Source organism: Streptomyces sp. NPDC051217 (assembly GCF_044455465.1).
GTDB lineage: Bacteria > Actinomycetota > Actinomycetes > Streptomycetales > Streptomycetaceae > Streptomyces.
This window is the reverse complement of sequence record NZ_JBITEV010000002.1, coordinates 477395-591700: the sequence shown is the minus strand read 5'-3', so window position 1 is coordinate 591700 and position 114306 is coordinate 477395. Positions and strand designations below refer to the sequence as shown.

The 114306-nt window shown below is 69.6% G+C and carries 97 protein-coding genes and 3 pseudogenes (2 of these 100 only partly in view); 37 read left to right on the top strand and 63 right to left on the bottom strand.

Translation table 11 applies throughout. The features are described from left to right. Positions 1-1029, bottom strand: the 5' portion of a protein-coding gene (locus tag ACIBBB_RS07735; protein WP_398979815.1) for a phosphoesterase. It extends 480 nt beyond the left edge of the window; the window shows 1029 of its 1509 coding nt (coding positions 1-1029); the start codon lies at positions 1027-1029; its stop codon lies off the left edge, out of view. A 147-nt stretch (positions 1030-1176) separates the two neighbouring features. Further along, positions 1177-2111, bottom strand: a pseudogene (locus ACIBBB_RS07730) (L,D-transpeptidase family protein). A 215-nt stretch (positions 2112-2326) separates the two neighbouring features. On the opposite strand from ACIBBB_RS07730, the gene ACIBBB_RS07725 reads away from it, so the two are divergent. The 5 genes from ACIBBB_RS07725 to ACIBBB_RS07705 all read left to right on the top strand — a co-directional run bounded on the left by ACIBBB_RS07725 (position 2327) and on the right by ACIBBB_RS07705 (position 8120). After that, entirely contained in the window at positions 2327-3559 is a 1233-nt protein-coding gene (locus tag ACIBBB_RS07725; protein WP_398979812.1) for a lipid II:glycine glycyltransferase FemX, read from the top strand. 83 nt (positions 3560-3642) lie between these two features. Continuing rightward, positions 3643-5268 (top strand): murein biosynthesis integral membrane protein MurJ, encoded by a 1626-nt coding sequence (murJ, locus tag ACIBBB_RS07720; RefSeq protein WP_398980071.1) that lies wholly within the window; start codon positions 3643-3645, stop codon positions 5266-5268. A gap of 22 nt (positions 5269-5290) precedes the next feature. After that, positions 5291-5974: a response regulator gene (locus tag ACIBBB_RS07715; RefSeq protein ID WP_398979810.1), complete on the top strand. Its 684-nt coding sequence runs from the start codon at positions 5291-5293 to the stop codon at positions 5972-5974. Further along, entirely contained in the window at positions 5971-7470 is a 1500-nt protein-coding gene (locus ACIBBB_RS07710; protein WP_398979807.1) for an ATP-binding protein, read from the top strand. The genes ACIBBB_RS07715 and ACIBBB_RS07710 overlap by 4 nt, the downstream gene beginning before the upstream one ends. Further along, complete coding sequence (locus ACIBBB_RS07705) at positions 7467-8120, top strand: hypothetical protein (RefSeq protein ID WP_398979805.1); 654 nt, start codon at positions 7467-7469, stop codon at positions 8118-8120. The genes ACIBBB_RS07710 and ACIBBB_RS07705 overlap by 4 nt, the downstream gene beginning before the upstream one ends. Before the next feature lie 75 nt (positions 8121-8195). On the opposite strand, the gene ACIBBB_RS07700 is transcribed toward ACIBBB_RS07705, so the two are convergent. From ACIBBB_RS07700 to ACIBBB_RS07685, 4 genes are all read right to left on the bottom strand, one after another. Then, positions 8196-10295, bottom strand: coding sequence for a xanthine dehydrogenase family protein molybdopterin-binding subunit (locus tag ACIBBB_RS07700; RefSeq protein WP_398979803.1), 2100 nt, complete (start codon positions 10293-10295; stop codon positions 8196-8198). After that, positions 10292-11320, bottom strand: coding sequence for an FAD binding domain-containing protein (locus ACIBBB_RS07695; protein WP_398979801.1), 1029 nt, complete (start codon positions 11318-11320; stop codon positions 10292-10294). Before ACIBBB_RS07695 ends, ACIBBB_RS07700 begins: the two co-directional genes overlap by 4 nt. Next, positions 11317-11961 (bottom strand): 2Fe-2S iron-sulfur cluster-binding protein, encoded by a 645-nt coding sequence (locus tag ACIBBB_RS07690; RefSeq protein WP_398979799.1) that lies wholly within the window; start codon positions 11959-11961, stop codon positions 11317-11319. Before ACIBBB_RS07690 ends, ACIBBB_RS07695 begins: the two co-directional genes overlap by 4 nt. A gap of 126 nt (positions 11962-12087) precedes the next feature. Next, positions 12088-12600 (bottom strand): ATP-binding protein, encoded by a 513-nt coding sequence (locus tag ACIBBB_RS07685; protein ID WP_398979797.1) that lies wholly within the window; start codon positions 12598-12600, stop codon positions 12088-12090. Positions 12601-12741: 141 nt separating this feature from the next. Here ACIBBB_RS07685 and ACIBBB_RS07680 point away from each other — a divergent pair, with 141 nt between their 5' ends. Next, positions 12742-13317, top strand: a complete 576-nt coding sequence (locus ACIBBB_RS07680; protein WP_078078626.1) for a TerD family protein — start codon at positions 12742-12744, stop codon at positions 13315-13317. Between the two features lie 202 nt (positions 13318-13519). Continuing rightward, positions 13520-15085: an MGH1-like glycoside hydrolase domain-containing protein gene (locus ACIBBB_RS07675; protein WP_398979794.1), complete on the top strand. Its 1566-nt coding sequence runs from the start codon at positions 13520-13522 to the stop codon at positions 15083-15085. A gap of 22 nt (positions 15086-15107) precedes the next feature. Here ACIBBB_RS07675 and ACIBBB_RS07670 read toward each other — a convergent pair whose 3' ends face one another. Beyond that, on the bottom strand, positions 15108-16121 hold the full coding sequence (locus ACIBBB_RS07670; protein ID WP_398979791.1) for a zinc-binding dehydrogenase: 1014 nt from the start codon (positions 16119-16121) through the stop codon (positions 15108-15110). 90 nt (positions 16122-16211) lie between these two features. Here ACIBBB_RS07670 and ACIBBB_RS07665 point away from each other — a divergent pair, with 90 nt between their 5' ends. Continuing rightward, positions 16212-17927: an IlvD/Edd family dehydratase gene (locus ACIBBB_RS07665; protein ID WP_398979789.1), complete on the top strand. Its 1716-nt coding sequence runs from the start codon at positions 16212-16214 to the stop codon at positions 17925-17927. 38 nt (positions 17928-17965) lie between these two features. On the opposite strand, the gene ACIBBB_RS07660 is transcribed toward ACIBBB_RS07665, so the two are convergent. Further along, complete coding sequence (locus ACIBBB_RS07660) at positions 17966-18946, bottom strand: YihY/virulence factor BrkB family protein (RefSeq protein ID WP_398979787.1); 981 nt, start codon at positions 18944-18946, stop codon at positions 17966-17968. A 133-nt stretch (positions 18947-19079) separates the two neighbouring features. On the opposite strand from ACIBBB_RS07660, the gene ACIBBB_RS07655 reads away from it, so the two are divergent. Further along, on the top strand, positions 19080-19490 hold the full coding sequence (locus ACIBBB_RS07655) for a cold shock domain-containing protein (protein WP_398979785.1): 411 nt from the start codon (positions 19080-19082) through the stop codon (positions 19488-19490). 41 nt (positions 19491-19531) lie between these two features. On the opposite strand, the gene efeU is transcribed toward ACIBBB_RS07655, so the two are convergent. From efeU to efeO, 3 genes are read right to left on the bottom strand one after another with little or no spacing between them, the layout of a single operon-like run. Then, positions 19532-20410 carry an iron uptake transporter permease EfeU gene (gene efeU / locus ACIBBB_RS07650; RefSeq protein ID WP_398979783.1) on the bottom strand — a complete coding sequence of 293 codons (879 nt, stop codon included), beginning with the start codon at positions 20408-20410 and terminating at the stop codon, positions 19532-19534. A 49-nt stretch (positions 20411-20459) separates the two neighbouring features. Then, on the bottom strand, positions 20460-21755 hold the full coding sequence (efeB, locus tag ACIBBB_RS07645) for an iron uptake transporter deferrochelatase/peroxidase subunit (protein WP_398979781.1): 1296 nt from the start codon (positions 21753-21755) through the stop codon (positions 20460-20462). A gap of 10 nt (positions 21756-21765) precedes the next feature. Then, positions 21766-22917, bottom strand: coding sequence for an iron uptake system protein EfeO (gene efeO / locus ACIBBB_RS07640; protein WP_398979779.1), 1152 nt, complete (start codon positions 22915-22917; stop codon positions 21766-21768). A 199-nt stretch (positions 22918-23116) separates the two neighbouring features. Here efeO and ACIBBB_RS07635 point away from each other — a divergent pair, with 199 nt between their 5' ends. The 4 genes from ACIBBB_RS07635 to ACIBBB_RS07620 all read left to right on the top strand — a co-directional run bounded on the left by ACIBBB_RS07635 (position 23117) and on the right by ACIBBB_RS07620 (position 25099). Then, positions 23117-23536 (top strand): molybdopterin-binding protein, encoded by a 420-nt coding sequence (locus tag ACIBBB_RS07635; protein WP_398979777.1) that lies wholly within the window; start codon positions 23117-23119, stop codon positions 23534-23536. Between the two features lie 178 nt (positions 23537-23714). Beyond that, entirely contained in the window at positions 23715-24194 is a 480-nt protein-coding gene (locus tag ACIBBB_RS07630; RefSeq protein ID WP_398979774.1) for a VOC family protein, read from the top strand. A gap of 60 nt (positions 24195-24254) precedes the next feature. Continuing rightward, positions 24255-24620 (top strand): ArsR/SmtB family transcription factor, encoded by a 366-nt coding sequence (locus ACIBBB_RS07625; protein ID WP_398979772.1) that lies wholly within the window; start codon positions 24255-24257, stop codon positions 24618-24620. Then, positions 24617-25099 carry an SRPBCC family protein gene (locus tag ACIBBB_RS07620; RefSeq protein WP_398979770.1) on the top strand — a complete coding sequence of 161 codons (483 nt, stop codon included), beginning with the start codon at positions 24617-24619 and terminating at the stop codon, positions 25097-25099. Before ACIBBB_RS07625 ends, ACIBBB_RS07620 begins: the two co-directional genes overlap by 4 nt. A 276-nt stretch (positions 25100-25375) precedes the next feature. On the opposite strand, the gene ACIBBB_RS07615 is transcribed toward ACIBBB_RS07620, so the two are convergent. Next, the gene (locus ACIBBB_RS07615; protein WP_398979768.1) at positions 25376-26083 is read right to left on the bottom strand and encodes an HAD family hydrolase; all 708 of its coding nucleotides are present in this window, start codon (positions 26081-26083) and stop codon (positions 25376-25378) included. A 174-nt stretch (positions 26084-26257) separates the two neighbouring features. Between ACIBBB_RS07615 and ACIBBB_RS07610 the strand changes: the two genes are divergently transcribed. Further along, positions 26258-26551, top strand: coding sequence for a putative quinol monooxygenase (locus tag ACIBBB_RS07610; RefSeq protein WP_398979766.1), 294 nt, complete (start codon positions 26258-26260; stop codon positions 26549-26551). Here ACIBBB_RS07610 and ACIBBB_RS07605 read toward each other — a convergent pair. Further along, positions 26543-26929 (bottom strand): hypothetical protein, encoded by a 387-nt coding sequence (locus tag ACIBBB_RS07605; protein ID WP_398979764.1) that lies wholly within the window; start codon positions 26927-26929, stop codon positions 26543-26545. The genes ACIBBB_RS07610 and ACIBBB_RS07605 overlap by 9 nt on opposite strands. On the opposite strand from ACIBBB_RS07605, the gene ACIBBB_RS07600 reads away from it, so the two are divergent. Next, positions 26907-27728: an SDR family NAD(P)-dependent oxidoreductase gene (locus tag ACIBBB_RS07600; RefSeq protein ID WP_398979762.1), complete on the top strand. Its 822-nt coding sequence runs from the start codon at positions 26907-26909 to the stop codon at positions 27726-27728. The genes ACIBBB_RS07605 and ACIBBB_RS07600 overlap by 23 nt on opposite strands. A gap of 182 nt (positions 27729-27910) precedes the next feature. Then, the gene (locus tag ACIBBB_RS07595) at positions 27911-28984 is read left to right on the top strand and encodes a lactonase family protein (protein ID WP_398979760.1); all 1074 of its coding nucleotides are present in this window, start codon (positions 27911-27913) and stop codon (positions 28982-28984) included. A gap of 117 nt (positions 28985-29101) precedes the next feature. Here ACIBBB_RS07595 and ACIBBB_RS07590 read toward each other — a convergent pair whose 3' ends face one another. The 6 genes from ACIBBB_RS07590 to ACIBBB_RS07565 form a co-directional block, all read right to left on the bottom strand. Next, positions 29102-30022 (bottom strand): sirohydrochlorin chelatase, encoded by a 921-nt coding sequence (locus tag ACIBBB_RS07590; protein WP_398979758.1) that lies wholly within the window; start codon positions 30020-30022, stop codon positions 29102-29104. 95 nt (positions 30023-30117) lie between these two features. Next, positions 30118-31122 (bottom strand): N-acetylglucosamine kinase, encoded by a 1005-nt coding sequence (locus ACIBBB_RS07585; protein ID WP_398979756.1) that lies wholly within the window; start codon positions 31120-31122, stop codon positions 30118-30120. After that, complete coding sequence (locus ACIBBB_RS07580) at positions 31119-31793, bottom strand: uracil-DNA glycosylase (protein WP_398979754.1); 675 nt, start codon at positions 31791-31793, stop codon at positions 31119-31121. The genes ACIBBB_RS07585 and ACIBBB_RS07580 overlap by 4 nt, the downstream gene beginning before the upstream one ends. A gap of 43 nt (positions 31794-31836) precedes the next feature. Next, a complete protein-coding gene (locus ACIBBB_RS07575) occupies positions 31837-32925 on the bottom strand; it encodes a WD40/YVTN/BNR-like repeat-containing protein (protein ID WP_398979752.1) in 1089 nt (362 codons plus the stop codon). Positions 32926-33067: 142 nt separating this feature from the next. Continuing rightward, entirely contained in the window at positions 33068-33982 is a 915-nt protein-coding gene (locus tag ACIBBB_RS07570; protein ID WP_398979750.1) for an aldo/keto reductase, read from the bottom strand. A 215-nt stretch (positions 33983-34197) separates the two neighbouring features. Continuing rightward, positions 34198-35604: an FAD-dependent oxidoreductase gene (locus ACIBBB_RS07565; RefSeq protein WP_398979748.1), complete on the bottom strand. Its 1407-nt coding sequence runs from the start codon at positions 35602-35604 to the stop codon at positions 34198-34200. A 204-nt stretch (positions 35605-35808) separates the two neighbouring features. On the opposite strand from ACIBBB_RS07565, the gene ACIBBB_RS07560 reads away from it, so the two are divergent. Beyond that, positions 35809-36516, top strand: a complete 708-nt coding sequence (locus ACIBBB_RS07560; RefSeq protein ID WP_398979746.1) for a DUF6214 family protein — start codon at positions 35809-35811, stop codon at positions 36514-36516. 43 nt (positions 36517-36559) lie between these two features. On the opposite strand, the gene ACIBBB_RS07555 is transcribed toward ACIBBB_RS07560, so the two are convergent. Further along, positions 36560-37249: a DUF305 domain-containing protein gene (locus ACIBBB_RS07555; protein WP_398979744.1), complete on the bottom strand. Its 690-nt coding sequence runs from the start codon at positions 37247-37249 to the stop codon at positions 36560-36562. 189 nt (positions 37250-37438) lie between these two features. On the opposite strand from ACIBBB_RS07555, the gene ACIBBB_RS07550 reads away from it, so the two are divergent. After that, entirely contained in the window at positions 37439-38938 is a 1500-nt protein-coding gene (locus ACIBBB_RS07550; RefSeq protein ID WP_398979742.1) for an LVIVD repeat-containing protein, read from the top strand. Between the two features lie 49 nt (positions 38939-38987). Here ACIBBB_RS07550 and ACIBBB_RS07545 read toward each other — a convergent pair whose 3' ends face one another. Both ACIBBB_RS07545 and ACIBBB_RS07540 read right to left on the bottom strand, forming a co-directional pair. Beyond that, on the bottom strand, positions 38988-39605 hold the full coding sequence (locus ACIBBB_RS07545; protein WP_398979740.1) for a TetR/AcrR family transcriptional regulator: 618 nt from the start codon (positions 39603-39605) through the stop codon (positions 38988-38990). A gap of 425 nt (positions 39606-40030) precedes the next feature. Further along, positions 40031-40714 carry a hemerythrin domain-containing protein gene (locus ACIBBB_RS07540; protein ID WP_398979738.1) on the bottom strand — a complete coding sequence of 228 codons (684 nt, stop codon included), beginning with the start codon at positions 40712-40714 and terminating at the stop codon, positions 40031-40033. 501 nt (positions 40715-41215) lie between these two features. Between ACIBBB_RS07540 and ACIBBB_RS07535 the strand changes: the two genes are divergently transcribed. Further along, a complete protein-coding gene (locus ACIBBB_RS07535; RefSeq protein ID WP_398979737.1) occupies positions 41216-42103 on the top strand; it encodes an AraC family transcriptional regulator N-terminal domain-containing protein in 888 nt (295 codons plus the stop codon). Between the two features lie 175 nt (positions 42104-42278). Here ACIBBB_RS07535 and ACIBBB_RS07530 read toward each other — a convergent pair whose 3' ends face one another. From ACIBBB_RS07530 to ACIBBB_RS07520, 3 genes are all read right to left on the bottom strand, one after another. Continuing rightward, positions 42279-42770 (bottom strand): winged helix-turn-helix transcriptional regulator, encoded by a 492-nt coding sequence (locus ACIBBB_RS07530; RefSeq protein WP_398979734.1) that lies wholly within the window; start codon positions 42768-42770, stop codon positions 42279-42281. A gap of 52 nt (positions 42771-42822) precedes the next feature. Continuing rightward, on the bottom strand, positions 42823-43242 hold the full coding sequence (locus ACIBBB_RS07525) for an ester cyclase (protein ID WP_398979731.1): 420 nt from the start codon (positions 43240-43242) through the stop codon (positions 42823-42825). 762 nt (positions 43243-44004) lie between these two features. Next, entirely contained in the window at positions 44005-44706 is a 702-nt protein-coding gene (locus ACIBBB_RS07520) for a type 1 glutamine amidotransferase domain-containing protein (RefSeq protein ID WP_398979729.1), read from the bottom strand. A gap of 312 nt (positions 44707-45018) precedes the next feature. Here ACIBBB_RS07520 and ACIBBB_RS07515 point away from each other — a divergent pair, with 312 nt between their 5' ends. Further along, on the top strand, positions 45019-45654 hold the full coding sequence (locus ACIBBB_RS07515) for a TetR/AcrR family transcriptional regulator (protein ID WP_398979727.1): 636 nt from the start codon (positions 45019-45021) through the stop codon (positions 45652-45654). Positions 45655-45678: 24 nt separating this feature from the next. On the opposite strand, the gene ACIBBB_RS07510 is transcribed toward ACIBBB_RS07515, so the two are convergent. After that, entirely contained in the window at positions 45679-46569 is an 891-nt protein-coding gene (locus tag ACIBBB_RS07510; RefSeq protein WP_398979725.1) for an aldo/keto reductase, read from the bottom strand. 347 nt (positions 46570-46916) lie between these two features. On the opposite strand from ACIBBB_RS07510, the gene ACIBBB_RS07505 reads away from it, so the two are divergent. Next, the gene (locus ACIBBB_RS07505; protein WP_398979723.1) at positions 46917-48497 is read left to right on the top strand and encodes a tannase/feruloyl esterase family alpha/beta hydrolase; all 1581 of its coding nucleotides are present in this window, start codon (positions 46917-46919) and stop codon (positions 48495-48497) included. Between the two features lie 218 nt (positions 48498-48715). Here the strand turns inward: ACIBBB_RS07505 and ACIBBB_RS07500 are convergent, their stop codons facing one another. From ACIBBB_RS07500 to ACIBBB_RS07490, 3 genes are all read right to left on the bottom strand, one after another. After that, on the bottom strand, positions 48716-49375 hold the full coding sequence (locus ACIBBB_RS07500; protein WP_398979721.1) for a TetR/AcrR family transcriptional regulator: 660 nt from the start codon (positions 49373-49375) through the stop codon (positions 48716-48718). Positions 49376-49467: 92 nt separating this feature from the next. Beyond that, entirely contained in the window at positions 49468-50217 is a 750-nt protein-coding gene (locus tag ACIBBB_RS07495; RefSeq protein ID WP_398979719.1) for an SDR family NAD(P)-dependent oxidoreductase, read from the bottom strand. 90 nt (positions 50218-50307) lie between these two features. Continuing rightward, entirely contained in the window at positions 50308-51246 is a 939-nt protein-coding gene (locus ACIBBB_RS07490) for an alpha/beta hydrolase fold domain-containing protein (RefSeq protein ID WP_398979717.1), read from the bottom strand. Positions 51247-51651: 405 nt separating this feature from the next. Between ACIBBB_RS07490 and ACIBBB_RS07485 the strand changes: the two genes are divergently transcribed. Continuing rightward, on the top strand, positions 51652-51909 hold the full coding sequence (locus tag ACIBBB_RS07485; protein WP_398979715.1) for a hypothetical protein: 258 nt from the start codon (positions 51652-51654) through the stop codon (positions 51907-51909). A gap of 351 nt (positions 51910-52260) precedes the next feature. Here the strand turns inward: ACIBBB_RS07485 and ACIBBB_RS07480 are convergent, their stop codons facing one another. After that, positions 52261-52656 (bottom strand): PPOX class F420-dependent oxidoreductase, encoded by a 396-nt coding sequence (locus tag ACIBBB_RS07480; RefSeq protein ID WP_398979713.1) that lies wholly within the window; start codon positions 52654-52656, stop codon positions 52261-52263. After that, positions 52643-53098: a universal stress protein gene (locus tag ACIBBB_RS07475; protein ID WP_398979711.1), complete on the bottom strand. Its 456-nt coding sequence runs from the start codon at positions 53096-53098 to the stop codon at positions 52643-52645. The genes ACIBBB_RS07480 and ACIBBB_RS07475 overlap by 14 nt, the downstream gene beginning before the upstream one ends. 215 nt (positions 53099-53313) lie before the next feature. Between ACIBBB_RS07475 and ACIBBB_RS07470 the strand changes: the two are divergent. Continuing rightward, positions 53314-53598: pseudogene (locus tag ACIBBB_RS07470) on the top strand (SDR family NAD(P)-dependent oxidoreductase); the annotation flags it as partial. Further along, positions 53595-53843 carry a hypothetical protein gene (locus ACIBBB_RS07465; RefSeq protein ID WP_398979709.1) on the top strand — a complete coding sequence of 83 codons (249 nt, stop codon included), beginning with the start codon at positions 53595-53597 and terminating at the stop codon, positions 53841-53843. The pseudogene ACIBBB_RS07470 and the gene ACIBBB_RS07465, both read left to right, overlap by 4 nt. 113 nt (positions 53844-53956) lie before the next feature. Here ACIBBB_RS07465 and ACIBBB_RS07460 read toward each other — a convergent pair whose 3' ends face one another. Continuing rightward, positions 53957-54397, bottom strand: coding sequence for a nitroreductase family deazaflavin-dependent oxidoreductase (locus tag ACIBBB_RS07460; RefSeq protein WP_398979707.1), 441 nt, complete (start codon positions 54395-54397; stop codon positions 53957-53959). 135 nt (positions 54398-54532) lie between these two features. Then, positions 54533-55291: an SDR family NAD(P)-dependent oxidoreductase gene (locus ACIBBB_RS07455; protein WP_398979704.1), complete on the bottom strand. Its 759-nt coding sequence runs from the start codon at positions 55289-55291 to the stop codon at positions 54533-54535. Between the two features lie 506 nt (positions 55292-55797). On the opposite strand from ACIBBB_RS07455, the gene ACIBBB_RS07450 reads away from it, so the two are divergent. Beyond that, entirely contained in the window at positions 55798-56688 is an 891-nt protein-coding gene (locus ACIBBB_RS07450; RefSeq protein ID WP_398979701.1) for an AraC family transcriptional regulator N-terminal domain-containing protein, read from the top strand. A 233-nt stretch (positions 56689-56921) separates the two neighbouring features. Here ACIBBB_RS07450 and ACIBBB_RS07445 read toward each other — a convergent pair whose 3' ends face one another. The 4 genes and pseudogenes from ACIBBB_RS07445 to ACIBBB_RS07430 all read right to left on the bottom strand — a co-directional run. Continuing rightward, positions 56922-59189 (bottom strand): LLM class flavin-dependent oxidoreductase, encoded by a 2268-nt coding sequence (locus ACIBBB_RS07445; RefSeq protein WP_398979698.1) that lies wholly within the window; start codon positions 59187-59189, stop codon positions 56922-56924. Positions 59190-59288: 99 nt separating this feature from the next. Continuing rightward, the gene (locus ACIBBB_RS07440; protein ID WP_398979696.1) at positions 59289-59444 is read right to left on the bottom strand and encodes a hypothetical protein; all 156 of its coding nucleotides are present in this window, start codon (positions 59442-59444) and stop codon (positions 59289-59291) included. A gap of 277 nt (positions 59445-59721) precedes the next feature. Beyond that, on the bottom strand, positions 59722-62082 hold the full coding sequence (locus ACIBBB_RS07435) for a PAS domain-containing protein (RefSeq protein WP_398979694.1): 2361 nt from the start codon (positions 62080-62082) through the stop codon (positions 59722-59724). 506 nt (positions 62083-62588) lie between these two features. Beyond that, a pseudogene (locus ACIBBB_RS07430) lies at positions 62589-62862 on the bottom strand (transposase); the annotation flags it as partial. Between the two features lie 431 nt (positions 62863-63293). On the opposite strand from ACIBBB_RS07430, the gene ACIBBB_RS07425 reads away from it, so the two are divergent. The 4 genes from ACIBBB_RS07425 to ACIBBB_RS07410 all read left to right on the top strand — a co-directional run bounded on the left by ACIBBB_RS07425 (position 63294) and on the right by ACIBBB_RS07410 (position 68395). Next, positions 63294-63947, top strand: a complete 654-nt coding sequence (locus ACIBBB_RS07425; RefSeq protein WP_398979692.1) for an FMN-binding negative transcriptional regulator — start codon at positions 63294-63296, stop codon at positions 63945-63947. Positions 63948-64149: 202 nt separating this feature from the next. Further along, positions 64150-65523 carry an MATE family efflux transporter gene (locus ACIBBB_RS07420; RefSeq protein ID WP_398979690.1) on the top strand — a complete coding sequence of 458 codons (1374 nt, stop codon included), beginning with the start codon at positions 64150-64152 and terminating at the stop codon, positions 65521-65523. After that, on the top strand, positions 65516-67354 hold the full coding sequence (locus tag ACIBBB_RS07415) for a M3 family metallopeptidase (protein ID WP_398979688.1): 1839 nt from the start codon (positions 65516-65518) through the stop codon (positions 67352-67354). The genes ACIBBB_RS07420 and ACIBBB_RS07415 overlap by 8 nt, the downstream gene beginning before the upstream one ends. A gap of 6 nt (positions 67355-67360) precedes the next feature. Beyond that, positions 67361-68395 carry a 3-oxoacyl-ACP synthase III family protein gene (locus ACIBBB_RS07410; RefSeq protein WP_398979687.1) on the top strand — a complete coding sequence of 345 codons (1035 nt, stop codon included), beginning with the start codon at positions 67361-67363 and terminating at the stop codon, positions 68393-68395. Positions 68396-68398: 3 nt separating this feature from the next. Here the strand turns inward: ACIBBB_RS07410 and mpaD are convergent, their stop codons facing one another. The 11 genes from mpaD to ACIBBB_RS07355 all read right to left on the bottom strand — a co-directional run bounded on the left by mpaD (position 68399) and on the right by ACIBBB_RS07355 (position 84132). Next, positions 68399-69679, bottom strand: coding sequence for a daptide-type RiPP biosynthesis aminotransferase (mpaD, locus tag ACIBBB_RS07405; RefSeq protein ID WP_398979685.1), 1281 nt, complete (start codon positions 69677-69679; stop codon positions 68399-68401). A 26-nt stretch (positions 69680-69705) separates the two neighbouring features. Continuing rightward, the gene (locus ACIBBB_RS07400; RefSeq protein ID WP_398979683.1) at positions 69706-70467 is read right to left on the bottom strand and encodes an SDR family NAD(P)-dependent oxidoreductase; all 762 of its coding nucleotides are present in this window, start codon (positions 70465-70467) and stop codon (positions 69706-69708) included. Then, a complete protein-coding gene (locus ACIBBB_RS07395; protein ID WP_398979681.1) occupies positions 70464-71720 on the bottom strand; it encodes a PQQ-binding-like beta-propeller repeat protein in 1257 nt (418 codons plus the stop codon). Before ACIBBB_RS07395 ends, ACIBBB_RS07400 begins: the two co-directional genes overlap by 4 nt. After that, a complete protein-coding gene (locus ACIBBB_RS07390; RefSeq protein ID WP_398979679.1) occupies positions 71717-72958 on the bottom strand; it encodes a hypothetical protein in 1242 nt (413 codons plus the stop codon). The genes ACIBBB_RS07395 and ACIBBB_RS07390 overlap by 4 nt, the downstream gene beginning before the upstream one ends. Next, entirely contained in the window at positions 72942-73598 is a 657-nt protein-coding gene (locus ACIBBB_RS07385; RefSeq protein WP_398979677.1) for an O-methyltransferase, read from the bottom strand. Before ACIBBB_RS07385 ends, ACIBBB_RS07390 begins: the two co-directional genes overlap by 17 nt. A gap of 11 nt (positions 73599-73609) precedes the next feature. Continuing rightward, positions 73610-75379 (bottom strand): M3 family metallopeptidase, encoded by a 1770-nt coding sequence (locus ACIBBB_RS07380; protein WP_398979675.1) that lies wholly within the window; start codon positions 75377-75379, stop codon positions 73610-73612. A 103-nt stretch (positions 75380-75482) separates the two neighbouring features. Further along, on the bottom strand, positions 75483-75653 hold the full coding sequence (locus tag ACIBBB_RS07375; protein WP_398979673.1) for a hypothetical protein: 171 nt from the start codon (positions 75651-75653) through the stop codon (positions 75483-75485). Positions 75654-75818: 165 nt separating this feature from the next. Continuing rightward, complete coding sequence (locus tag ACIBBB_RS07370) at positions 75819-77018, bottom strand: cytochrome P450 (protein ID WP_398979671.1); 1200 nt, start codon at positions 77016-77018, stop codon at positions 75819-75821. Next, on the bottom strand, positions 77011-79002 hold the full coding sequence (locus ACIBBB_RS07365) for a GTP-binding protein (protein ID WP_398979669.1): 1992 nt from the start codon (positions 79000-79002) through the stop codon (positions 77011-77013). The genes ACIBBB_RS07370 and ACIBBB_RS07365 overlap by 8 nt, the downstream gene beginning before the upstream one ends. Beyond that, positions 78999-79136 carry a hypothetical protein gene (locus tag ACIBBB_RS07360; RefSeq protein WP_398979667.1) on the bottom strand — a complete coding sequence of 46 codons (138 nt, stop codon included), beginning with the start codon at positions 79134-79136 and terminating at the stop codon, positions 78999-79001. Before ACIBBB_RS07360 ends, ACIBBB_RS07365 begins: the two co-directional genes overlap by 4 nt. A 1-nt stretch (position 79137) precedes the next feature. Further along, complete coding sequence (locus tag ACIBBB_RS07355; RefSeq protein WP_398979664.1) at positions 79138-84132, bottom strand: amino acid adenylation domain-containing protein; 4995 nt, start codon at positions 84130-84132, stop codon at positions 79138-79140. Between the two features lie 730 nt (positions 84133-84862). Between ACIBBB_RS07355 and ACIBBB_RS07350 the strand changes: the two genes are divergently transcribed. Beyond that, entirely contained in the window at positions 84863-85069 is a 207-nt protein-coding gene (locus ACIBBB_RS07350) for an MbtH family protein (RefSeq protein ID WP_398979662.1), read from the top strand. 393 nt (positions 85070-85462) lie between these two features. Here the strand turns inward: ACIBBB_RS07350 and ACIBBB_RS07345 are convergent, their stop codons facing one another. Then, complete coding sequence (locus ACIBBB_RS07345) at positions 85463-86833, bottom strand: glycoside hydrolase family 18 protein (RefSeq protein ID WP_398979660.1); 1371 nt, start codon at positions 86831-86833, stop codon at positions 85463-85465. A 287-nt stretch (positions 86834-87120) separates the two neighbouring features. After that, positions 87121-88140 carry a DUF4331 family protein gene (locus ACIBBB_RS07340; RefSeq protein ID WP_398979659.1) on the bottom strand — a complete coding sequence of 340 codons (1020 nt, stop codon included), beginning with the start codon at positions 88138-88140 and terminating at the stop codon, positions 87121-87123. A 462-nt stretch (positions 88141-88602) separates the two neighbouring features. On the opposite strand from ACIBBB_RS07340, the gene ACIBBB_RS07335 reads away from it, so the two are divergent. Beyond that, the gene (locus tag ACIBBB_RS07335) at positions 88603-89181 is read left to right on the top strand and encodes a dihydrofolate reductase family protein (RefSeq protein WP_398979657.1); all 579 of its coding nucleotides are present in this window, start codon (positions 88603-88605) and stop codon (positions 89179-89181) included. A gap of 57 nt (positions 89182-89238) precedes the next feature. Here the strand turns inward: ACIBBB_RS07335 and ACIBBB_RS07330 are convergent, their stop codons facing one another. Then, positions 89239-91470 (bottom strand): penicillin acylase family protein, encoded by a 2232-nt coding sequence (locus tag ACIBBB_RS07330; protein WP_398979655.1) that lies wholly within the window; start codon positions 91468-91470, stop codon positions 89239-89241. Positions 91471-91873: 403 nt separating this feature from the next. Between ACIBBB_RS07330 and ACIBBB_RS07325 the strand changes: the two genes are divergently transcribed. Further along, the gene (locus ACIBBB_RS07325; RefSeq protein ID WP_398979653.1) at positions 91874-92788 is read left to right on the top strand and encodes an aminoglycoside phosphotransferase family protein; all 915 of its coding nucleotides are present in this window, start codon (positions 91874-91876) and stop codon (positions 92786-92788) included. A gap of 79 nt (positions 92789-92867) precedes the next feature. On the opposite strand, the gene ACIBBB_RS07320 is transcribed toward ACIBBB_RS07325, so the two are convergent. From ACIBBB_RS07320 to ACIBBB_RS07295, 6 genes are all read right to left on the bottom strand, one after another. Next, positions 92868-94232, bottom strand: a complete 1365-nt coding sequence (locus ACIBBB_RS07320; RefSeq protein ID WP_398979651.1) for a M14 family metallopeptidase — start codon at positions 94230-94232, stop codon at positions 92868-92870. 275 nt (positions 94233-94507) lie between these two features. Then, entirely contained in the window at positions 94508-94696 is a 189-nt protein-coding gene (locus ACIBBB_RS07315) for a hypothetical protein (RefSeq protein ID WP_398979649.1), read from the bottom strand. 776 nt (positions 94697-95472) lie between these two features. After that, a complete protein-coding gene (locus ACIBBB_RS07310; RefSeq protein ID WP_398979647.1) occupies positions 95473-96168 on the bottom strand; it encodes an HAD family hydrolase in 696 nt (231 codons plus the stop codon). A 19-nt stretch (positions 96169-96187) separates the two neighbouring features. Further along, complete coding sequence (locus ACIBBB_RS07305) at positions 96188-96892, bottom strand: phosphatase PAP2 family protein (RefSeq protein ID WP_398979644.1); 705 nt, start codon at positions 96890-96892, stop codon at positions 96188-96190. A gap of 33 nt (positions 96893-96925) precedes the next feature. After that, a complete protein-coding gene (locus ACIBBB_RS07300; protein WP_398979642.1) occupies positions 96926-97861 on the bottom strand; it encodes a M56 family metallopeptidase in 936 nt (311 codons plus the stop codon). Positions 97862-97957: 96 nt separating this feature from the next. Continuing rightward, a complete protein-coding gene (locus ACIBBB_RS07295; RefSeq protein ID WP_398979639.1) occupies positions 97958-98650 on the bottom strand; it encodes a DUF5134 domain-containing protein in 693 nt (230 codons plus the stop codon). Positions 98651-99033: 383 nt separating this feature from the next. Between ACIBBB_RS07295 and ACIBBB_RS07290 the strand changes: the two genes are divergently transcribed. Next, positions 99034-100305 (top strand): glycoside hydrolase family 71/99-like protein, encoded by a 1272-nt coding sequence (locus tag ACIBBB_RS07290; protein ID WP_398979637.1) that lies wholly within the window; start codon positions 99034-99036, stop codon positions 100303-100305. Positions 100306-100607: 302 nt separating this feature from the next. Here the strand turns inward: ACIBBB_RS07290 and ACIBBB_RS07285 are convergent, their stop codons facing one another. From ACIBBB_RS07285 to ACIBBB_RS07260, 6 genes are all read right to left on the bottom strand, one after another. Next, positions 100608-103001 carry an ROK family protein gene (locus tag ACIBBB_RS07285; protein WP_398979635.1) on the bottom strand — a complete coding sequence of 798 codons (2394 nt, stop codon included), beginning with the start codon at positions 102999-103001 and terminating at the stop codon, positions 100608-100610. Next, entirely contained in the window at positions 102994-106167 is a 3174-nt protein-coding gene (locus ACIBBB_RS07280; RefSeq protein WP_398979633.1) for an alpha-mannosidase, read from the bottom strand. Before ACIBBB_RS07280 ends, ACIBBB_RS07285 begins: the two co-directional genes overlap by 8 nt. Positions 106168-106490: 323 nt before the next feature. Beyond that, entirely contained in the window at positions 106491-107570 is a 1080-nt protein-coding gene (locus ACIBBB_RS07275; RefSeq protein ID WP_398979631.1) for a Gfo/Idh/MocA family protein, read from the bottom strand. Further along, positions 107555-108241: a ThuA domain-containing protein gene (locus tag ACIBBB_RS07270; RefSeq protein ID WP_398979629.1), complete on the bottom strand. Its 687-nt coding sequence runs from the start codon at positions 108239-108241 to the stop codon at positions 107555-107557. Before ACIBBB_RS07270 ends, ACIBBB_RS07275 begins: the two co-directional genes overlap by 16 nt. Further along, a complete protein-coding gene (locus ACIBBB_RS07265; RefSeq protein WP_398979627.1) occupies positions 108238-109521 on the bottom strand; it encodes an enolase C-terminal domain-like protein in 1284 nt (427 codons plus the stop codon). The genes ACIBBB_RS07270 and ACIBBB_RS07265 overlap by 4 nt, the downstream gene beginning before the upstream one ends. Before the next feature lie 104 nt (positions 109522-109625). Continuing rightward, entirely contained in the window at positions 109626-110411 is a 786-nt protein-coding gene (locus tag ACIBBB_RS07260; RefSeq protein ID WP_384198664.1) for an IclR family transcriptional regulator, read from the bottom strand. Between the two features lie 157 nt (positions 110412-110568). Between ACIBBB_RS07260 and ACIBBB_RS07255 the strand changes: the two genes are divergently transcribed. The 4 genes in view from ACIBBB_RS07255 to ACIBBB_RS07240 are tightly spaced (each overlapping or abutting the next) and all read left to right on the top strand, a layout consistent with a single transcriptional unit that may run on beyond the window. Further along, complete coding sequence (locus tag ACIBBB_RS07255) at positions 110569-111951, top strand: ABC transporter substrate-binding protein (protein WP_398979624.1); 1383 nt, start codon at positions 110569-110571, stop codon at positions 111949-111951. Beyond that, a complete protein-coding gene (locus ACIBBB_RS07250) occupies positions 111948-112964 on the top strand; it encodes a carbohydrate ABC transporter permease (protein ID WP_398979622.1) in 1017 nt (338 codons plus the stop codon). The genes ACIBBB_RS07255 and ACIBBB_RS07250 overlap by 4 nt, the downstream gene beginning before the upstream one ends. Continuing rightward, complete coding sequence (locus ACIBBB_RS07245; RefSeq protein WP_398979620.1) at positions 112961-113881, top strand: carbohydrate ABC transporter permease; 921 nt, start codon at positions 112961-112963, stop codon at positions 113879-113881. The genes ACIBBB_RS07250 and ACIBBB_RS07245 overlap by 4 nt, the downstream gene beginning before the upstream one ends. Further along, positions 113881-114306, top strand: the 5' end (the start) of a protein-coding gene (locus ACIBBB_RS07240) for an NAD-dependent epimerase/dehydratase family protein (protein WP_398979618.1). 486 nt of this gene lie beyond the right edge of the window; only the first 426 of its 912 coding nucleotides appear in the window; it begins with the start codon at positions 113881-113883; its stop codon lies off the right edge, out of view. Before ACIBBB_RS07245 ends, ACIBBB_RS07240 begins: the two co-directional genes overlap by 1 nt.

Sequence of the window (114306 nt, the reverse complement as noted above, 5' to 3'; positions counted from 1 at the left end):
ACCGTCCATGATGTCGGCGTAGTCCTGCCGCGCCAGCACGTGGGTCTTGCTGTACTCGCCCGGCCAGAAGTCGGAGCCGCCGCGCGTCCAGTGCACGTGCGAGTCGGACGTCGCGGTGATCCACCAGCGCCGGCCCTCGCCGAGCAGCGCGTCCCACAGTCCGCCGACACGCGCGGTCATCTGGTCGAAGCCGCCGTGGGTCGGGTAGTTGCCGTAGCCGCCGCGGTCGCCGCCGTTGAGCGGGCCGGCCTGGTGGCCGGGAGCGCCCTCGAAGCCGACGTAGATGTCGGGGGCGACATCGTTGCCGTTGCGGAACTCGCGGGGGGTGTCCTGACCGTAGACGCCGAGGCCGGGCGCGGAGCGTGAGGCGTGGTGGGCGATGACCAGCGGCTTGCGGCTCATGTCCTTCGCAGCCTTCAGGAACTCCACCATCTTGGCCTCGGTGTCACGGCCCGGGTCGGCGGGGAACGGGTCGAACTTGGCGAAGCGCGACTCCAGCTCGAACAGCTGCCGCGCCTCGTCGGTGTGGTGCGGGATCATCAGCGTGTGGTGGTCGAGCGCCGGGGCGTCGAACTCCATGCCCCAAAACTGGAGCACCTCGGGGACGAGCACGCGCGAGCGCAGCAGGTCGGGGTAGGCCTGCTCAAGGTTGACCTTCGAGTGCGTCGGACCGCCGTGGTCCGTGCACATGGCCCAGCTGAGGCCGAAGTTCTTCGCCATGATCGCGTTGGTCACGATCGGGTAGACGGCGTCGCCGCCCTTCTGGAACACGGGCGGGTTCTTCGTCGTGTCGAACGAACCGCTGTACTCCGAGTGCACGTGGTGGTCGCCGGCGCGCCAGGAGCGTCTGCCGGAGTCACCGGACTGGCCGGACTCGCGGTTGTCGTCATCGTCCTCGTTGCCGAAAGCGACGCCGGCGCCCACGATCGGGGCAGCCGCGGCGAGCGTCGCACCGACGCCCGCGTACTTGACGAGCCGACGCCGCGAGAGTGCCGAGCGCCCGGGGTCTTCGGAGTTCTTGTCCTTCACGGATTGAAGCCTTTCGATCTACTTCCGGCGCGGGGGGTGCCAACCGCAGAGTCTCGGAGATCAAACAGAACACCGAGTGAACGGAGGCAGGGCCCATCGAGAACAACGAACGCTGCCCCCTACAGGGAAAGTCCGGCCCCCGCGCGCTCAGTCCAGGGCGCTCCGCTCCCGCCACTCCTTCCACGACAGATTCCAGGCCCCGAAGCCGTTGCCCGCCTCGACCGTGCCCTTCGTGTCGGCGCCCTTGATCTCGAACGGATCGCCCACGCGCACCTGCCGGTACACCCAGGCGGCGTCGGCGGAGTTCATCCCGATACAGCCGGAACTGCGGTTCGCGACGCCCATGTGGCGCGAGTTCCACGGCGCCGCGTGCGCGTACATGCCGGACCAGGTCAGCCGCATCGACTGGTCGACCATCTTGTCGTAGGCGTCACCGAGGCCCACCGTCTCGGAGTTCATGTTGATCGTGCCCTCCTTGGCCATCAGCACCGCCGTGCCGCGCCAGGACCGCTTGTCCCCGCCCGGGGTGCCGCCGGAGACCGGGATCTCGCGTACGGTCCCGCCGTCCCGTTCGAGGGTGAGGCGGTGGCGGTCCAGATCGACCTTGACCACCTGGCGGGCACCGATGGTGAAGGTGGTCGAGTAGTCCCGAACGAACCAGCCGCCGCCGCCGTCCCCGTCGTGCCGCCCTTCGTCCGGGTCGCCGCCTTGACGGTGTACGAGGCGCCGGGCACCGCCTTGCGGTCGGAGACCCAGACCATGCTCTTCGGCTCCATCGACCCCTTGAGGATCCGGCCCCGGTCGTCGGTGACCGTGACGGATGTGAGCGTGCCGCCGTGGGCGGTGACCTTCACCGGGTGCCCCGCCTCGGCATTCTGTCCGCGCGGGGTGACGGTGACGGTGGCCGGGCTCTCGGCGGCCCGGCCTGCCCGGCCGGCCTTGCCGTCCCCGGCGTTCCCGGCGTTCCCGGCGTCCTGCGTACCGCCCGCGGCGGCGGACGAACAGGCGGTGAGTGAGGCGGCGAGCGAGACGAGTACGACCGGAGCGATCGCGAGGCGCACGGCTCGGTGGCGTGGGTTCAGTGGCTGACGCAACGGAGACCTCCGTCGGAAGGCAGTGGGACAGCGCGACTCTAAGCATGTGAAACCCGCAGGTGAGAGGCGTGCGGGCAATGTGACGGGCACTGATGGAGAACGGTCGTCGTCCCGTCGCATTCGGCCCGCGAAGCGGTCATGGACCGCTGTGAGCATCCTCGGCGTCCCCGCGGACAGGTCGGGGTGGAAGAGAGGCTCACACTGTGGCAGCGCTCCTTGTGACGGCCGGCCGGACCGGCCAGAGCCAAGGCGGCCGGGATCTACGGCTGGAACCCGTCACCGCCCACGCGTACCGCGCGTTCCTCGCCTCCCGTACGGGGGCGGCCCTTAGTCCCGGATTCCTCCAGTGCCCCTCGTGGGCCGAGGTCAAGGACGGCTGGCGGCCGTTGCTGCTGGGCTGGGGACCGGCCGAGGGACCCGCGGATGGAATCGCACCGGGAGCCGCACCGGGAGCCGGGGGGCTCACCGGCGTGGCGCTGGTGTTGCTCCGTCAGCTCCCCGGCACCCGGCGGTACTTCGCCTATCTGCCCGAGGGACCCGTCGCCGACTGGGCCGATCCGGACATCGACGCCTGGCTCACACCGCTGCTGCGGTACCTCAAGGGCGCCGGCGCGTTCGCCGTACGGATCGGCCCCGCGCCCGCGCACCGCCGCTGGCACCCCGGCCCGCTGAAGTCGCGGACCGGAACCGCCAGGCGCCTCGCCGATGTCCTCGACTGCGAGGTCGACCCGCTCGGTACGGCGGTCGCCGAACGGCTGCGGGCCCGGGGCTGGCAGCGGTGCGGCGACGACACGGGGGACGGCGGGGACGCGCAGCCCCGTCATGTCTTCCAGGTGCCGCTCGCCGGCCGCACCAGCGACGATCTCTGGTCGGGGCTCAACCAGGAGTGGCGGCGCAACGTGCGCCGCGCGCGGAAGGCGGGGGTGGAGGTGGTCGTGGGCAGCGCCGCCGAACTCCCCGACTTCTACCGCCTGTTGTGCGTCACCGAGAAGCGTGACGGCTTCCGGCTGGGCCGCTCACAGGCGTACTACGAGCGTCAGTACGCCGCGCTCAACGCGGAGGAGCCCGGCCGGATGAAGCTCTATCTCGCCCGTCACGAGGGCGAGATACTCGCCGCGCACACCATGATCACCGTCGGGCGGCGGGTCTGGTACCAGACGGGGGCGTCCGCCGATCACCGGCGGGAGGTCCGCCCCTCGAACGCCCTTCAGTGGCGGATGATCCTCGATGCCCACGCGACGGGCGCGGAGGTGTACGACATGCGCGGGGTACCCTCCACTCTCGATCCGGCGGATCGTTCCTTCGGGCTGCTGCGCTGGAAACTCGGCACCGGGGGACAGGTCGTCGAGACGCTGGGGGAGTGGGAGAGACCGTTGGCCGGGACAACCAACCACGCGCTGTACCGCGCGTTCCAGGCATACCTGGCCCGCCGGTGAGCGCCACGTCCGTCGCGAGGCCGGGAGAGCCGGCGCCGCCCACCGCGCCGAGCGAACCGTCCGTCGCGCGCAGCGGCGTGATCATGGCGGCCGGGTCAGTGGTGTCGCGCGCCGCCGGATTCGTCCGGTCCGCCGTGGTCGCCGCCGCGCTCGGCGTCGGGCTCACCGCCGACGGTTACGCCGTCGCCAACTCCGTCCCCACGATCGTCTACATGCTGCTCCTCGGCGGCGCCCTGAACGCCGTGTTCGTGCCCGAACTGGTCCGCGCGGCCAAGGAGCACGAGGACGGCGGCGCCGCGTACACCGACCGGCTGCTCACCGTCTGCGTCGTCGCCCTGCTCGCGATCACCGCCTGCGCCGTGTGGGCCGCGCCCGCGCTCGTCGACGCGTACACCGGCTACACCGGTGAACAGGCCACGATGACCGTCGCGTTCGCCCGCTACTGCCTGCCGCAGATCTTCTTCCTCGGGGTCTTCACCCTGCTCGGTCAAGTGCTCGGCGCCCGGGGCCGGTTCGGCTCGATGATGTGGACGCCCGTCCTCAACAACGTCGTCGTCATCGCGGTGTTCGGCCTCTACCTCGCGACGGGCGACGGAGGAGAACTCACCGGCACGGAAACGGCGCTCCTCGGCTGGGGCACCACGGCGGGTATCGCCGTCCAGGCGCTGGCGCTCCTGCCCGCCCTGCGCGCGGCCCGGTTCCGCTGGCGGCCCCGCTTCGACTGGCGGGGCAGCGGACTGACCAGACCGCTGCGCGCCGCAGGCTGGCTGGTACTGCTCGTGCTCACCAACCAGGGCGCGTACTGGGTGGTGACCCGGCTGGCGACTCTCGCCGGCGGCCGGGCGGCGGGCGAGGGCATCGACGGCGGCGCGGGCTTCAGCGCGTACAACAACGCCTATCTGCTCTGGGCCGTACCGCACGGGATCGTCACCGTCTCGCTGGTCACCGCCCTGATGCCGCGGATGAGCCGGGCCGCGGCCGACGGTGACCGGGACGGTGTACGGCGCGACGTCTCGTACGCCCTGCGGAGCAGCGCGGCGGCTGTCGTGCCGGCCGCGTGCCTCCTGCTGGCCCTCGCGCAGCCGCTGATGGCGGCCGTGTTCCAGTACGGGCGGACCGACGCGCGCGACATCGCGGTGATGGCCGGGATCCTGGTGGCGTTCGCGCCCGGACTCGTCGCTTTCTCCGGGCAGTACGTCCTCTCCCGTGCCTTCTACGCGCTCTCCGACACCCGCACCCCCTTCCTTCTCAACCTGGTGATCGCCGGGCTCAACGCGGGCCTGTCGCTGGCCGCGTACGCGCTGCTGCCGGCCCGGTGGGCCGTGACCGGGATGGCGGGCGCGTACTCGGTCGCCCTGGTGGCGGGATGGGTGGTGACGGCGCTGGTCCTGCGCCGACGACTCGCGCCCGTACCCGCGACCGCGCACGAGCCCGGCCACTACGGCGCCCGGACGCCACGTTCCGGGCTGTGGCGGTCCGCCGCCGTTGCCCACACGCGGTTGCTCACCGCCGCCGTACCGGCCGCCGTCCTCGGCCACCTCGCCGCCGCCCGCGCGGCGCCGGCGGGCGCGTTCACCGCCTGCGCCGCGGGCGCCGCCGTGGTCGGCCTGGTCTTCGTCCTCCTCGCCCGCCCGCTCCGGCTCACGGAACTCGACAGCCTGATCACCGGCCTCACCCGCCGCCTCGTCCGACGCCCCAACCGGCGCTGAGAACCCCTGGGACAATCCGCCAATGCCACGCGTGCTCCTCATAGAAGACGACCCCTCCGTACGCGAAGGGGTCGAACTGGGCCTGCGCCGCCGGGGCCACGAGGTACGGACCGCCGCCACCGGCGAGGCCGGCCTCGTCGCCCTCGACGAGTTCCGCCCCGATCTGCTCCTGCTCGACCTCATGCTGCCCGGCGTGAACGGCGTCCAGGTCTGCCGACAGGTCCGCGAGAACAGCCAGTTGCCGATCATCATGCTCACCGCGCGCGGCGACGACTTCGACGTCGTCGTGGGCCTGGAGGCGGGCGCCGACGACTACATCGTCAAACCCGCCCGTACGGAAGTGATCGAGGCCCGCATCCGGGCCGTGCTGCGGCGCATCGACGAGCCGGGCAACGGACGGCCCGCCGTGGAGTTCCACGGTGAACTCAGCATCGACCGCACCGGTCTCACCGTCACCAAGGCCGGCCGGCGTCTCGCGCTCGCCCCCTCCGAGATGCGTCTGCTGCTGCATCTGAGCGCGGCACCGGAGCAGGTGTTCAGCCGGCAGCAACTGCTGGAACACGTGTGGGAGCACAGCTACCACGGCGACGCCCGGCTGGTCGACGCGTGCGTGCGGCGGCTGCGCAACAAGATCGAGTCGGAGCCGGGCAACCCCCGGTACATCCAGACCCTGCGCGGCTTCGGCTACCGCTTCGGACCGCTGTGAAGGGCCTCCGGACCGGCCGGCCCGCCACCCCGTTCAAGCTGCGCACCCGCCTGGTGCTGGCCTTTCTGCTCGTGGCTGTCGTCAGCGCGGGCACCACCGCCACCCTCACCTTCCGTGAGGCGCGCAACAGCGTCCTCAGGACGGCGCAGGACACCGCCGTCTCGTCCTTCCGCGAACAGGTCCAGCAGATCGGTGTCGGGCTGCCCGTGGAGGACGAGGACGCGCTGGCGGAGGTCCTGCGCGACATCGCCCGCAAGGGCAAACCGCACACCTGGATCGTCTTCGCCGAGTACGGCACCCTGCGGGCCTCCTCCGGCACCAGCCCCACCTCCACCGTGATCACCCCCGAACTGCGCCGCAAGACCGTGGGCTATCCGCACGGCAGCTTCGAACGGGTCGTCAAGGACGGCGTCCCGTATCTGACGATCGGCATGCCCACCGTCTTCAAGGTCGGCGTCGAGGGTGTCCTGTCCACGGGGCTCGTCCTGTACGCGGTGATGCGCATGGACCAGGAACAGACGCAGGTCGACGCGCTGATCACCGCCGCCAGGGACGGCGCGGTGCCCGGACTCGCGATCGCGCTGCTGCCCGCGCTGCTCGCCGCACGGAGCGTCCTGCGCCCGGTCCGCGAGCTGCGGCGGGCCGCCCGCAGCATGGGCAGCGGCCGGTTCGACACCCGTATCCCGGTCCGGGGCAGTGACGAACTCGCCGATCTGGCCCGTACGTTCAACGAGTCCGCCGGAGAGATCGAACGGTCCGTGGACGAACTCCAGCGCGCCGAGGCACGTGCCCGGCGCTTCGCCGCCGACGTCTCGCACGAACTGCGCACCCCTCTCGCCGGGATGCTCGCCGTGACGGAGGTGCTCGACGAGGACGCGGGCCGGCTCGACCCCGACACGGCGCAGGCGGTACGGCTGATCAGCGCCGAGACCGGAAAGCTCGCCGTGCTCGTCGACGACCTGCTGGAGATCTCCCGGTTCGACGCGCGCGCCGCCGAGCTGAACACCGACGAGGTGGACGCGGCCGAGACCATCGCCAAGACCCTTCAGAACCGGCGCTGGACCGACCAGGTGCGCACCGAACTGCCGGAGGGCATCCGGGCCCGCCTCGATCCGCGCCGGTTCGACATCGTCGTCGCCAACCTCGTCGGCAACGCGCTGCGGCACGGCGGCGCCGGTGTCACCGTACGGCTGCGCACGAGGGAGCGCGAGGACGGTACGGGGCTGCTCGTGATGGAGGTCGCCGACCGGGGACCCGGCATACTGCCCGAGGCGCTCCCGCACATCTTCGACCGCTTCTACAAGGCGGAGGCGGCCCGCACCCGTTCGACGGGCAGCGGGCTGGGACTCGCGATCACGCGGGAGAACGTACGGCTGCACGGAGGCACCATCCACGCCGCCAACGCGTCCCGGGACCGCACGGGAGACACCGGCGCGGCGACCGGCGCGGTCTTCACCGTCGAGATACCCCTGAACGCGGGGGAGGGGCCCGCGTGACCCGCTCGGAACGCCACCCTCGCGCCGCGACTCCCTTTCTCCCCGGCACCGTTCTCCTCGCCGCGCTGCTCCTCACCGGCTGCGGCATCCGCTCGACCGACGCCATCGACGCGGGTGATCCCGCCACCATCCAGGTGTTCCCCAGCCGCGAGGACCGGACGCTGCTCTTCTTCCGCTCGGGAGGAGCGCTGATGCCCGTGGCCCGGCCCGGCGCGTACGAACCCCCGCCGGACCCGGCGAACCCGTCGGACCAGCCGGCGACGGATCCGCGGACGGCGGGTACCAAGACCCTCGTCGCGCTCTTCGCCGGACCGCTCCCCGCGGAGCGCGCGGTCGGACTCACCGACGGTCTGCCCGACCTGCCGGATCTGCCGGACCTGCCCGGCGGCGACCGGGGTGAGGCGCCCCGGGTGGAGCTGACCAAGGACGCCCGGACGCTCGCCACGCTGCCCTTCGCGCTCAGCAGCCTCGACGACACGGCTGTAAGGCAGGTGGTGTGCACCGTCGCGTTCGCGCGGGACGCCGAGGGCAGAGAGCCGGTGCTGCTGCGGGGCACGGACGGCACTCTGGAGTCGGCCAACTGTGACGCCGACATCGATCTGGGCGTAGAGCCACGCCCGGCGTTCAGGCCGGACGCGGACATCCCCTGACGCGATCGCCCCGGGGCAGCGCCGGGCGGAGGGTGTCTTCCTCCGCCCGTGTCCGTCCCTGACCGCCCGCGTCCGTCAGGCCAGATGCGGCAGCAGCTTGTCCGGTCGCATCGGCAGATCGCGCAGGCGGACTCCCGTCGCGTGACGTACCGCGTTGCCGATCGCCGCGGCCGAGCCGACCATGCCGATCTCGCCGATGCCCTTGCTGCCCATCGGGTTGAGATGCCGGTCGTCCTCCTCGATCCAGTACGCCTCCAGTGAGCGCGCGTCCGCGTGGGCGGGGACGTGGTACGAGGCGAGGTCCCGCTCCGCGAAGTCGCCGGCGACGGGGTCGATCGTCGTTCCCTCCATCAGCGCCATGCCCAGCCCCATCGTCATCCCGCCGATGAACTGGGAGCGCGCCGTACGGGGGTTGAGGATGCGACCGGCTGCGAAGACCGCCAGCATCCGGCGGACCCGGATCTCGGCCGTGTCCGTGTCCACCTGTACCTCGACGAAATGCGCGCCGTAGGCGTGGCGGGCGAACTCCGTTCCGGCCCCCACCTCCTCCGTGGTGTCGGCGCTCGCGGACAGCCCCTCGGGAGGCACGGTGCCGCCCGCCACGTCGATGCGTGCGCGCAGCGCCCGGCACGCCTTGTCGACGGACCAGCCCCACGAGCCGGTGCCCGAGGAACCGCCCGCCAGCGGGGCCGGCGGCAGATCGCTGTCGCCGATCTCGATCCGGACCCGCTCCAGGGGCGCGTGGAGCGCGTCGGCGCCGATCTGGGCGAGCACGGTGCGGGCTCCCGTACCGATGTCCGTGGCGTTGACCCGTACCTGGAAACCGCCGTCCGCGTCGGCGCGCGCCTCGGCCGTGGACGGTGCGATCAGCACCGGGTACGAGGCGGCGGCGACGCCGCTGCCGACCAGGAAGCGGCCCTCCTTCCGCAACCCGGCACGTGGATCACGGTCGCCCCAGCCGAACCGCCGGGCCCCCTCGCGCAGACACTCCACAAGATGACGGCTGCTGTAGGCACGGCCCGAATCCGGCTCGTGCGACGGCTCGTTGCGCACCCGTAGCTCCACCGGGTCCACCCCGGTGGCCAGCGCCAGCTCGTCCATCGCCGACTCCAGCGCGTACATGCCCGACGCCTCGCCCGGCGCGCGCATCCACGACGGTGTCGGCACATCGAGCGCGGTGACGCGATGAACGGTGCGGCTGTGCGGTGAGGTGTACATGGTGCGGGCGGGCGTGGCGGCCTGCTCCACGAACTCCTTGACCGTGGAGGTGTACGTGACCACCTCGTGGGCCAGCGCGCTGATCACCCCGTCCCGGCCCGCGCCGAGCCGCACCCGCTGGATGGTCTGCGGGCGGTGCCCCACGACAGCCGGGAGCTGGGAGCGGTGCAGCGCCAGCTTGACGGGGCGCCCGACATGCCGGGCCGCCATGGCGGCCAGCACCGGCTGAGGGCGGGGCGTCCCCTTCGAACCGAAGCCGCCGCCGACGTGTTCGCTGATGACGGTGACGTGTCCCGGGTCGACGGCGAAGAGCGCGGCCAGCGTCTCGCGTACGGTGCTCGATCCCTGGCTGGAGTCGTACACGGTCAGCCGCCCGTCGTGCCACTGGGCGACGGAGGCGTGCGGCTCCATGGGGTGGTTGTGCATCGGGTCCATGGAGTACGTGACGTCGACGGTGACCGGGGCGGCGGCGTAGACGGCGTCGAAGTCACCGCGCTCCCGGGTGCCGGGATGCCCGCCGTTCGCCATCTCCGGGGAGTAGAGGCCGGGGTGGTCGGAGGTGAGGACGACATCGTGGTCCTCGGTCACGTAGGAGACGCGCACGGCATCGGCCGTGGCGCGTGCCGCCTCCAGCGTCTCCGCGACGGCGACCGCGACGATCCAGCCCCGGTGCGGCACGCGGTCGTCGCGCAGCACACCCAGGGTCGGGTCCTCGGGGTCGCCGATCCGCGGCGCGTTCTCATGGGTCAGTACGGCGACGGCCCCGGGCTCGGCGAGGGCGGCCGCCGTGTCGAAGGACGCGATCCGGCCGCGGGCCACGGTCGCGGGCACCGGCCACGCGTAGAGGCAGCCGGGCGGGGTGTGCTCGGCGGAGTACCTGGCCGTGCCGCCGACCTTGGCCAGGCCCTCGATCCGGACGGCGTCGGAGCCCAGGGCGCGCTCCCGGCTGGTTGTCATCGGTCTCCTCGGCGGGGGTCTGTGTGGTCGGTGGCGGAGGCGGTGGGGTCGGCCAGCTCGGTGAGCAGGCGGACGGCGAGATTGCGGGCCATCGGGACCTTGAAGCCGTTGTCCCGCAGCGGCCGGGCGGCGGCGAGTTCGGCGTCCACCGCATGCCTGAAGGAGTCGGGCGTGGCCGGCTCGCCGCGCAGCGTGGCCTCGGCGGTGGTGGCCCGCCAGGGCTTGTGGGCCAGCCCGCCGAAGGCGAGCCGCACGTCCCCCACGACACCGTCGCGCACGTCGAGCACCACGGCGGCCGAGGCCAGCGCGAAGGCGTACGAGGCGCGGTCCCGGGCCTTGCGGTAGGCGGACGGCAGCCCGGCGGCCGCCCCGGGAAGCCGGACGCCGGTGACGAGTTCGCCCGGCCGGATCACCGTGTCCTTCTCGGGGTGGTCGCCGGGCAGCCGGTGGAAGCCGGTGAGCGGCACGGTGCGTTCGCCGTCCGGGCCCAGCAGCAGGACATCGGCGTCGAGGGCGGCGAGCGCGACGGCCATGTCGGAGGGGTGCGTCGCCACGCACGCCTCGGAGTGCCCCAGCACCGCGAGATCGCGGTGGACACCCTCCCTGGCCGGACAACCGGTGCCGGGCTCCCGCTTGTTGCACGCCTTGGTGACGTCCTGGAAGTACGTACAGCGGGTGCGCTGGAGCAGATTGCCGCCGGTGGTGGCCACGTTGCGCAGCTGTCCCGAGGCGCCCGCGAGCAGTGCCTGCGACAGCGCCGGGAAGCGCGTGCGGACGGCCGGGTCGGCGGCGAGATCGCTGTTGCGCACGGTGGCGCCGATGAGCAGCCCGCCGTCGTCGGTCACCTCGACGCGGTCGAGCGGCAGCCGGGCGACGTCGACCAGATGGCCGGGGGTCTCGACCCCGAGCTTCATCAGGTCGACGAGATTGGTGCCGCCGCCGAGGAAGCGGGCCGCCGGATCGCGGGCGAGGAGGGCGACGGCCTGCGCCGGATCGGTGGCGCGTTCGTAGGTGAAGGACTTCATGAGGTCACGTCCGCCTTGCTCGTACCGCCGGTCCAGGTCTTGCTGCCCGGCGTGCCGGTGCTGATCGTCGTACTCGTCCGCCTCGTCGTACCCGCGACGTCCTGGACGGCGGCGAGGATGTTCGGGTAGGCGGCGCAGCGGCAGATGTTGCCGCTCATCCGTTCGCGGATCTCGTCGGGGGTGAGCGGCACCGGTTCGCCCGGCGGTGGGCCGTCCGCGGCGGTGACGTGCGACGGGTGTCCGCCTGCTGCCTCGGCGATGACGCCGACCGCCGAGCAGATCTGGCCGGGAGTGCAGTAGCCGCACTGGAAGCCGTCGTGGTCGAGGAACGCCTGTTGCAGCGGGTGCGGCCGGCGAGGCTCGTCCGTACCGCCGGCGGGGGCGTTCGCGGCGCCGGACAGTCCTTCTACCGTGGTGATACGGGCGCCGCTCTGCGCGACGGCCAGAAGAAGGCAGCTGTTGGCGCGCCGACCGTCCACGAGGACGGTGCAGGCGCCGCACTGGCCGTGGTCGCAGCCCTTCTTGGGGCCGGTGAGATCAAGGTGCTCGCGCAGCGCGTCGAGGACCGTGGTCCGGTTGTCGAGCGTCAGTCGGCGCGGGGTGCCGTTGACGTGGAGCATCACTTCGGAGGTGTGCGGCATCACCGTCGGGTATCCCTCGCGCACTCCCCGCAAACGAGCCTCGCCGGGGACCACTCGATCGGCTCCGGCCCGCTGAGGCGACCTCGGGCCGGGCCTCGGCGAGGCTTGTTCCTGCCGGGCCGGGCTCTACGCCCCGTCGGATCGGGCCGCGAGGCGGACCTTGATCCGCTTGCCCACGGGCTCCCGGCGGACGTCGTATCCCTCGCAGAGCGCGATGACGATCTCCAGCCCGTGCTGCCCGATCCTGCCGGGTTCGGCGGCGCGGGGCACCGGCAGTGTGGAATCGGTGTCCCACACGGTGATCTCCACGACGTCCCCGTCGAAGACCAGATCGAGGAGGCAGGGGCCGGGCGCGTACTTGCACGCGTTGGTCACCAGCTCACTGACGACCAGCTGCGCCGTACCGATCACGCGCGACGGCACGGTCCGGCCCTGATCCGTCCGTACGTTCCCGAGGAAGTCGGCCGTGAAGCGGCGTGCCTCCCCGATCATCCCCGAGTCCCCGTCGAACACGGCGCCCCGGCTGAGGACCCGTCCCGTCGCCGGGCAGCGGTCCTCGGTCACTTCCATCTGCCCGTCCATGGCGTTGTTCCGTTCCCCCGTGACGGCCCCTGGGAGCCGGCTCTTCACTCTGTTCATGCCACCGCCTGCCCCGCTTCAGCCACTTCAGTCCCAAGGGAGGGCAACGAACCGTACGAGCCTGGTCGATACCGGGACCGTCGGTCGTACGGTGTTATAGATTTTGATCCACTTTTCAGTCACGAACAGCAGGAGGAGATTGTGGGCGTTTCCCTGGGCAAGGGTGGCAACGTTTCGCTGAGCAAGGAGGCTCCCGGCCTGACCGCCGTGCTCGTCGGCCTCGGATGGGACGCGCGCAGCACGACCGGTGCCGACTTCGACCTCGACGCGAGCGCGCTGCTCGTGAACAGCGCCGGCCGGGTGCTCTCCGACCAGCACTTTATTTTCTACAACAACCTGACGAGCCCCGACGGTTCGGTCGAGCACACCGGTGACAACCTCACCGGTGAGGGCGAGGGCGACGACGAGTCGCTGAAGGTGAACCTCGCGGGTGTTCCCGCCGACGTCGACAAGATCGTCTTCCCGGTCTCGATCCACGAGGCGGGATCCCGCGGCCAGAGCTTCGGCCAGGTCCGCAACGCGTTCATCCGTGTGGTGAACCAGGCCGGTGGCGCCGAACTGGCCCGCTACGACCTCACGGAGGACGCGTCCACCGAGACCGCGATGGTCTTCGGCGAGCTGTACCGGCACGGTGCGGAGTGGAAGTTCCGCGCCGTCGGTCAGGGCTACGCCTCCGGACTGGCCGGTATCGCGGCCGACTTCGGCGTCAACGTCTGACCGCAGGCACGACGAAGGCGAGAAGCAGGCGCGAGCTCGGAAGAAGAACACGAGCACGAGCGGGACGGCGGCGGACGAGGACTTGTCCGCCGCCGCCCGGCTTGAACACCGCTGATCGCCCCGCTCATTGACAGCCCGTCATGTCACCGCGAACATCCACTCGGTGTGTGTGCATGACAACGGTGTCGATGGGGGAGGCCGCATGAGTTCGGACGAGCGAGGGCACGGACCGGCACGACGACACATCCTGCGGGCAGGAGCCGTCGCCGGACTGACGGCGGCGGGTATGGCGGTCGCCGCGGCCCCCGCCCTCGCCGCGCCAGGACGCGCAGGCGCCGGTCGTCCGCGGATCGAGTTCGGTGGATCCCACGCCCGGGAGGCGCTGTTGGGCGGCGCCTACCGCGCGGCGCTCGACAATCTCCTCGACATCAACACCGTCCCCTACGACCCGGCCGAGTACAACCAGACCGGCCTCATGACCGACCCGCCCGGCGTCTTCATCCGGGCCGGCGGCGGCTACGAACAGCCCTGGACCCGCGACGCCTCGGTCAACTCCTGGAACGCGGCAAGCCTGTTGTCACCCGACGTCGCCCGTAACACCCTGTGGTCGGTCTGCCGCCGACAGGACGACGGCACGCTCGTCGTGCAGCAGGACAACCAGTGGTGGGACCAGATCGTCTGGGTGATCGCCGCCCGGAATCACTATCTGACCACCGGGGACCGTCGGTTCGTCACCGACGCCCACCAGGCCGCCCTCAACACGCTGCGGCTCAACCGGGATCGGCACTTCAACGAGGAGTACGGCCTCTTCGAGGGCCCGGCCTTCATGCAGGACGGCATCGCGGGCTACCCGAGCCCGCCGTACGACCCCGAGAACGGCTCGTCGTTCGTGCTCGACCACCCGGACACCGACACCATGATGTGTCTGTCGACCAACTGCCTCTACCACGCCGCGTATCTGGCCTGCGCCGACATGTCCGACGTGGTGGGCGACAGATCCGTGGCCGGTGAACTGCGCGGCGCGGCGGCCCGGTTGCGTACCGCGATCGACTCCCACCTCTGGCGGCCCGAGGCCGACAGCTACGGCTACCTCATCCACGGCTCGGGCGAGCGCGTCGGCCAACTGGAGACGTATCAGGAGGGGAACGGGCTCGCGTTCGCCGTGCTGTGCGGGGTCGCCTCCCGCGCCCGGACGCACGCGCTGCTCCGCACCACCCACCGCCAGCCGCGCGGTGTGGTCAACGTGTACCCGCACTTCTCCGGCTTCGACGACGAACGGCCGGGCCGCCACAACGTGATCGTATGGCCGATGACGGTCGGCATGTGGGGGCACGCTGCGGCGGTCGGCGGGCGGGTCGACCTGTTCGGGCAGGCGGTCGTCGACATCGCGACCCTCCAGCGCCCCGACGGCCACTTCTGGGAGATCTACAACGCCAAGTCCGGTGCGGTGGACGGTGGTTGGCAGAACGAGCGGCAGTGGGAGTCGGAGGAGGACCAGACCTGGTCGGCCACCGGATATCTGAGGCTCATCCACCAGGGCCTGTTCGGCATGCGCTTCGAACACGATGGGCTGCGGTTCACCCCGAGCCTGCCCGCGGGCTGGGGACCGGTGACGCTGCGCGACCTGTGCTACCGGGACATGACGCTGGACATCACGCTCACCGGCTCCGGCAAGCGCGTCGTATCGACGAAGGTGGACGGGCGCCGGGCCGACACCGTTCCCGCCGGTCTGCGCGGCCGGCACCACGTCCGTATCCAACTGGCCTGACGCGGAACCGGCCCCCGGCCGCTCACAGCCGGGGGTCGACCTGGATCTTGGGCCCCGGTCCGGCCCCCTCGGGCCGGGCGCCCGCCAGCACCTGCGCCAGCGACTCCAGCGCCACCGTGCCCGCGACCAGCGGACGCGGATCGACCGCGCCCGACGCGTAATGCCCGATGGTGCGGGCGAGGGCGGGCGACGCGCTGAGGACACCCACGGCGGTGACGTCCTTGAGCACCAGGGCGCGCGTGTCGATCCGGCTCGGTTCGCTCGCCAGACCGATGTAGACGACGCGCTTGCCCGGCTCGACCAACTCCAGCGCGCGCGCCGGAAGACGGGCGGCGTTCGACGCGTCGATCACGGCGTCGAAGGGCAGATCGGGGAGCCCGTCGGCGGTCCAAGCGCCGTGCACCCCCACGGAGCGGGCGAAGTCCAGGGATGCCTCCGTCAGCCCCTGTACGTGCACTTCCGCGCCCCGCGCGAGTGCGAACCGCGCCGCGAGCAGACCGATGGCGCCGGGACCGAGCACCAGCAGCCGGTCTCCGGGGGAGAGAGCGGCGGCCTCGACGGCGCGCAGCGCGTTGCCGCCCGGCTCGACCATGGCGCCGGCCGTCGCGTCGACACTGTCCGGCAGGGCGTGCAGCGAGGAGACGGGGACGGCGACCTGCTCGGCGAGCGCGCCCGGCCGACCGTGCCGGATGCCCAACTCGTAACGGTCCTCGCACACATGGTGCAGCCCGCCGGCACACCGCCGGCAGTGCCCGCACCCGAGCATGGTGTCCCCGGTGGTACGCCGCCCGAGCCAGCCCGGTTCGACACCCTCGCCCACGGCGGAGACGGTGCCGCACCACTCGTGGCCGATCCGGACCGGGTACGCGGCGTGCCCGTCGTGCAGATAGCTCATCTCACCGGTGTAGAACTCGATGTCGGTGCCGCAGACACCCACCCGGTCGACGTCCACGACGACCTCGCCGGGCGCGGCGACCGGCGGTTCGACGTCCCGCACCTCGCACCGGCCCGGCCCGGTGATGACAAAAGCACGCAAGGACGACCTCCAGAAGGCGCGGCCGGACGGCGGGTGGGAGGGCGGATGCGCCCTTCCCCGGTACGGCTCGGGAAAGTTAGGGTGCCAGCCATGCCGGAGCAGCGCAGCTCTCAGTGGTACGCGGGAACGGACCGGAACGCCTACATCCACCGGGCGTGGATGCGCCGGGGACTCCCCGCGCACGCCTTCGACGGACGCCCGCACATCGCGATCGCCAACACCGCCTCCGATCTGACGCCCTGCAACGCCCACCTCGGTGAGGTCGCGGAGAGCGTCAAGCAGGGCATCTGGGAGGCCGGCGGCGTCCCGATGAACCTCCCGGTCGTCTCCCTCGGCGAGACGCTGGTCCGACCCACCGCCATGCTGTGGCGGAACATGGCGGCGATGGCGACCGAGGAGATGCTGCGGGCCAACCCCATCGACGGCGTGGTGCTGCTCGGCGGCTGCGACAAGACCATCCCGTCCCTGCTGATGGCCGCGGCCTCCGTCGACCTGCCCGCCGTCGTGGTGCCCGGCGGTCCGATGCTGACCGGCACGTTCCGCGGGAAGCCGCTGGGCTGCGGCACGGACGTGTGGAAGCTCAGCGAGGAGGTGCGGGCCGGAACGCTCTCCGAGGAGGAGTTCCTGCGCTCCGAGTCCTCGATGATCCGCAGCCGTGGCCACTGCAACACCATGGGCACCGCGTCGACCATGGCGTGCGTCGCGGAGGCGCTGGGCACCACCGTCCCCGGCGTCGCGGGCATCCCCGCCCCGGACAGCCGGCTGCTGGAGAGCGCCCACGGCACGGGGCGCCTCGTCGTGGAGATGGTCGCCGAGGGCAGGCGCCCCAGCACGACGCTGACCAAGGGGTCGTTCCTCAACGCGACAGTCGCCCTGGCCGCCGTCGGCGGGTCGACCAACGCCGTCGTGCATCTGCTCGCCATAGCCGGGCGGCTCGGCATCGACCTCACGCTCGACGACTTCGACCGCACCGGATCGGGCGTACCGCTCCTGGTCGATCTTCAGCCCGCCGGACGTCATCTCATGGAGGACTTGCACCGGGCCGGCGGTCTGCTCGCCGTCCTGAACGAGGTGCGGGACCTGCTCGATCCGGAGGCGCTCACCGTCACCGGCAGGCCGCTGGTCGACCACCTGGACGGCGCGCGGATCTGGGACGACTCCGTCATCCACCGCCGCGCCGAGCCCTTGCAGGCGGACGCCGGGATCGCCGTGCTGCGCGGAAACCTCGCCCCGTCGGGCGCCGTCATCAAGCCCGCCGCCGCCTCGCCCGAGCTGCTGAACCACCGGGGCCGGGCGGTCGTCTTCGACAGCGTCGAGGACATGCACGCCCGTATCGACGACCCGGATCTCGACGTCGACGCGACGTCGGTGCTCGTGCTCCGGGGCTGCGGTCCCAAGGGCTATCCGGGGATGCCCGAGGTGGCGAACCTGCCGCTGCCCACCAAACTGCTGGAGCAGGGCGTACGCGACATGGTGCGGATCTGCGACGGCCGGATGAGCGGGACGGCGTACGGCACCGTCGTACTGCATGTGGCGCCCGAGGCCGCGGCGGGTGGGCCGCTGGGACTTTTGCGCACGGGGGACTGGATCGAGCTGGATGTCGCCGGGCGGCGCCTGGACGTGGACGTACCCCCGGCGGAGCTCGAACTGCGGCGCCCCGCCGAGGAGATGACCGGTGCCTTCGCCGCCCCGGCGCGCGGCTGGGAACGTCTCTATGTCGACCATGTCATGCAGGCCGACACCGGCGTCGACCTCGACTTCCTTGTCGGGTCGAGCGGCCACGAGGTGTCGCGCGAGTCGCACTGAGCGCGGTCGGCCGGTCCACGCCGCCCGTCAGACGTGGTTCAGACATGGTCCGGATCGCCGCCGTGCCCCGGATCGGGATGCACCGGGTCGTGCTGTCCGGCTCGCGCCGACTCCAGCTGCGCGGCCAGCGACAGCCCCAGGAAGAGGGATATGCCCGCCAGTTGGGACCAGAGCAGCAGCGCGACGAACGCGGTCAGCGGCCCGTAAACCGAGCCGAACGACCCGCTGAAGCCGACGTACAGAGTGAGCAGCCACGTCGCACCGACCCACAGCAGCAGATGCACGGCGGAGCCGAACGCCAGCCACGTATAACCTGGTTGGTCGCGGCGCGGGGCCCAGCGGAACAGCACCGCCGAAGCCAGCCACGTCAGCAGAATGCCGACCGGAATCCGCAGCCACCCCCAGACGTCCTGCGCCGACTGGCCCCACTGGAACGTCTCCGCGAGCGCGCCGCCGACCGCCTTGCCGCCCACCAGGATGAGGAACCCGCCGACCAGCGGCAGCCCCGCCGCGACCGCGAGCACCAGTGCGCGCCCGTACTTGGCGAGGAACGGGCGATCCCGCTCCACCCCGTAGATACGGTTCGCGCCCCGCTCGATCTGAGCCATCGCCGACGCGAGATTCAGCGTCGCGAACCCCAGCCCCAGCCATACGGCCAGCTCACCGCCGGGACCCGAACCGGCCCCGCCTTCGGCACGCCCGAGCGAGGTCCGGACCAGATCCGCGCTGGGACCCGGCGCGATCCGGGTGAGCGTCAACTCGACCACGCGGCCCACACTCTCCGTATGCAGCGACGTCGCGACGCCCACCAGCGCGATGCTGAACGGCAGCAGCGCCAGGACGAACTGGAAGGCGAGCGCCCTGGCGATGCTGAACCCGTCCGCGTAACGGAACCGCAGGAACGCGTCGCTCAGCAGCTTGCCCCGGCCGTACGTGCGCAGTGCCGCCCACGCCTCGTCGCCCGAAAGTTCTTCCCCGATCATGTCCCGGGTCTGTGGTACCCGCACCACCGTGCCCATCGTGCCCCCGACTCGAATTGATCTGCCGACGACGGATTCTCGCAGGCGGGCGGATATGAGAGGTTACTCGGGGGTTCGGTGTGGATCCCGGCAGAGGTGGCCGAGGTAGTGGTAGGCCGTGGAGGCAGGGGCTGTGTTGCACGTAGGTCGAGTGCTGAGGTTCGACGAGGTTCGCGGGTACGGGTTCATCGTCCCGAGCGAGGGTGACGAGGACGTGTTCATGCACGCCAACGATCTGCTGGACGAGAAGTACCAGTACAAGGCGGGCAGTGAGGTCGAGTACTACCTGGAGATGGGGGACAAGGGCCCCAAGGCGTCGCAGATCAGACTGGTGAACGCGCCCGCGACGCAGCGGAGTCCGTCGGGCACGGGACCGGCGGATCCGCACGGCGACTACTCGGACGTGCTGTCCCCGGTCGAGCTGCGCAACGAGCTGACGGAGGCGCTGCTCCAGGCCGACGGGAGCCTGACGGGTGATCAGATCAAGCGGGTACGCACGTCGGTGATCGAGCTGGCACGCTCGCACGGCTGGCTCGAATCCTGAGCGCCGGTGGTGGGCGCGGCGCCGCCCACCGTCCGACCCGACTACCGCGTCTTCGAGGAAGCCCCGGCTTCCGGCGCCGATCGCGAGGGCGTGGCGGGAGCGGGCGGTGGCCCGCTCTTCGCACGCCGCGGTGCGAGGAAGAAGTACATCGTCGGGACCAGATACAGCGCCCACACCGTCACCTGGACGACGGTCGGATCGGGCTGGAAGTTGAAAACGCCCTTCAGCAGGGTGCCGTACCAACTGTCCGGCGGGATCGAGCTGGTGATGTCGAACGCCTTGTCCTGGAGGCCGCCGACGAAGCGCGCCTCCTGGAGGTCGTGGAAGCCGTACGCGAGGACGCCCGCGGCCACGATCACCAGCATCGAGCCCGTCCAGGTGAAGAACCTCGCCAGATTGATCCTCAGCGCACCCCGGTAGAAGAGCCAGCCCAGCACGATCGCGCTGGCGATCCCCAGCAGCACACCGATCAGCGGCCCCGACCTGCCCTCGCCGCCCGCCCGTACCGACGCCCACACGAACAGCGCCGTCTCCAGACCCTCGCGCCCCACGGCCAGCAGCGCGGTCGCGACCAGCGCCCCCGTACCCATCCGCAGCGCCGTGTCGAGCTTGCCCTGCAAGTCGCGCTTGAGGTGCCGCGCGGTACGCCGCATCCAGAAGACCATCCAGGTCACCAGCCCCACCGCGACGATCGACAGCGACCCGCCCAGCAGCTCCTGCGCCTCGAACGTCAGCTCCTGGGAGCCGAATTCGAGCGCGGCGCCGAAGGACAGCGAGACGGCGCAGGCGATGCCGATGCCGATCCAGACGGGCCGCAGCGCGTCGCGGCGGTCGGTCTTGACCAGATACGCGACGAGGATGCAGACGACCAGGCTGGCCTCCAGCCCTTCGCGCAGACCGATCAGATAGTTGCCGAACATGCCGGCCGTCCTTCCGCCGATATCGCTGTGCGTGTCATGGGAGTTCGGGTCACGAGAACAGCTCCCGCCCCCACCAGTCGTCCTTGTCCCGGACGCCCGGCGGCACGGCGAAGACCGCCGAACCCACATGCTGGATGTACTCGTTGAGCGCGTCGGCGCGCGACAGACTCCGCTGTACGGGGATGAACGCCTCCCGTACGTCGTGCTGGTACGCCAGGAAGAACAGGCCCGCGTCCAGCCGGCCGAGTCCGTCCGTACCGTCGGTGTAGGAGTAGCCGCGCCGCAGCATCCGCGCCCCGCCGTTGGAGTCGGGGTGCGCGAGCCGTACGTGCGAGGTCGGCAGCATCGACTTGAGGAACGGCTCGTCGTGCTCCTTGGCCTTGCCGACCGGCGCGCCCTCACCCTTGTCCCGTCCGAAGACGTCCTCCTGCTCCTGGAGGGAGGTGCGGTCCCAGGACTCGATCCGCATCGCGATCCGGCGGGCGACCAGGTACGAGCCGCCGGCCATCCAGCCGGGTCCCGCCTCGGCCGACACCCACACATGACGGTCGAGCGCGGCCGTGTCGGTGCCCGCGACATTGCGGGTGCCGTCCTTGAAGCCGAAGAGATTGCGCGGGGTCTGCGCGTCGGGCGTGGTGGACGACGTCTTGCCGAAGCCGAGCTGCGACCAGCGGATCGCGATCCGGCCGAAGCCGATCCGGGCGAGGTTACGAATGGCGTGCACCGCGACCTGCGGATCGTCGGCGCACGCCTGCACGCACAGATCGCCGCCGCTGCGCGCCGGGTCGAGATTGTCGCCGGGGAACTTCGGCAGATCCACCAGCGCCCCGGGCCTTCGCTTCGCCAGGCCGAAGCGGTCGTCGCGGGCCTTGCCGTCCCCGGTGAAGAGCGACGGACCGAAGCCGATGGTCAGCGTCAGCCGGGACGGTTTGAGGCCGGCGGCCTCGCCCGTGTCGTCCGGCGGTGCCTCCGGCAGTCCGCCGAACGCGCCCTCGCCGACGGCGCGTCCCCCGGTCATCAACGCGGCCGCCGCCGTCCAGTCCTTGAGGAGCTGGATCAGCTGGGCCCGGTCCTCGGTGGTCACGTCGAAGGCCGCGAAATGCAGCCGGTCGGGGACGGCGGTGGCGATCCCGGCCTGGTGCGCGCCGTGGAAGGGGACGGCCGCGCCCGCCGATCCGGTGGGCTCCGTCCCGTCCGTGCCGCGCAGTGCGAGGGTCGTACCGCCGGCCGCGGCGGCGCCGAGCGCGAGCCCCGCGCCGCCCCAGCCGATCACCGAACGGCGGGACGGCGCCCGGCTTCCGCCGGCCGCGTCAGCAGGTTCGTTGGAGTCGGTCTCGTCGGTCATGCCCGCGCCGCTACTTCACGACCGCGGCGGCGAGCTTCGACAGCGGCTCGGCAAGCGCGTTCACCGCGTCGGACAGCTCCTTGCGCTCCGGCTTGCCGACCTTGTCGTACGACGTGAACACGTAACTCGTCCTGTCCTCGCGGTATGTGTCGAGCAGCGTGTTCAACTCGGCGAACCGGGTGTCCAGTTCACCCGTCAGCTTCGCGTCGTTCTTCGACGCCACCGGCTTCAGCAGCGCGTACGACTTCTCGGCGCCCTCGACGTTGGCCTTGAAGTCGACCAGGTCGGTGTGGCTGTACCGCTCCTCCTCGCCGGTGACCTTGCCGGCGGCGACCTCGTCGAGCAGCTCCTTGGCGCCGTTCGCCATGGACGTCGGGGTTATCTCCGCCGTACCGACCTTCTTCTGCCAGGCGGTCAGATCCGTGATCAGCAGATCCGCGAGTTCCTTGTCGCGCGGGGTGATCTTCTTGTCCTGCCACAGCGCCTTCTCCAGGCGGTGCCAGCCGGTCCAGTCCGTCTCGGGGTCCTGGCCCTCTTCGAGGCCGTCCGCGCGGAGGTCGACCTTGGGGTCGATGTCGCCGAAGGACTCGGCCACCGGTTCGGTGCGCTCCCAGCCGATACGGGAGTCGGCGTACGCCTTCTTCGCGGCCTCGATGTCACCGGCCTTCACCGCCTCCGCGAAAACCTTCGCCTTCGGCAGGGTCTCCTCGGCCTGCTCCAGCGTGTACTGGCGGTACGCGGCGACCGCCGCGTCCAGCTCCGGATCGCGCTTGGCGGTCCCGCCGCCGCCGGTGGCCTTGACCTGCTGCCGGAGGCCCTTGCCCTTCATGCCCGGCTTGCACGCGATCTCGTAGTCGCCGGCCTTGATCTCCGCGGTGATGTTCGCCTTGGTGCCCGCACCGATGTTCTCGCGCTCGGTGACGATCCGGTCGTCGGGGAACAGGACGTAGACCTCGGTGACCTTCGAGCCCTTGTTCTCCACCGCCAGTTGAAGGTGACCGGCGGGGAACTCCTTCTTCGACACCTCGCAGGAGGTGTCGGTCGCCGTGACCTTGACGGCCCCGTCCCCTCCGGCGTCGCTCTTCTCGGCGCACGCCGTGACGGCGGTGAGGGCGGCGACCGCCGCGAGGGCGGTGACCAGGGAGAGGCGGACGGGACGCATGCGGGCTCCAGCGGATGAGGACGGTGTTTCGTCGTGACCCCGGGGGTGAGGCGAGCCTAAGTTAGCTCAGCCTTACTCTCCCGAAACCGCAGCAAATTCCCAGATACCGGAGTCAATGGGTGGTTCGCCTTTGCGCATCCTTTTCAATGGCCTTACTCCTGTCCGCCACGCGCCCCACCAGCGAGAGGCCGAACCCCCCATGCAGCTGAGCATCCGCAACCAGCTCCCCGGCACCGTCACCGGTGTCACTCCCGGGGAGGTCATGGCCACGGTCAGGGTCCATCTGTCGGGCGGGGAGGACGTCACCGCCGCCATCACCCTGGAGGCCGTCGAGGACCTCGGCATCGCGGTGGGCACAGCGGTGCGCGTCCTGGCCAAGGCCACCGAGGTCTCCCTCGCCACCGGGCCGATCGAGGGACTGAGCATCCGCAACCGGCTGTCCGGCAAGCTCACCGAGATCGTCCTCGGCACCAGCCTGGCGAACGTCAAGCTGACGGTGGGGGAAGCCGAGCTGACCGCCGTGATCACCAGGGACGCGGTGGAGGAGCTGGGGCTCACGCCCGGGACCGCCGTCACCGCGCTGATCAAGTCGGCGGAGATCTCCCTCGCGGCGGTCTGAGCGGTCCGCAAGAGGAGCGGGTCCCTGAGGGGTGCGGGTTTCTGAGGGGTGCGGGTCGTCGAGGGGTGCGGGTTTCTGATTTTCGCCACATCTGCGATGAGTTCCGGCCGGTGCCACAGTCGGAAGAGGACAAGGCGGCCGTAGAGGCGGCGAACGGCGACGACGCAGGGAGACAGCGATGCCGAAGATCACCCCCAATCTCTGGTTCGACGGACAGGCGAAGGACGCCGCCGAGTTCTACATCGGGATTTTCCCGAACTCGAAGATCACGGCCATCACCCACTACGGCGAGGCCGGTCCCGGGCCGGCCGGCACCGTACTCACCGTCGACTTCGAGCTCGACGGACACCGCTACACAGGCATCAACGGCGGCCCGCAGTTCACCTTCGACGAGGCCATCTCGTTCCTGATCGAGTGCGCCGACCAGGAAGAGGTCGACCACTACTGGTACAAGCTCTCCGCGGACGGTGGCGAGGAAGGCCCGTGCGGCTGGCTGAAGGACAAGTTCGGCCTCTCCTGGCAGGTCGCGCCCGCCGCGATGAACGAGATGCTGAACGACCCGGACCAGGAGCGTGCCCAGCGCGCGATGAAGGCCATGCTCGGCATGAAGAAGATCGACCTCGCCGCTCTGCGGGCCGCCGCCGACGGGACGGCCTGAAGCGCCTGATACTTAAGCGATCGCTTGACTGTTGGCGTCCAGGACCTCATAGTTAAGTACGTGCTTAACCAAAAAGGCTCGTTGGACGCGGTGTTCCAGGCGCTGGCGGACCCGACCCGGCGGGACATGGTCGAACGGCTGATCCGTGGCCCGCTCTCGGTCAGCAAGCTCGCGCAGCCCCTGGAGATGTCGCTGCCCGCCGTGATGCAGCACCTCCAGGTGCTCGAAGCGTGCGGTCTGGTCCGGTCCGAGAAGGCAGGCCGGGTCCGCACCTGTCACATCGAGCCGGCGGGTCTGCGGATGGCCGAGGGCTGGATCGGGCGGCAGCGCACCGAATGGGAGCACCGCCTGGACCGGCTGGGCGACCACCTGTCGGAACAGGGACCAACAGAGCAAGGATCAACAGAGCGAGGGAGCACCCCATGACCGACGACACCCTGACCGAACACACCGTCACCCACGCGACGTTCACCATCGAACGCGCCTACCCGGCGCCGCCGGCCACCGTCTTCGCCGCCTGGTCCGACCCGAAGGCGAAGGGGAGTTGGTTCGCGGGCCCGGAGCACGCGTACGAGCTCGACTTCCGGGTCGACGGCCGGGAGGTCAACCGTGGCACGACCCCGGACGGCACCGTCATGACGTTCACGTCCGTCTACCACGACATCGTTCCGGACGAGCGTGTCGTCTACAGCTCCACCCTGTACGGCGGGGAGACCCTGGCGACCGCCTCGCTCACCACCGTGGAGTTCGAGGCCGACGGCGACGGTACCCGGCTGATCCTCACCGAGCAGGGCAGCTTCCTCGACGGACAGGAGAAGCCGGAGTGGCGTGAACACGGCACCGGCGACTGGCTCGGCGCGCTGGGCGACTACCTGACCCGTACGGGGGAGGGCGGGGCGCCGTAGGGGATGTCCCGCCGGTCGGGCCCGTACCGAGCTACGACTCGGTACGGGCCCGCCCCCGCGCGGCGGTTCAGGACGCGGCCGGCGCCTCCGTCGGCGGGAGGTGGGCCGTGGATACGGCGGGGTGGAAGCCCAGACCACCGACCCCGCCCGATCGCCACCGCGCACCGCGCACGGCGCCGAACTGACCGCCGTCCCCGGCCGTGAGGGCGGGCCCCCGACAACATCGCTGTGGCGTCCCCGCGCGGGGACGCGAGGCGGTCCGAAGGGCTCCGGCGGCTACCGCCGGGCCTGCTCCGTCCCGGTCAGCCAGGCGTACGCCGCCCGGGACGTGAACTCGCTCTGGCCGCCGGCGAACAGCAACTCCGCCTCGCGGAACGCCGGATCACCGGCCGTACCCCGCACGTACGGGACGGCGACACACCGCATACCGGCCGCGCGTGCGGCCGACACGCCCGGGGCCGCGTCCTCCAGCACCACGCAGTCGGCCGGCGCCGCGCCCAGGCGCCGCGCCGCCTCCAGGAAGACGTCGGGCTCGGGCTTGCCGTGCCGGACCTCCTCGGCGGAGACGAAGAGGGTGAAGTACGGGCTCAGCCCCGTGCCGTCGAGCACGGCCTCGATGGCGGTACGCGACGAGCCCGAGGCGACCGCCATGGGCACCCCTCGCGTACGCAACCGCTCCACGAACTTCCGCATCTCGGGAAAGACCTCGGTCGACGCGCGTGCCAGCTCCAGATAGAGGCGGTCCTTCGTGGCCAGCAACTCGTCCACCGGTGTGTCGAGCCCGTACTCCGCGCGCAGCGCCTCAAGCGTCTCCCGGGTGCTGATGCCGATGTACCGGGTGTGGTGCTCCCAGGTGAAGTCGGGTACACCGTGCTGTGCGAGCAGTCGCCGACCGGCCTCGTAGTAGTTCGGCTCGCTGTCCACGAGGGTGCCGTCGAGATCGAAGACGACGGAGACGGGGGAGGGGGTGCGCGCGGTGCTCATGGCCCCAGCATGCCAAGCGGGCACGTCGGGCGTCCTGCCGGCCGCCTTCGTGCCCGCCCGCCACGCCGTGGACCCGCCGTGGACCCCGCCGTACGCCGCCGAGCTCTCGCGCGGAACAATCCAACCGGTCCGGACACGGCTCACGCATCACCCCCGAACACCACGGAGGCCACCATGCTGATCGTCGCCGGCAAGGGTTACGTCGATCCTGACGCCCGTGAGGCTTTCCTCGCGGGCTTCGAGGAGGCGCAGCGGCGGGCGCGCGCCGAGCCCGGCTGTCTCGACTACGTGGTGGCCGCCGACCCGGTCGAACCCGGCCGCGTCAACGTGTATGAGCGGTGGAAGTCGCGCGAGCACCTGGCGGCCCATCTGGCCCGGACGGCGCGGGAGTCACAGCCGTCGCCGGTGGTGCTCAGCATGGAGATCACGCAGTACGAGATCGGCGCCGCGGGCCCGCTCTCAGCCTGACGCACGTGCCAGCAGCCCCGAGAGCACGACCTCCAGCACCTCCCGCAGGGACGTCTTGAACTCGATCCGCATGGCCGCCAGCGACGGATCGCCCTCGTAGGCCGCCAGCATCGCCGCCGACGGCTGGGTGTGGGTCCAGATCGCGCCCGTCGTCATGACGCAGTACGCGGCGAACCGAAGCGCGTCGTTCTCGTTCAGCTCCGGCACGTGGGCGCGGACCAGAGCCGCGAGTTTGCCGACGTTCGCGACCGCGGTGCGTTTGAACTCCGCCGCGACGTCGGGCGAGACGTTGCGCTCCAGGACCGCCGCCTGCGAGCTGGTGAGGTCGCACAGGACCGGGCGGTCCGCCAGCGAGATGGCCGTCCGTACGCTCGCCAAGGGCGAGCGCGCCCGTGCCGAGATCCTGGCGCGCCACCCGCACGCCAAGCTCGACGTGCGCCGCGTCGACCTGGCGGACCTCGCCTCCGTCGCCGAGTTCGCCGACGGTCTCGTCGTCGACGGCACCCCGCTCGACCTGCTGGTCAACAACGCCGGAGTGATGGCCCCGCCCTCCCGCATCGAGACGACCGACGGCTTCGAACTCCAGATGGGCAGCAACTTCCTCGGCCCGTTCGCCCTGACTGTGCGGCTCCTCCCTCTGCTGCTGGCCGCCGGGTCCCCGCGCGTGGCCACCATGGCCAGCGGCGCGGCCAACTACGGCAGGATCGACTTCGCCGACCTCCAGTGGAAGAACAGGAACTACAGCCCGAGCCGCTCCTACGCGCAGTCCAAGCTCGCCGACCTGATCATGACCAGGGAACTCGCCCGTATCGCCGAGGAGCGCGGCTGGCACCTGCTGAGCACCGGCGCGCACCCCGGCTACACCCGCACCAACCTCCGGACGGCGGGCGCGAGCCTCGGTACCGGCAGGCGGTCCCTCGGCACGACACTGCTCACCAAGCTCGACTTCCTGCCCTCGCAGGGCGCGGAACAGGGCGCCGAACCGCTGCTGTACGCCGCGACCAGCCCCGACGCCGTACCCGCCGGCTACTACGGCTCCGGTGGACGCTTCGGCCTCGTCGGTCCCACCAGCACCGCACGCGTGACCCGCAGGGCGCTCGACACCACCGTCAACGCCCGTCTGTGGGCCGAGGCGGAACGCCTGACCGGCGTCGCGCTCCCCGTGCACGCCGTCTGAGGGCCGATATGCCCCCGGCTCGTCCGAAAGGGTGAACCGGCCGTCGGAATGGGTAGTTCAGGCGGCAGCACCCGACGCGGGCAGCTGGTCTAGACCGCCTGCTACCGTCGGCCGGACACATGAGCGGGGCACGCGCACCGCTCATGGACGCACAGAGCGATCGAGTGACAAGGGGACAGACAGTGGGCGACAGGAGCGACGGCAGGAGCGAAGGGCGGGCCTACATCGGGTCGTTCACCTCGGCGGGCGGGCGGGGCATCATCGCCGCGACCGTGGACGCGGACACCGGTTCCCTGACGGAGATCGGCGCGACCGACGAACTGGCCGACCCCTCCTATCTGACCCTCGCGGCCGACGGCTCGGTGCTCTACGCCGTCTCCGAGGGGGAGGAAGGCGCGGCAGCGGCCTTCGAGGTCGTCCCGCGCGCGTCGGGCGGCGCCTCGGCGCCGCGCCTGATGGGCGAACCGGTGCCGGTCTGCGGATCGGGCCCCACCCATCTCACCCTCGCCGCAGGGCATCTGGTGACCGCCAACTACGGCTCCGGCAGCGTCACCACGCTGCCCGTCCACGCCGACGGCACCCTCGGCGCGGCGGCCGGAATCCTCCAGCACGAGGGCACCGGACCACGCTCCGACCGGCAGGAAGGGCCGCACGCCCACCAGGTGCTGCCCGACCCGAGTGGCCAGTGGCTGCTCGCCGTCGACCTGGGCACCGACTCCGTACGGATCAGCTCGGTCGACCCCGGCAGCGGCGACATCACCCCGCACGGTGAGACCGTGCTGCGCCCCGGCACCGGACCGCGCCACCTCGCCTTCCACCCGGCGGGCACCCACGCGTACGTACTCAACGAACTGGAGGCGACCCTCACGGTCTGCCGCTGGGACACGGAGAAGGGCACGCTGGAACCGGTCGAAGAGGCGCCCGTCCTCCCCGACGGCGTCGAGGTGGCGAGCTACGCCTCCGAGATCGTCGTCTCACGCGACGGCAGGCACCTCTGGGCCGCGGTACGCGGGCACGACAGCATCGCCGTCCTGACGCTCGACGAGACGCGTGAGAAGGCCGTTCTGGTCACGACGGTGGACTGCGGCGGACGCTGGCCGCGCGATCTCGCGCTGGACCCGGCGGGCCGCAGGCTCTACGCGTCGAACGAGCACTCCGGCGATGTGACCTGGTTCGACATCGACCCCGTGACCGGTGTGCCGGCCCGTGCGGGCTCGTTCGAGGCGCCCGCGGCCTCCTGTGTGATCTTCGGCTGACGACGCCGCCGGGCGGCGGCGGTGCCCCACCGCCGGACGGGCTGAGAGATCAGGCCGTCCGGCGACCGGGTACGAACCGGCACCACCGGGCGGAACCGGAGTTCAGGACCCCGGAGTTCAGGACGCCGGCGAGTTCTGCGTCTGCGCCGAGATGCCCAGCGCGCTCGTGTACTGCGAGAGAACCAGCTTGCCGACGGCCGGATACGCGCCGAGCGACTCGGAGGCGGCGCAGTCGGCCTCCTTGAGCGCGACATCGAGCAGCCCTTCGGGCAGCTCGGGTCCGATCAGGTACGGGGCGAGCGCCAGCTGCGTCGAGCCGGACTCGCGCAGCTGCTCGGCGATGGCCGAGACCGCGCCCTCGTCGTCGAGCGCCGCCGCCATCACCGGCACGGCGAGGCGCGCGGCCAACAGCATCCCGGTGATACCGGCGGCCTGCACGGCCTCCTCGCCGCCCACCGTGGCGAGGATGATGCCGTCGGCGGCCGTGGCCACCGTGAAGAGCCTCGCGCGGTCGGCACGGGCGAGTCCGGCCTCCGACAGACGCACGTGGAGTGCCTCGGCGAGCAGCGGGTGCGGACCGAGGACCTCGGTCATCTCCGCCACGGCCTTGCTGTCCACAACGGCCTGACGTATGCGCCTGACCAGGGAGTTGTCGGGACCCGCGAGCAGCGGCACGACAACGGCCGAGATGCCCTCGGGCTCGGCGACCTCACGGCCTGCGGCCTTCGCCAGCTCGTAGCGCTCGACACGCTGCTCGCCGGTCTGCGCCAGGACGGTGCCCAGCGCGGCGTACTCGTCGTCGTCGCCGTCCAGATAGCCGATCCGGGCGTCCAGGCCCGGCAGCTCGGAACGGGCGATGCTGACGACCTCCTCGCCGAGGTTCCGCACCTCGGCACTGGGGATGCCGGGCATGGCCAGCACAAGCGTGGGCGCGCCCTCGGGCGCCGCCACGGGTTCGGGTCGACGGTGCCGCCCCGACTGTCGAGGTCGAGGCATTCGTACAGGCAGGCCGGGTGCCGGCCCAGTGGGGGAGCTCATGGCGCCGAATGCTACTGGTTTTGTGGGGTCGGCTGTTCGGGGAGGGTCCGGTCGTGCGTCATCTGTCCGTATTTTTTCGCTATGATGCTTAATCCTTATTCGTCCCGCTCTGTCGGGACGGACAACATCCGCCCGTCGCGCGGCAGTCGGAGCGAACCGGTCGCGAGGGCCGCCGCGATCCGCAGAGCCCCCGCCAGCGGATCTCCCGCCGCCGACACCGGCCTCGCACGCGGCAGCCGCCGCGTCAACTCCGCCCGCAGCGGTACGAGCAGCGGGTCACCCATCTTGAACAGCCCACCCGTCAGGGCCACTTCGCACCTCTCCGCCGGAGGACACGCCGCGACGGCCGCGTCCGCGATGTGCCGCGCGGCCTCGGCGAGGATCCCCGCGGCGACCGGGTCGTCGGCCGCGCAGCGGGCCACCTCGGGGGCGAAGGAGGCGAGCACGGCGGGCCGGTCGGTACGCGGATAGACCAGCCCCGGCATCTCCGGCGCGGGGCCGAACACGGCTTCCGTCCGGGACAGCAGTGCGGCCGAACCGCCGCGCCGCCCGTCGTACGCGCGCATCGCCGCCTCCAGACCCGCCCGGCCGATCCAGGTACCTCCGCCGCAGTCGCCGAGCAGATGCCCCCAGCCGTCCGCGCGCCGCCAGCCCGTGAGATCCGTGCCGAGCGCGATCATGCCCGTACCGGCGGCGACGACGGCGCCCGGACGCTGGCCGAGCGCCCCCGCGTACGCGGTGACGGCGTCAGCGGCGAGCGCCAACCGCCGTGCTCCCAGAGCGCTTTCCAGCGCCCCGGGCAAGCCTGCGCGCAGCCCGTCGCCGAGCGTCGCCATGCCCGCCGCGCCGACCGCGACGGCCACGGGGGGATCCGCGCCCTCGCGCGCGAGCAGCGCCCGCACGGCGGGCAGCAACTGCTCCAGCAAATGGTCCGGATCGATCCCGGAAGGGCCGGTGCGGACGGGCTCGGTGGACACGGCGGTGCCGACCGTCCGGACCGCCGTGTCGCCGTGCGCCGGGATGTCCGCGGCCTCGTCCACCACCCCGAGGGCGATCCGCAGCCCGGACCCGCCGGAGTCGACGCCGAGCACCCAGCTCACGGCAGAGGCCAGTCGACCGGCTGCGCGCCTTGCTGGACGAGGAGTTCGTTCGCGCGGCTGAACGGACGCGAACCGAAGAAGCCCCGGTCCGCCGACATGGGAGAGGGGTGCGACGACTCGATCGCGGGGAACCGGCCGAGAAGCGGACGCAGATTGCGGGCGTCACGGCCCCACAGGATGGACACCAGCGGCTTGTCCCGCGCCACCAGCGCCCGGATGGCCTGCTCGGTGACCTCTTCCCAGCCCTTGCCCCGGTGCGCCGCCGGCTTACGGGGAGCGGTGGTGAGCGCCCTGTTGAGCAACAGCACACCCTGCCGGGCCCACGGCGTCAGATCCCCGTTCGACGGCCGGGGCGCCCCGATGTCCGCGTGCATCTCCCGGAAGATGTTGTCCAGGCTGCCCGGCACCGGCCGCACGTCGGGGGCGACCGAGAAGCTCAGCCCCACCGCGTGTCCCGGTGTGGGATAAGGATCCTGACCGACGATCAGGACGCGCACCTCGTCGAACGGCTGCTGAAAAGCGCGCAGCACATTCGGCCCGGCGGGCAGATAGGTGCGTCCCGCGGCGATCTCCGCGCGGAGGAAGTCGCCCATCGCTGTGATGCCTTGGGCCACGGGGGCGAGGGCGTCGGCCCATCCGGACTCGACGATTTCTTTGAGTTCACGTGCCACGGGGCGTCACTCTAATGCGCCGTCGGTCTTCGTGATCAACGAATCAGCCAAGGACCGCCGCCCGGACACACAGGACGTCGGGAAGGTGCGAGGCGAGCTGCTGCCAGGTGTCGCCGTCGTCCGCGCTCGCGTACACCTCGCCGTTGCGGTTGCCGAAGTAAACACCTGCCGGATCCGCGTCGTCCGTGCACAGCGCGTCGCGCAGCACCGTCCCGAAGTGGTCGCCGTCGGGCAGACCCGTGGCCAGGGCCTCCCAGGTCCCGCCCGCGTCGCTCGTACGGTAGATCCGGCAGCGCCGGCCTGCGGGGACCCGGTCGGAGTCGGCCTGGATCGGGAAGACGTACGCCACGTCGCCCCGGTGCGGATGGGCCGCGACGGCGAAGCCGAAGTCGGACGGCAGACCGGAGCCGATGTCCTTCCAGTTGGCACCCGCGTCGTCGCTGCGGAACACACCCCAGTGGTTCTGGAGGTAGAGCCGGTCCGGATCGACGGCGTCCCGCGCGATCTTGTGGACGCACTGGCCGAACTCCGGGTCGGGATCGGGCAGGAAGACCGCCGACACGCCCTTGTTGGAGGGCGCCCAGCTCGCGCCGCCGTCACGCGAGCGGAACACTCCCGCCGTCGACACCGCGACCGTCACCGCGTCCGGGTCCCTGGGGTCGGTCACCACCGTGTGCACCGCCTCGCCGCCACCGCCCGGCACCCACTCCGAACGCGTCGGGTGCTCCCACAGCGGCCGGACCAGCTCGAAGGTCTCGCCCCGGTCGTCGGACCGGAACAGCGCGGCCGGTTCGGAGCCCGCGTACACGACGTCCGGCGCGGCGGGGCCCGCCGGATGCAGCTGCCAGACCCGCTCCAGCGACGCGCCGGTGTCCTTGGGGAACTTGACGGCCGGCACGCTGGGCTCGGTCCAGCTCGCGCCCAGATCGTCGGAGTGGAACACGGACGGGCCCCAGTGCGCGCTGTCGCCGCCGACCAGCAGGCGCGGCACGGGATGACGGGTGTCGATCCCGATCGAGTAGACCGCCTGCGCGTTGAAGTGCGGTCCGTCGATTTCCCACCGCCCGCCGTGCCTGCGGCCGATGAAGAGTCCTTTGCGTGTGCCCACGGTGAGCAGTACGTCGTTAGTCATGGCGGGTACCTCCGAAGACGCCGTTGTCCCAGACTCCGGACAGTCTGCACCCACCCACTGACAACCGGCCTCCGTACGCGGCCGCCGTGCCGTCGGCGGCCGCGTACGAAGGCCGGGAGGCCGCCGCCCGGCGGCCTCCCGCTTACGCGCCGCCCTGACGGACCGCCCCGAGGCGGGCGATCTCCTCGTCCGAGAGCCGGATCGCGCCGGCCGCCACGTTCTCGACGAGGTGCGCCGGATCGCCGGTACCCGGGATGGCCAGTACGTGCGCGCCCTGCGCCAGGGTCCAGGCCAGCCGTATCTGCGCGGGCGAGGCCGAGTGCGCACGCGCGACATCGAGCACCGCCTCGTCGTCCCTCGCGCCGGCGCCCGTCTCGCGCCGACCGCCCGCGATCGCGAAGAACGGCACGAAGGCGATCCCCAGGTCACCGCACTCCCGCAGGATTTCCCGCTGCGCGCCCGGCGCGTCCACGCTGTAGGCGTTCTGCACGCAGACGACGGGCGCGATCGACCGGGCCTCGGCCAGCTGCTCGGAGGTCACGTTCGAGACGCCGAGATGACGGACGAGCCCGGCGTCACGCAGCTCCGCGAGTGCGCCGAAGTGCTCGGCCACCGAGCGGGACGCCCAGCTCCGCGGCAGACGCAGATTCACCACGTCCAGGTGGTCACGGCCGAGCTGGCGCAGGTTCTCCTCGACCTGTCCGCGCAGCTGCCCCGGCTCGGCCCACCACCACTCGCCGGAGGGGTCCCGGGCCGGCCAGACCTTGCTGGTGATGACCAGGTCGTCGGGGTACGGCGCGAGCGCGGTGTTGATCAGCTCGTTGGCGGAGCGCGTCGCGGAGAAGTAGAAAGCGGCGGTGTCGATGTGGTTCACGCCGAGCTCGACGGCCCGCCGCAGTACGGCGACCGATCTCTCGCGGTCGCTCCGCCCGTCGCCGGGACCGAACGGAATGCCACCGGTCAGGCGCATGGCGCCGAACCCGACACGGTTGACGGTCAGGTCGCCGAGCTGCCAGGTACCTGCGGCCGTCGCGGGGCGCGCACGCGTGTCGGACATGGATCTCCTCTGCGGGAAGGGCGGGTGTGTTGTCCGGAACGATCGGCCCGGCCGGGCACTGTGCCGGATCCGGGCATGAAAAAAGCCTCCCCGGCGGATCGGAATCCGCACAGACAAGAGGCTGGGACGACAAGTCATCCTAGCAGTCCGGTCCCGCCCGTCGGGCGGGACCCCGGCCACCCGTGACGAGACCGGCAAGATCCGAAAGACAGGCCCTACGTAGCCGACGGCCCCCGCTCCCCGCGTGCCGCCGCGAGCAGGCCCTCCCAGTCCGGGATCTTCACCGACCGCCGCCCCAGCTCCGCGCCCAACGCCGCCTCCGCGTCCTCGATCGCCAGCCAGCCCGGCCATTCGACCGGCCGGTGCCCGGCCGCACGGAGCGCGTCGAGCGGGTCCCCGGCGATCCGGCGTGCGGCCAGGCCGGGCGCGTCCGCGAGGAGCGAGGCGACCGTCTCCTTGGCGCAGGCGCGATTGGTGCCGATCACCCCGGTCGGACCGCGCTTGATCCAGCCCGCCACGTACTCGCCGGGCGACGTCACCCCGTGCCGCAGCACCCGGCCCGCCAGATGCGGCACCGTGCCCGTCGTCTCGTCGAACGGCAGCCCGGCGAGCGGCACCCCCCGGTAGCCGACCGCCCGCAGTACGAGCCCCGCCTCGATGTCCTCGTACGCCCCCGTGCCCCGCACCCCGCCCTGCCCGTCAGGTGCGGTGCGCTCGAACCGTACGGCCGTCACGCGTCCGTCGGCACCGAGCAGCTCCACCGGGCGCAGGAAGAACCGCAGGTGGATGCGGCGCGCCCGGCCCTGATCGGGAGCGCCGGCCCAGCCGCGTACGACTTCGACGTTGCGCCGGTTGACGGCCGCCAGCGGCAGCGCGGCGGTCGCGGGTGGCCCGGACCCGGTGGGGGCGGCCGCCGGGGCCGGGGCGTACGCGGGATCGAGCGCCAGGTCGGCAGGCTCCACGCGCACCTCGGCCGAGGGCAGCGCGCCCAGTTCACGCAGCTCCTTCGTGGTGAACTTCGCCTGCGACGGGCCGCGTCTGCCCACCATGTGCACGTCCCTGACCGCGCTCCCGGCCAGCGTGCCGAGCGCCGGGTGCGGCACGTCCGTCGGCCGGAAGTCCTCCGCGCCCCGGGCCAGGACGCGCGCGACGTCGACGGCGACGTTGCCCACGCCGATCACCACGACCGAGCGCGTACCGAGCCCGAAGCCGGCGGGCACGGCGTCGGGGTGCGCGCTGTACCAGGAGACGAAATCGGTCGCCGAGTGGCTGCCCGCCAGCTCCTCGCCGGGGATGCCGAGCCGGCGGTCCCGGGCGGCGCCGACGCAGTAGACGACCGCGTGGTAGAGCCCGAGGAGTCGTTCGGGTGTGAGGCCGTGCGCGCCGATCTCGACGTTCCCCAGGAAGCGGACGCGTTCGTGCTCCAGCACCGAACGCAGTGTGTTCTGGAGCGACTTGATCTTCTCGTGGTCGGGCGCGACGCCGTAGCGCACCAGCCCGTACGGGGCGGGGAGCCGGTCCAGGACATCCACGAGGATGCCGGGGACCGACGACTGCTGGACGAGGGCCTGGGCGGTGTAGACCCCGCTGGGGCCCGATCCGACGACGGCGATGCGCGGCACGGCGCACTCCTTCCGGCAGGAGACTTCCAGCATCGCACCCGCGTGCGGGGCTGGGGAGTACGCGGAGCCGTCGCGTCACGGGTGTCCGCGCCCGGTGGGAGGTACGCCAGTGCGCTTTCCGAGTGCGATGCGCGCCGACGGCGGGTGTGCCACAGCGGCAGGGCAGAATTGCCTGATTAAGTGGTGAATGTGTCAGAACTTGAGATGACTTCCGCCGCTGAGCCCGCGACACCTGTCTGGCCCCGGTGGGAGGTGCAGGGGTATGGCACCGTCACCTGCGACACCCCACCGGGTGGCCGGTGCGAACTGCCGAGACACGAACTGGTACCGCCCTGGGTCGACATCCGGCTGACCTTCCCCGACGGGGCGCGCGTCGACGTACTCGCCGTCCTGCGGGACGGCGTCATCGCCGTCGAGGACGCGCAGGCCGATCCGCCGCTGCCGCTGGACGACCTGACGGAGCTGGGCAACTGGATCGAGGCGCCGATCGAGTACGCCTGCCGCGTGGTGGCGGGACAGCACCATGTGGATGCCGATCCGGTCGCCGACGGCGCGACCACGGCCGCCCCGACGGCCGTGGTGAAGGACGTGCCCAGGGCGGCGGACCCGGCGGTGGCCGTGACGGAGGAGGGCGAGGGTTACGAGTACGAGGGCGGCCCCTCGGACGCTGACGCGGAGCTTCTTCAGGACGAGCCCCCGCCGGGCGGCCGGCACCGCGCCGACGACTCGGTGTCGTCGGACCGCGCGGACCGGCGCGGTGTGGCGGAGACGTACCGCAGGGCACAGCAGTTGGGCCAGGATCCGGTTCTCGCGGTGATGTGCGCGACGGGGTACGGGCGCCGCAAGTCGCTCAGCATCATCGCGAGCGCCCGCGACGACGGCTATCTGACGCCGCGTCACCGCCGCCGCTGACCCGCCCCGGCGTGGGACGGCGAAGAGGACCGCCGAAGGCGCGTTACAGCGAGCGCATCCGGTTGATCTCGGACGTCTGCTGCGCGATCACATCGCTTGCCATCTCTTCGAGTTGGACGTTGTTGCCGCCGGAGAGGGCCTCGGTCGCCATCGTGACCGCACCCTGGTGGTGCGTGACCATCAGGCTGATGAAGAGGTCGTCGAACGCCTTCCCCTTCGCCGCGCGGAGCTTCGCCAGCTGGGCGTCGGTGGCCATGCCCGGCATGTCCATCCCGCCGTGGTCGTGGCCGCCCTCCTTCTTCGCCTTCTCCTCGCCGCCGTTGAGCTTCAGCCAGCCCTCCATGGCGCCGATCTCCGGTTTCTGTGACGCGGAGATACGCTCGGCGAGCCGCTTGACCTGGCTGGATCCGGCACGGTCGGGGGCGAGTTCGGTCATCACGAGCGCCTGGCCGTGGTGCTGGATCATCATCGTCGCGTAACCGTAGTCGGACGAGTTGGGCGTGTTGTCCGGGATCTCCTTCGCCGCCTCCTCGGGGGAGAGGGTCCTGGACTTCTCACCCGGTTTGCCGGGGGCGACCACCTGTCCCGTGGCGTCGCTCTTGGTCTCGGCCTTGGTCTCGCTCTTCTTGCCGTCGTCGCCCGAGTCGCAGGCTCCCAGGGCGAGTAGGGCGACCATGGCCACCGCCGCCACGGCGGGCCGGAGGACACGTGGGCTCCTGGTCCGGATCAACACGGTGACCTCCTGTGGGACTTGATGTGTATCGGGCACGTTGTCAGGGACTTTCCTAACACGCTTCAGGACACGAAAGATCAAAAACTTTCATTACATCTAGGTTGCCATCTGTTGAGATGTACATGTGAAGGACGATACTGCCGACGTCCGTAAGCCGTTCAACTGGGAACGGATACAAGGGAGGACGCAGTGACTTTGTTGCACACCACCCGCGTGCGGCGTAGACGTCTGGGCGTGGCAGCAGCCGCTGCCGCCGGGCTCTTCGCCACGCTGCTGGCCGCCGGACCGGCGGTCGCGACACCCGACCCCGGCGACAAGCCGGCCAAGGAAGAGACTTCCAAGAGCCAGCAGGCCGAGGCCAGGGAGGCCATCCAGAACGACGAGATACCCGGCGTGGACGAGATCATCCACAGCGACAACATGTCGCACGTCGCCAACGTCCCCAAGGAGCACCTGAAGGGGACCAACTCGGACATCGCGTTCCAGGGGAAGTACGCCTTCTCCGGGAACTACGACGGCTTCCGCATCTTCGACATCAGCAAGCCGTCGAAGCCCAAGACGGTCGCGCAGGTCCTGTGCCCCGGCGGTCAGAACGACATATCCGTCTCGGGAGACCTGCTCTTCCTGTCGACGGACGCCTCGCGCAGTGACAACTCCTGCTCCAGCGTCTCGGCGCCGGCGACGGAGAAGTCCTCCTGGGAGGGCATGAAGATCTTCGACATCAGCGACAAGCGCAACCCCGAGTACGTCGCCGCTGTCGAGACCGCGTGCGGTTCGCACACGCACACGCTCGTGCCCGACGGCAAGAACGTGTACGTGTACGTCTCCTCGTACTCGCCCAGCGCCACGTTCCCGGACTGCCAGCCGCCGCACGACGGCATCAGCATCATCAAGGTGCCCCGCAAGGCGCCCGAGAAGTCGGAGATCGTCGACTTCCCGGTGCTCTTCCCGGACGGCGGCAACCCCGGCGCGCCCACCAACCCGGGCGTCTCGGCCACCACCGGCTGCCACGACATCACGGTGCTGCCCTCCAAGGACGTCGCCGCCGGTGCCTGCATGGGTGACGGCATCCTGTTCGACATCAAGAACCCGGAGGCGCCGAGGATCATCGACCGCGTCCAGGACAACGTCAACTTCGCCTTCTGGCACTCCGCGACCTTCAACCAGGCCGCCAACAAGGTCGTCTTCACCGACGAGCTCGGCGGCGGTGGCGCGGCCACCTGCAACGAGGAGATCGGTCCGAAGCGCGGCGCGGACGGCATCTACGACGTCATCGGCAAGGGCGACAAGCGGAAGCTGGTGTTCAAGAGCTACTTCAAGATCGACCGTCCGCAGGCGGACGCCGAGGTCTGCGTGGCGCACAACGGCTCGCTGATCCCGGTCAAGGGCAAGGACATCATGGTCCAGGCCTGGTACCAGGGCGGCATCTCGGTCTGGGACTTCACCAACTCGTCGAAGCCGAAGGAGATCGGCTTCTTCGAGCGCGGCCCGGTCACCCTCGACCAGGTCACCACGGCCGGTCCCTGGTCGGCGTACTACTACAACGGCTACATCTACTCGAACGACATCGCCAAGGGTCTGGACGTCATCAAGCTCGACGACCGCCGGACGGACGAGGCGAAGAAGGTGCGGATGGACGAGCTCAACGTCCAGACGCAGCCGGACTACTTCGAGGACTTCCGCCACTGACCGGAGCGGCCGGCCGCTGACGCGGCCGGCCGGACCGGCAGGGTGGTGATCAGACGCCGCGCCGGGCGGGCTCCCCGCCCGGCGCGGCATCGTACGCCGGATCAAGCCCGAACCGCTGGAACAGCTCGTTCCGCAGGCTGGCCAGCGGCATTCCCGCCCCCGGCAGCAGGATCGCGAACACGGCGCCCATCATCAGCGCGCGCAGCAACGGATAGTCGCGGTCCACGTCGTCCGACCCGTAGCGCACCATCGTCTCCCGCAGCAGCTCCGCGAGCCGCTGCTGCTCCGAGCACTGGACGAAGCCCTCGGCCTGGAGTATGCCCGCCATATGAGCGCGCATCAGGACCGGGTGGTCGACCGTGAGACCGAGGACGGCGTCGATGCCGCGCGCCAGCAACTCGTGCCCGTCGTCGGTACGGGGCTCGCGCTCCAGGGCCGCCTGTAGAGTCCGGTGCATCAGCCGGTGGACGGCCGACTGGAACATCTGGCGCTTGCCGGGGAAGTAGTACGAGACCAGTCCGCGTGCCGCTCCGGCCCGGTCGGCGATGTCGGCCAGGGTCGTCCCGTCGAATCCGCGCTCCTCGACAAGGTCCACGGTGGCCTGCAGAAGCCGTTCGCGGGAACGCCGACGAAGTTCTTCATTGACCGATGCGCTTCGCGGGGACATGCTGGACTCCTGCGTTGACTGGCTCTTAGCCAGTATACTCAGCACGTCCCCGCTGCCGGATTCCTCGGGCCTCGTCGGCGTGGGACGAGGCTGTCTGTCTTGGGCGACGCGGGGGATCGTCCAAGACGGACGGCGTGCTCGCCGCCTCCTCTTTCTGACCTGCGAGTTCGCGGGTCAGAAAGAGGAGGCGGTCGAAGCGGGTGTGCGGGTTCGACTATCTCCGGTCACCGTTGATCTCCGTCCTTCAGCCGGACGACCCGACGCACGGTCAGCCCCTCCGCGGCCAGGCCCCCACCATCCGGTTGTCGTCCGAACTCGTCGGTGCTCAGCGGCGATTGGCGTGGTTGCCGAAAAGTGTCCGGCGTCGGCGGGCCGGGAGGGTGAAACACGGACTGCCGCCCGCCCGCCGCGTGACAGAGCGCGGCTCACACCTTCCGCGTGAGCGCCGGTGTTCCGCCGTAGACCTTCTTGACGTGCGCTCGATAGGCGAGCGGCCCGAGCCGGGGCATCAGGAAGCGCGGCACGCGCGGAGCGGAAGCGAGCATCAGATCGACGACCTCGGGTTCGGCGATGTCGGCCAGCATCCCGAAGACGATCGGCAGCTTGCTCTTTGGGAGTCCGTTGATCGCGTGGTCACCCAACTCATGCCATTCCGCGTCGGTCATGTACTGGCTGACACGACTGAGTACCTTGTCCTCCTCAAGCGCCAGATGCTCCGTCAGCCCCTCATTGAGCCGGCTCAGGACGACCGCGAGTTCTTCTCCTTCGTCCACACCCGCCGTACGTCGCCAACTCGTCCGCAGGGCGGTGGACTTGTTGACGAGCAGGTCGATTTCGACGTGCTGGGCCTCCAGGACCTCCAGTGCCGGCCACAGGTCGGCCGGCGCTCGCTCCTTGAGCTTGGGCCACAGCAGGTCGTCCTCACCCTTGTGGTGCAGGTGCAGGAAATCCGCGATCAGTTTCAGGTGATCCGCCACCGTCGCCGCCCGGCGCGTGTCACCGGCCGCGACCCCGCGGACCAGGCCGGGTGCGCTGCTGTAGGAGTCGCGGAACGCCTGGTGGACGACCAACATGTCGCGGACGTCCGCCCGTCCGGTCTGCTTGCTCACTGCTCACTCGTCTCTGTGCTCGTGATATCTGATCCGGCTTGTCTGCGGGCCCGCAGAGAGTGGCTCAAGAGCGCTCGCGGGGCCTGCCGAGGTATGCCGGACGGCTTTCTACGGGCTTCGTTCTCCGGGGCCTTTGGAGAGGTCCCTGCTCCCACCCCGTCCCGGCGCCTCGGGAATTCCCAGAAGCGAGAAAGTGGTGGCGTCCGCCTCAACCTGACAGGGGGTCGGACCGCGGGAAGGGTGCGCATCCGGGGAATCTCCCCACGGCTGCGCCACAACAGTTTTCCTCCATTTGTGACCGCAGGCCGGCCATTGAGACTTTCTCTATGGCGCCGAAGACCGTGCTGCCCGTATTGTTTAAGCGCTGTTAGTCTAGTCAAGCACGTCCAGGTGTTCAACCGGTAGACCGATACTGCAAATCCCTTGCCTGATCCTACCGCCGTGGGCGGGATCAGATCAGTGTCCTTGATGTGCGAGCACCCGTGGTGCTTTAGTGGGCGGGTGGACACCCTCGCCGAACTTCAGGTGTTGATTTCCCGCTACGCCGCCGTGAGCGGCTGGCGGGAACACTTCAGCGGAATCGAAGTCACTGCGGCCGACGCGCCGACGCAACCGATGCAGTGCGTGGCTGACCCCATGTTCGTGCTGGTGGCGGGGGGTGCCAAGCAAGTGATGGTCAACGACAGCGCTCTCAACTACGGCGCGGGCCAGTACCTTGTCGTGTCGGCGGCCCTTCCGATCACCGCACACATCACCCGAGCTGGTCCGGATGAGCCCTTCGTGTCCTTCGCGATGGCTCTGAAACCTGCGGCGATCGCCGCGCTCCTTCTGGAGACAGCGGAATTCGATGGGACCTGTTCGGATCCAGGGGGAATGGCGATCAGTGATGCCCCATTTGCTCTCACGGATTCCGTGGTCCGTCTTCTGAGGCTCTTCGACAGTCCGTCGGATGCCCGGGCGCTGGGACCGGCGGTCGAACGCGAAATCCTATGGCGATTGATCACCGGAGCGCAGGGCCCGATGGTACGGCATCTCGGTCTCGCGGACAGCAGCCTTTCCCGGGTCAGTCGCACGATCCACTGGATCAGGCGCTATTACGATGAGAGCGTCCGCATTGAAGAACTGGCGGAAATGGCCAAGATGAGTCAGACATTGTTCCATCGTCATTTCAAATCCGTTACCGGTCTGACTCCGATTCAGTATCAGAAGAAAATTCGACTGCAGGAGGCGCGAATCCTCCTCCGAGGCAGCCCGCGAGATGTGGCAGGAGTCGGATTCGCGGTGGGTTACGAAAGTGCGTCCCAGTTCAGCCGTGAGTACCGCCGGCAATTCGGGGTCACGCCCAGCGAGGATGTGGCCCACGCGAAGCGGGCGGCCAGTGGTGCGTGAGGAAAGGAAGACCCGGTCGCCTCGCTGCGCGGAGGTCCGGGCTGCCGTTTCCGGCCATGAGTACCGGGCGGTGGCGGACGTGATCAGGAGAGGCGGCCACGCGCGAGCGGCCGACGGTGACCCGCTCGCGTTCGGCTCTCTCCAGCGCGGTGGGCAGTTCGTGTAGCTGGGTCCCTCACCGGGTGGACCGGATGCGCTGCGCGAGTTCGGCCGACACCAATCTCACGTCGTCGATGTGAAGGACGTCTTCCTTGTCATTCACCATCACGACGTGGACATTACCGCCACCGCGTTCCTGAATGTAGGTGGCCGGGACGCCGGGGGCGGGACGGTTTGCTTCGCCCCACTGCTGCAAGGCGGCGAGTACGACCTTCAGTTCCTGCCCGCGCCGGGTCAGCAAGTACGCATACCGGGTCCGTGATCCCGTCTCCCGGTAGGACTCGCGCTCAAAAATTCCAGCGTCCACGAGGGCTGCCAGCCGAGCGCTCAGCATGTCGGTCGGGATGCCCAGCTCCCTGCGGAAATCGGAGAACTTGGTGGTGCCGCGCAGTGCGTTGCGGACGATCAGGAAGGCCCATTTCTGGCCGAGGACGTCCAGGCTGCGTTGGATGGAACAGACCTCGTTGGGCCCGTCCGGCTCGTCCGTAGTCACTGCTTCGTGCGTCATCCGTCGATGCCCCAGGTGTGGAGAAGGTTCCGGTTGGTACTCGGCCTGGCTGTCACGCACGGCCGAGGAGCTGCTGGTGGACTTCGAAGGCGTTGCGTTCCACCCGGTTCCACAGCAACTTGCCGTCTTCTCGTACGCCCCACACGGCCGTGCCGGACATCTCGATCGGCGCGCCGTCGGGGGCCGTGGCGAACACTCCGTTGTTTCTGCCGGTCAGGCGCCACATGGACGCCACACGCGAACCTTCGCGGTTCTGGAACGATTCCACGACCTCGAACTCAAGGTCGTGGATGACCGCACCGAAGCCTCGCGCCCACTCCTTGAAGGCGGCGCGTGATTCGACACGCTTCCCCCCGGAGATGAGGACGAAGTCCTCCACGACGAGGTCGTCGATAGCGGCGTAGTTCTGTGGTGACGCCCAGACATGCTCCCAGAAGTTGTGCACTGTTTCGACAGCGGAACGCTTGGTCATGTGGATCGATCCCTGGATACGTTGGGCCGGGCCGGATGGTTCCCAGACAAGGGAGAAGGCGCTTGCGGGCGAGGAGTCACCCGTGTCCGGCCGCGACGCGGCATACGGGCGCGGCTGTCGGCCGTACCCTGGCTTGGATTAGCAAAGGTAGCATGGGCTGAGTTGGAAGACCGGTTCACGGGTCGGTTTCCGGAGAACACGCCGATCCCGGCGGTCGGCCCTCCGTCGAGCGTTCCCGGATCTACTGGCACCCCGTGTGCAGCCCTGGACCGGGGTGTCGACCCGGTCCTTCCCGTGCGGGCGAGGCATGCGACGAGGGTGACGGTCGGAGTCTCCAGCGCGGCATCGGGCCGTGTCGTCAGCGCCGTGCCTGCTGCCCGGCCCGGCCGGTCGCTGGGGCGAAACGCTCACCGAGCTTCCACGAGTACGGGTTTCGGATGCACCCGGGCCACCACCGCCACGGTGGCTTTTCGCGCTACGCCACGGCTGCCGGATGGCAGGCGTTTCGGCGGGGACCTGAGGCGACTGAGAAGGTGTGCGTTCGCCGCGACTCGGACGAGGTTGAGAAGACCCTCGGGCGGGGTGGATTTCACCAGGAAGCCGTTTCGCGCAAAGCCTTTCCGTCCCGGGGCCGTAGACGCGGGTCACGTCGGCCTACCGCCAGGGTTGAAGCCCCTCTCGGAGAGACAGACCTTCCGCAGGCCCTTCGAACGTCGAAATACGCCCCGTCCGCATGCCTCGATGATCTTCGCCCGGCTCTTTTCAGGTGGAGTTCAGCGTGTCGATCACTTTCTCGGCCAGTGCGTGGCTGGAGTTGGGGTTCTGTCCCGAGATCAGGTTGCCGTCGACAACGACATTCACGCCCCAGGCCTGGATGGACTGGAATTTGGCCCCACGGGACCTCAGTACGTCTTCCAGCAGCCATGGTGCGCGGTCGGCCGAGCCGTGGAGGCGCTCCTCCTCGTTCGTGAAACCTGTGAGTTTCTTGCCTTCGAACAACCAGCCCCCTCCGGGCAGGTTCGCGCTCAGCAGGCTGCCGGGGCCGTGGCACAACGGCGCTATGATTTTTCCGGCTGCGTCAAACTCCTCCAGGACGCGGCCGACGTCAGGGTCATGGGCCAGGTCCTCCATGGGGCCATGACCGCCCGCGATGAACACCGCATCGTAGTCGTCGGCCGTGCGCACGTCAGACAGCGAAGTGGGGTTGGCGAGCTCCGCAGAGTGCTCGTCGAGGTACTTGGCGAACTCGCTGGCTTCGGCTCCGACCGCCTTGGTGCTCAGGCCCTCCTGGTCCGGTGTCGGCTTGCCTCCCGCCGTGGAGGCGACGTCGACGTCGAAGCCTGCCTCGGTCATGAGACGGTGCGGGACGGCGAATTCCTCGGGCCAGAACCCGCTCGGCTCCCTCGTTCCGTCGGCGCCCGTCCAATGATCGACTCCCGAAAGAATCATCAGAACACTGGTCATGGCACTTACACCCTCTTCGAATCCGATCGTTTGGATGGTCGTATTTCCATCACACCACGCCTACGGCGACCCTGCGATCGCTGGCCATCCGTGATCGGAGCAGCCGCCTTCTCCGGGTGTCGCTCATTGGCGCAGACGCGGATCCGGTTCGCCGGCCTTCCGTTTGCCCTGGGCCGGGGAAACGAACTCTTTCGGTGTATTCGCCGTGGAGGACCCTGTTGGGACGCCATTAACGGAGGTTCACCTCCACTTATCGGACGATACTCTATCTGGAGGTTCAGCTCCACTTGTCAGGTGATCCCGGAGGTGCGTATGCGCAGTGACGCGGCGCGAAACCGTCAGGCGCTGATCGACGCGGCTCTCAAGCTGTTCAACGAGCACGCCCTCACCCCAACGCTCGACGACGTGGCGCGGGAGGCGGGTGTGGGCGTTGCCACCGCGTATCGCCAGTTCGCGAACAAGACCGAGCTGGCGTTCGTGGCGCTGGAGGCTTCGGTGGAGTCGATGCTCCAGGCGGCCGAGCGTGCCGCCGAGGTGGAGGACGGGTGGGCGGGGCTGACGGAGTTCTTCGAGGTCACGATACGACCGCAGGCGGCGCAGCAGGCGCTTCGGGCAGTCCTCGCCACCGACCCGGAATCGCCCCCGATGGCGGAGGTGCACCGACGCGTCGAGGACTGCCTGGACACGCTCCTGGAGAAGGCGCGGCGGCAGGGGACCGTACGCCAGGACGTGGTCGTCTCCGACCTCGCCGTGGTCGCCACGCTGCTGGGCGAGTCGGTACGCCTCTTCGGCTCCGTCGTGCCGGACAGCTGGCAGCGCTTCATGCCGCTCCTCCTCGACGGGCTCCGCCCGGGGGCGACCACCCCGATGGCCGCGGACCCTCTCACCAAGAAGCAGTTCATTGCCGGAATCGCACATCAGGCCCGCGGCGCGGCCGGGCCCCGATAGCAGAGCTGCAGGCAAGGGGGGCGCCTACGAGGGTCGGTCGAGGGACTCGGTCAGTCGCCGAAGTTCCTCCGGGGCCAGTTCGAGGTCGGCCGCCTTCGCGGAGTCCGTGATCGATTCAGGGCGTCTGGCCCCTGGGATCGGAATGACCACGGGGCTCTGGGTCAACTCCCAGGCGAGCACTACCCGTTGCGGGCTCACGCCGTGTTCGCGGGCGGTCTCGGCGAATGCGGGGAACCGCTCGCCGACAGCCCGGCCGCTGCCGTCGGTACCGCCGAGGGGCTGGTACGGCAGGAACGCGATGCCCTTCTCCTCGCAGAGGGCGAGTGCGTCGGCGCCTTCGGGCACCTTGGGCGAGAACTCGTTCTGCACACTGGCCAGCCCGCCGTCGCCCAGGATGTCGAGCGCGATGCCTATCTGTTCGACGCTCGCGTTCGAGATGCCCACCGACCGGACCTTGCCCTCGTCGATGAGCTGCTTGAAGTGGGCGACCCCCTCGGCGTACGGGATGCTCTCGTCGGGAGCGTGCCACTGGTACAGATCGATCACCTCCCTGCCCAGGGCGCGGAGCGATTGCTCCACCGCTCCCCGCAGGTGGGAAAGTGACGCGTCGAAGGACCACCGTTCGCCCTCGCTGCGGATGACGCCCCCCTTCGTGGCCACGATGACCTCGTCGTTTCCGTCGCCGTACGACGTGAGTGCCTTGCCGATCAGTCGCTCGTTGTGGCCTGTCGTGTCCCAGGAGGGGGCGTAGACGTCGGCCGTGTCGATCAGTGTCACGCCCGCGTCGAGTGCGGCGTGAATCGTGGCGACGGCCTGGTCCTGTGGTGTGGGGAGTCCGTCGTGGGTCATGGAAACCGGCATGGCGCCCAGTCCGATGGCCGACACCTCGAACGGGCCGAGCTTTCGAGTCTTCATGGCCTCAACATAACCGAAGACGCGTCTCCGTTTAGGTGTAGCCTCGCTCCGTCCGGACTCACCGAACCCTGCGGCGACACAAGGGAGAGTGCACGGCGTCACCCGGTGTGGCTGAGCGATCGTGCCGCTGACCGGCACACGACCTCTTTCCGCAACTCCCATGTGAGGGAACGTTTTTGACACGCACACGGCTTCTCACCGTCGAAAGGCCAGCAATGAACGAACAAGGGCCGACAGCCCGCACACGGTCCCGCCCACCCTCAGCGCCGGGTGCACGAACCGCTCGCCGCGTCGTACTGGCGGCCACCCTCGGTGCGCTGTTCCTTCAGCCGCAGCCTGCCGCCACCGTGAGTCCGGCGGTTTTGTCGGCTCCGGGCGACACGACCTGCGCCACGCTCGCCGGCACCCTGACGGCGCGGCACCGCGTCCAGTCGGCGCGGTCGAGTGTGGTGTCCGGCACGGACCGTTTGCCGGCCTTCTGCCAGGTCGATCTCGTGGCGGAGCGGGCGATCAACATCCGGGTTGCCCTGCCGCTCAGCACCGCCGACGGGGGAACCGGAGGGACGGAAACCGGCGCCTGGAACGGCCGCGTACTCAATATGGGCGGAGGCGGCTACGCCGGGACCCTGCCCGACGTCTCCATGACTCCCGGAGCCGTACCCGACGTCGCGATGGCTCTCCGGCGTGGCGAAGTCGGCTCGGCCACGGACACGGGACACAGCCAGAGTTGGTGCGACGCGACGAACCCCAAGACCCGTCTCACCAACGCCCAGCAGGACTGCGGCCTGGCCGGCGGGGGCTTCGTGCTCGACCCGGAAGGCAACCTCCTGACCGCACAGGTCAAGGACTTCATCACGCGCAGCCTGCATCAGCAGACACAGTGGGCGCTGGACCTCACCAAGCGGTACTACGGCCGGACAGCGCCGCGTAACTACTGGGTAGGCGGGTCGACCGGCGGTCGGCAGGGCTGGGAGATGGCGCAGAAGTACGGCGACCGATACGACGGATTCCTGGTCGGCTATCCCGCCATGAACTGGAACCGCTTCATCGTCAACGAAGCCTGGCCCGCGGTGGTGGCCCACGATGTGCTGGGACCGGCCGGACTGTCATCCGCCAAGAGCGCCTCGGCGAACAAGGCCGCGGTCGCCGCGTGCGACGCCGACGACGGTGTCGTCGACCGGACCATCGCCGAACCGCGCCGCTGCCACTTCGACGCCTCGAAGGTCGCGGGTCTGTCACGGGCGGAGGCCAGAGCGGTCAACCTCATCTGGGACGGACCGCGGGCCCCCGGCGGTGGCCGCCTGTGGGGCGGGATCACGAGGGGGACGAGCTTCGAGACTCTCCTGCCGGGCGGCAGCGACATGAGCCCGATGATCGAGACGTACCTGCGGTACTGGCTGTACCAGGATCCGCACTTCGACTGGCGCAGGAACCTGACCATGAAGAACTTCGCCGGCGCTGTCGAGCGGTCGTACCGGAAGTTCCGCGCCACGGCATCGACGGACAGCACGGATCTCTCCCGTGTTCAGCGCAGCGGAGCGAAGATCATCTTCTATCACGGCACCAACGACCCGCTGATCGTGCCGTTCGGGTCCTACAACTACCAGCAGCGTCTGTTCGACCGGTACGGAGTCCAGCGGACGCGGTCGTTCATGCGCACCTTCCACTTCCCCGGTGTGGGACACGAGGAGCCCGTGCTGACCGGAAAGGCCCCCGCCCGGGACCAGCTGGTCGACGCCCTGCAAACCTGGGTCGAACGCGGTGACGCGCCGGAGTCCGTCGTCCAGGGAGGCAGCACAGGCCAGGAACGCCTGATCTGCGCCTACCCGGACACCGCGACCACGGTCTCTACCCCCTCCTGCCGGACCAAGAACGAAGTCCCCGGCGACCTCGCTGCCGCCTCCCGTACGGTCTGGGACAGGCCCTAGCTCGGCAGCCGTGGCGTCGATTCACCGGTTCGCCGGAGCAGCACAGGCCATCACTTCGTTGGGCTGATGCCCGGTCGGTTCCCGCCGCAGCAACTCGGCCGCGGCAGGAACCGGTCCAACCCGGGGCAGCCGCGAGGTCTGAGCCTAGGGCGTGTGGTGAAAGTAGCGTCGTCCGCCCGCAGGGCGGGACGGCGGTCTCCCTCGCGTCTCTCGCACCGTTACGTGTCGCTCAGCCGGGCCATCGCGTCGTACAGCTGCTCATCGGTGAGTGGTGGCTCCTTGAGTTCAGCGTCGCCGCGATAGCGGAAAGCCTCCAGAACCAGCATCAGCTGTCGGCGCCATGCCCGAGGAGCGATGTCTGCGGTGGCTTCGATGATCCGGCTGTTTGCCCAGGTCACCGCGATGAGGTCGCCGAGAGTGAGGTCTGGGCGGGCGGCCTTGGCGTCCTGGGCCCGCCTCAGAACACTTTCCATCACCCCACAGACTTGATCGTGCATCGCCTCCGTCTTCTCACTGGAGGGAAAGCGCATCGAGACGAAGTCGTTGAAACCGCGGTCGCCCGCCTGCATCGCACACAGCGCCTCAAGGTAGGAACTGAATCCGTCCCAGGGGTCCTCGGCCGCGAGCGCCGCCTCGGCGGCAGCCATGAAGGATGCGAACTTGTCCTCGAAGGCAGCCAGGAGCAGGTCGACCCGTTTCGGGAAGTGCCGGTACAGGGTCCCGATCGCGACCCCCGCGCTCTTCGCGATGTGCTCCAGTGAAGCGTCAATGCCCCGCTCGGCGAATTCCAGGCGCGCGACCTCGATAATTCGTTCACGATTGCGGGCCGCGTCGCGACGCAAACGCGGGGCGGCCGGGTCTTGCAGCGCTTCGCTCACCCGTCCAGAGTACAAGGTGAGGTACCCCTCACCTGTCTTCACGAGTGTTTGTCACGGACGGCCGGGCACCGCGTCCACCGGGCCGGACCCAGTCATACGACGGTGCGGCCCCCGTTCACGTCCATAATCGTGCCGGTGATGAAGCGGGCCTCGTCACTGGCGAGGAACGCGATGGCCGCGGCGATGTCTTCCGGGTCAGCGACGAAGCCCAGCGGCGCCTGCGCCGCGAGCTGCTTCAGCGCCTCCCCCAGACCGGCCTCGGCCCCCGGTGTACGGGTCGGGCCGGGGCTCACCGAATTCACGCGCACTCCGTCCGGCCCGAACTCAGCCGCCCAGCTCTTGGTGAGCAAGTCGAGCGCTGCTTTGCTCGCCCCGTACACCGACAGGCCCGGGAGCGCGCGTGCGGCTGCCAGCGTGGATACGTTGATGATCGTGCCACTCCCGCGTGCTGCCATCGCAGGCGCGAGGTTCGCGACCAGGTAGAACGGTGCCTTCAGGTTGGTGGCCAGGACCGCATCGAAGATCGACTCTTCCGTACCGGCCGTCGGTCCGCCGGCCCCGGTCGCGGCATTGTTCACCAGAATGCCGAGAGGCTCGCCCGCGGACTCCGCGATCTCGGTGGCCCTGGCCGCGAGTTCTGCCGCGGACCGTTCATCATGTAGATCAGCGGCGACGAACTGGGCCTTTCCTCCTTCGGCACGGATCTTCTCCACCACTTCACGTCCCCGTTCGGCATCGCGGCCGGAGACCACGACACGGACACCGTCGCGAGCCAGCCTGAGTGCGGTGGCGCGACCAATTCCGCTCGTCGATCCGGTGACGAGGGCTGTCTTGGTTACCACGGATATCTCTCCTTGGGCGAGTTGGATCGGATAAGCGTTGCCGCGTGTTGTGCAAGGTGGCGTTGCGCGCGCGTCTGTCGGCGCGTCACGTCACAGGCTCTGGAGAAAGGCGACGCGTTCAGCGAACGCGCTCCGTGCCAGGCGGGAGTCGGGTGCCAGCTGGTCGAAGCCGTGGAACGCACCAGGGCGCACCGAAAGGTGGACCGCCACGCCGTGCTCCATGAGACGCGTCGCGTACGCGACGGTCTCCGCGCAGAAGAGGTCCAACTGCCCGACCTCGACATAGGCCATCGGCAGTTCATGGAGTGAGTCCGCGCGGGCCACGGAGGCGGAGGCAGGCACATCGTCGGTGCCGTACCTGTCGCCGAGGTAAGCCTGCCAGCCGGTGATGTTGTCGGCGGCCGACCATGTCAGGAACGGCTCGGTACCCGGGGCGGCGTGTGCGGTGCGGTCATCGAGCATGGGATAGACAAGAATCTGAGCAGCCAGAGGCTTGATCTCCCGGTCGCGGCACACAAGGGCCGTGGCCGCCGCGAGTCCGCCGCCCGCAGAGTCACCCATGAGCGCGACACGGCCCCCAGGAATGCGCTCCCGGGCATGTGCGAGCGCCCATTCGACCGCTGCGACGCAGTCTTCGACGGCCGCCGGGTGCGCCGATTCGGGTGCCAGACGGTAGCCGACCGCGATAACGGCTACTGCGGCGTCAGCGGCGTAACGGCGGCAGACGTGGTCGTATCCGTCGAGGCTCCCGGCTATAAGACCACCGCCATGGACATAGACGACAAGGGCATCCGGCACCGTCGACGGCTTGTAGAGGCGCATCGGGACGGTGTGCCCGTCCGAAGAACGCACGGTGAAATCGACTTCTTCGACGCGGTCGCCGTGTGTCGCGGCAGCAGCCAGCCCGCCGTAGACCGTGTCGATGGTCGCCCGCCGGGCCTTCCAGTCGCCGACGGCCGGCGGCGCGGATGGGACGGCGGAAGCGGTCGCGCCGACTGCGTTGAGAAGTTCATTGTCGATGCCTAGCACTGTGTTCCTTCAAGGTTGTGTGAGAGCTGCTCCGGGTCCACCACCTCGCCGTTGCCGGCAGGACAACCGGGCCGGGCTGGAGCGTGTGCTGGTGATTTCGGCGCCGTCGACGGCACATGGATTGACCGAAGTGGGCACCGGCAGCGGGGTCTTCAGAGGATTCCTTGCACCTACCGTGGTGCGACGCTGTAGCCGTGTGTGGCCCATCCTGCGGCTGTAGCTGGCCTGCGCAAGGATCCTCGAAGCGACTGTTGTGGTCAGCGGTCCCGGGGCAACAGTGGTTCGGACACACCGCCTCCTCGATGCGACTCCGTGTGCGTTTGAAAGTCGAGCCATGCCTCATGTTTTTACGCTAACACAATATGAGGCATGCCTCCGTATCGATGTCCCGCGCCAGTCTCACCGTTGAAGCCGGCGTCACTCACGTCCGCGCCGATCGGCTCCCAGGGCAAGGTGGCCGTCGTCCAAGAAGGGGAGGCTGAAGGCTCCGCGCTGAAGAGCGCCGATGCCGTTGTCGTGCACGAAGAACCCGCCGCCATCGCGCTTCCGGTATTCCTCACCGCAGCGGTGCTGTTCGCGGGCTGGGCCGACTTGTTCACTCCCGGAGCCGAGCTGGCCGACCCCGTAACGCTGTCTGAGGTGCGGGGAGCCGACTGGCTATGACGCGGTGTTCATCGCCGGCGGCCACGGCTCGGCCGATTACGTCCCGTGGCTGATGGAGAACGTACTGAGGGGCAAAAATCCACTCGATCAAGGCGTGGGGCGTGAACGTGGTCGAGGGCGGCAACCTGATCTCGGGGCAGAACCCAACTCCAGTCGTGCGCCGGCCGAGAAGCTGATCGACACGCTGCGTGTCCCCGCTGACCGCGACCGCGACCGCGGCCCGAGCACGCGGTGAGCGGCGCAGCCCCAGCCTTTCAGGGACGCGGTATCAGCGTTACTCAGTCAAGCCGGGTGCCACTACGGTCCGCTCCTCGCCGGCAGTGGGACTGCCCCCGGTCACGCAGCGGCGAGTCACGACGAGGCGCGCCGTTCCACCACCTTGTGGGCGATGACGCGCACGACAATACGCTGCACGGACGGGTCCGGCTCGTGCCAGGGAAGGCCCGTGTACAGCTGGGACAGTTCCTCGATGAGGGTGCCTTCGGGGTCGTCGGTGATCTCGACGCGTCCACGGATCTCCACCCGGTCAAAGGGCGAAGCCGCGTCGAAGACGCTGACACTGACACGTGGATCACCCTGGAAGTTGCGGTGCTTGCGGCGTCCTTTGACCGTGGAGAACACCACGTCGTCGCCGTCCGTGCGGCACCAGACGGTGGTGGTCTGCGGGGAACCGTCGGGGTTGACTGTGGCCACGGTGAGGATGTTGCCGCCGTCCAAAAGGCTTCTGGCGTGCTCAGAGAGGGACATGACGCTGCCTTCCGTCGGGCCGGGGTGATGCCGGCGTGGACGAGGAGTACGGAGACGGGGGCGCGGGCGGCGACGGCCCGGCTGACGCTGTCGTGCAGGGCCGCTCCCCGGCCGACGTGGTGGCCGGGACCTGGGATGATGAGGAGCCCAGCCGGTTGGCTTCCCGCAGCACGGCGTCGGCCCGCAGCCGCCGCTGACCGTGCAACATCTCTCCATTTGTGATGATACCGGCGTGCCGCAGGCGGGCGACTGCTGCGTCGACCACGTCCTTCGCGCGCTGGTCGTCTTCGAGGCCGAGGACGGCGGGGGCGGGGCTGTAGAGGAAATCGGACGGCCTGACGTGCATCGTCGTGCGTGCGTATTTCGCCAGGGACATCGTCGTGTCCACGACCGCGTCGATGGCCGGTGTGCCGTCGACGGCCACCAGGATGTTCCTGTACATGGCTGTTCTCCGTATGAGTCCGCCGTCTTGGAGGAGGCTTGCCGGCTACACGGGGCAGGCCGATCAGGCGGTGCTGTGGCGGCGGGTGGCCATATAGAGAGCGCCCAGCGCTGCCGCGACAGCCACGGTGACGGTGACGGTGACGTGAAAGCGTTGGTGGCGGCGGACAGGCCGATGGCGCCGTCGAGGAGGCGGACGCCGACACGGTACGGGCCGTCTACGAGACGAACGTCCTCGGTGTGCTGAACGGCCAGCGCGGTGTCCTGCCCGTGACGCGAGCCCAGCGCTCCGGCCATGTGATCAACATCAGCTCCGTGGGCGGCTTCACCTCGTCGGAGGGCTGGGGGATCTACGCGTCCACCAAGTTCGCCCTGGAAGGCATCTCCGAGGCCATGGCCATCGAGCTCGCGCCGCTCGGTGTCAAGGTGACCGTCGTGGAACCGGGTTACTTCCGCACCGACTTCTGGACGACAGCAGCCTGTCGACGGTCAAGCTCGTGACCGAGGGCCGCGCGGAGACGTCGGGCCGGATGCGGGGCACCGCACGCCGTGGCAACCACGCCCAGCCCGGCGACCCGGTGAAGGCCGCAGTGGCCATCCTCGACATAGCCGAGTCCGACAACCCACCGCTGCGCATCCCCCTCGGCACCGACTCGGTCGCCGCGATGGAGGCGAAGCTCGGCTTCGTCGCCGAGGAGCTGGCAGAGTGGCGCGCCCTCGCGACCTCCACGAACTTCAGCGCCTGAGTCGGCTACCGACCGTGGCGCTCCGCGCCCCAGCAGTAGCTGGGGCGCGGAGCGCCGGTGGTACACCCGGGTCGTCGAGGTACGTGGATGTCGTACCAGCGGTTCGTGACCGGTCAATGCGTCACAGGCTCCAGAACGAGTACCGGGATTACCCGATCCGTGCTGCGCTGGTATTCCGCGTACTCGGGGAACGCTTCGACCGCCCGCTTCCACCACTCGTCCCGCTCCTGGCCCTCGGCCTCGTGTGCGAGGTACTCGCCCCGCCGAGGCCCGTCCTGAAGCGTCACTCGCGGGTGACTCACGACGTTGTGGTACCAGGCCGGATGCCGGGGCGCGCCCCCCAGTGAGGCGACCAGGGCATAGCGCCCCGCGTCCTCCACCCGCATGACCGGGGTCTTGCGGATCTTCGCTGTCCTCTTGCCACGCATGGTCAGGATGACCACAGGGCGGCCGGAGATTGTGTTTCCCTCGGTGCCGTTGCTGCTCTCGAAGAGCGCGACCTGGTTCCGGGCTATGTCCGAGGCACTGGGTTCGTACTCCGCGTTCGATGGCATCCGGGGTCTTTCCTTTCCTCATAGAATCCGTGAAGACCGTGGGCCGCGGGTGCTCGCTGTTCCGGCAGCCGCTGCCGGATGTGGGCCTCACGCCTGCCCCGCCGAAGCGCGGCCACCAGTACGCAGACCGCCCCGTTACGGCACCGAGTACCCGCCGTCGATCGGCAGCGCCACGCCCGTGATGAACGCCGTCTTCTCCGAGCAGAGCCAGACCACAGCGTCGGCGACCTCTTGGGCGCTCGCGATCCGGCCCATAGGGTGCGCAGCGATGATCGACTTCATGGGTTCCTCGTTCGGGTCCATCGTCGCGATCATCGGAGTGTCGACCAGCCCAGGGCACAGCGCGTTCACCCGGATGCCCTGCGGTGCGACCTCAAGCGCCGAACTCTTGGTCATGCCGATCTCGGCGGCCTTGGTGGCCGTGTATCCGGAGAACCCGGCCACACCCACCAGCCCCGCGCCGGACGACATGTTCACCACCGAGCCGAAGCCCTGCGCCACCATCTGCCGGAGTTCGTACTTCATCGACAGGAAGACCCCCCGGATGTTGACGGCGATCATGTGGTCCAGCATCTCGGTCGAGTAGTCAGTGGTGAGCTGGAACTCTCCGTCGTAGCCCGCGTTGTTCACGGCGAAGTCGAGTCGTCCCGTGTCACCGACAGCCGCGCCGACCATGGCTTCCACCATGGACTCGTCGGACACATCGGCCACCATGCAGCGGGCGGAGCCGCCTATGGCCTCGACCAGGCGCACGGTCTCCTTCAAAGTCTCTTCCGTACGACCGGAAATGGTGACAAGCGCGCCCTCGGCGGCGAGCGCCAGAGCCGTCGCCCTCCCGATACCGGAACCACCTCCGGTGACCAAGGCCGTCTTGCCCGCGAACTGCTTCGACATGGTTGTCCCTTCCGGCTCGATGGCCGGGTGTGGTGATTTACGTGTCTGGGTGGTGATCAGGAAGCTGGACCATCGGCGGCGATGTCCTGTTGTTCTCGAATGAGATGTTCGGCGCGGGAGCGAGCAAGCCGTCCAGCACACCTCGCCGGGGCTCGGTGAGGGTCACGTTCGGGGTGTACGGATCGGTGTTCCATCGCCGCCGGCAGCCTTTGCGCCCGATGCGCCCCGGCCCCGCGCCGCCGGTGGGAGGCGGTGGCATCACCCGGAGCGGGGGAACCGGCGCGCTGTTCCGAGCGGACGGGCATGGCGTGGCGATCGAGCAACATGGTGGAACTCCTGACCGAGAAACGTGGGGGGAGGAACGTGCTGTCATCCCCGCACCGCCTCCATTTGATCTCGGCGCGCCGCGACCGCCTAGACCAATGCGTGCGGACCGTTGCACGATCCGCTCGACCTTGCTCGCATCATGGTGGCTCCCGGGCACGCTCCCGTGGTCTGCTGGAGTGGTGAACCACCTGGAGGAAATTCGCCATCGGGTCGCGCGACTGGCCGCAGGCAGCCCCCGCCCGCTGTGGATCGAGAACATCGCAGTGTTCTCAACCGAACGTGTCACCGAACCGCTAGGGACGATCAATGAGCCAATGATTGCCCTGACCGCCCAGGGAGCGAAGCGCTCGGTCCTCAACGACCGAATCTTCGACTACTACTCGGGCAGTTATCTCGTCGCGACCGTCGACCTTCCCTTAACCTCCCAGATCACCCGGGCCGTACCCACCGAGCCGTATCTCGGGCTCGGGGTGCCGTTGGAACCCGCGATCATCGCGCAGCTGCTGCTGGAGGGCGACCCCGCCGTTGTGCGCCCTTACCACGGCCCGGGCATCGCGACCAGCAACGCTGATGACAGTTTGCTGGACGCCCTCGTCCGGCTCTTGCGCCTGCTGGACGAGCCGCGTGACCTCCCGGTACTGGCGCCCGACGTCCGACGCGAGATCCACTGGCGCCTGCTGAACGGGCCCCAGGCGGCACTGGTCGGGCAGATCGGCCTGGCCGACAGCCGCACGACCCTCGTCGCTCGCGCAATTGCTTGGATCAAGACCCACTACGACCAGGTGATCCGCATCGAGGATCTCGCCGACGAAGTCAGCATGAGTGTCTCCTCCCTCAACCGGCACTTTCGTGCGGTTACCGCGATGAGTCCCCTGCAGTATCAGAAACAACTCCGGCTGCAGAAAGCCCGTATCCAACTGCTCACAACGCCTCACGAGGTGGCCGCGATCGGGTACGCGGTCGGATACGAGAGCCCTTCGCAGTTCAGCCGTGAATACCGGCGCATGTTCGGGGCCCCGCCGAGCCAAGACGCGGCACGCCTCCAGACTGCGGCGATCGTGCGGGAGTAGTTGCCGTTTCGTCCGTCGGATCACCCGCCCGTGCAGGGCTTTCTCGGGCTGGAGCGCGTTCCGCCGCTCGACGATCCCCTCACCCGGCTTCCCACGGCCCCTGACGATGCCCTTCACGAGGTGATCGTGGAGCGAGCGGGCGACGGCGCGGTCGTGACGGTGCCCCGTCGCGGTGATCGAGCGTGCTCTCGGCGCGCCTGCCCCCGGTGGCGCGCCCTGCCCGCGCCGGCCGGTTACGGATTGGCGCCGAGCACGTTGAAGTTGTCGCGGAAGACGTTCTCGGGGTCGTACCGCTTCTTCAGCGCGCGCAGCCGCGTCAGGGTCTCGCCCGGGAAGGCGATGTCGATGCGCTCCGGGTCGAGGCCCGTCTCGAAGCTGAGGTACATCCCGACGAAGTGGCGGCGCAGCCGCTCCCACCGCTCGTCGAGCCCCGATGCGTTCGTGCCGAAGGCCACTACGGAGAAGTTGGCCGACCGGTTCGCGTACGCGGTGGCGTCCGGCGGCACATCGGACACCGCGCCGCCGACGGAGCGGATCTGGAAGAAGTACGCCGCGCCGCTCTCGATGAGCTCGGCCGCCTCCGCCGCGACCTCCGGGGTGATGTGCTCGACCAGGCCGGAGTGCGCGTGCGGTTCGCCCTGACCGTTGTGGATCCCGTCCCTGACGTTCGCCATGACCGCCGCGTACGGCACGATCTGGATCGACTGGTCCAGCAGCGGGGCGATCTCGGCGAAGGGCTTCAGCCGGTCCAGCACGGTGTCCGGGTCGTCGGAGTCGACCACCGCGAGCACCTGCGCGTACGCCGGGCGCCCGCGCCGTCGGCGGCCGAGGATCAGATTGCTGCTGAGGTCGCGGGGAGCCGCTTCGACCGCCGCGCTCCAGGACTCCAGGAACTCGGCGGTGTCGCTCGCGTCGAACACCAGCTGCGCCCAACCGACATCGCCGACGGTATCGACCTCGAACTCGAAGGCCACCACGATGCCGAAGTTCGCGCCGGCGCCCCGCACCGCCCAGAACAGGTCCGGGTTCTCTTCCGCGCTCGCGTGGACCGTGCGTCCGTCGGCGAGCACGATGTCCACCGCCCTGAGGTGGTCGATGGTCAGGCCGTGTTCGCGCGCCAGCCATCCGACACCCCCCGCCGTGGCGAGCCCGCCCACACCGACCCCGCCGTAGTCGCCCGAGCTCAGCGCCCAGCCGTGCGGGGCCAGGGCTTGGGCGACGTCGGCCCATCGGGCGCCGGGGCCGATACGGACCCTCCTGGTCCGCTCGTCCATCACCTCGATCGTGTTCAGCGCGGAAAGGTCGATGACGATGCCGCCGTCGTTGGTGGACCGGCCGCTGATGCCGTGGCCGCCACTGCGTACGCCGAGGGGCAGGTCCGGGTGCCTGCGCGCGAAAGCCAGCGCCTCCACCACCTCCACCGCGTCTTTTACCGGCAGTACGAGGCCGGGCGAGCCGCCGCGTATGTACGTGGACCTCACCCGGCTGTACCGGGCGTCACCCGGCTCGATCGCGGCCGAGGCGAGCGTGGCGGGCAGGTCGTCGTACACGATGCCGGGGTGCCGCGCGGCTCGGACGGCCGTGCTGCGCGGCGTCGGGCCTCCGCCGTCGCCGCCGCGCTCGCGGGTCACGGCTTCACGCAGGGCGGGTGCGACCTCCTCGGCGAACCGCTGGAGGGAGGCGGGATCGTCGGAGGCGAGGATGAACGTGCTCACGCCGTCTTCGAGGGCATAGGGCAGCAGGTCCTCGACCCACTGCGTGCCTGGACCGTCGAGGAAGCCGCCCCCGTCGCGTGTGAAGGTGCCGGAGAGGTTCAGCAGCCGCCGGATCTCGCGCGGGTCCCGGCCCGCCTCCGCGGCGGCCTCGTCGATGATCCGCATGCCGGTGCGGAGTTCGCCGGGTTTCAGGTAGAAGGTGGACGGCAGCCAGCCGTCACCCTTGCGGCCGATGAGCCGTTGCATCTTCGGCTTGTAGGCACCGATCCAGATGGGGATGTCGTGCGCGGGCGCGGGGCCGCGCTTGGCGCCGTCCACGTGGTGGTACGTGCCCGGCACCCGCAGGGGGACCCGCTCCCCGGCCGCCCAAATACCGCGCATCACGTCGATCGCCTCGCCGAGCGCGTCGACCGCCTGCCCAGGGGTCAGGCGCTTCGCGCCCATCGCCTCGATGGCGTCCCAGAAGGCCCCGGAGCCGAGGGCCAGGTCGAAGCGCCCGCCGGACAGCAGGTCCAGGCTCGCGGCCGCGCGCGCGGTCACAGCCGGCGGGCGCATGGGGATGCTGAGGACGTTGGGCGCTACATGGATCCGCTCGGTCACGGCCGCGACCCAGGTGAGCAGGGTCCAGGTGTCGTGGAAGGCCGGCTGGTACGGATGGTCCTGGAACGTCACCAGGTCGTACCCGAGTTGCTCGCTGAGCTGGGCGAGTGCCGGGGCAGCGCCGGGGGTCCCGTTCGCCGGGGTTATGGAGGTGCCGAAGCTGAGTGAGTGGAAATAGTCGGGCATGCCATCAGTCTTGTTAATGCCTCCCCCCATGACAAGTAGAGTATTAGTAGCTTACTTTTTGTAAGCAAGCCCCAGGCCGGCCGCCACGGCGGACAGAACTCATCCGGGAGCACGTGGTGTCTGCCGGTCGCCGGTCGCCATGACGCGGCGTCCCTCCACGGTTAAGGCGTACGCGGCGGCGTACGGCGAGGGTCGTGGCAGGTGGTGGACACCGATCTCGTACTTCTGCCGCCGCACCGTCCCGTCGTTGGGCACGACGCCGTCGACCGGGACCGGGTCGTACCAGAGGCACGCGGGTCCCAGCGGGTGGGCGCCAGGAGGACGTCCCCGATGTGGTCCGGCTCTCAAAACACCGCGACGCCGTTGTATGTGCTGTGGCACCGCGACAGCGGCTTCTCCGAAGGCACTCTGACGGTTGCCTCCGCGGGCAAGAGGGGTGGCCAATGCGCACCGGGCAAGACTGTGTCCATTGACGGCGGGGGGCTTGGCCGCCGTGGTGAGATCCAGGCCGGACAGGGTGCTGAGCCCGGATTCAAAGATCTTCCTCCCCTTCTGCCTGCTGCTCGGTCCAAATGGTCTTGCCCGTATCACCGAACCGTGTGCCCCATCTCTGGGTGAGCTCGGCGATGAGGAACAGTCCTCTTCCTCCTTCGTCGCCGGAGCGCGCATAGCGCAGGTGGGGAGCTGTGGTGTTCGCGTCGGACACCTCGCAGATCAGTGCACGGTGATCGCGTATGACGCGCAAATGAATGGGACCCTCCGCATGGCGAATGGCATTGGTGACCAACTCGCTGACCACCAACTCAGTGACGAACGCCGTTTCCTCAAGCCCCCAAAGGGCAAGCTGGCGTTGCACCAGACTACGGGCGGTGGCCACCACGGCCGGGTCGCTGGGCAGGTCCCACGAACCCATGTGGTCCTCGCCGAGGAGCTGTGTACGGGCCAGTAGCAGGACCGCTCCACGTGGTGTGGCCCATGCGTCGGACAGTGCCTCCGCAACCTCGTTTCGCAGTTGCCTCAACGGGAGACCGGCCGTGGAGCCCATCGCTCGGGCGAGTGATCGTGTGAGTGGGGGAGGACTTTCGTCCGCGGGTGGCCCAACAGTCGCGCGCGCCGGAGCGTAGAACGCGAGCGTGCTGCCGGCAGGCAGATCGAACTCGACGGCCGTGGAGTGTCTGTAAGCGGCATTCAAGGGAGCACCCACTGGTGCGGTGAGAGCCCTTACGGACCCATCGGGTTCCATCACGATCGGGGGAGCGTGTCCGGCGCTGGCCAGGGACAGGCGGCCGGAGGACGGATCGTAGATGGCGTACACACATGTGATCTTGAAAGCTGTGCGGTCGTTCTGAGAGGCACCGTCGTTCTGAGAAGCATCGTCGTCGACACCGCGTTCGCCTGTGATCCGAGAGACCAGTGCGTCCAGACGGGCCAGCACCTCCTCCGGACGGAGGTCCAGGTCCGTCAGAGCATGGACAGCCGCCCCCAGTCGCCCTACGGCCGCAGAGCCCGACAGGCCGGACTCGTTCGTCGTAAGGACCACGAGGGCGACGCGGGCTCCCGACGCCCGGATGACATCGAACCAGTTCGCACCCGATGTGGCAGGAGCGAAAAAGTGGACCGTCTCCACGGCGCTCTGCTCGGTGGTGCGGCGGGAGAGGAGCTGGCGCTGCAGAACGCGCACCGAACTGTGTTCCCGCGTGTAGCGTCGGGCATTGTCGATGGTCAGGGCCGCGCGGGACACGAGGTCACGGGCAGTGAGGACATCGAAGTCCGAGAAGGGGCTGGCCAGTCCGATACGGTAGAACGTCACCACGCCGACGACCGTGCGCCGGGCCTTCATCGGTACGGCGAGGGAGTGAGCGGACAGCTCGCCACGCGTTCTCCGGTACAGCGGTTCTCCGTCGTCACCGGGAAGCAGGACAGCTGTGCGGCGCGGCCCGTCGGTGAGTTGCTGTCCTGCGGATACTGGATACGGGAATCTTGGTTGGCCGGCGCGGGCGGCCTTTCCCCGCGTGGCGGCTTTGCCCTCGTACCGCATCCCCACTCTGCGGAGATCGGCCGCAGGGTCGGTTTCCTCACCGGAGATGACCGGCGCGAACACGTCGACCGTGGCGGCGTCGGCGAAGCGGGGAACCGAGATGTCGGCAAGCTGCTGACCGGTCTCCACGACATCCAACGAGGTGCCGATCACGGCGCTGGCGTCTGCGAGGAGTGAGATGCGCTCTTCCGCCGTTCGCTGGTCCGTGATCTCGACAGCGGTCGTAGCGAGGCCCAGCACACGCCCCGCGTGGTCCTCAAGCCTGAAGGCCGAGTTCGCGAAGACGTGCTCATGCTCGGGGTCGGCCGGCGGACGGCCCCGCTTGTCGAAACCAACAAGCGGTACTCCTGACTCCAGAACATCCTTCATGCCGGATTCGAACTCCACCGAGTTGGAATCCGGCCACAGCTCGTGCGGCATCAGGCCGATCGAACGTTCGCCGAAAACTCCCTGCATGCCCTCCGCCGCCGGATTGAACCGGCGAAGACGCAGGTCGGCGTCGTAGACGCACAAGCTTGTGGGCGATTGCTTGAACAGAGCGTCCAGCACCGCCTCGTCAACGACTCTCGCATCCGACGTGGGAGAGACCGGAGCCACCAGCACGGTCCAGCTCTGCGGACGGTGCTCGAAGGGCCGTATCCGCACTCGGCATACTTCCGTGTGACCGTCTCGGCAGCGCAGCACAACCGGCGCTGAGAACCCCTGCTGCGGATCAGCCTTGCCGAAGGGCAGGGACTGCTCCGCGACAAGAAGGCTGCTCACCGACTTGCCGAGGATCTCTTCATGTGTGAAGCCCAACAGATCATGGGCCGCATCGCTCCACCCAGCGATTGAGCCGTGCTGGTCGATCACCATCTCGGCGTCGGCGCGGAGCCTCGGTGTGTGCGACCGCCGCCTCAGCGCACGTGAGGAACACACAGCAATCAGTCCCCTCATCGCCCCGTGATCCAGCATGACAAACATTGGCACGGGAGGCACCTGGAGCTTTTGACGGGCCCGGACGCGCGTGCCATCCGTGAGGCGCTCGCCGTTGCGCCCCACTGGCGCCCGCATCGGGGAGATGCTGGAATTCAGCCACCACGCGATGATCCGGTACCGCCTGCCCACCTCCGGCGAGACCGTCCCGCTCCTTCAGATCGCCCCGTCCACAACGGATCAGGAACGCGTCCTACTCGTCAGCCCCGAACTCGCCGACGTCCTGACCACGATCATCCGCCGCGTCCGCGTCCCCGACCCAACAACCGGCACCGTCCCGGTCCTGTCCGCCTACGACTACTCAGAACGCGTCTGGAACCCGCCGGCACCTCTGCTGTTCCAGTGGGACCGCAGCGGCGAGAACTCCCGTATGAGCGGCGAATTCATCCGCGAGCACCGGGTTCGTCGAGAACGACGCGGTGGAGCCGGGCCCCACACCCGCACTTCCGGCCACTGCGCGAACCGCCGGTAGACCGTAGGCCGGGCAGGACCGAACACCGGCGGCAACTGCCGTCAGGTACAGCCCGACGTGGCCACGAACAAGATCGCCGCCAACACCTCACGATCACCCGCCCGAGCCCGGCCACCACCCCGCCGACGTAACACCCCCGCCGGCGGCACCACCCGACGGAACAACACCCACAACTCATCCGGCACCAAGGGTTTGTGCCGCGACTCGTGACGTGGGCCACGACTCGCCGTGACATGCCGATTGCGTGTAAAAAAATCTTGGTGTCTGGACCCCTCATTGGTGTGCGCGTCCTCGATATCTCGACCGTCCTCGCCGGTCCCCTCGACTCCTTCCTGCTCGCCGAGTTCTACGCGGAGGGATAAAGCTTGAGTATCCGGGGCCGGGGTCTCCGCGCGCAGGTGTTGGGGTCCGAGGTCGACGGTGGTGCCGCCGCGAAGAATGACGACGGTGCGGTCCGCGAGCGTTCAGCGGATCAGATGGCTGTCGAGGTTGACCGGAAGCGGGCAGGCCGGTCGTCCCGGTCTGCCCGCGGCTTCTTTCAAATACCGCAGTATGTGCCGGAGGAATCGCGCGATCCATCATGGGCCGACGGCCGACGTAGCGGGACATAGGAGCAGGAATGCACGTTCCGGACGTATATCAGGCGCGGGAGGGCAGACAACTGGTCGATGTCGTCAGTCAGCATCCGCTTGCCGCCCTCATTACCAATGGCCCGTTCACCCCCTTTTCCACCCATCTTCCGATGATTCCCGCGTCGGATGCCGAAGCGGACGAACTCGTCGGGTCGACGCTCCTCGGGCATATGAACCGTGTTAATCCGCACTGGTCGGCGCTCCTGGCCGGAACACCGGCCAAGGCCGTCTTCTGGGGGCCGAACTCCTATGTGACACCTATGCTGTACGCGGCCGATCCGTCGGCCCCGACCTGGAACTTCGTGTCGGTGCACGTTGAAGGTGTCCTCCGGCCGATCCGCGATGACGAGGAGACCTTCGAGGTCGTCCGGCGCACAGCCTCCCGGCTGGAGAGGCTCTTCGGCGCCGGGTGGGAACTGGAAGGCTCGCTGGACTACTTCCGGAAGATCGTCCCCGGCGTCGGCGCGTTCACCTTCGACGTCCACTCGGCGCAGGGGATGTTCAAGCTCAGTCAGGACAAGGAGCCGGCCATCCGGCGCCGAATATTTGAAAGCCTCGAAGCGGACGGCACTGGACTGACCCGCGAGCTGGGCAAAGCCATGCGGAGCTTCGACGAAGGAGGTGGAGGTGGATCGCGGTGAGGCGGGAGACCGGGCGCGCCGCATTTCCTCCCCGCGGCCTCGGCGTCTGAAGTACCGTGTGTGCACGTTGACTTGACGTGCACGATCCATGCTCGGCCGCCGGCGGCTCGCCGGAGCGACACCACTGGATGTTTCTCTGTTGGAGAGGACTGTCGTTGCGCTGCTGTGAGAAGCCTGAGCGGATGGCTCGGGGTGGTGAGCGGTGAAGCACACTGAGCTGACACGGAGAAACTTCGCCGGCTACGCGGGTGTCGTCCTGCTGATGAGTTCCGTCGGTGCCGGTTTCAGCGCCGTGGACCTGGCGATGGTCGCCCCGCTCGGTCTCCAGTACGTGGCCGCGGTCGGCCTGGCAGACCTCGTCGTAACGGGCGTGCTGGCGTTCGCGGGCGGCCTGGTGCGGGTGTTCTGCAGTCGCCTGGCCATCGCTGAGGGCGAGGAAGAGCGCGCACGGCGGCTCCCTGTCCTGGTCGGGGCTCTGCTGTGGTGCGGCCTCGTTTGCCAAGTGCTGCTGGTGCCAATCGCGCTGGGCTCCGAGTGGTTCCTGGAGCTCATCGGGCAGGACCCGGGGCTGGTCCCGCTCACCGCCGACTACATCGTGGTCCGACTGCTCGGCGCCATGGTGTTGGTCGGGTACGCCGCGGTGAGCGAGGCTCTCAAGATCTGCGGCATGAGGAACCTGTCGTTCGCGGTCGTGGTCCTCGGGTTCCTCGCGAACGCGGGACTGAACTACGTGGTCCTGTACACCGGAATGAAGTCGGTCTTCGCTTCTCCCGCGCAGGCCGTCGCGGTCTCCACGGTGTTCGTGCAAGTGCTGATGGCTGTCGGCTGTGTGGTGCTCTTCCGGCGTCAGATTCGTTCGAAGGGCGAGCGGTTCGAGCGGCCGGCGCCGGGCGAGATCGGGATCGAGTTCCGGTCGATGGCCCGGGTCGCCCCGGGCATTGGGGCACGAGATGTCAACGACTACATGGGGGCGATCATCCCGTTCCTGTTCATCGGCACGCTCAGCCCCGGAGCGGTGGCGGCGGCGGTCGTCGCCTCGAAGTTGTACACATTGTTCTGCCGGGTCCCGCAGTCGTGTGTCGCGGGTGTCTTCACTTACTACGGCTACCAGGTCGGCAAGGGAGCAACACCCTCGGAGCTGGCGCAACGTGGGCGGACGCTGTTGTGGTACACCGCCGTTCCCACCGCCGTGGGCACCGTGCTGATCATGGCGTGCGGACCCTGGCTGTTGCAGTTCTTCGGCGGCGGTGAGGAACTGGACGTACGGCTGGCCACGATCCTGCTCGCCGCGTTCATGGCCACCATGCCGCTCTACGTCATGGAAGCCGTCTACAGTGCCGTGCTGACCATCCATCAGCGTGCGGGTCTGCTCTCAGTGACCTCCACCGCGACGACGTACGGGATCATGATTCCGCTGGCCTGGTACTCGGTGTTCGTGCTCGAGTCCGCGTTCTGGGCCATAGCGCTGGGTGGCATCGTTTCCTCGGTGGTGATCGTGGCAGTGCTCTGGAGGGCGGTACACAGGGACCACTGGGACCAGGCGAAGGCGGAGCCGGCAGAGGTGGGCAGTGTCTGACCACCCCGTCCGGGCCTACGACGAAGGGGACGAGGCGGAACGTGAACGGGGGGCGAGGCTCAGCACTCCGGAAGGCCGCCAAATCGCCTCCCCGGCGGAGTATCTGGACGGCATGCTGCGTCGGCTGCGCTCCGTCCTCAAGCGCCCCGAACCGGGCGAGGACGACCTGGTCGAGATCATGTCCATCTACAACGACCTCGGGTTCGTCTGCCTGTTCCTGGAGGGGAGTGGTGATACGGCGGGCCTGGCACGGCTCAGCTCGCTGCGGTGGTCGTTCAACGAGGATCCCGGCCTGCGCTCGCGCCTTCTGGAGTTCGTGACGAAGCTGTCCTGCGTCGACCCGGGGGTGGAGTCGGCACGGCAGGAGTACGTGCGGCTGTGCCAGGACCCGCGCGACTCCGAGCGGACCTCCGGCCGGCCGGTCGTCGAGGCGCTCGCCGAACTGCGGGCAGCGCTCGGCAAGTCGCGAGACCTGCAGAGTGACCTGCTGAAGCGGCTGAGCGTGGACGCGGGCTCCGAACCGCCCGCCGCGGTGTTCGGCCAACTGATCAGCGGCGTCCCACGGGCTGAGACCCGGGACAAGCTCGCGCTGGCCTGGCAGGAGCGGCGCGACCACCATCTGTCCGAGCTGACGCACCGGGTCGACCGGGTGATCGCGGCCCGCCATCTGCGCGGAGCTGCCGAAGGCCACCGCAGTGCGCTCGCTCGCTCTCTGCTCGGGAGCCGGACCACGGAGACCGACATCGAGCTCTTCCTGGAGCGGTGCCTCCGGCTGGCCCTGCGCACCCACCGGGAGCTGCGGACCGAGGTGGGTGCCCGTATCGGGATGACCGATCCGCCGATGATCCACGCCGGATGGGCGATCCGTTCCGCGCTCGGCAACCCGCGGACTCCACGGTTCCCGCTGAACGGCTGTCTGGATTTCGCCTTCGCCGTCACACGCGCCGCCTTCGGCCTGACCATCCGCCTGTCGGCCGACGACGGTTCCGGCCGCCTTGTCGCCGACGTCCATTCCAGCAGCGCACCGCTCGGCCGGATTGTCCTCGACCTCTGGCAGCGACCGGGCAAGAGCACCGCCAACCACACGGTCGGCATCCGCAACCGTACGGACTGGAACTCCCTGGTCCAGCGCCCGGTGTCCTACCTGACCTGCTCCTTTCCCACCATCTCTGGTGCCGAGGGCCTGACACCGCGGAACGTGCACAGTTTGTTCCACGAGTTCGGACACGCGCTGAACCACTTGCTGATCCGCGACCGGTTGCCGCACGCCGCCGGGCTGGAGCGGCTGCCCGCCGAACGAATCGAGTGGCTGAGCCTGTGGTTCGAGAAATGGGTCTACCACCCGGAGTTCGCCCGCTTTCTCTCGCTGACACCCGACGACATTCAGGCTTGGAAGAGCGCCGGATCCGCCAGATGGCTGGAGTACCGGCAGGGCGCCGCAGAGCAGGCCGTCGCCGCGGCGATGGACTTCGAGGCGCACCGCCGCCGCGACACAGGAGGACTGACCGAGGTGTACGCGCACCTTGATGAGCGGCACGGAATATCCGACTGCGTGGAGTTCGGCCGCTTTCCGGAACAGTTCGCCCGGCCGGTGTTCACCGCCAGGCCCGGCCTGCACTTCAGCTATCTGTGGGGTGCTGCCGAGAGCGCGGAGACCTTCGCCCCGTACCAGGGCCTCACCCTCGACGAGATGGCCGCCGCCCCATCCGCCATGCCCGAGGCGTTCACGCCCTGTTTCGACACCGCGTCGGCCTCCCGGGTGCCGGAGACATCCGCGCTCCAAGCGCTCTGCGACACCGCGCGACTGCCCGTCGGACACGCACGGATCTGACACGGAATGCGAGCTTCTATGCCAATGGTCGACTTCGGAATCGCGGGCCTCGGAAGCTGTCTCGGCGAGCCGTGTGATGTGCTCAGGGACGCACACCGCTACGGCGTGGAACCGGAACTCGTGGCTCGGATGGGGTTTCGCACGTACCACAAGGCGCCCGCCGGGGTGACCACTTCCATGCTCGCCGCCACGGCTGGCCGAACCGCGCTGGAGCGGGCCGGAGTGGACGCGTCGCAGGTCGATTACCTGGTGGTGGCCAGTGCCAGCATGCCGGAGTACTTCAGCTGGGACCCCTCCACCGCCGTAGCCCGCGAACTGGGCATGCGGGGGGTCCGGACCCTGCTGCTCACCCAGACCTGTACGTCCGGGGTGCTCGCCTTCCAGTACATCGCCGGTCTCTTCGCCACCCGTGACGATGTCCGGACGGTGCTGCTGATATGTCCGGAACGGGTGAGCGAGGAGCAGCACGGCCGGATGGGAAGCGGAACCACCGCGGACAGCGACGGCGCCGCGGCCGCGGTGTTGCGCCGCGGTCACCGATCTCTGCGCTGGCTGGCCACCGAGCAGCTGACAGATGCGGAATACACCGACTTCTACCGGCTGGAGTACGGCGGCAGCGCGGCACCCTTTCCCCCCGAGGGGAGGAGCAACCACGACATCGACCCGGCAGAGCTCATCTACCGCACGTTCCAAGGGGATCCGGAGCGGTTCATCTCCTATGCCCAGATGACGGACGCGCGGCTGGCGGAGGTCGTCGACAGCGCCTGTGGCCGTGCGGGCGTCAAGCGGGCCGAGTTGTCGAAGCTGCTCCTGCTCAACGCCAATCAGGAGGCCATGCAGGGCATGGCCCGTGCCCTGGACGTACCCCTGGACCGCACCAACGCCGAACTCGCGGCACGCCTGGGGCACTTCGGCAGCGCGGATCCGCTCGTCTGTCTCGACATCTGCCGGGAGCACGGTGAGCTGAAGAGCGGGGAGCGGATCGCGCTGGCCGGTGTCTGTGCCGGGCTGCACTGGTTCTGCACGGTGCTCGAGGTCTGAGCCTCAGGCCCTGGAGGCGCCCACGGGGGTCTCCCGCAGGAACCGCGCCATACCGGCCCTGACGCAGTCGAAGAGCAGCTTCACGTCCTGCGTCGTGTAGATGAGGGCCGGCAGCAGCAGAAGAGAACTCGGTCCAGGATGCACGATCGCGCCCTCCAGGCGGATGGCGGCCACCAGGGCGGCGATGTCCTGCTTGCCGAACTCCGTGCCGTCGGGACGGGAAAGCATCAGCGCGCGCAGACAGCCCCGCCCCTGCGTCGATGTGATCAGGCCGGCGTCCTTCACCAGTGCCGCCAGTTCGGTGTCGAGCAGGGCGGACAGCCCGGCACTGAGCGCAAGGGCGTCCAAGCGCCGCATCTCCTCAAGGGTCGCGAGAATCGCCGCCGCGGTCACCGGTGTACCGGCCTGGGTCTCCCCGGCGCCCAGCACCGCACCGGCCCGCGTGAACTCCTCGGCGACCGCGTGCGACACGATCACCGCGGACGCCGCGAGCGTGCCGTTGGTCAGAGCCTTCGAGGTGATCACTACATCCGGCGGCTCCGGCCAGGCCTGACTGGCGAAGAACGGGCCGATCCGCCCGAAGCCGGTGGTGACCTCGTCGGCGACCAGCAGCAGCCCGTGCTCCCGGCGCAGCCGCAGCAAGGCTGCCGTGTAGTCATCGGTCAGCGGCAGCGCGGGGGTGCCGATGACCGGCTCCACCACGATGGCCGCGATCCGCCCTCGGTGCCTGTCGAGCAGGCGCTCAAGTTCCTCCGGGTCGTTGGGGTGCACGTGGGTGACCAGCCTGCGGTCGACCCCGTAGGTCCGGTCTCCCAGGTTGGCGCTGGTCAGCGCGGCGGCGCCGAAGGTGAGACCGTGCCAGCCACCATGCAGACCGACGATGCCCTTGCGCAGGTCCTCGCCACGCAGCGAGAAGTACTGCCGCACCAGCTTCATGGTCAAGTCGTTCGCGGCCCCTCCTGAGGTGGAGAAGAGAACGCGGCCGTAGTGCTCGGCGCCGGCCACCTCGACGAGTGCTTCGGCGGCCCGACGGGCGTAGGCGTTCTCGTACCCCCACAGGCTCAGATAGGAAGCGTCCCGCAGCGCCGAATGCACCGCGTCGGCGATCGCGAGGTTGCCGTAGCCGAGGACGCAGTTCCACAACCCGCTCGTGCCGCACAGGAGTTCGGGCCCGCCCTTGAAACGCACGCGCACACCGTGCGCCGACTCGGTGCAGTACGCGTCGTCCCCCTGGTTCTCGACGGGCATCATCATCGGCCAGAGCGGATGAGCGGGGCGGGGCATCGATACCTCCGAGGAGTGAGACGGTGTCAGACGAGAGAGCCGGACGATCCGCCGTCGAGTTTGCACACCATTCCGTTGGCTGCCCGTCCCAGACCGGCGAGATACTCGACGCTCCGGAGGCAGGATTCGAAATCGATCAGGTCGTCGATGACATAGGACGGATTCGCCTTGCGCAGATATGCGCGGGCGACATCCGCGGTCCCGGTCGAGTGGCGCTTCGCCAGCCGCTCGAGGTCGGCGAGCTTCTGCGGGTCCGCGAGCGGGCCCAGCAGCAGCGTCGCGACGCTTGAGTCGCCGGACCGGAAGGTGTCCGCGAGGGCCGTGGTCAGGACCCGCAGGGCCGCCTTGCTGGCGGCGTAGGCGCCGGAATGGCGGTTGGCGTGGTGGATCGCGTCGGAGTTCACCACCACGCATGAGCAGAACCGGTCGGCCGGCTGTGCGGCCAGCAGACTGTGCAGCAGCTGGTACGGCATCAGAGCGTTGACTCGGAACAGCGTTTCCAGTTCGGCGAGATGCGGCTCCCCCGTGCCCTGCCCGCGGTACGTTCGCCCGTAGGACACCGCGTTGTGGACGATCAGGTCGTAGCCGCCGTCCTGACGGTCCAGGAAGGGCTGTAGTTCGCCGGGAACGGACAGGTCCAGAGATCTGTATTCGAATGTGTGCACGGACGGCACTTCCGCGGCCGGGCGACGCCCGGTGCCGACGACCGACCACCCACGCTCGGCCAGTCCCCGGGCCAGGTGGGCACCGAGGCTGTGGCTGGCACCGACGATCAGGGCTCGTTTCACGGCGGCGGCCCCTCGGAGGCGATCGGTCGGAAGCGGAAGTGGTAGATCATCCCGGTGTAGGAACCGCCGTACATGCTTCCGTCCGGACCTGCCACCGGCGTGGTGTCCATGGCCGGATCGTGTTCGGGCAGCCCGAGCAGTTGGCTGGTCTCCCAGCGGAACCGGCCGTCCTCGCGGTCCAGACCGACCGCGTTGCCGCGGCCCACGACGGCACTGAAGTTGCCGTCGGGAAGCACCGTGAAAGAGCTGTAGGCGTGTGCGCCGTACCCGGGAGCGGTCCAGCGGACCGATCGGCTGTGGATGTCGATACCGAAAGCCGTGCCGTCCTCGGTGCCGGCCACCAGAATGTTTCCCGAGACTGCCGGACTGGAGACCACCTTGGCACCCAGAGCGACGCTGCCGCACGGCTGCCCCGAACTGGTGTCCAGGAAGTGGCACCGGCCATCGACGGAGCAGACCACGATCTGGCCCAGCTCGTGCAAGGCGGCCGGTGAGGACCTGATGGTGGAGTCCACGTCGCGCCGCCAACGCTCCGTGCCGTCCGGGGCCAGGCACACCACGTACTCGGCGCACGCCACGACGGCTTCGCCGTCCGCGGTGGCGACGGGACTGGCGTAGGGGTCACGGTGGGCGGCGGAACCGCCGTGTGCCGCCTGCCAGGGCCGTGGCAGCTCGTGGGTGAAGCGAAGGTCGCCGGTGGCGAGGTCCAGCCCGAGGCAACGGCTGCCGAAGGCCGCCAGCACCAGCAGGTCCGCACCGGGCAGCACCAGTGGTGTGGCGTACAGCGGCAGACCGGTCTCCATGGACCAGACCGGTCGGCCCCGGAGATCCAGACAGGCCACCTGCCCGCCGGTGGTCGCCGCGATGATCCGGCGCCGGGAGCGATCCACGACCAGCGAGGCATAGATCGGGCCGGCCAGCCGCTGCTTCCAGTAGACCTTGCTCAAGGAGCGGTTGAAGAAGCGGATGTACCCGTCGTATCCGGCGACGACCGCGCCGACCCCTGGCACCAGGACGGGGGAGGCGCAGACCGGGACGGGGATGGTCACCTCCTGCCGCTCGCGATGGTGGACCAGCTTCCGGTAACCGCAGACCTGGGGCTCCACCTCCCACCGGGCCGGCTGTGCGCTGTTCTCGCTCAGGGGGAGCAGCGACCGGCGCGGGTCGTGCCGGAATCGGGGCAGCTGTTGCCTCGCACGCTGCGGCTGCTCGGTCGGCCGGGCCGGGGCGGCGCTGTGCGGTGCGGACGTCATCGGCCACCAGGACTTCCGTCGAGCCGTTCCAGCGCCCTGTGCAGGGTCTGCGCCGCGGTATGCGACAGCCCACGCGCGCAGCGTGCGCCCCTGGACAGCACCTCGGCATTCCCCGGGACCAGTTCGGCGAGGGTCAGATAGTCCGCGAGCGCCGCCTCCGGCTCACCGGTCTCCTCCCAGCAAGAGGCGGCCATCAGCAGATGGTGTCCCACGTACGGCGGCCCGGTGGCGGCGGCGGTGTCGTACAGCTCCGCCGCCTCCCGCGGGCTGCCGAACCGGCGGAACGCCTCCGCCAGTTCTCCGTAGCTCACCGACCACGCGGGGTCGAGATCGATCAGTGCCCGTCCTGCCTCGATGGCCCGGTCGCGGTCCTTGGTGACGTACATGTGCTCTTTGAGCGCCGACTCGTGGTACGTCTTCAGCAGGTTCAACTCGTAGGCACGCGAGGCATGCGACCTGATGGTTTGCTCGGCGGCGGACTTCGCGGCCTCCATGTAGGCCCGGGTCTGCTTCGGCAGCCCTCTGGCGGCCGGCAGCATCGCCAGCCCGCGGTACCAGGACGACAGACCGCTGGAGTCGAGGTCTGCCTGCCTGGTGGCGATGGCGTTGCCGACGCGCACGCTCCAGTGGAAGTCCGCGGCCGACACCTCCTGGCGTTTGAGGTGCCAGACGACGGCCTGGGTGCACGCGTCGAGCGTGCGGTGGAGCGGTACACCCCCGGCGGTGATGGCCTGCCGCATCGCGGCGAACGCGGGAGCCGATGACCGCCCGTCTTCCCTCCGGTTGGAGATCATGAACTCCAACCAGGCCGCTTCGAAGCGCTCCCGGTTGCCGGAAGCTCGGGCGGTGGCCTTGCTGAGCACCGTCTCGGCGAGGTCATGACGCGCCAAGTTGATCAACACCGAGGCCAGATTCACCTGTTCGACGAAGGCGAGCTCGGCGTGCTCGTCCACGAGGTCGCCGAGCCGTCGCAGGGCCGCGGTGGGCCGGTGGCGAAGCTGTGCCAGATCGTCGTGCGGTATGCCTTCGAGCACCGCCACTTCCTGGAGCACGCTCGGCTCGAAGACCTGGGTGAACCGGTATCCGAACTGTTCCCAGTCGGTGTGCTCGAAGGCCTCGACGGAGGCCTGGGAGAAGATGTCGGGTCGCGGTGTGCCGTCGGTGACGCACTCGAGTCCCACCATGGTCCGCTGGAAGGCGTTGCGAGGCGTCGCCGGCCGCTCACTCAGGACTGTCATGTCGTATCCCCCAGTCCTTGAAGCTGACCAGCAGACCGTGCCCGGTCCCGATGAATGCCGAGAACAGCCGGTTGCTTCTGCCGGCCGCCCGCACATACGCGTCGATGGCGGCGGCCTCCCGGTCCGGGTCGGCACCGGGGGTTGCCTCACCGCTGAAGTCGCCACCGGGGGCGACATCGTCGGCGATGAGTACTCCGCCGCTACGCAGCACGGGGAAGCATGCCTTGAGATATTGCGGATACGATTTCTTGTCGGCGTCGATAAATATCATATCCACGCTTTCTCGCGGCAGTGTGGCGAGATAGTCGGAGGCGTCGTCGTGCACCACCTCGACTTTCTCCCCAACTCCGGCCTCGTCCAGATATCTGCGCGCCATTCGGGCCGCCCGGACATCGGACTCGATGGTGATCAGCCGACCCTCGGGGGGAAGCCCGCGGGCAATATGGATCGCCGAATAGCCGAACAAGGTGCCGACCTCGACCACAAGGCGAGGCCGGTACATCCGGGTAATTATCTGAAGCATCCGGGCGCCGTTGTCGTCCACCTGTATGGCGGGCATTCCCTCTCGGATCAGGGCGTCGCGCAGTACCCGGTCCAGTGTCTCGTCCCTCGGGCCCAGCCTGGAGCGGATGTAGGTCATAGCACTCTCTGTCATGTAGTCGACTGCTTCATCGTCGCGTCGTAGAAGTCGAAGACTGCCCGAACATCCGGTTCGGTACTTGGCTCGTTGAAGTCGAGGCACGCGGCGAAGGCTCCGTCGAACTCCACCGAAGAGAGATCGGTCAAGTGTCGCGTGAGCAAAGGGCCGAACATCTCCGCACTGGCCGCGGCCCCCCACAGATAGGTGAAGGATGCCCCCGGATTGGTATTGATCATGGGCCAGGTGAAGTAAGGAAGAAAGTCGCCGAGGGTGCAGTACCGGGAGATCCCGAATCTGTTGTCGAGTGCGTCGAAAGCCTCGCTGACGCCGGTCGCCTCACCTCCGTGCACCTCGAAGTCCAGAGCCGCGGTGACGGCTCGGTCGACATGGGTGCGGCGATACTCGAGCACTTTGACCTGGCGGCAGAATTGCAGTCCGGCTCGCTCCTCGGCCGACAGACCGAAGTGCTCTGCCAGGTCCGGGTGGTACACCCACTTCTCGCTCCACATGCTGAGGTTCTCGATGCGTTCCAAGGGCAGATAGTCCAACCCGGACTGGGTCGGCAGCCGCTTGCGAATCAGGATGTGATTGATCGCGTGACCGAATTCGTGGAACAGGCTGTGAACATTCTGGAACGTGATGAGATCTCTGCCGTCCGGCCGCCGGTGGAACCGGCACGACACATAGGCGACCGGGTGCTGGACGATGCCGCCCCAGTCCACCCTGTTGCGGATGCCCTGGGTGGTGTTGGCGGCTATCTGCTTGCGGTCCGACTCCCACAGGTCGAAGTTGATGTACCCCAGGATCTCGTCGGCCCTGGTGACGGAGACGGTCAGCACATGGGCGCCGGATACGGGAAGCTCTCGTATCCGCAGTCCGAAGACCCGGTGGGCGACCTCGGTGAGAAAGGCCAGACAGTCGCGGAGTTCGAACAGGGGAACAGGAAGATCGCCCTGCCGGCGCCGGATGTAGTGGCCGAAGTGGTCCATCGGCGCGCCGGCGCCGCTGACCGTGTCCCGGATCTCCGACTCCAGCGCCGCGTGTTCTTCGAGCGCGGCCGTGGCGTAGGCGTCGATCAGCCGCCGGACCGCGTCCTCGGTGACCGAACAACGCCGCATGGTCTCCGCGAGGACCGTGGCGTGGCCCAAATCCTGGCTGATCTCGCGTCGGACCGAGATCTTGCGGTCGATCACCTCGGCCAGGGCGTCCCGCCGCTTGTCGCGCACCATGGCCATGGCGCGGCTCAGTTTCCCTCGACGTGCCGCGTCGGCCGTGCCGCTGATCACTGTGTAGGCGATGCTCTCCGGTGAGCCGGTGCCGATGTCCAGGCCCAGGCGGCCCAGCAGGTCCAGTTGATCCCGCTGCCCGGCTCTGACGACTTCCTTCGCGCTCGTCTGGAGCTGTTCGAGCCTGTCCGCACGGGACTGATCGGTGTTCCGCTTGGCAGTGAGATGCTCGATATAGGCCAGCCGGGACGCTTCGACGTCACGGTCGGTGCAGTGCAAATGATCACACAGGGCAAGCAGCCGCGTATCGTCCCTGTCGTTCTTGAAGAAGGCGTCCCGGTGCGGCAGTAGCCACTGGTAGTTGACGAACTCCTCGTTGGATTCCAGATAGAGGAACACATACGCGACGTTGTCGTAGATGGCAGTTACTTCCGCAAATGTATCTTCTGTCAATGTCGGCTCGGTGAGGATTGCGTCAAGCCGTGCCCTCATATGGCGGAGTATTTTTTCGGTTTCTTGGAGGCTCGCCTGGTCAAGACCGGTGATGGTATCCACAAGCATCAACCCATCCGTATCCGATGCGATACTGGTAGAGGCGCCCGTCAGGGAGCCTCTACCAGATCAATCACAATGTTCTTCAGGTCCGGATGCGCCCCACCTACGCGGCGGTTTCCTCACCGGAGTTGAGAATGGCGTCCAGTTCCGCGTCGAGTGCCGTGTCGAAAAGGATCTCCTGACCGCCTGCCGTGCCGGCATCGGCCTCGAAGAACACTTCGCCCATTGGTGACGGGAAGAACGCGGGTTTCTTGGACAGTGGATAGTTGATCATGACTTGCTCCCTATCTGCCTGATGGCGGGCAAGTGCCCCATGGATTTTCTATGGAGCTGAATTTTCAATTTATCAACCAGTGGTAGTCGTGGCAATAGGGCCGTTGCGCAATTTCCGCCGGTATTCAAGTCGCATGGCGGAGTGTCGCTGGAATCGGACCATAAATCACCTTCGCACGATCAACTCCGTAAGGCCGCGAAACGCTGGAATGGCTCTCCGCTTGGGCGGCGCGGTGGAATCGAGGGACAGGGTGGGGCAGCGGTCGAGCAGTACCTCAAGGGCGACCGTAGCTTCGAGCCGGGCCAGCGAGGCGCCCAGACAGCGATGTCCTCCGATCCCGAAGGAGACATGATCGATATGTTGGCGGGTGAGGTCGAAGCGACCGGGATCCGCATGGACCGCCGGATCGTGATTGGCCGCGATCAGCACCGCCCAGACCCACTGGCCCTTGCGGACCGGACAGCCGGCCAGATTCAGGTCGGTGGTGGCGATCCGGTCCGTGACGGTGACCGGGCTGTCGTAGCGGAGGATCTCCTCCACGGCGCGAGGCAGCAGCGACCGGTCCCGACGCAGCAGTTCGAGCTGGTCAGGGTGTTCCAAGAGGGCGAGCACGCCATTGCCGATGAGGTCCGTGGTGGTGAGGTTCCCGGCCACCAGCAGCATGACGAGCGTGGAGACCAGTTCCTCCAGGCTCAACTGATCGTGCTCATCGTGGGCCAGCACCAGGGCGCTGATGAGATCGTTACGCGGCCTGTGTGTGCGTTCCTCAATGGCCTCCACGAAGTACATCACCAACTCGTCGCGCACCAGCGCGATACGGTCCTGGGTCTTCTGGGGGAGTGACGGGTCATATTCCAGCGCGAGGTCCTCCGACCACGCCTTGAACCGGTCGTGATCCGAGTCGTCGACCCCGAGCAGGGTGGCGATGGTGGAGATCGCCATCGGCGCCGCATAGGCGTCCATCAGGTCGAACGAGGTGCGGTCCGCCACCGCGTCGAGCAGGGTGTTGGCGATGCTCTCGATGTGTGGACGCATTGCCGCGACCCGTCCCCGCGTGAATGCCCGGCTGATCAGACCCCGCACCCGGCGACGGTCGGGGTCGTCCATGAACATCATCGATGATCCGGCCATGGCCCGCTGTACGCGTGTGTACGGACCGTCCAGCGCCTTGTCCGGGTCCTTCGCGTACACCGTGCCGAGCAGGACGTCCTCGACCTCGGCGTGGCGCATCGCGACCCATCCCTCAAGGGCCTCGTCGTAGATCATGGGATCGTCCTGGTGGCGCCGCAGTTCAGCGTAGGGGTCGGCACAGAACTCGGGTGAGGCCCAACTCAGTCCGGCCGCGCCGGTCAGCTCGTCAGCCACCGTTCTTCCTTCCCACAACACGACTGCGCATGTACTCCGCGGGATTCAACGGGTTGCCGTCGGTACGCGCGCGGCGTGGCGTGGCGCCCCGCACCGCTCTGTCGCCCTCCGGCCGGGACCACCAGACACCCTCGCCCTGGGTCACGCCGGGGAGCGCTGTCTTGCAGCCGGTGACGCTCCGGACCGGCAGCTCGCCGCTGATCCGCCAGGAACCGCCTCGCGGCAGGGTGCTCGAGATACGCGCCTCCGCACGGGACAGCAGGGCGCTCACCGAGGAGATGGCGTCGGCGGGGAACTCGACCTCGAAGGCGTGGCACGGTTCGAAGACGGCGCTGCCGGCCTTGGCCAGCGCACGCATCACCACCACCGGTGTGAGGCCCCGGAAGTCACCGCCGGTGCTGCACGCGTTGTCGAACGCGTTGTGAACCAGGGTGATGTGACAGTCCGTCACCGGCCATCCGTAGAGACCCTGCTGGAGTGCGGCGTACGCGGTCTCCCGGACAGCGGTGCGGAACGCCTGGGGGAGTGACCCCCTCTCGGTCTCGGTGGACCACTGGACGCCGGTGCCCCTGGGCGCGGCCGTGACCCGTAGCCCGATGCCGGCGACGAACGGACTGCGCCCGATCTCCACCTGTGCCGAACCCGTGCCCACGGGGCGTTCCTTGTAGATGATCCGGCTCGGGTTGAAGACCGCCTCGATGCCGAACTGGTTGCGTAGCCGCTCCGCGATGACTTCCTTCTGCACCTCGCCGTAGAGCAGCACCGAGGTGCCTCCGCCGTCCAGTGACCGGGCGTTGATCAGCGGGTCCTGGGCCGCCAGCTCCAGCAGGGCGGCGTGCATGTGCGACGCCTGCCCGGGAACGCGCGGGGAGACGACCGATTCGAGCGTCGGCTGAGGGAACCGGGTCACGCCGTCGGTGGCCTCGATCCCGCCCAGACAGTCCCCGACGCGGAGATCCGCGATGCCCCGGATCCGGGCGATGCCCCCGGGATGCAGGACGTCGCCGTGGGACCCGCCGACGACGTCGAGGCCACTGACCGCGCCCCGGTAGGTGTCGACGCCGTCCTCGCCGAGCCGGTGCCAGGTCAGCCGCTCGCGCTCACGGACCCGGCCGCCGAACAGCCGCAGGTAGCCGGTCTTCTCACCGTGACCGCCCCGCTCTACGGCGAACACCGTGCCGCGCGGCGTCGAGTTGCCCGATCCCTGGGCCCGGGGCAGTGTCCGGTCGATGGTCTCCAGGAGGTCCACGACTCCGATCCCGTCCCGCGCGCAGCCGAACACGACCGGACAGACGCCCCCGTCGGCGACCTGGGCGGCCAGCCGCGGCCAGACCTCGGCAGGCTCGGGCGGCGCCCCGGCCACCAGCGCCGCGAGTAACTCGTCATCCCTCTCGGCCAGCACCTCGGCGGCATCCGTCACCCCGTCCGCGTCGTGGAGCACGCGTGTCACCCTGGCATCTCGGGTGCCGGCGCCGAGAGGGCGGTTGAGCGGGACGGTGAGCACCCCTAGCGCGTCGCGGATGTCGTCCAGCAGATCACCTGCCCGCGCGCCCATCCGGTCGATCTTGTTGACGAAGATAAGCGTGGGCAACGCCATGTCACGCAGGGCGCGCATCAGGATCCGGGTCTGGGGCTGCACCCCCTCGACGGCGGAGACCACCAGTACGGCGCCGTCCAAGACCCGCAGGGCGCGCTCGACCTCCGCGATGAACTCGGCGTGCCCAGGTGTGTCGATCAAGTTGACCTGGAGCGAGCCGTAGGTGAAGGACGCCACGGCGGTCCGGATGGTGATGCCCCGGCGCCGCTCGATCTCGTCGCTGTCGGTCTGGGTGGTGCCCTCGTCCACGCTTCCGGGCTGTTCGATGGTGTGGGTCTCGAAGAGCAGCCGCTCGGTGAGCGTGGTCTTGCCCGCGTCGACATGAGCGAGGATGCCGATGTTGACCGTGGCCGGCCGCGCGGCGGCCGCGGGAAGCAAAGCCGTCATTCGGGTCGCAACTCCTCACTGTGCCGGTCGAGGAATCCGGTGACGGCGGACAGTACGTCCACGGCATGCGTCACCATGCCGTAGTGCCCCGCCACGGTGACGTGGCCACTCGCGGACTCGGCGGAGAACAGCACCTCACTCTCCCGTCGTTCGCGCCGGGTCGCGCTTCGCGGCGCACACGTCCGCGATCCGCTCGACCGTGCGGTGCTTCACGATGTCGGTCATCGAGCACTTCACGCCCAGTTCCCGGGTAATCCGGCTGGCCAGCGTGGCGACCCGCAGGGAATGCCCGCCCAGATCGAAGAAGTCGTCTTCGACGCCGACCTGTTCCAGACCGAGAACCTCCGCGAACAAGCGCACCAGCTTTTGCTGCTCCGGGGTACGGGGTGAACGCCGTGCCGTTCCCGAATCGGGCGGCGGTTCAGGAAGGGCGTGACGGTCGACCTTTCCGCTGAGAGTGAGCGGCAGCCGATCCAGGATCACCAGCCGTGCCGGCACCATGAACTCCGGCAGCGATCGCGCCACATGAGTACGCAACGCGTCCTCGGTGAGTGGCGAGCTCTGCGGCTGCCCCGAGCGCCGCTCCGCCCCGGTGACATAGCCGATCAACTGTGTGCCGCCCAGTCCTGTCTCCGAGGCCACCACCACCGCTTCGGCCACGCCCGGGCAGTCGGTGAGGGCCGCCTCGACCTCACCCGGTTCGATCCTGATGCCACGGACCTTGAGCTGGGCGTCACCGCGGCCGACGAGTTCCAGCTCCCCGTGGGCGTTCCACCGGGCCAGGTCACCCGTGCGGTACATGCGCGATCCGGCCCGTCCATAGGGGTCGGCCACAAAGCGCTCCGCGGTCAGCCCGGGCCGCCGGTGGTAGCCCAGCCCGAGCCTGCCCGCGACGTACAGCTCACCGACCACGCCCGGCGGCAGCGATTCGAGCCGTCTGCCGAGCACCCGGACCTCCATGTTCGCGAGCGGGCGGCCGATCGGCGCGGCGGCCGCGTCCACCGGTTCCCACGCCGGGGCGACAACGTGGGCGGTGGCGTAGAACGACTCCGTCTGGCCGTACGCGTTGACCAGCCGGGCGTCCGGCCACTCGGTACGGATGCGCCGGACCAGGCTGCCGGGGAGCGGCTCACCGGCCGAGACCACCGTCTCGGGACGGATGTGCCGGACATCGCCATCGAGCAACTCCGTCAGCACCGAGGGCACGGCGCACAGCATGGTGCCCGTCCATCCGGAGCCCTCCCGCAGTGCGAGCAGGTCCCGGACGACATCGAGCGTTCCGCCGGTGAAAAGCGCGGCGCAGATCTCGAACACCGAGACATCGAAGTTGATCGAGGTGCTCGCCAGCACCCCGGCCACCCCGTCCGGCGCGATTCGCGGCACGAGCGACAGCACGTCGCTGACGACGGTGGCGTGGGTGATCAGCACGCCTTTCGCGACACCCGTCGAGCCCGAGGTGTACATCAGATAGGCCGGGTCGTCGGCGTCGGCCGGCGTCGCGGGCTCCGCACCGTCTTCGGCCGCATCGGCTTCGTCCGTCACGTCTGTCGTGTCGAGTTCACCGATCAGCACACTCGGCGCGTCCGAGGCGGGCAGCAGTGGCTTGGTGCCGGCATCCGTGATCACCAGCATCGGCTGCGCGTCGGCCAGCAGACGCCGTAGCCTGCCGCCCAGCCAGCGCGGGTCGAGTGGCAGGTAGGCGGCCCCTGCCTTCAGGATGCCCAGCAGCGCGACCACCAGGTCCGCCGACCTCGGCACCGCGAGGCCGACGACGACGCCCCGGCCCACGCCGCGCTCTCGCAGCGACGCCGCGACGCGGCTGGACCTGGCGTCCAGCGCCCGGTAGCTCAGTGAGACGCCGTCGCAGGTGAGCGCGGGCCTGTCCGGGGTGCGCTCGGCCTGGCGGGTCACCAGAACCGGAATCGAAACCCTTGGCACGGTCGCCGTGGCACCGCTGGACCGCGCCAGCAGCGCGCGCCGTTCGTCCGCGGAGATCAGTTCCACCGCGCCCACGGCTACACGGCTGTCGGCCGCGATGTGCTCGAGAACACGCAGGAACTGGGAGGCCATCCGCCGGGCGGTGGCCGCATCGTACAGATCCGCCGCGTATTCGAGGGTTCCGGTCGCGCCCCCGCCCGGGAGTTCGCTCAGGTTGAAGAAGAGGTCGAACTTCGAGGTTCCCGTGGTCACGGTGTGCGGGGTGGCGGCCACGCCGTCCAGGGTCAGCGGGGGCCAGGCAATCGTCCGGTCGTGCCAGGCCAGCATCACCTGGAAGAGCGGGTGGTAGGCCATCGACCGCCGCGGGTTCAGCGTCTCGACCACCCGGTCGAACGGGACATCGAGACGGTCGTACGCGTCGAGCGCCTTGACACGGACCTGGTCGAGAACACTGTCGAACGGCGCGTCGTCCGACAGTCCGACCCGCAGCACCCAGGTGTTGCCGAAGTACCCCACCGTGCCGGTGACCGCGTCATCGGCGCGGCCCGCGTGCAGTCCACCGATCGGCACGTCCTCTCCGGCGCCCAGCCGGTGCAGCAGGACGGCGAGCGCCGACTGGAGGATCATGGACACGGTCGCGCCGCGACGTCCGGCGGTCGTGCGCAGCCGGTCCAGTAGTCCGTCGGAGACGGCGAGCGGGACCGTGCCGCCCCGGTGGCTGGCGGTGGCCGGCCGGGCCCGGTCCCGGGGCAACCGCAAAGGCTGCGGCAGGTCGGCCAGTTCTCGCCGCCAGTAATCCAGCTGGGCCGCGCCCGGCCCTGCGTCCACGCCCCGCTGCCACGCGGCGAACCGGGCGTACTCCACCTCAAGAGGCTGCCACCGCGGGGCCGTACCGGCGCGCCGGGCCGCGTACGCCTGGGACAGGTCGCGCGCGACGATTCCCTCGGACCATCCATCCGTGGCGATGTGATGCGCTACCAGCAGCAGGACATGCTCGTCCGGACCGGTGGTGAACAGGGTGGCGCGCAGCGGCAGTTCGGACGCCAGCGAGAAGGGGTGCCGCGCCGCCGTACGCAGCACCGCGTCCAGCTGAGCCGGGTCCGCCGTACGGACCTGGAGCTGTGGTGCGGTGTCCAACAGGCGCGGCACCGGCTGTCCGTCGACCTCCTCGAACACCGTGCGCAGGGTCCGGTGGCGGGCGACGACGTCCGTCAGCGCGGCCGACAGCGCCACGGTGTCCAGCGGTCCGCTCAGCCGCCAGGCCAGGGGCATGTTGTAGGTGCAGCCCTGAGGGTCCGTGGCATGCACGAGCCACAGCCGCCGCTGGGCGAAGGAGACCGGCGGTGAATCCTGCGACGGGTCGGGCCGACGCACTGTCCGGGGCGTGCCCCGACCGGAGCCGGCCCGGACGGCCTCGGTGAGCGCGGCGACCGTCGGCTTCTCGAAGATGCTCCGGATCGGCAGCTCGACGCCGAACGCCGAACGCACCTTGGCGGCCAGCCGGGTGGCGAGCAGGGAGTGACCGCCCATGACGAAGAAGCTGTCGTCCCGGCCGACCCGTGGAAGGTGCAGGACCTCCCCGAAGAGCGCGGCCATGGCACCCTCGTCGACGGTCCTGGGAGCCTGATAGGGCCCGGCCGATCGGTCGTCGGGCAGTGCGGCCCGGTCGATCTTGCCGTGCGTTGTCCGCGGCAGGCGGTCGAGCACGACACAGGCCGACGGCATCATGTGCTCCGGCAGCGTCCGCGCGAGCCGGTGTCGTACGGCCTCACCGTCCAGCCCCGGCCCCCCGGGGGCCGGGGCCACGAACGCGACCAGCCGGTTCCCTCCGGACCAGTCCTCGCGAACGGCGGCGACCGCCTCCAGGACGCCGGGGTCCCGTTCGAGCGCCGCCTCGATCTCTCCCAGCTCAACCCGGAAACCACGCACCTTGACCTGGTGGTCCGCCCTGCCGACGAACACCAGGTCGCCGTCCGGGTTCTCATGGACCAGATCGCCCGTGCGGTACATCCGGGTTCCGGGTGGCCCGAAGGGGCACGCCACGAAGCGTGTGCTGGTCAGTGCGGGCCGTCCGACATAACCGTGCGCGACGCCGACCCCCGCGATGTACAGTTCCCCGACCTCTCCGGGTCGCACCGGGCGGAGCCTGGCGTCCAGGACGTGCACCCGCGTGTTGTCCAGGGGCTTCCCAATCGGAACCGGTCGACCGGTCTGCTGCCCGAGGTTCGCATGGGTCGACCACACCGTTGTCTCGGTCGGCCCGTACATGTTCACCACCTCGGCCGCGAGTTCACGCAGCCGAGTGGCCAGTTGCTCCGAGAGCGGCTCGGCGCCGACGAAGGCCCGTATTCCCGCGACCACCCGCGGTCCCTCCGGCTCGTACGCCAGCAACTCGCGCCACAGCGACGGGGTGGCGTGCAGGACCGTCGCCCGGCTGTCGGCCAGCAGCGCGGTCATGAGCCGTGGGTCGCGCACCGTCTCGGCGGTGGCCAGCACGACCGCGGCGCCACTCGTCAGCGGAAGGAAAAGTTCGGGGACGGCCATGTCGAAGGCCACCGTGCTCACCGACACGAGCCGGTCCCCGCCGTCCATCGGCAGTAGTCGGCGCATCGACGCCAGCAGATTGGCGAGCGCCCGGTGCGGAACGACGACGCCTTTGGGGCGACCGGTGGACCCGGACGTGTAGATGATGTACGCGGTGTCGTCCGGAAGCCGTGGGGTGACGGACTCCCCGTCGCCCGGCGGCGGCGCCGACTCGCCGCCCCCCAGCGGGAGCGTGACCGACGTGCCCGCCTCGTCCACGGTCAATGTCGCTGGTGCACCGCTGTCGGCCGCGCCGGGGGCGACGAGCCGCAGGGTCGCTCCTGACTCCGCGAGCATGAGCCGGACCCGGTCGGTCGGATACCGAGGGTCCACGGGCAGATAGGCCGCTCCTGTCCGCAGCACCGCCAAGAGCGCCACGAGCATGCCGACGGAGCGTGGCAGACACACCGCGACGACCGTGCCGCGACCGGCGCCGGACCGGCGCAGCACGCCGGCCAGCCGCTTGGAGGACTCGTGCAATGACGCGTATGTCACCTGCCTCGTACCGCAGATGACGGCGATGGCATCGGGGGTACGTGCCGCCTGTGCCTCGAACAGTTCCGGCACGCCCTTGTCGGTGAGCACACCGGAGAGTGAGCTGCTCAACATGACCTGTCTCCCGCCCCGCGAGGTCAGTTGTGTAACGCAAGGAAGCTTGCGCCTCAGACATATCCAGCTGCTGCCTCTTGAAAACCCGATGCTCGAACGTCAACTCCCTTTCTCTGAACCGAAGTTGAGAGAATCGCAGGTTGACGGCCGGGTATTGAGCTTTTTCCGTCCTCGGTCCGAGCCGGCGTGATGCGGGCAGAGGACGGCTTGGACAAGGCTCGTGATGCGGGGGTGTGACGCCCCTTTCTCTGGCCTCGTCCATGGACCTTAGGGTCGTCGTGGGCTTCGGACTGTGTCGTGCGTGCAGGGAACTTTGTCAGTGGTGCACAGCTTCGGCTCGGCAGTGGCGGTCGACATCGACCACGGTCGGTCCGCCGGCGAGGACCCGCCGCTTGGCCGAATGCAGACGGGACCTGGCCGGCCCGAACGGCCGGTCCGGGGCAGCGATCAGGCGACCGGCGCCAAGTCTCCGGTTTCGGTGAGCCCCATGGTCGTGGCGCCGTCACCGGCGCGGTCGAGCGCACCCCGTGCCGGCTGGCGCGCCCACGCGCAGGGCGAACCCCCGGCCCACGCGGCGTGGAGTGCCGGGCCGGCAAGGGCTACCGGGGCGCCGGTGACACCGCCCGCGGAGAGTTGATGGAGGCTCAGCTTCTCGCCGGCGGCTGCGCATATGGTGAGAGGACACGTCACTCCCGGTTCTCTCCCGTCAGACATGAAGAGGAGCACCACGATGACGAAACCGTTCGAGGACTCCGACGGTCGCTACGTCGTACTTGTCAACGACGGAGGGCAGTACTCGCTGTGGCCCGCCTTCGCCGACACGCCCAGCGGTTGGACCGAGGCGCACCGGGAGGACACCAGGCAGGCCTGTCTGGAATTCGTCGAGCGGAACTGGGCGTCCATCCTGCCGAGGACTCTCGGCACGCAGCCCGTATAGCCCTCGACGCCTCCGAGGGCCGCGACCTGCGACGCTCACCGACCTGGGGCCAGGGCACCGACCTCGCCGTCCACACCCGCGAGGACCTGGACGCCGTCGCCCACGCAAGACGCTCGGCTGGGAAACCCCAGCCGAGCGTCTTGCGTGAGCTGACAACTCCCCTGAGCTGATCTTCGCCTACCTGGGATCGCCGCTTTCCATGGGTTCATTCTGTTCCCGCCGGTGAGGGGCGAGGAGCAGGGGCCGGCGGAACCTCGGTGAGCCACTCAACTCCGGGCTCACCGAGAGAAAATCCGAACCGAGTGCCTCGCCCCGCCCGAGCCTCGACCGCCTGCCGGAGATTCTTCGGTGGGGTTCCCGCCGGCGAACCGGCGGGAACCGGCCGGACACGCCCTAGCGGCGGCCGAGGGTGCGGTCGACGGCCTTGATCAGCTCGCCGTCGGGGGTGTCCCCGTCCAGTGACCAGAACATCGCGCCGCCGAGCCCCTTGGCGCGGACGTACGCCGACTTGGTGCGCAGCACCTGCGGGTCGTCGTAGGTCCACATCGTCGTGCCGTCGAAGAGCCAGGCGTGGCCGTTCCTGACGTCGCGGTGCACGGTGTACGTTCCCGAGTCCGCGAGCTTCTTCAGCGCCTTGTAGTCCTCGTTGCCGTTCGCCCAGGTGCCCGGGGCGGCGCCGGTCGCGGGCCGGCCCATGCCGTCGCCGCCGCCCGAGACGCCGGTCCAGCCCTGGCCGTAGAAGGGCATGCCGACCACGAGCTTGCGCGCCGGCGCGCCGCGCCGCAGCCAGTCGTTGACCGTCTGGCTGACGCTGAAGTCGTCAGGCTTGGCGAAGAGCGCGGACTGCTGGGCGGTCGTGGGCTCCCAGGTGCCGTGGAAGTCGTATCCCTGGAGGTTCACGAAATCGAAGTCCCGCATGATCTTTGAGACTTCGAAACCCGCGTCGATCTTGGCCGGGGCGGTCGGGACGAAAGCGGTCAGCTCGTAGTGCTTGCGCTTCCCGTGGCCCTTCCGGGACTTGGCGTACGAGTCGAGCTGCGTGCGGAACTCCCGTACGAGCGCGGTGAAGTTCTGCTTGTCCTCGGGGCGGAAGACGGTGCCGACGTCACCGGCCGAACCGGGCCACTCCCAGTCGAGGTCGATTCCGTCGAAGAGACCCGCGGCGGCTCCCGCGCCGCCGCGAGTGCCGTCGACGGGCAGATTGCCCTTGATGTAGAGGTCGATGCAGGAGGAGACCAGGGCGCGGCGTGAGGCGGGGGTGAGGGCCGCGTCCGAGAAGTTCTTCGACCAGCTCCAACCGCCCAACGAGATCAGGACCTTGAGACCGGGATGCTTCGCCTTCAGCTCACGCAGCTGATTGAAGTTGCCGGCGAGGCGCTGGTCGTCGGTGTCGGCCACGCCGTCGACGGAGCCGGCCGCGTCCAGCGGGCGCGCGTAGTCGGCCCAGGCGTCGGCCTCTCCCGGGGTGTTGCCGGTGAAGCACTTCCCTTCGGCGCTCACGTTCCCGAAGGCGTAGTTGATGTGGGTCAGCCTGGCCGCGGCCCCACTGGTGTCCATGTCCTTGACCTGGTAATTCCGCCCGTAGACACCCCACTGGGCGAAGTAGCCGACCTGCTTGTACGAGGCGTGCGAGGCGTGTGAGGCGTTCGAGCCGTGCTTCTCGCCGTGCGAGGCGGGGTCGGCGCCCGCGGAGGGGGCGAGCGTGGCCACAAGGCCGAGGGAGAGGGCGGCGATGGTCAGCCGGGAAAGGTTCTTTCGAGGCATGAGGCTCGTTTCCTGTGCGTGTGCCGGAAGGGAGCGGTGTTCTGCGGTGCGCACAGGAATGTATTGGTCTGGACCATTAGCGTCAAGATATACGGCGGTTCTACCCAGGGTAAGTGTGCTTACGGAACCAAATCGCCACTCCGGGCGATAAGTTGCCCACCGGTCACGAGCGAGGACCGGACCGAGAACGGGTCTACGTCGCGGGCGCTCGGGCGTGACAGTGCGGAGCAGTGCATCGGGCCCCGGTCCTCCAGGAGGACCGGGGCGGCCGCGCGCAGGGCGCTCTGTCAGGAAGCCGTGGCGGGGTGTGGGTCGCCGAGGTACGGGAAGCGGTCCGGGGTGTCGGTGTGCGGGGCCAGACCGGTGGGCGGTGCCTCGTTCTTGGTGAGGAACGCGAGGCGGATGTCGATGACGTCTTCCGTGAAGGTACGGCCGTTGGGGTACGCGGCGGGCTTGGACGGGTCGAAGTGCAGCACGTCCGGCAGGATGCCGTGCTCGTCGAGCGCGACGATCGCCTCCTCCCGCGTGTAGTTGCCCGTGTGGCCCAGCAGGTGGACGAACTGGTCCGTCCACCTGGCCCGGTCGTTGACGGGCTCGCTCGCGTTGTACTCCTCCTTGGTGTCGTCGGTGTTGAAGAAGCTGCTCACCGACGGGTGCCCGGCCCGGTCAGCGTGGACGAGTTCACCGTCGCGCAGGACACTGCACCGGCCCCAGATGTGCAGCTCGGGCTGGGGTGCCAGTGCCGTGGTCGGCAGCTCAAGGGCCATCGAGAAGACGTTGGCCGTGCTGTTGGAGTCGACGCCGGTCCACGGGGACTCCCCGCTCAGGTGCGGTGCGGTGAAATTCCGCTTGCCGCTGGTGTCGAACAGCTTCTGGATGCCGTCGAAGTCGAAGAAGAAGGCGTCACTGCGGCTGCCGGCGGCCACCTTGTAGTCGCCGCCGGCGACCACGTTGGCCTCGGTGTCGAAGGAGACGGCGGCGTCCGACACGATTTTGGTGCCGACGGCCTCGGGCTTGCGGGACTCCGGGCCGGTGGCCATGAACACGCTGTAGGTCTGCGAGCCGTCGGCCGCCGGCGGACTGAAGACCCAGCTGAAGGCGAGGTCGGTCAGGTAGTCGCCGTCGTTGTCGATGTTCAGGCGGTATACGGCGTCGGGGTGCAGGGCGTCCGCGTTGGGGTTGGCGTTGAGGATGAGAACGGTCCTGCTCGGATCGCCGGGTGCCCTGAAGGCGTACAGGTCGCACAGATCGAGGCGCTGGTCGCCGAGCGGTGGCCCAAGACTGAGGCCGGTGAAGTGATTCGACATGTCAGGGTTTCCTCTGCTCGCTCGCCGGGAGACCACCAGCGCGCGTGAACGGCCGTGTCGCCGCTCGTAAGGTGTACGCGCCCCCGGGCGGAGCAGCCACGCTAGCCCGCCACGGAAGCCCGACCGCCGAAGGCGAAAGCGCAGCCGTGAAATGGCCCTCGAATGGGTCACCACGGGGAACCGACATGCCGTTCGGACGCCCACACAACCGATGGGGAAAGCGGCCTCGACGGGTGTCTCACCGGTGGCCGCCTCGGCCCGGTCTCGGGGAAGGTCTCGGTGGTGGTGCCGGGCTTCGTGGCGGGGGGTATCGGTGGACGCGGTGGCCGCGTCGTCCGTCGCGGCCATCACTTCGAAGTTTGGACGGAACCGGTTCATGAGCCGGTCCAAGGGCGATGAGTCTCGCCGTGATCACCAGTCTGTATCTCCGACACGCGATCAATCGCACTCAAGGAGATCATCATGACCACTACCTACACATTCGACGTTTTCTCCAGCCTCGACGGCTTTGGTGCCGCCGGCGGCGACTGGACCGGCTACTGGGGCAAGCAGGGCCCCGAACTTCTCGACCACCGCCTCGGCCTGTACGGCGAGGAGCAGCGGATGGTCTTCGGGGCCAACACCTATCGGGTGTTCGCACAGATGCTGGCCGCGAGCACCGAGGAGTCCGAGGTACGTGACCCATGGGTCACCCGGATGGTGAACCTGCCGGCGACAGTGGTGTCGACGACTCTGGAGGGATCTCTCGACTGGCCGGACGCGGACCTCGTGAGCGGCGACGCCGTCGACGTCGTCGCGAGGCTCAAGGAGGACTCCGAGGTGCCGTTGCGCTCGCACGGCAGCCTCTCGATGAACCGGGCGTTGATGGCCGCCGGGCTGGTCGACCGCGTCCAGGTGACACTCTTCCCGGTGATCACCGGTAGGACCGGGTTGGACGCGATCTTCCAGGGGGCGGCCGACTTCGACCTCGAACTGATCGAGCACCGGACGCTCGACGACCACATCCAAGAGCTGATCTACCGGCCCACCCTGCATGCCTGACCCCGTCGACGCACCACGCGCCGGCGCGGAGGAGGCGCCGGCGCGAGGGCGCGCCCGTCACTTGCCGGGCCGGTACCTCCGCTCGACATGGCCCTTGAGGTCGTCGGGATAGAAGTAGACGGGCCGCAGATCCCCGTTCGCGTAGCGCTCGGCCTGGTCGTCGAAGTGCGGCGAGTCGGGGTGCCCGCTCACTCCTCCCGCCGTCACCGCCCAGGCGCGCAGTCGCGGCCCGAATTCCACCACCGCCACGAAACTGTTGCCGCTGGTGCCGTAGTAGCGCTTCGTTCCCGGGTACGCCCTGGCTCCGAACGAGGCGAGGGAGCCCCATCGCGACGAGGTGAAGGGCACGGGGACGCTCGGCTTGGCATCGCTGAACTCCTGGACGATGGCGGCGTCGTTGCGCTGGTAGCGGTTGATCTCGCCCCACGGCACCTTCCAACTGCCGAAGTCCCGCCGCAGCCGGTTCGTCGCCGTCTCCAGTGCCCCGAGCCGCTGCGCGTCCGTGGCGCGGCCGGCGATGTAGTCCCAGCCCGACATCCCGGCCGCTGCCGCCGCCTGGGATATGAGAGCCCACATGTCCTCACCCCAGAACACGGCCAGCGATGTCGCCGTCGACTTCGCGGACCAGCGGTGGTTCCAGTCACGGAGCAGGCCGATCGGACCGGCCAGCCGCTCCTTCCGCCCGTCGTGCTTCGGCAGCCCGTCCCACGCGGCGACGAGCCCCGGCAACAGACGCGCGAAGGCGGTGAGATACGGATCGAACGCCGCCTCGATCAGCGTCCGCGGGGTGAAGTCGTCGCGAGCGGTCAGTACGCGGACCGCCTGCGGACCGCGCGGATTCTCGCCGACCCGGTCGAAGTAGCGTGGATAGTCGGCCGCGTCCGGGCTGTCCGCGCCGGCGGCGGTCCAGGGCCAGTTGTTGGTGTTGAACGCCCAGCCGTTCTTCGGGTTCACCGCCTGGGGCATGCTGTCCAGACTGTGCACGCCCCGCCAGTCGGTCGCCGGATCACTGCCGTCGACCGGCTTGAGATAGTTGAACCGGTCGTCTCTCACCGGCATGAACTGCGGCATCAGGAAGGCGATGTCGCCCTTCGAGTCCGCGAAGAGTGTGTTGTTCGAGCTGTTTCCCTTCAGTCCCGCGACCTTCAGATACTGCTTGTAGTCGCGCGTCGTGGTGCGCAGGAAGCTCTGGGTAAGGGCCTCGACGGGCTTGTTCATCAGCGCGCACGCGATCCACTTGCCGTCCGCCTCGCGCACGATCGGGCCGTGATGTGTGGCCAGCGTGGTGAAGCCGCGCTTCTCCTGACCGCCCTCCGGGGTACGGAAGGACAAGGTGACCGTCTTCGAGGTGACGGGGCGCAGTTCGTCGCCGTAGCGGTAGGAACGCGTGCCGTCGGAGCCCGTCACGATCGTCTCGGCGAACTCGTCGATGTTGTCGACGCCACTCGTCGTGTGCATCCAGCCCGTGTGCGCGTTGAAGCCCTGATAGATGAAGAACTGCCCCCAGGTGGCGGCGCCGTAGACATTGAGCCCCTCGCGGCTCGTCACATGCTGCTCGGCACGGAAGAAGAAGCTGGTGTGCGGGTTGATCAGCAGCAGGGCGTGGCCGTTCCGCGTGTGGCTCGGAGCGATGGCTATGCCGTTCGACCCCGTGGGTTCACGCAGCACCAGCCCGCGCTCCTCGTCGGTGATCGGCACGTCCCGCGCGCTGTAGAAGGCTTCGAGCTGGGAGAGCATCACCGACTCGATGTCGCCGCCTATGCTGCCCTCCGAGAAGCTCAACGGCATCCACGGCTCGAACCGGTCGAGCACGCGTGGACGCACCTCGGGATGTGTCGCGAGGTAGTAATTGAGTCCGCCCGCCCACGCCTGCATCAACCCGCGCAGCCACGCTGGGCACTTCGCGTAGTCCTTCTTCAGTTCCTCGGGGTCGAGGAACAGCCGCTGACGCAGGTCCTGCCAGATCGCGCTCTCGCCCTCGGCCTCGGCGAGACGGCCCAGGGCGACGAGGTAGTTCTGCTCGATGCGGTTGAAGTCGTCCTCGGCCTGTGCGTACATCATCCCGAACACCGCGTCGGCGTCGGTCTCGCCCACGACGTGCGGAACGCCCCAGTCGTCCCGCGTGATCGTCACCCGGGCGGCGTGTCCGCGCCAGCGGGCCTCGTCGGCCGAAGACGGCGCCGGTCCCGCGAACGCCGTGCCGGACGGCAGCCCCGCGGCTACGGCCAGCCCGGCCGCTCCGCCCAGGACGCGGCGTCGGCTCGGCCCGAAGTGCTGCGGATGGCTCATGAGGCTCCTTCTTCCTTCGAGAATCAGGGGATCGTGCGGCTTTACGCTCAGTCGTTTCGCCGGGATGACGCCGGACGACAGGCCGACGCAACCGTCATCACCCTGATCGACACCTCCACCGTGCGTCCGGCAACCACGACCGGGTACCCCCGGACCCCACACTGGAGTTCGGGTGATCACCTACGCGGACAGTCCTACCGAGGAAGACGCGCCCTGACAAGGACTCGCCCTCGGCGAACGGAAGCTGTTCGGCGCCGTGCCGGGACCGCGCTCGTGAATGACGGCCACGGCCCGTGCGCCCCGTCGGCGGACCGCCGCAGACGCGCCGCAGCCGACGAGACGCGCGAGGGGCCCCTGAATAAATGCGTTGCCCGGCGCGATCGACCGGGCCGATGATCGTGGAATGGCCCCAACTCCCCCCGACGGCCGAGCCGGCATCGACGCCGCCCTGGTGAAACGTCTGATCGCCGCGCAGTTCCCCCGGTGGAGCGGGCTGCCCGTGACACCCGTGGAGGTCGACGGATGGGACAACAGGACCTACCGCCTCGGCGACAGCATGACGGTCCGGCTGCCCACCGCCGCCGGCTACGTCCCCGCCGTCGCCAAGGAGAACCGGTGGCTGCCCAGGCTGGCGCCCTCGCTGCCCGTCGCCGTGCCGACCGTGCTCGGCCAGGGGGTTCCCGGTGAGGGCTATCCCTTTCCCTGGTCGGTGCGCGGCTGGCTGAGCGGCGAGACGGCGCGGCGCGAGCGCATCGGGGGCATGTCCCGATTCGCCGTCGAGGTCGCCGAGTTCGTGCTGGCCCTCCAGCGCTGTGACGCCCGTGGCGGGCCGGTCGCCGACGAGCACAGCTTCTACCGCGGAGCGCCGCCCGCCCACTACGACGAGGAGACTCGCCGCTGCCTGGCCGCGCTCAAGGGCCGGGTGGACACCGACCGGGCGGCCGCCGTGTGGGAAGCCGCGCTCGCCGCCGAGTGGCACGGAGCCCCCGTGTGGTTCCACGGCGACATCGCCCCCGGCAATCTGCTGGTCGCGGACGGGAAGCTGACCGCCGTCATCGACTTCGGTACCGCGGGGACCGGGGATCCCGCCTGTGATCTGGTGATCGCGTGGGGGATGTTCTCCGGCGCCGACCGGGCGGCGTTCCGGCGGGCGGTCGGTCAGGACGACGGCACCTGGGCACGCGCCCGTGGATGGGCGCTGTGGAAGTCGTCGCTGGTCCTGTCCGAGACCATCGACACGAACGAGGAACTGGCCGCTCTCAACCGGCATGTGATCGGCGAAGTCCTCGCGGACCACGACCGGTTCGCCCGCCCCTGACAGCGCCGGCCCCGGTGACGACGGCCGCACCCCGAACGCGGGGCGCGGCCGTCTGTGACTCACCTCGTGGACCGCCCTCTCAGGCCGCGCAGTACTGCGACTCCTTGCCGATGGACCGGTACATGCAATCGGCGTTCTCCAGCAGTTGCAGGACCGCGTCGCGGTTGCGGTTCGTCTCCCGCTCGATGACCTCGTCGGGCGGGTAGAAGCCGCCGCCGCCGGAACTTCCCGGGTACATCTCGAAGGTGTACGCGAAGACCTTCTGGTTTCCCCACAGCCAGTCGTCGATCGACCCGTCCGTGATGTACAGGTCGCTCGCCTGCTCCGCGGTGTAGCCGTTGCTCGCCGCCATCTTCCCGCCGACGGCGGCGAAGGCGTTCCGGTCGTCCAGCGTCATACCGGGAGCCGTGTCGGCCCTCGTGTAGCCGTACGGCCACAGCACCAGTTCGCTGTACGTGTGGAAGTCGATGGCCGCCTTGATCTGCTGCTTGCCGCCGACGACCCGGCTGCGCGCGAAGTCCCCGACCACCTTGACCTCCGGCGCGGACTCGGCGCGCGGGCCGCGGTACGTCTCGGAGCCGGGGCTGGTCGAGGAGCCGCCGCAGCAGCCCCACTGGAAGGCCCAGTTGCGGTTGAGGTCCGTGCCGATGGCGGAGGAGCCGGAGTTGGGCTGCCGGTTCTTGCGCCAGCTGCGGTAGGAGCCGGAGGCGATGTCGTACTCGCCGCCGTCCGGGTTGACGTCCGGGACGATCCAGATCTCGCGGTTGTTCACGGCGTTGGTGACCCGTGAGTCGGTGCCGTAGTCGTCGCCCAGTTCGCGGATCAGATACAGCGCCATCTCGACGGTGAGATGCTCGCGGGCGTGCTGGTGGTGCGTGAAGAGCACCTCGGGTTCGTTCTCGTCCGTCGCCACGTTGTCGCTGATCTTGACCGCGAGGATGTCCCGGCCCTCGTAGCTCTTGCCGATGACACGCTTGCTGATCAGGTTCGGGTGGGCGGCGATCCGCTGGTTGATCTCGGCGTTCATCTCGGCGTAGTTGTGATAGCGCGAGTCGGCCGAGGGGAAGTCGAACGGCTCCACGGCCTCGCCGTTCGTCCTGGCGGGCGGCGCGGGCAGCATGTCGAGCCGATGGCCGAGCTCCCGGAGCCGCTTCGCCTGGGAGTCGGTGGCGCTGACGACCGTCGAGCGCGCGCCCGCCTCGTCCACCGACACGCCGGTGGCGGCGAGGGCGGTACGGCCCGCGGCGTCGGCGGCGCCCGGGATCTCGTACTGCCGGATCCGCTCCTCGGCGACGGCGACGGCGACGGCTCCGGGCTCGGGCGCGGCCTTCGCGGCCGGCGCCGGGGGCGCGGCCTCGGCCGTGAACGGGACGGCCACGGCGAGGGCCAGCATGACCGCGAGGGCAGCTGCCTTCGATCTGCTCTCGCGTATGCGAAGTCGCATGTTGTCTCCTGGATGGGGGGGTGGGGGGTTCGGCCGCGCCGGGTGGAGTGCGGGCGGCCAGGTCCTGTTCACCGGACAGGACCTGGTTGTTCGCGCACATCGTGACGGGATGGCATGGCCCGGTCAAGTAACGAACTTCGGCCATCCACGTCGGCCCCCCGCGCCCCGCTCGGGCCGTGGTGTGTGTCGCCCGCCGACCGCTCAGCCGCTCAGCCGCGTGGCCGTCCGCGCCAGCAGCTCATGACTCGTCCGCCGGCCGTTCGCCGAGCCGCCGCTCAGGACGATCCGGTCGGCGCCCGCCGTGACGTACGCGGCGAGCCGCTCGGCCGCCGTGTGGGCGTGCCCACGATGCCGACATCCGCGGCCTGTTCGCGATCCACGCCGTACGCGTCCACGACCACCCGGGCCATGGTGTCCCGGGCGACGGACACCTCCCCGGCGGGGAGGTCCAGTTGGATCGGCACGGCCGCGGTGACCGGCGGCGCGGGACGGCCCCTCCTCGGCGTACTGCCGCAGTCTCCGTACGCCGTCGGCGAGTTGGACCGGCGAGACCACCGCCGGAAACCAGCCCGCGCCGTACGTGACCGCCCGCCGCGGCACCGCCTCCTCCGGCCCCCCGGCGACGAACAGCGGCGGAGCGGCCACGGCGGGCGTGGGCGTGATCTCGACCCCTGTCCCGCCCTCCGGGCCGACCCGGGGTCGGCCCGCCCCCGGTCAGGCGCGGCAGCAGCCGCAGCGCCTCCTCCGTACGGGGCTCCGCGTCCCGCGCCGTACACCCAGCGCGTCCCACACCGGCGCGTCACGCAGGCCGCCGTGCCGGCGCTCCCACGCGCCCCACCCGTCCCCGATCCCCGCCAACAGCCGCCCCCGCGAGACGTACTGGAGCGAGGCGGGTTCCTTCGCCGGCAGAGGGAGTGGCCGTACGGCCGCGAGCGGTACGCCCTATCCGACGCCGTACCCGCTCCGTGACGGCCGCCGAAGCCGCCGGTACCACCTCCGGGGCGAGCGTCGGGGCCCGCCCCGTGAAGTGGTCCCGGACCCAGACCGATTCGAGGCCCAGGCGCTCGGCGTCGCGCGCTCTCTCCGTGATCCCGTCGTTCCCGAGACAGACGCCGATGTCCGTCATCCCCGCCGTCCTCACGCCGTGGTCCCTCTCGCTGTCGACCACGGGGCAACAACGTCAACCACTCTTGAGGTCAACATCCGCCGTGCTGAAACGCCCTCGGCGGCAGGGCTCTCCTCAGCGGGTGAGCGCGAGGACCGGGCGCAGGCCCGCCGGGCGCTCCTCCACCGGCAGATGGTCCACGAAGTGGACGGCGCAGCCCAGTTCGGCCGCCCCGCCGTCCGCCTCCCGGTCGTCCCCGACCATCAGCACGTCGAGCGGATCCTGCCCGAGGGCCTCGCAGGCCGCGCCGAAGAGCCGCGGGTCGGGTTTCTGGATGCCGTGCTCGTACGACAGCACATAGGCGTCCACGAAGTCGTCCAGGCCGTGCGCGCGGAAGACCGGACGCAGGTCCCAGCCGATGTTGCTGATGACCCCGACGCCGATGCCCTCACGCTTCAGGGTGCCGAGCACCTCCGCGGTGTCCGCGTACGGCCGCCAGGCGTCCGGCGTCCGGTGCCGTTCGTAGAGCGCGTCGTACAGCCGGGGGTCGGGGAGCGCCACCCGCCGGGCGAGGCCGGTGTACGCGGCCCTGTGCCGCTCGGCGCTCTCGTCGCGCGTGGCCCACAGCCCGGCCAGATCCGGCGGCAGCTGCTGCGGCGACGACCCGCCGGGCAGGGCGCCCGCGACGGCCAGCTGGACCGCGTACCGCCGGAGCTCTTCGGGCGGCACCGGAACACTCAGCTCGTCGAGCACGGCCCGGAGCCAGGAGCCGGCCGATTCGATGCGGAACAGAGTCCCTGAGAAGTCGAAAAGCACACCCTTGATCTTCATGGACCCGATCCTTGCCGGGTCACCGCCACCGGGACAAGGCCCGTCCTTCGTACGTGGCGACGGACAGGGCCACCAGACACGCTCCGAACAGCCAGCCGCCCACCACGTCCGAACTCCAGTGCACCCCCAACCAGACGCGGTTGAACCCGGAGCCGAGCACCGACACGACCCCCACCACCAGCGCGGCCCACCACAGCGGGCCGCTCAGGCCGTGCTGCCGCAGCAGCCACAGGAGTATCCCGACGGTGACGGTGGCGGTCATCGCGTGGCCCGAGGGGAACGCCGCGTAGTGCGCAGAGTCGAGTGGGTCCGGCCATGTGGGGCGGTCGCGCCCGACGGCGGCCTTCACGCCCTGCGACACCAGGGCCCCCACCAAAGAGGTCAGGGCGACCCAACAGGCCAGGAGACGCGAGCCGCTGAACCAGAGGAGGAAGAAGGCGACGGCCGTCAGGAGGCGCATCGTCCAGGGGTCCCACACCCAGTCGGTGAGAATCCGGTTCGCGTGGGTGAAGCCCGCGTCGTCCACCGCCCACCGGTGCAGGTCCACGGAAATGGTCCGGTCGAGGGAGAACAGCGGAGCCCACTCGGCGGCGACCAGCGCCAGCAGCACCAGGGAGGCCACGCCCAGTACGACGGCGAGGCGGCCGGCGGTCACGGCTCCCCACGGTATGGGCGGTGACGGCGAGTCCGACCGTGACGGCGGGGGAACCGCGGGGGATTGCATGCGCTGATCCTTACTGACGACGGCCCCGCAAAACTATCCCAGCGTGCGCAGGGCCGGAATGAACGCGACCACGAGCGGAACCGCGGGCACCAGCGCGGCCGCCGCCGTCAGCCGCAGCCTGCGTCCGGCCGTGAGCCGGGGGAGGGGCGTCAGCAGCCGGTCCACCCGGCGTGGCAGTTCGGTGCCGGGCGTGGGGCAGGGCCCGAACACCCCGCGGTCCTCGTTCAGTTCGACCAGGGCGAGCGCGATCGTCCGTCGGCCGAAACGGCGCGAGGCGACATCGTCGGCGGCCAGCTCCACCAGGCGGTGCATCTCGGCCTGGAACGCGGCGAAGACCGGCACCTGCGGGAAGCCGTTGGCGAGCGCGGACGAGCAGTGCAGCAGCCAGTCGTGCCGGGCGCGGGCATGGCCCTGTTCGTGGGCCAGTACGGCGTCGAGCCGGCGGCCCTTGAGCCGCCGCAGGGCGGCCGTGGTGATGACGAGCTGCGGTGCGGCGCCCGGCATCCACCAGGCGCCCGGACGCTCGCCCTCAAGGACGATCAGCGGGCCGCCGCCGGACTCCTCGCCGGGCAACAGCGGTGAACGGACGAGCAGTTCGGTACGGCGCTGCTTGCGGCGCGTGCGCGCCCGGTGGATCTCGCGCGTGAGCATCGTGCCCGTCCACACTCCGCCGGCCGCCAGGAGCACGGCGAGCACCGCGGACCAGGGCCGGTGCGTGCCGAGCGCGTACGCCTCGACGACCCCGCTCGGGGCCGGGGCGAAGACGTGTCCCCGTACGGCCAGCCAGGCCGCCGCGGCGCTGAATGTCATGGAGAGGGCGAAGCAGAGCAGCACGGCGGCCACCACGCACTGCCAGACCCAGAGAGCCACCACCGGCTCGCGCTCGGGCCATTCGGTGCGGGCCAGCAGTCGCGGGGCGACCACCGCGGCCAGCGCACCGAGTGTCAGCAGCACGAGGGAGACCGTCATGGTCGTCAGTTTATGAGTGCGGCGCCGCTCGCGGGGCCGGCCGCGGGCGGCAAGTGACGCAGGACACGGTCATTGGGCGGTGGCGCGCGGCGTGCGTCAGAGCGTGAGCAGCATCGCCAGCATCGAGATGCCCATGGAGAGACGGCAGGCCAGGGTCAGCTCGGGCCTGCCGTCCCGGACCGCGGCCACCGTGTCCGTCACCACCCCCGTCACCACCCCCGTCGCCGCTCCACCGACGGCTCCACCGACGGCTCCACCGACGGCTCCACCGACGGCTCCACCGACCGCGGAGGACGCCACGCCGGTCTCCGGAACGACCGGGGCCGCGTGCTCCGGCGGGGTCACGCTCTGCAACGGGAGGAGCCGCGCGCCCGTCCACAGCACGAACCCCGCGTAGTAGATCAGCAGCACGCCCGTGGCCAGGGGGGTGCCGCCCGCGTGGTGCCCGCCGTGCGTGCCGCCCGGGAGCAGCGCCATCGCCACCGACATGTAGACCATGGCGAGCATCCCCACGAGATGGTGCAGATGGTGCGAGGTCCCCCGGGCCGGGCCCAGGGCGCGCAGCGCGGCGACCCCGAACACTGTCGCGTACAGGAGCCAGACCCAGCGCGGCGGGCTGATCACCGCGGCCGGCACGGCCATCGCCGCCATCCCGAATCCCATCAGGGCCTCGCCGCCCGCCGTGCCGCGCCCCGCGCCCCCGCCGCCCCGCAGTCCGAGCAGACAGTAGGTCCCGGCCGCCGCGCAGAGCGCCACGACCAGCCAGCCGGCAGTCGCCGGTCCGTGCACCGCGCACCTCCCCCTCGCCATGCTCCAGCGATGTCCACACAAACGGTGTCAACGGTGAAATGCCCCAGTCGTTCGAGGCGCACGCGAGCGCAGAGAGACACGGGGGGAGCGCACCCGGGGGACGCGGCCACCGATCAAGGGGTGTGGAAACCACGTGGTTTTCGCATTCCACTGGAAACGGAAAACGTAAAGAAAATAGGCTGACACATCCCTTTGAATTGGTCTGGACAAAGCCTCTGCGGGGACCTTGTGGTAACCCTCCGAACGCGGTTACTTTGCAATGGTGCGCCACGGAGGCGGGCGGGCTGCCGCCGCCTGTAATTCCCCCCACCCCCGTGGATCCGCGTATTTCCAGGCAGATTTCTAGTGGGAGGAAATACTCCGTGAGTATTTCAAGACGCGCCGTCATAGCGTCGGCGCTGGCCGGCACCGCAGCGGCCGGTGGTGTTCTCGGCAGTCGGCAGGCAGGCGCCGCGCCCGCGCCGAGAAGCGGGGCGCGGGTGGCACCCGCCGCGAGTCCCCCGGGCGACGTGGTCGGCAAAATCAGCGTCGGGTATCAGGGCTGGTTCGCCTGCAAGGGCGACGGATCCCCCATCGACAGATGGTGGCACTGGAGCCAGGACAGCAGCCAGCCGCCGTCGCTCAGCAATACGACCATCGCGTCGTGGCCCGATATGCGGGAGTACACGCGTACTTTCGCCACGGCGTATCCGAATCTGAACAATGGCCAGCAGGCCCGGCTGTTCTCCTCGCATGATCAGCAGACCGTCGACACCCACTTCCGGTGGATGCGGGAGAACAACTGCGACACCGCCGCGCTCCAGCGGTTCAACCCCGTGGGCGGCGAAGGCCCGATGCGGGACGCGATGACGGCCAAGGTGCGCCAGGCGGCCGAGGCGAACGGCCGGAAGTTCTACATCATGTACGACGTCACGGACTGGACGTCCATGCAGTCCGAGATCAAGCAGGACTGGACGAGCAAGATGAGGGCGTACACATCTTCGAGCATGTACGCCAAGCAGAACGGCAAGCCCGTCGTCTGTATCTGGGGCTTCGGCTTCGCCGACCCGAAGCGCCCGTTCGCGCCCCCGGCGTGCCTGGACGTCATCAACTGGTTCAAGTCGCAGGGCTGTTACGTCATCGGCGGCGTGCCGACGCACTGGCGCAACGGCAACAGCGACTCCAGGCCGGGATTCGGCGACGTCTACCGCGCGTTCAACATGATCTCCCCCTGGATGGTCGGGCGGATGGGCAACGTCACGCAGGCCGACCAGTTCTACCGCGACGTCAACACCCCCGACCAGGCCGAGTGCAATGCCAGGGGCATCGACTACCAGCCCTGCGTCATGCCGGGAGACCTCCAGTCCCGGCATCGCGCGCACGGCGACTTCATGTGGCGGCAGTTCTACAACATGTGCCGGCTCAACGTCGCGGGGATCTACATCTCCATGTTCGACGAGTACAACGAGGGCAACCAGATCGCCAAGACCGCGGAGAACGGCTCACAGGTGCCGTCCGGCTCCGGCATCTGGGCTCTCGACGAGGACGGCACGGCGTGCTCGTCGGACTACTACCTCCGGCTCACCGGTGACGGCGGCCGGATGCTCAAGAAGCAGATCGGGCTCACCGCGACCCGGCCGACGCCGCCGAGGTAGCGGGCCCGCCGGACCGGGCGGAGCCGGTACGTCCGGCGCCCGTTCCGTCCGGTGATCGGTGACAGCGGCCGTGCGGGCCGCCGGGATCCTCCCCGGCGGCCCTGAGGCGTGTCCGCGAAGTAGCGCCGTCCGCCCGCAGGGCGGGGCCCGCGGCGGCTGGTGCGGTGCGTCGCGAGGCGGGGGATCGGCGTTGTGGATGGACCGGACGTACGTGGCCGGCTGAAGACAACGCGGCGAGGTCCGTGCCAGCCGCCGCGGGCCAGGCGGGACTTCGCGGACACGCCCTGGGCCCTGTCCGGCGGTCAGCTCGTGGGCAGATGCCGCGCCCGCGTCTCCCGGCCGCGCAGCCTCGGCGTGAACGTCGCGTGGAAGATCGTGGAGGCCGCTCCTACGGCGGCGGCCCCCGCGCTCAGCACGGACGGCTCCACCTCGACACGGCGCAGCCGGCGGGCGGTCGGGAACTCGTTGACCGTACGGGCGATCTCGGAGAGGTAGAAGTCGGCGACGTCGTCCGTGAAGAACGGCCCGCCGAGGACGATCAGATCGATGTCCAGCAGGTCGGTCAGGCCCAGCGCGCCCCTCCCGACCGCCCGCGCCACCTCACGTACGGCCGCTGTCGCCGCCCGGTCGCCCGCGGCCGCCGCCCGGCCCACCGCCAGATACGCGGCGGTGCTCCCGCTCGTCGTGGCCGCCGGGCGCAGACCGCCGCGCGCCGCCAGATCGGGCACGGACACCGGCGGATTGCACTCGGGCATCATCTCCGGACGGCCGTCCTCGTCCACCCGGCCCAGGGCGATCGCGCAGAGCTGGCCGAACTCGCCCGCGTTCGAGCTGACACCCCGGTAGATGTCACCGTTCAGATAGAGGCCGGTGCCCACGCCCGTACCGAGATAGAGGTACGCGAAGTCCCTGGCCCGGCGGTCACGGCCGATCCAGCGCTCGCCCGCCGCCGCTGCCGTCGAGTCCTTCTCCATGATGACCGGGCACGGGAAGTGGTCCTTGAGGAGATACAGCAGCGGAAGATCGCCCCAGGCCGACATCAGGGGCGGTCCCAGCACCGTCCCGGACGCGATGTCCACCGGGCCGGGCACCGCGACCCCGATGCCGAGGAACCCCTCGGGCCGTACGGCCCCGCCCGCCTCGGCCAGCGTCTGGCGGCCCAGCGCCGCCACCCGCTCGACGAACTCCGCCGGGTCGGTGTCCGCGCTGACGGAACGGGTGCGGGTGCGGACGATCGCCCCGTCGAGGTCGATCACGACCGCCGTGAGCAGCTCGGGATCGATATGGATCCCGAGCGCGTGCGCGGCGGCTCCGCGCAGCCGTACCGGCGTACGCGGCTTGCCCGACGTGGCGCGCAGTTGCGCGTCCTCGATCAGGATGCCCCGGTCGAGCAGGGAGCGGGCGATACGGGACACCGACTGCTGGGTGAGGCCGGTACGGTGGGCGATCTCGCCGCGTGTGATGGTGCCGGAGAGCCGGACCGTCTCGATGACCACGCACTCGTTGAACGACCCCAGATCGATCTGGTTGACGCCGCTCCAGGTGTGGCCGCGCGCGGAGCTGTCCGTCGTTTCCCCGGCCCCGAGATGGCCCGCGACGTTCTCGCGCAGCCAGCGCACGGTGTGCTGCGGGTCGTCGGCGTCCCCTGCCGCGTACCGCTCCAGTTCGGCGGCCAGATCGAGATAGACGCGCCGTGAGGACTCCGGATGACTGGTGCTGTCGAGAGCGATCATGGCCCGCAGGAACGTGCGCCAGGTGGACCGCGCCGGAATGTGATGGCACGTCACCACCCCATGGGAGTCGGGAGGTTGAGGCACCCCGGCGGGGGCCGGATCGTCCCCGGGCGCGGCGTCCCACAGGGTGATCGCGTGCAGGGCGAGGTCCGGATGACGCCGGCTCGCCTGCGCGAGATAGCCGGCCAGCGCCCGTTCGGACGCGACGACGTCCGCGCGGCGTGGGGAGCCGCGCCCCGGTCCGTCGGACGCGTTCGGCCCCGGACCCGGCGCCCCGTTCGGCTCCGGATCCGAGCCGTGGTCGGACCCGGGGGCACGTTCGGCGGCGGTCGCCGGGCCGGAACCCGGTCGTGGCGTCGACGTCAGCGCCGCGTCCAGTGACCGGTCGAGGCCCGCCAGGACGTCCGCGCCGATCACCGTGCCCGCGGTGGCCGGGGTGCTCGGCACGAGACGGGTCCCGGCCAGCAGGACCCCGCGCAGCCCGTCCACGTACAGGCCCATCACCCACACGTCGGCTCCGGGCAGCGGCGGCCGGGTCGGCACGGACGGCGCCACCGGCTCGTCGGGGACCAGGCGCCAGCGGCGGCGGATCCCGGCGACCGTGGCGTGCGAGAGGCCCAACTCCCTTGCCACCGCCCGTGAAGCGCCGCTGCCACCGGGGGCGAGCAGCGTACGGGTGACGACCTCGGCCTCGTCGACCGTGGCCGGTCTGCCGGTGCGCGGCCGGTGTTCGAGGCCGTCGATGCCCGCGCTCGTCCAGCGCTGCCGCCAACTGCCCACGGTCTGCCGCGACACCCCGAGCCTCCGCGAGATCTCCGCGTCGCGCAGCCCGTCGGCCGCCAGCAGCACGACACCGGCGCGAGTGGCGAGCGGACCGCCCTCGTCGGCCCAGCGGCGCAGGACGGCGCGTAGTTCGGGGGAGAGCGTGCCGTCGGCGGGTTCGGCCGGCCGGGTGTCAGACACCCGAGCCTCCCTCCGGGCCGTCCCCGCGGACCAGCCGCAGGGTCAGGATCTGGAAGGGCCGCAGTGTCAGCTCCACCGAACGGCGGCTGTAGGCAAGCACGTTGAGCGTGTCCTCCAGGAGGTCCGTCTCGTGTACGGCGGTGACCGGGAAGCCGGCGGTCAGTGTCGTACGGGCCCGGCCGCCCCGCGACTCGTACAGCCGGACCACGACATCGCCCGACCGGTCGTCGGCGAGCTTCACCGCCTCCACCACGACGTCCGGACCGTCCACGGCCATCAGCGGCTCCTCCTCCACGGCTCCGGCCGCCGGGCCCGGCCGCAGCGGGAGGTTGAGCGCGTAACCCTCGGAGATCGCGTCGGCCACATCGGCGCCGGGCCGCAGCGTGTGCCGGAAGCTCTGCGGCCCCCGGTCGGCGTGCGGGTCGGGGCCGCGGGGGGCGCGCAGCAGCGAGAGGCGTACGAGCGTGGTGGTCCCGGCGTCCGCGCGGGTGTGGCGCGACACGTCGTAGCCGTACGTCGCGTCGGACGCGAGGGCCACGCCCCAGCCGTGCTCGCCGACGTGGATCCAGCGGTGTGCCCATTGCTCGTAACGGGCCGCGTCCCAGCTGGTGTTCTCGTGGGTCGGGCGCTCGACATGGCCGTACTGGATCTCGCCGCGGCAGTTCTCGGCGTGTACGTCCAGCGGCCAGACGGCCTTGAGGAGGGTGTCCTGTTCGCGCCAGTCGACGTCGGTGTCGATGGTCAGGGCGCGGCTGCCGGCCGTCAGCGTCAGCCGCTGCGTGATGGTCGACCTGCCGGTGCCGCGCTCCACCCGTACCCGCGCCAACAGCGGTCCGCCGTCGGTCACTTCGACCGACGACGCCGTGTCGAGATCGCGCCGGGTGCCGCTCTCGGCGGCGCCGTGGGCGGTGTCGCCGTGCGGGGCGTCGAGGGCCGACGCGCTCCAGCGCGCCGGGTCGTCCCGGTGCAGCTGGAGCAGATTGCCCGCGCCGCCGGGCGCGACGGCCTCGCGGTCCGCCGTCAGGTCGAGTACGGAGCGTACGAGCCCCGCCGGGTCGATGTGGATCCGCAGCAGCCCGTTGTCCAGCAGATGCCCGCCGCCCCGGTCCTCGCCGGCGGCGGTGACCGTCACCGGCGCCGTGCCGCCGAGCGGCAGCCCGGCCGTACCCCGGCCGAGCGCGGGAGCCTCGGCCAGGACGGCGAGCCGCCCGCCGGACAGCGGCTGGCCCGCGTCCACCGCGCCTGTCAGCCGGTCCCGGTCGAGCACGACCACCTCGCGGCGGGCGCGCGGACCGGCGTTGAGGACCGTGACCCCGTCCGGCCCGCCCGCCGAGCGCCGGATCAGGGCCTGGAGTCTGCGGTGCACACCGCGGTACGTCTGCTCGGCTTCCTCGTGCACCCAGGCGATCGCGCCGCCCGGCAGGATGTCCCGGCTCTGGAGCAGCAGGACCCGCTTCCACAGGGCGTCCAACTCGTCGTACGGGTACGGCACCCCGTCCCGTACGGCCGCCGTCGCCGACCACAACTCGGCCTCGCGCAGCAGGGATTCACTCCGGCGGTTGCCACGCTTGGTGCGGGCCTGGCTGGTGTACGCGCCGTGGTGCGTCTGCGCGTACAGCTCGCCGCGCCACACCGGGGCATGCGGGTACTCGTCGAGCGCGTCCCGGAAGAAACGCGCCGGGTGCTGGATCTCGACCCGCGGCGAACCTTCCAGGTCGGCCAGCCTGCGGGCGCGTTCCAGCGTCTGGCGGGTGGGTCCCTCACCCTCCTGGTCCGCCTCGCCGTCGCCCTGCGGCCGGCCGAAGGGCATCAGCGAACGGCTGCCGCCGCCCTTCTCCGCGTACGCGGTGACCGCGTCGGCCAACTCGGGCCCCGTGAGCGCCGCGTGGCCCGGACCGGCCGGCGGGCAGTGTGTGAAGATCCGGCTGCCGTCGACGCCTTCCCACCAGAACGTGTGGTGCGGAAGGGAGTTGGCGTCGTGTGCGGCGAGCGTATGGCCGAGCGCCCAGCGCGCCCCCGCGAGCGCGGCGAGCTGGGGGAGGGCGGCGGTCATGCCGCCGGGGCCGGGCAGCCAGACGCCGCCCGCGTCCAGGCCGAGCTCTTCCCGGTAGAAGCGCCGGCCGTGCGTGAACTGCCGGGCCAGCGACTCCCCGCCGGGCAGATTCGGGTCCGGCTCCACCCACATGCCGCCCACCGGCACCCAGTTGCCCCGCGCGACGGCCTTGCGAATCCGCTCGAAGACATGCGGGTGCTGGTCCTTCATCCAGGCGTGCTCCTGCGCGGACGAGGCCGCGAACACCAACTCCGGGTACTCCTCGGCGAGCGCGGCCACGCTGCTGAAGGCGCGGGCGCTCGCCCGTACGCTCTCGCGCGTCGGCCGCAGCCGGGCGGATCCCGTGGCCGCGTGCCCGACGACGGCCACGGTGTGCGCGGACTCGTGCGCGCGGCGGGCCAGGACCGGCGCGAGGATGTCCCGCGCGCCGGCGGCCGTCCCCGGGATGTCACGGGGGTCGACGGCGTCGACCGCCCGGTCCAACGCCCGCAGGATCTCGTGGCGGCGCGGCAGCCCTGCGGGCAGTGCCTCCGCCAGACTCTGGAGGACATCGATGTCATGGATGAGCTGCCATACGTTCTCGTCCCGTACGGCGAGGTCCGCGCGGAGCAAGCGGTGGAGAGGCTCGTCGCCGGCGGTGACCGGGTCGCCGAAGTGGGCCCCGGCGCCGGTGGCCGCGTCGATCACCGGATTGGCCGCGGCCTCGACGAGCAGCCGTACGGACTCGCTACCGCGCGCCCGGGCCGCGACGGTCACGGTGCTGTCGTGCGGGCGCAGGCCCTGGAGCGGTGTGCCGTGCTCGTCGTGGACCAGTCCCTCGGCCCGGTCGCCGCCGAGGTCGATGACCGCCTCCACACGGCGGCCCGCCCACCGCTCGGGCACCTCGGCGGCGAAACGGAACCAACTGGTGGACCAAGGGCCGCCGCCCCATGTCTCGCCGACGACGAACGGCGTGTACCCGGCGCGGAGCGCCACGTCGACGGGTACCGGCTCGCCCGGGATGTGCCAGGCCCCGACCTCCATGGGAAGCCGCCCGGTGTAGAGCGCGGGGCGCAGCCGACGGTCGAGGAAATGGGCTATGCGCGCCTCTCCGGACTTCGTTCGGTCATGCATGGGCGGCCCTTCCTGTCCTGCTGATGACCGCCATGTAAAACCAAGAGTGTTATCAAGTCAACGCCTGTCCCGATTACTTCTGAGTTCCTGGTGGTGAGGGCCTCGCGATTGAATTGTCAGTCGAATTCCCGCCCGGAAAGTTCTGCTCCTGGACATTAATTGCCCTGACGATTCGAGCAGCGGAACACGGCCGCCGACAAGCCCCGGGAGGCGCGGAGAAGGGCCGTGACGGGCGGAGAAGAATGGAGAGAGGCGGGCGAAGAACGGCAGGAAGGCCGCCGCCTTCCTGCCGTCCGTGTGGGGGATCCTGCGCCGGGGCGGCCCTACGGCCGTACGGCCTCGGGCCTCGCGCAATCGCTGCGCACCGGCAGCCAGACACCCTCGCGGGCCGCGTCGAGCAGCGTCAGCATGACGTCCAGGACATGGCGGGCGAGTTCGCCGGACGCCCGGTGCGGCCGGTCCCCGGCGAGCGCGGTCGCCAGATCGGCGAGACCGGTCCCGCGCCCGGCGTCCCGGTAGCCGCCCGACACCGGTAGCCGCTCCCACTCACCGCCGGCCCGGTGCAACTCGACAGGACCGTCGAAGCCGTTGGGGTCGGGGACGGAGAGCGAGCCCTCGGTGCCGTGCACCTCGATGCGCGGCAGCCGCGCGGCGTGGATGTCGAAGCTCATGACCAGCGTCGTGAGCGCACCGCCCGTGTGCTCCAGGAGACCGGTGACATGGGTCTCCACCTCGGAGTCGAAGTGCTCGCCGGCCCGCGGTCCGCTGCCGATGGTCCGCTCGGCGCGCGGCATGGACGCGGCTCCGGTGACCCGGCTGACGGGCCCGAGCAGATGGACGAGGGCGGAGAGATAGTACGGACCCATGTCGAGCAGCGGCCCGCCGCCGTCCCGGTAGTAGAACTCGGGGGCGGGATGCCAGCGTTCATGGCCCGGTGTGGTCATGAAAGCGGTGGCCGCGACGGGTGCGCCGATGAGCCCGTCGTCGACCGCCCCGCGCGCTGTCTGAACTCCCGTCCCGAGCACGGTGTCGGGGGCGCAGCCGATCCGCAGCCCGCGCCCGGCCGCCGCGGCGAGCAGCCCCCCGGCCTCCTCGCGGGTCATGGCCAGCGGCTTCTCGCCGTACACATGCTTCCCCGCGTCGAGCGCGGCGCGCGCGACCTCCGCGTGTACGGCGGGCAGGGTCAGGTTCAGTACGGCGTCGACGTCGGGACGCGCGACCAGCTCGGCCACCGAGGCGACGACGGCGACGCCCGGTATCCGCGCGGCGACGGACTCGGCCCGCTCCGTGTCCAGGTCGGTCACGGCGGTGAGCCGGACGTCGTCCAGCCGTTCCAGCGTCTTCAGATACTCGCCGCTGATCTTTCCCGCGCCGACCATGCCGACCCTCAGCGGCTCGCCCACAACAGCCCCCTCTCGGTCAGCGTCCGTACCTCGGGCACGTCGAAGTCGTCCGGTTTGTGGCCGATCGTGGAGACGAAGACGCGACCCGCGGCGCGGGTCCTGGTCCACACGGCGGGCATGGTGACCGGCCGTGACCGGGTCTCGTCCGCCTCGAACCCGATCGTCGCGAGAACGTCGATCAGAGGGTCGGTGGCCGTCCAGTAGCGCTCGGTGTGGACGTCGAAGTCGGCCAGGCCGGTGACGATCGGATGGTCCGCCCGCTCCGGCACGATCCGCACCGTGTGGTCGGAGAAGCCCGGCGGATGCATCAGGAACTGGCCGCCGGTGAGGAGTTGGTAGTTCACATCGCCGCGGAAGGAGTCGACGATCCCGCCGTGCCAGCCGGCGAAACCCGTGCCGGCGTGGACCGCCGCGGTGAGCCCGGCGCACTGCTCCGCGCTGATCCCGCCCATGGACCAGCACTGGACGACGAGATCGGTGGCGGCGAGGAGCGCGGCGTCGGTGTAGACGTCCAGGGTGTCGGCCGTCTCGACCGCGAATCCGTTCTCGTTGAGGAAAGGCAGGAAGAGATCGGTGATCTTGACGGGCTCGTGGCCCTCCCAGCCGCCGCGGACGACCAGCGCGCGCCGGGAGCCGGGGGCGGTCGGGGGGCCCGAGGTGGTGGCTGTCATGGTCGTTGCACGCTCCCGTCGGTGTTGCGCAGCAGGGCCCAGCGGTCGTGTTCCAGCGGCTCGGGCACCGGATGCCGGCGTGCCGCCACCTCGTCGAAGTCGACCCCGTGACCGGGCGTCTCGTGCGGGGACAGCACGCCGTCGTTCGCCACGACGGTACCCGGGAAGACGTCGAGAACGGCAGGCTTGAATACCGCCGCTTCCTGCACACCGAAGGCGTGGCTGCTGATGTTCATGGCGAGTGTGGCGGCCTGGGCGACGGGGCTGACGTCGGCCGGGCCGTGCGGCGCGAGCCGTACGCCGCGCAACTCGCAGTAGACGGCGAGCTTTCGGGCCGGGGTGAGACCGCCGAGGGTGGGGACCCGGATCCGGGCGAAGTCGATGGCGGGGCCGTCGAGCAGCGGCAGGAACTGGCCCACGTCGTGGAAGAGTTCACCGACGGCGAGCGGTACGGGGGAGCCGGCGCGCAGCGCGGCGAAGTGGCTCGCGTCCTCGGGGGCGAGCAGATCCTCCACGAAGTAGAGCCCGGCGTCCTCGACCCGGCGCAGGAAGTCCCGGGCCTGCCGGGGGTCGAGGCGCTCGTGCACGTCGTGCAGCAACTCGACCTCGTCGCCGACCCGTGACCGTACCGCGGTCAGGACGCGCGGCACGGTCCGTACGTACGCGGCGGAGTCCCACGGCACCGAGCGGGTGCGCAGCGCGTGGGCGTCGGCGGAGGCGGCGCCGGTGCCGTAGGTGTCGGAGCCGGGCACGGACGCCTGGACACGGACATGCCGGTAGCCGCGCTCGCGCGCCGCCACGACCTTGTCGGCGATCTCGTCGGCGTCGGCGCCGCTCACATGGGTGTAGGCCTCGGCATGGGTACGGACCCGGCCCCCGAACAGTGAGTACAGCGGGGCTCCGAGGCGCTTGGCCTTGAGGTCCCACAGGGCGACGTCGATCCCGCCGAGCGCGTTGCCGGTGACCGAACCACCGCGCCAGTAGGCGCTGTTGAGCAGCAGCCGGTGGATGTCGTCGATGTCGTCGGGGTCGCGCCCGACGAGCATCGGGCCCAGGTAGTCGTCGAGTACGGACCGTACGGCGAGGGTGCGTTGCGGGTCGCTCGCGCAGCCGAGGCCGTACAGCCCCGGCTCGTTGGTCTCGACGCGGACGACGAGATGGGGGCAGCCGTGCGGCGCGGTGAGGAAGGTGGAGACGGCCGTGACGCGGATCTTCGCACCGCGGTCCTCGACCCAGGGAGCGGGGGCGAGGATGTCGGAGCGGGCATCAGGCTGAGCCATACGAACTCCAGCGTACAGATAACAGAATGGTGTACTGCTATCCGAACGTAGAGAGAGCGTCTTTGATTTGTCAATGACTCTACCAAATAAGGGCGGACCGGTCCTCAGTGCTGCCCGAGCCGTTTGAGGAGGGTCCGCAGTGAATGTGCGGCCTCCGTGACGGCTCCGGCGATCTCCTGCGCGCGGGCGTCGTCCATCCGGCTCTTGGGGGCCGAACAGCTGATGGCGTCCCCGCCGCCGTGGCCGGTGCCCAGTGCCACGGCCACGCACCGGATGTCCACGGAGTTCTCGCCGTCATCCATCGCCCACCCCTGCAACCGGGCCTCCGCGAGCTGGCGGATCAGCTCGTCGGGATCGGTCACGGTGTCCGGGGTGAGCCTGGCCAGCGGCCAGTCCAGCCGGCGCTGCACCTCGGCCGCGTCGTACTGCGACAGCATCGCCTTGCCGAGCGCCGTCGCGTGCGCCGGCAGCCGCCTGCCCACCGCCGAATACATCCGAAGCGCGTGCCGTGACTCGCGTTTGGCCAGGTAGACCACGTCCGTGCCGTCCAGCCTGCCCAGATGCACCGACTCGCCCGTCTCCTCGGCGAGCGCGTCGAGGACCGGCCCGGCGAGGCTCGCGACGTCGTCGCCCTCCAAGTAGGCCGTGCCCGTCAGCAGGGCCTTGAGGCCGAGGCTGTAACGGGTGCCCGAGGCGTCCAGATCGACCCAGCGCCGCGCCTCCATCGTCCGCAGGATCGCGTGCAGGCTGCTCTTCGGCACCGCCATCGCGCTCGCCATCTCGGCGAGCGAGAGCCGGGCGCCCTCGTTGCCGAGCAGTTCGAGCACTTCGAGCACCCGAGCCGCTGACTTGACCTCCTCGGGCTTACGCCCCCGCGCTGCTGCTGCCACCGATTCCACGGAACCTCCGCTCCCCGCACCGGCGCCCCTCGGCGATCCGGTCAGCACGATTCTCGACGTGCGTCTTGACGCTATATCACCACAACCATAAGTTCAGTCACTCCAACGCCATTCGGTCTTCTGAACGGTTGAACCTTAGGTAGGGGCCATGCGCATACCATTCGCGCGGAATGTCCGGCTCGTGGCTCTGGCCGCGACCACCGCGCTCTCACTCACCACCCTCTCCGCCTGCGGCGGTTCGTCCGACTCCGGCGGAGACTCCACGTCGCTGGAGATGTGGACCTTCAAGCAGTCCCATGTCGGCGCCCTGCGCGCGGCGGCGGAGGAGTTCGAGAAAGAGACCGGCATCACGGTCAAGATCGAGGCGTACACGCCCGACGACGCCTACACCACCAAGGTGCAGAGCTCCGCCAAGACCGGCAACCTGCCGGACGTCCTCGAAGTGCACTCCGACGGTGAGGACTTCGTCCTCGGCGCGGCGGGCGTCGCCGCCGACCTCCAGGACCAGATCCCGGACTCCTGGAGCGGTCGCTTCCAGGAGGCGATCAAAGGCTCGGGCACCGTCACCGCGCAGAAGTTCAAGGAATCACAGGCCAAGGACTCCACCTTCAAAGGTGTCGAGCAGGACCAGCGCTTCAGCGTGCCCCTGACCGCCGGCACCTTCGGCATCGTCTACGCCAACAAGCAGAAGCTGGCCGACGCCGGAATCACCGAGGCCCCCGCCACCTGGGAGGAGTTCCTGGACGCGGTCGAGGCCACCCACCACAAGGACCCGAAGACCGGCGGCATCAGCCTCGGGCTGAAGGTCAAGTCGACCGGACTGACCTGGGTGCTCCAGCCGCTGGCGTTCGCCCAGCTCGGCAAGCAGGCCTACTGGGACCTCTTCGGCAAGGACAAGGCCACCGACTTCGGCTCGGCCAACGGCACCAAGGTCCTGGGCATGTACGACGAGATCACCCCGTACTGGATGCCGGGCAGCCAGTCCCTCACCATCGACGAGGCCGACCAGGCCTTCGCCCAGGGCAAGTCGGCCTTCGCCGTCGGCGGCACCTTCACCCTCGCCTTCCTCCAGCAGAACGGTATGAAGGCCGATGACGTCCTCGCCTTCGGACTGCCCGCGCCGAAGGACGGAGCCGTACCCGACCGGGCGCTCGGCCCGCTCGCGCTCACCGGACTGAGCCTCACCGCCACGAGCGAGCAGCCCGAGAACGCCAAGAAGTGGATGGAGTTCCTCTCCGGCACCGATGTCGCCGCGAACTTCGCCAAGGAGTCCGCCGACCTGCCGGCCACCGAGCTGGGCGCCGACTCCGCCAAGGTCCTCGGCCCCGCGCTGACCTCCATGATGCGGAGCTTCGACGGCACCGAGGAGACCACGTACGACCCCAGCCGCAACGACTTCCGCCCGCCGGGCTACGACCAGGACGTGGCCGGTGAGATCCTCACCAATCTGAGCCCGCTCGGCCGGGAGACACCGGCGCGGACGGGAGCCAAGCTCCGCGGACTCAACAGCGACTACTGGGCGACCCAGTGACCACAGCACCTCGGCCCACCACGGTGGGGGAGGCCGGGAGCGTCGGCAAGAGCCGTACGCTCCCGGCCGGGGCGGCGGACACCGCCCCCGGTCCCGGCAAGGGGTCCTGGCGCCGCAAGTTCGGCGGCGAGGCCCTCTCCGGTTATCTGTTCGTCGCCCCCGCGGTGGTTCTCTTCGCCGTCATGGGCCTGTACACCGTCGGTTACGGCTTCCTGCTGAGCTTCGCGTCCTGGAACGGCTTCATGCCGCACTGGACCTGGGTCGGCCTGGACAACTACGCCGACCTGCTCTGGCGCAGCCCCATCTACGCGCCACGGGTGCGCAGCGCGGGACTCAACACCCTCTGGGTGATGATCGCCGTACCGGTGCTGACGGTCGTGGTGTCGTTTCCGCTGGCCGTCCTGCTCAACCAGGCACGCAGAATGCAGGCCATCCTGCGGTCGGTCTTCTTCCTGCCGTACGTGACCAGTGGCATCGCCGTCTTCTTCGCCTGGCAGTACATCCTCCAGCCCGACGGCGCCGTCAACCTGTTGCTCGGCCAGATCGGACTCGGCTCGCTCCAGCAGCCCCAGGGCTGGCTCGGCAACCCCGACACCGCGCTGCCCACACTGATCGTGGTGACCGTGTGGAGCGCCGTGCCCGTGTCCATGCTGCTGTATCTGACGGGCCTTCAGACCATCGACCGGAGCCTGCTGGAGGCCGCCGAACTCGACGGCGCCGGCTGGTGGCGTACCAACATGTCCGTCGTCTGGCCGCTGCTGCGCCCGATCACGGCGATCGTCGTCCTGCTCAACCTGCGGGACTCGCTCCAGGGCTTCCAGACCTTCCTGGTGATGACGAACGGCGGTCCGGGCGACCACACGAATGTGCTGGGCCTGGAGGCGTACAGCCTGGCCTTCCTCAAACAGTTGCGGCCCACTCTCGGCCTCGCCAGCGCGCTGGGCTGGCTGCTGTTCGCCGCCGCCCTGATACTGGCCCTGATCAATCTGCGAGCGCTGCGGAGCAAGACATGACCTCGATCCCCGTGGCGGACAAGCGCGCCCACGCGACGGCACACCCCGGCAAGGCGGACAGGGCGGGCAAGCGGCCGGGCGAGAGCGGAGCCCGTAAAGGGCGGATCCTCGCGCGCACCGTCGTCGGTCTGCTGCTCGCCGGATACGGACTGGTCAGCGTCTATCCGTTCCTCTGGATGATCTCCGCCGCGTTCAAGGACCAGCTGGAGGTGGTCAGCGGTGGTCATCTGATCCCGAAGAACCCCACCTTCGACACGCTGATCGACACCTGGAACAAGCTCCACTTCTTCGACTTCTTCCTCAACAGCCTGCTGGTCACCCTCTACACCGTGGTCCTCACGCTGGTGATCTACGCGGCGGCCGGCTACGCCTTCGCCGTGCTCCGCTTCCCCGGACGCACCTTCCTGTCGCGGCTGTTCATCTCGCTTCTCTTCGTGCCCGGCGTGACGGTGATGCTGCCGATCGTGCTGCTGGAGAACGAGATGGGCATCCTCGGCACGCACTGGGGACTGGTGCTGCCCTTCGTCAACGGCGGCGCGCCGCTGTCGATCCTGCTCATGACCGGGGCGTTCAGCGCCATCCCGGCCGAACTGCGGGATTCCGCGCGGGTCGACGGCGCGAGCGAGTTCCGGATCTTCCTCAACATCTATCTGCCACTGGCCCAACCCGCCCTGATCACGGTCGCGCTGCTCACCGCGATCCCGACCTGGAACGAGTATCTGCTCACCCGTGTCTCACTCAACGACCAGTCGACCTTCACCCTTCCGCTCGGTCTGCATACCCTCGCGGCCGAGAACGTCCCCCACTACAACAACCTGATGGCCGGAGCGCTCATCGTGGTCATCCCTGTCGTGCTGCTCTTCGTCTGTCTGCAGCGTTACTTCGTCAACGGTCTCGTCGGGGCGGTGAAGGGCTGATGCGTGTTCTGGTCACCGGAGCCGCCGGACACATCGGCGGCCATGTCATGGACGACCTGCTGGCCCACGGCCACCGGATCGTCGCCACCGACCTCGTCCCCGTCGACGACCCACGGCTGGACCGTGTCCACACCGGCGATCTGCGCGATCCCGAACTGGTACGTGACGCCATGGCCGGCGCCGAGGCCGTCGTCCATCTGGGCGCCATCCCGCACCCCAACTCGGACGACGACAGCGCCCTGTTCGCCACCAACTGCCTCACCGCGCACCGGGTTCTCGACGAGGCGGGCCGCACCGGCGTCCGCCGAGTCGTCGCGGCCTCCAGCCTGGCGGCCGTGGGACTCGCCTGGTCGCCGCAGCCGCAGTCCCCACGCTACGTACCGCTGGACGAGGAACATCCCACGCTCGTCCAGGATCCGTACGGC

Excerpts from the sequence above, each read along its gene's own strand:
- ACIBBB_RS07635 (WP_398979777.1), top strand. The coding sequence starts at position 23,117 with ATGCAGCTGAGCATCCGCAACCAGCTCCCCGGCACCGTCACCGGTGTC.
- ACIBBB_RS07660 (WP_398979787.1), bottom strand. The coding sequence starts at position 18,946 with ATGGGCACGGTGGTGCGGGTACCACAGACCCGGGACATGATCGGGGAA.
- ACIBBB_RS07570 (WP_398979750.1), bottom strand. The coding sequence starts at position 33,982 with ATGTCCGACACGCGTGCGCGCCCCGCGACGGCCGCAGGTACCTGGCAG.
- efeU (WP_398979783.1), bottom strand. The coding sequence starts at position 20,410 with ATGTTCGGCAACTATCTGATCGGTCTGCGCGAAGGGCTGGAGGCCAGC.
- ACIBBB_RS07560 (WP_398979746.1), top strand. The coding sequence starts at position 35,809 with ATGACTTCCGCCGCTGAGCCCGCGACACCTGTCTGGCCCCGGTGGGAG.
- ACIBBB_RS07365 (WP_398979669.1), bottom strand. The coding sequence starts at position 79,002 with ATGACGGCTTTGCTTCCCGCGGCCGCCGCGCGGCCGGCCACGGTCAAC.
- ACIBBB_RS07435 (WP_398979694.1), bottom strand. The coding sequence starts at position 62,082 with ATGGTGATCGACCAGCACGGCTCAATCGCTGGGTGGAGCGATGCGGCC.
- ACIBBB_RS07425 (WP_398979692.1), top strand. The coding sequence starts at position 63,294 with ATGCACGTTCCGGACGTATATCAGGCGCGGGAGGGCAGACAACTGGTC.
- ACIBBB_RS07300 (WP_398979642.1), bottom strand. The coding sequence starts at position 97,861 with ATGACGGTCTCCCTCGTGCTGCTGACACTCGGTGCGCTGGCCGCGGTG.
- ACIBBB_RS07335 (WP_398979657.1), top strand. The coding sequence starts at position 88,603 with ATGACCACTACCTACACATTCGACGTTTTCTCCAGCCTCGACGGCTTT.
- ACIBBB_RS07355 (WP_398979664.1), bottom strand. The coding sequence starts at position 84,132 with ATGTTGAGCAGCTCACTCTCCGGTGTGCTCACCGACAAGGGCGTGCCG.
- ACIBBB_RS07455 (WP_398979704.1), bottom strand. The coding sequence starts at position 55,291 with ATGTCGAAGCAGTTCGCGGGCAAGACGGCCTTGGTCACCGGAGGTGGT.
- ACIBBB_RS07600 (WP_398979762.1), top strand. The coding sequence starts at position 26,907 with ATGGCCGTCCGTACGCTCGCCAAGGGCGAGCGCGCCCGTGCCGAGATC.
- ACIBBB_RS07345 (WP_398979660.1), bottom strand. The coding sequence starts at position 86,833 with ATGCCTCGAAAGAACCTTTCCCGGCTGACCATCGCCGCCCTCTCCCTC.
- ACIBBB_RS07675 (WP_398979794.1), top strand. The coding sequence starts at position 13,520 with ATGAGTTCGGACGAGCGAGGGCACGGACCGGCACGACGACACATCCTG.
- ACIBBB_RS07530 (WP_398979734.1), bottom strand. The coding sequence starts at position 42,770 with ATGACGCACGAAGCAGTGACTACGGACGAGCCGGACGGGCCCAACGAG.
- ACIBBB_RS07620 (WP_398979770.1), top strand. The coding sequence starts at position 24,617 with ATGACCGACGACACCCTGACCGAACACACCGTCACCCACGCGACGTTC.
- ACIBBB_RS07480 (WP_398979713.1), bottom strand. The coding sequence starts at position 52,656 with ATGTCCCTCTCTGAGCACGCCAGAAGCCTTTTGGACGGCGGCAACATC.
- ACIBBB_RS07245 (WP_398979620.1), top strand. The coding sequence starts at position 112,961 with ATGACCTCGATCCCCGTGGCGGACAAGCGCGCCCACGCGACGGCACAC.
- ACIBBB_RS07460 (WP_398979707.1), bottom strand. The coding sequence starts at position 54,397 with ATGCCATCGAACGCGGAGTACGAACCCAGTGCCTCGGACATAGCCCGG.
- ACIBBB_RS07630 (WP_398979774.1), top strand. The coding sequence starts at position 23,715 with ATGCCGAAGATCACCCCCAATCTCTGGTTCGACGGACAGGCGAAGGAC.
- ACIBBB_RS07545 (WP_398979740.1), bottom strand. The coding sequence starts at position 39,605 with ATGTCCCCGCGAAGCGCATCGGTCAATGAAGAACTTCGTCGGCGTTCC.
- ACIBBB_RS07610 (WP_398979766.1), top strand. The coding sequence starts at position 26,258 with ATGCTGATCGTCGCCGGCAAGGGTTACGTCGATCCTGACGCCCGTGAG.
- ACIBBB_RS07445 (WP_398979698.1), bottom strand. The coding sequence starts at position 59,189 with ATGCCCGACTATTTCCACTCACTCAGCTTCGGCACCTCCATAACCCCG.
- ACIBBB_RS07685 (WP_398979797.1), bottom strand. The coding sequence starts at position 12,600 with ATGAACAGAGTGAAGAGCCGGCTCCCAGGGGCCGTCACGGGGGAACGG.
- ACIBBB_RS07305 (WP_398979644.1), bottom strand. The coding sequence starts at position 96,892 with ATGCAATCCCCCGCGGTTCCCCCGCCGTCACGGTCGGACTCGCCGTCA.
- ACIBBB_RS07690 (WP_398979799.1), bottom strand. The coding sequence starts at position 11,961 with ATGCCGCACACCTCCGAAGTGATGCTCCACGTCAACGGCACCCCGCGC.
- ACIBBB_RS07410 (WP_398979687.1), top strand. The coding sequence starts at position 67,361 with ATGCGAGCTTCTATGCCAATGGTCGACTTCGGAATCGCGGGCCTCGGA.
- ACIBBB_RS07615 (WP_398979768.1), bottom strand. The coding sequence starts at position 26,083 with ATGAGCACCGCGCGCACCCCCTCCCCCGTCTCCGTCGTCTTCGATCTC.
- ACIBBB_RS07715 (WP_398979810.1), top strand. The coding sequence starts at position 5,291 with ATGCCACGCGTGCTCCTCATAGAAGACGACCCCTCCGTACGCGAAGGG.
- ACIBBB_RS07395 (WP_398979681.1), bottom strand. The coding sequence starts at position 71,720 with ATGACGTCCGCACCGCACAGCGCCGCCCCGGCCCGGCCGACCGAGCAG.
- ACIBBB_RS07385 (WP_398979677.1), bottom strand. The coding sequence starts at position 73,598 with ATGACCTACATCCGCTCCAGGCTGGGCCCGAGGGACGAGACACTGGAC.
- ACIBBB_RS07665 (WP_398979789.1), top strand. The coding sequence starts at position 16,212 with ATGCCGGAGCAGCGCAGCTCTCAGTGGTACGCGGGAACGGACCGGAAC.
- mpaD (WP_398979685.1), bottom strand. The coding sequence starts at position 69,679 with ATGCCCCGCCCCGCTCATCCGCTCTGGCCGATGATGATGCCCGTCGAG.
- ACIBBB_RS07265 (WP_398979627.1), bottom strand. The coding sequence starts at position 109,521 with ATGGCTCAGCCTGATGCCCGCTCCGACATCCTCGCCCCCGCTCCCTGG.
- ACIBBB_RS07270 (WP_398979629.1), bottom strand. The coding sequence starts at position 108,241 with ATGACAGCCACCACCTCGGGCCCCCCGACCGCCCCCGGCTCCCGGCGC.
- ACIBBB_RS07695 (WP_398979801.1), bottom strand. The coding sequence starts at position 11,320 with ATGAAGTCCTTCACCTACGAACGCGCCACCGATCCGGCGCAGGCCGTC.
- ACIBBB_RS07350 (WP_398979662.1), top strand. The coding sequence starts at position 84,863 with ATGACGAAACCGTTCGAGGACTCCGACGGTCGCTACGTCGTACTTGTC.
- ACIBBB_RS07320 (WP_398979651.1), bottom strand. The coding sequence starts at position 94,232 with ATGCGACTTCGCATACGCGAGAGCAGATCGAAGGCAGCTGCCCTCGCG.
- ACIBBB_RS07310 (WP_398979647.1), bottom strand. The coding sequence starts at position 96,168 with ATGAAGATCAAGGGTGTGCTTTTCGACTTCTCAGGGACTCTGTTCCGC.
- ACIBBB_RS07330 (WP_398979655.1), bottom strand. The coding sequence starts at position 91,470 with ATGAGCCATCCGCAGCACTTCGGGCCGAGCCGACGCCGCGTCCTGGGC.
- efeB (WP_398979781.1), bottom strand. The coding sequence starts at position 21,755 with ATGACCGACGAGACCGACTCCAACGAACCTGCTGACGCGGCCGGCGGA.
- ACIBBB_RS07325 (WP_398979653.1), top strand. The coding sequence starts at position 91,874 with ATGGCCCCAACTCCCCCCGACGGCCGAGCCGGCATCGACGCCGCCCTG.
- ACIBBB_RS07590 (WP_398979758.1), bottom strand. The coding sequence starts at position 30,022 with ATGAGCTCCCCCACTGGGCCGGCACCCGGCCTGCCTGTACGAATGCCT.
- ACIBBB_RS07475 (WP_398979711.1), bottom strand. The coding sequence starts at position 53,098 with ATGTACAGGAACATCCTGGTGGCCGTCGACGGCACACCGGCCATCGAC.
- ACIBBB_RS07340 (WP_398979659.1), bottom strand. The coding sequence starts at position 88,140 with ATGTCGAATCACTTCACCGGCCTCAGTCTTGGGCCACCGCTCGGCGAC.
- ACIBBB_RS07390 (WP_398979679.1), bottom strand. The coding sequence starts at position 72,958 with ATGACAGTCCTGAGTGAGCGGCCGGCGACGCCTCGCAACGCCTTCCAG.
- ACIBBB_RS07575 (WP_398979752.1), bottom strand. The coding sequence starts at position 32,925 with ATGACTAACGACGTACTGCTCACCGTGGGCACACGCAAAGGACTCTTC.
- ACIBBB_RS07700 (WP_398979803.1), bottom strand. The coding sequence starts at position 10,295 with ATGACAACCAGCCGGGAGCGCGCCCTGGGCTCCGACGCCGTCCGGATC.
- ACIBBB_RS07515 (WP_398979727.1), top strand. The coding sequence starts at position 45,019 with ATGCGCAGTGACGCGGCGCGAAACCGTCAGGCGCTGATCGACGCGGCT.
- efeO (WP_398979779.1), bottom strand. The coding sequence starts at position 22,917 with ATGCGTCCCGTCCGCCTCTCCCTGGTCACCGCCCTCGCGGCGGTCGCC.
- ACIBBB_RS07525 (WP_398979731.1), bottom strand. The coding sequence starts at position 43,242 with ATGACCAAGCGTTCCGCTGTCGAAACAGTGCACAACTTCTGGGAGCAT.
- ACIBBB_RS07255 (WP_398979624.1), top strand. The coding sequence starts at position 110,569 with ATGCGCATACCATTCGCGCGGAATGTCCGGCTCGTGGCTCTGGCCGCG.
- ACIBBB_RS07375 (WP_398979673.1), bottom strand. The coding sequence starts at position 75,653 with ATGATCAACTATCCACTGTCCAAGAAACCCGCGTTCTTCCCGTCACCA.
- murJ (WP_398980071.1), top strand. The coding sequence starts at position 3,643 with ATGGCGGCCGGGTCAGTGGTGTCGCGCGCCGCCGGATTCGTCCGGTCC.
- ACIBBB_RS07520 (WP_398979729.1), bottom strand. The coding sequence starts at position 44,706 with ATGACCAGTGTTCTGATGATTCTTTCGGGAGTCGATCATTGGACGGGC.
- ACIBBB_RS07280 (WP_398979633.1), bottom strand. The coding sequence starts at position 106,167 with ATGCATGACCGAACGAAGTCCGGAGAGGCGCGCATAGCCCATTTCCTC.
- ACIBBB_RS07510 (WP_398979725.1), bottom strand. The coding sequence starts at position 46,569 with ATGAAGACTCGAAAGCTCGGCCCGTTCGAGGTGTCGGCCATCGGACTG.